The organism is Gilliamella sp. B2772 (assembly GCF_026536985.1).
GTDB lineage: Bacteria > Pseudomonadota > Gammaproteobacteria > Enterobacterales > Orbaceae > Gilliamella > Gilliamella apicola_E.
Window position 1 is genome coordinate 115,344 of the sequence record NZ_JAFNNB010000001.1, and the last position, 115,343, is coordinate 230,686.

Consider the following 115,343-nt stretch of genomic DNA (forward strand, 5'->3'; position numbering starts at 1 on the left):
TCAGGCGCTTAACCAAAAATTAGATTTGGTTAAGAGAGCAGCACAAACATTATGGGACGAGCAAGCCGGTTTTTACATCAGCGGCGAACAAAAACAAATTAGTTTCGCCACACAAATTTGGATGGTTTTAGCTGATGTAGGCGATTTAGCTCATCAACAAAAATTATTAACGCAATTAATAACTACTCCACCAGAAATCGGCATGAACACGCCTTACTTACGACATCACTACATCTTAGCCTTGTTCAAAACAGGCATGAAACAACAAGCCATTGATGAGATTAAAGCATATTGGGGAAAAATGGTCGAATTTGGGGCAGACACATTTTGGGAATTGTTTGATCCAAACGACCTTAATTATTCACCGTATGGTAGCAAAATCATCAATAGCTACTGTCATGCTTGGAGTTGCACACCGGCTTGGTTTATTCGACAAAATAAACTTTAACTAAAAATTTATAAGGAATAAAAAAATGGTCAATTCATTATTTTCTCTTTGGCGGCAACGCATAGGTTATGGGATCGCTGACTTATCTTGTAATTTAGTATGGCAATTAATCTCATTATATCTTATGTATTTTTATACGGACGTAATGGCACTACCCGCTTATTATGTTGGTCTAATGTTTTTAGTTACCCGGCTGGTTGATGGTGTTGCTGATGTCTTAATGGGCTTAGTTATCGATAATACATCCACACGTTGGGGACGTTGTCGTCCATGGCTATTAATCGGCGCAATACCGTTTGGCATATTGTGTATTTTAGTTTTCTATGTGCCTGATTTTGGAACGACAGGTAAACTAATCTATGCCTTTATCACCTATCTTTGCCTCTCTTTTATCTATACCTTGGTCAACATACCATTTAGTGCAATGTTGCCATTTTTAACTGCGGATTCATTAGAAAGAACAACCTTATCTTCAGTAAGAATTTTATTAGGTTCCTTAGGTTCAACGATTGTTGCAGTGGCAACATTACCGCTAGTTGCGACATTGGGAAATGGTGATCAAACACATGGCTTTTTATATACCGCTATTGTTTTTGGGATTATTGCGACTTTCTTTCTGATAGTCAGTTTTAAAAATGTTGAGGAAAAAATCACTATACAACAAGAGCGAATGACCTTAACTAGAGCATGGAAAGGTTTAAAAGACAACAACCCATGGAAAATCTTTGCAACTAACATCTTTCTTATGTGGGGCGCATTCTTTTTACAAACTGGCTCCTTAGTCTATTTCTTCAACTATTACGTACAAAGCGAAAACCTTACCGCAATAATTGCGGGAATATCAACTTTCGTCCCCTTAATTGGCACACTTACCGTACCATTCTTAGCCAATCAGATGAAAAAACGACATGTCTATCTATTTTCAAGCGCTATCAACTTAATTGGTATGGGAATAATGATGTTATCGGGCGTGAATCATCTTGGTCTTATCATCGGCGCGGTTATCTTATCACTCGGTGCTGGGCAACGCCTTGCTATCTATTTTTCAATGCAGGCTGACCCGGTTGATTATGGTGTATGGAAAACCGGTATTAATACTGCCGGAATTTTGACATCAATCAATGGATTCTTTGGCAAAGTGGCGATGGCTGGTGCTGGTGCTATTACCGGTTTTTTACTCTCATCTGGTGGATATGTTGCCAATGCAGTTCAAGTATCAAGTGCGCTTTTTGCAATCAAACTCTGTTACTTATATTTACCTGCCATTTTAATTATTGCCTCGATGATTTGGATAGCTAAGTTCTACAAACTTGATGACAGTTATACTTCAATTCGAGCTGAATTAGATGCCAGAAATCTTAATGATCAACAAAAAGTTTAATCAATTTACATTAAAAGGAAATTACGATGAAATTAAAAATAATAGCTGGAGTCTGCTGTTTCTATTCTATATCCGCATTAGCATCCATTGAATGGCAGACCGAACAAGGAACATTTAAACTTTATGGCGATGTCGAATTTAATATTGATGCTGCAAGCAAAAAAAAGCAGTTAACCTCACTTAGAACATCGGCAAACAAAGACTTTGATGCTAATGACACAGATCAGTGGGATATAAATGGCCGTATTTTATTCGGCTTGGATGGGAAAAGAGAATTAGCGAATCAGAACTATGCAGGATTCTCGGTGCAACCGCTTGCTGACATGGGAGGTAAAGTTAACCTAGATGATGCTAGTTTCTATTTTGGTAAAAAAGATGATTGGCGCCTACGAATTGGTCGCTATGAAGCTTACGACATGTTCCCACTTGGGCAAGATACCTTCATAGAATATTCTGGCAATACTGCCAACGATTTATATAGTGATGGTTTTGGTTACATCTATATGATGAAAGAGGGTAGAGGGCGTAGCAGTAACGGTGGTGCAATCGAATTAACCAAAGAGTTGGGTGATTTGAACTTGCAAGTTAATGCAATGGTAAAAGATGGTACCTCCTTATTTGACCATAGCCGTTATCATGGATATAAATTGCAAAAAGATAAAAACGTCGTTTACTTACGTCCCATCATATCCTACCGAAATAATGATATATCAGCAGCCCTAGCAATGGAGCGTAATGTTGTTAATAACGCTTATGGTTATCATGATATAAACGGCAAATGGCATGATCAGTCAAAACGTAATGGGTATGGCTTAACGATGAGTTGGAATAGTGCAGGTGATTTTGATAAATCATCTGAGGGATTACTGCTCAATAGCAGCATCTCCTATTTAGATGCCGAACAAGAAAAAGATTTTACCGCGGGTATCAATGGTATTTGGAAAGGTATTGGTCTTGGTTACATCTATGCTGCCAATGATATAAAAGCATTTAATACAAATTATCGAGGTGATGGTGAAATTTATGCTAAAGGCAAATATAAATTACATACTGTCAATGCCTCATACTTAATTTCAAATGTGATGGATATGGATAACTTCAATATCTATTTAGGGACTTACTTATCTAGATTAGAGCGCGATGAAAAACAAGGAGGAGGTAACGATAATCGTTATGGCGCAAGGGTCCGTTTTAAATATTTCTTTTAAATAAGACTAATTAACATTCACCCCAAGTAAAAATAATACGCACTTTACTTGGGGAATTCTAAAAAGAGTCATTTCTTAAAAAAACACAAAAAACACCAAATTATCAATAATAAAAACCGGAATCAAAATCCCGATTGACCACTTCATATAACCAAAAAAGCTAGGCATATTGATTTTATTTTGATCCGCAATGCTTTTAACCATAAAGTTAGGGGCATTACCAATATAACTTAAAGCGCCCATAAATACCGAGCCCATTGAAATAGCCAGTAAAGTGCTTTCAAATGTCGTCATTAAGCTACTAGCATTACCCGAAGCAAGATTGAAAAAGACCAGATAAGTTGGTGCATTATCTAAAAATCCGGATAGCAATCCTGATAACCAAAAATACATACTATTTATTGGTGCACCTTGGTCATTAGTCACCAATGAAATGACCGAAGCCAACGCACCATCATTACCCGCACGTAAAATCGCCAGCACAGGCACAATAGTAATAAAAATCCCAATAAATAACTTAGCAACCTCTTTTATCGGCTCCCAATTAAATTCGTTGCCTGCTCGAACTTGTTTTGGGGTAATCATTATTGAAATTATCGTAATCGCAATAAAAAGACCATCACGAACTAAATTTTGTAATGCGATTTGTGAACCTAAAATAGTAAAACTTATCGATGAATGCCACACACCAGACAAAATCACGCTAGCAATAATAGCCAATAATAATACAAGATTATTTAGACCATATAACTTAACAGGCTTAGCACTAATTGGATTGCTATTCACACCATACTGCTTAACGTAATAGTAATGATCGATAAAATAATAAATAATTAACAATAACCCTGATGTAAACACAACAGGCAACAGCATATGCTTAACTGTCCAGAAAAAATCGACACCTTTTAAAAAACCAATAAATAACGGTGGATCGCCTAAAGGCGTTAATCCACCGCCAATATTGGCAACTAAAAAGATAAAAAATATTACCGTGTGTACAGCATACTGTCGTTGACGATTAGCTCGAAGTAGTGGACGAATCATCAACATCGCAGCGCCAGTTGTTCCCATAATTGAAGCAAGCACAACGCCAATCATCAGTAAAATAACGTTGGATTTTGGTGTGCTGATTTTATCACTCTTAATCAGAATGCCACCGGAAACCGTAAACAAAGCCAAAAGTAATAATATAAAAGGAATATACTCCTGAACAATGGCGTGTACTGTTAGCTCAATTGTTGTCGTTAAACCAAATGAAACCAGCGCAAACCCCAAAAATAATAACGTCCAAACGGCAACAACTTTACCGTAGTGATAATGCCATAATCGGGCTAAAAATAGTGGACATAAAGCAATCGATAACAAAATTCCAACGAAAGGGATCACCCAAAGTAATGATAACGCCTGTCCATTAAACTCACTCGCATAGGAATCAAAAGACATAAGCACTAAACTCAAAAAAGGGAATATCAAAAACTTTTTTAGATTTTTCATTGTATTATCGGTTGGATTTAAAGTGGATGATTATAACAAATTCAAAATTAATTTTCGAATCATCCACAATCGTATAACTTAACGATTATAAAAAAAGTTGAGGAGCGGGGTTTTTGAAGCATAAAATCTCTCGCTATTTTCACAAATTTGCTCAAAAACGTTATAATAGTGATTAATTCTCTATGTTGGATCATCCATGCAATCAATCAAAAAAACAGCTTTACACCACCGCAATAAACACATTAATGGTTATCCATTTGATTTACTTATCAAAACATTGAACGAGCTATCTAATTTTGTAAAGCCTAATCAATATGGACGGTTAACGATTGATTTTGCTGATCCTACTGCGGTCAAAATGCTAAATAAAGCGCTATTATTGCACTATTATCAACTTTCGTATTGGGACATTCCTGACAACTATCTTTGTCCGCCAATTCCGGGGCGAGCAGATTATATACACTATCTTGCCGATCTGTTAGCGCAAGATAACCAAATTCCTACAGGTAAACAGGTTCGCATTTTAGATATTGGGGTTGGGGCGAATATTATTTATCCAATTATTGGTTGTGCAGAGTATGGTTGGTCATTTGTTGGTAGTGATATCAATCCAACATCAATAAAAGTTGCTTCATTGATAGCACAATCTAATGATCTATTAAAAAACACATTACAATGTCGCTTACAACCTGACAACGAAGCTATTTTTGAAAATATCATTCAACCTAAAGAATTTTACCTAGCCACCCTATGCAATCCACCTTTTCACGCCTCCGAACAAGAAGCACATGCAAGTGCTTACACTAAACTTAAAAAGTTGGGAAAAGTAAATTCAACGAAAGATAATCTCATCCTCAACTTTGGTGGACAACACGCTGAACTCTGGTGCAAAGGGGGCGAAAGTGCATTTATCACTAGAATGATAAAAGAGAGTATCAAATACCAAACGCAATGCCTGTGGTTTACCTCATTGGTATCGAAAAAAGAGACGCTAAGCAAAATAAAAAAACAACTAAAAGTGGCAACTGAATATAAAATTGTCTCTATGGCTCAAGGACAAAAAATTAGCCGTTTTGTTGCGTGGACGTTTTTTGATCAAGAAGAGCGAAAAATGATAATAAAAAAGTTGAGGAGCGGGGTTTGTGGCATTTAAATCTCTACCTAGAAATCAATAAATAAACAAAATTTAAATAAAATTAAATTTTCTCTGAATTAAAAAATATAATTTTAAAGATTTATAAAGTTGATATTTATCAATTAAACCAAAATTTAGCCAATAATTATTTGGATCTTTTTTTTGATCACATTTACAAAAGTTAACAATATAAAGTAAAAAATTTATTGCGTCATATTTTTCCAGTTACTATACTTTCGGATCAATTTAGCTGAATAGCTAAAATTTTATCAACAAACATAAAATAGTAAATAAATCAAAAATTTACTTGACAGGATGGTCGAATATGTATTACAATTTTCAACAGGCAACAGGCAACAGGCAACTTGGCCAACCTATAATTTAAATTCACCAAATTTAAACTCTCAACCTCTTTTTTTTCACTCCAGTTTATTAATCGACGAAAATTTAAGATCGCATAGTGAATCGTTGCACCGATCGTTATTTCGATCGTCATTTAGATCATTCCGATCAACTCTCAGATCTAAATTATTTTGGCAGATCTTTTTACCGCTTGGCTTTTTGTTAATACCTTTTTATTCTAGCCATGCATTAACCTCTAAAACCACGAATATGATTCATGGTAATCCACCGCATTTAACTTTCGATGGTGGCCGGACTAGTACTCTTGATCTTGATTATCTGCTCAATATTACGTTATCTAACGGAAAGCGATACACGACTACAACCAATACTTCATCATCTTCAACACCAATTGAGTTACCTGCTAAAGGTCAAAGCTTTTCTGATATAAATATGTTCATCCCAAGAGGAGAAGATTCAGTCGAATTAGACAGAATTCTACTTCCTTATTGGGATGATGATGATGGTGATGGTGATATTAATATTTCTGGTTTTTTAAGGTTATCTATCTATGATAGAATCGGTAGAACTATATCATCGCGCAATACAGTGCTAACGTCTTGTGGTGCACCTTATCGGATTGTATTAGAGGCTATAGGTGGTACATTAAGCACTCGATATGGTCTTCCAAATAGTAGTAATCTTAATTCCAATACGGTCACTTATTATGTCAAACCTGTGGGTATTGATATTTGTTTTGTCAGCCCAAGCTTATCTTATGAGGGAGAGGGTGGTGTAAAAGCAGGTCCTCCTGAAATTTTCAATCCTTCTCTTGGTTTTTTCCCTCAGTCAACTAACCCATTAGATTATGGTAAAAACTTTCCAACTACTGGAGCTAACAACATGTTCTTTGATTTGCGGATTGGTTATACTGAGGCACTATCTTGGGCTCCTGTTTCGCATGGTGGTATCACTGCTACTATGACTGATGTTACAGCTACAAGCGCACGAGTTACCTTAACTGGCCCTGTTGCAACTCAATCCCAATGGAATTCCGGCAATCCAGGTCCTATTACTAAGCCTACTTTGCCTCAGACATTCGAGTTAGTTGGTCGAGATAGTAAAGGTAAAGCTATCGTTAAATATGGTTTTACATTAAAACAATGGTTTGTCAACCGAGGTAAAAGCTATTACACCTATTCTAGCATGGAATCCTGGTGTAAAAGTATTGGTTATCGCCTTTCTAGAGTTAAAGATTTAACTAATGCAAAACGTTATGAAATTACTGGTGGTACACCTTCATCATCAGGTGATTATTATATGCGTACAATTGGTGCAGGCTTGCTTGCGGAGTGGGGTAATATAGGCAAATATGATCGAACCAACTTTGACGCCGTCCGATGGTACTGGACCAGTGATGAAAAAAGTTTGAGTCGGTTCGTCGTTTTTCCTACAGATGGTCATATACATTGGGCTGAACCCTCGTATGATAAATCGGTAGGGCTTTGCACTTATCCTTAGTGCCATTAGCGAGGTGGAAATATAAAAAGTATATTCGTTAACGAATTGAAAAATCCAATTTTGGGTGGCGATTATACTTTTTACCCAATTTTAGCTTAATGGCTAAAAGATGAAACAGAAGGCATAAAAATAAATCAAATCACTATGTTAATTGCAAATATATATTATAAATTAAATGGAGTTAAATGCCGATGTTTTGCATGTTTTTAAGGCGTTTATACAAGAGATCTCAAACGCGATAATTCCTCAATTATTCAGGCAGACTATTTTAGCTATTTTGTTGTCTGCCTCTTTTTCCAGCTATGCATTAACCAAACAAACTTCAAATATTATCCACGGTAATGCTCCATATTTAACGTTTGATGATGATTGTATTCGAACGGTTGATACAAATGATCTGAACGGTATTACTTTATCTGATGGTGTTAAATATACGCCTTCAACCAAAATCTCATCTACAGCACCCATCGTTTTGCCTGCTACAGGTTAGAGTTTTGCTGTGCCTAATGGTAAGTTCAATGAAGGTGGTTGAGAAAATATAGCCTTAAGTTGTTATGAGTTAGCTGACTCAAAGAGTCAATGTAGCCAAGCGTTAAAAAACGATTTTGTAAAGCATATCAATAATCGGCCTTTAGGCTATGATGGATTTTATTGACGAATGTGTTGTATTATAAAATCACAATTCTCATTGTTAAAATGTCTATTTGTAAGATAGAATGTTACAGTATTAATTATTTAGTAATGAAATACATTGCGCATAGGGTGGGAGATTTTTATCCTTTACTCGCAGTTTAGTAAGTAGTATTTTAATGAGAAGTTATTGTTAGTTAAGGAGCAGTAGATAAAAATAAAAATTTAAATAAAACTTAATTGATAAGGTATTTGTTATGATATGCAATTTCAAAGACCAAATCTGTTCAATTTATAATTTACACTTACTTAATTTAAGCTCAAAAAGTCTTTTTTTTAACTCTAGTTTATTAATCGTCAAAATTTTAAGATCGTTATGTAGATCATTGCAAATATCTTCCAAACGATTATATTATGCTTTCATATTATCTCGCCAAATGCTTTTGTCGTATGGCTTTTTGTTTATAACTTCGTATTCTTGTGATGCATTAACTTCTATAACATCAAATGCGATTCAAGGGAATGCGCCTTATTTAACATTTGATGAAGGGCGCACGCGAGCCATCAATACTGACGATCTGTTATGGATATCTCTTTCTAATGGGGATAAATACACACCTTCAACAAATAATTCGTCAACAACCCCAATTGAATTGCCTGTAGCAGGTCAAAGCTTTTCTGATATTGATATGTTAATGCCAAGGAATAGCTATTCAGTTGGTTTGAATACTCTTATTGCTGCGCCTTTTAATTATTGGAGCGATGATGATGGAGATGCTGATGTTTCAGTTACTGGTGACCTAAATTTGTATATTGTTGATGAAGACTATATATTCTTATCACGTGATACAGTGCCATCACTGTGTAATGGTTCTTATCGTGTTACATTAGCTAATACAAGTGGAACATTAACTACTCGTTATGGCATTCCTAATAGTAGTACTTTTAATGCTAATAGTGTTACTTATCATATTAATCCTAAAGAATTGCCAACGGTTTGTTTTGCCAAGCCAGATACAACTTACGGTAATTATAGTTATGCTGGTCCAACTACTATGTGGAAAACTGATAAGGGTTTTATTCCACAGTCTTTTATTTCGTCATCTTATAATTTAAACTTCCCCACTACAGGCGCTAACAATTTGTTTTTTGATTTAATTATTGCTGGTAATCATCAGCCATTAACTTGGGATACGGTCTCCCATGGCGGTATTACCGCTACTATGACAAATTCATCAAATACAGGGGTTCGTGTTACATTAACTGGCCCTGTTGCAACTTCATCACAATGGAGAGCTAAAAATCCTGGAAATATACCAAGCCCCTCCTTACCTCAGACTTTCGAGTTAATCGGTCGTGACAGCCAAGGTAATGAAGTTGTTAAGTATGGGTTTGAGTTAAAGCAGTGGTTCATCAACCGAGGTACTTTTGAAGACAATTATGCTAATACATTATCTTGGTGTAAACGTATCGGTTACAAAGTTCCTAAGGTTAAAGATTTAACTAATGCTTTTTGTGCTGAAAATAGTACTTTAAATAATGAATGTAGAGGTTCAGTCGGTGCAACTCCTTCTTCAATCGATAATTATTATCAGCGTATAATCGGCGCAGGATTTTTTACCGAGTGGGGATTGATGAAAAATTACTCACAAGCCAATTTTTCCTTTAAAAATTATTGGACAGTTGATACCAATCCTACATATAATCAGCCGTTTGTTGTGGGCTCGTACTACGGTAATACGCTATTCGTGGACCGATCTCGCAACTACAACGGACTTTGTGTTTCTCCTTAACTTTTATTCGATAGTTCATATTACTTGAGTAAATAAACTGGAGATAGCAATAAGTCCGTTAGATAGTTGACTTGAAGTGTTTAAAACACCGTCTTGATTAGGACTAATTTTTTTTGTTTTTATAGTAAAAAAGTTGAGGAGCGGGGTTTTTGGGCTCCTTAATTGCTTGCAATTAGAAACTTCTGTCTTACTTTCAATTAACTGAGTTTACTTTTCCGATAATTTACTATGATATTGCCGTCGATATTCAGTGGGTGTTCGTTCTGTTTTTTTTCTAAAAATTCGGCAAAAGTAGTTACTATCTTTAAAACCCGCTTCAAGCGAGATTTCTTTGACGTTTAAGTCGTAATCTTTAAGTAGTGATTTTGCGTACTCTATGCGGATATGGTTGAGATATTCATTTAAGCCAATTTTGCCTTCGTTTTTGAATAGATAGGATAAATAGTTGGGTGAGATATAAAACATTTTAGCTAGAAATTCACGGCTTATATCTTCCCGAAAATGAGTATCAATATATTGGCGTATTGCTTCGAATAAGCTGGTGGTTTTTGATGCGGTTTTTATGTCGGCATTAAGTAAATCTAGGGTGTTACTAAGCAGGCTTTGAATCAAGTAGTAGCCGGTTTGAGTTTGTGGTTGATTTTGCCAAGTCAATTCAGATAGCGCTTGAATAATAAAGGTGCCAACTCGTGGACCTCGTCTTGGTATGTTGGTTTGTGCTAGCGGAATTAATTGGTTGCCGTCCCAATAAACTATGCTGATGCCAATTTGCTGTTTACCAAATAAGATGTTTAACCAGGTGATTGGGGTTGTGCGGATAGGTTTGTTCCAACTGTTAGCGGTAATGTAGAGCAGATCATTAACTTCAAGTTGTTGTGTCATTATTTTACCATTGCTGTCAGCCCATTGCATAAGCTGTTGACCTTCTATAATCACTTCGATCCTCGGAAAATCAACTTGATAAGCATGTAGAGGTGCCGTTTGTTGGTTATTGGCAAAATAGAGGTGGTTGATTTGTTTGTTAGTGAGCTGAGTTAATGCGTTTTTTAGGTTTGTGGTCATATTGTTAGTAAACCAAGTAATGTGCAGTTGGTTTAATTATAGCTTGTAGAGTTAAAGTTGAAAAATTTATTTAATTTAATGTGTTATTAATTATTATTAAAAATGTGATCGAGATCGCATTTTGCTATTTATCGTACAAAAGTCCAGTAAATAGAAATTTTGTCTTCTAGGCTTGAGTTAAATTTTTTTTTACTATGCTACTCATCAATTAAGCATTTAATTAGGAGTGGGTATGGAATTATATTTAGATACAGCCGATGTTGCAGCGATTAAGCGTTTAGCTGCAATTTTGCCAATAAAGGGGGTTACGACTAATCCAAGTATTGTCGCTAAATCGCGTAAGCCAATTTTTGATTTGTTATCTGAATTACAAGATTTGCTGGGTTCTGATAAGTTGTTATTCGCGCAAGTGCTTTCTCATAATGCTAAAGAGATGATTAAGGAAGCTGAGCAACTTCGTAAAGTCATTCCATCGATTGTGACTAAAATCCCTGTTAATGCCGAGGGGTTGATGGCGATTAAGGAGTTGACCAAGCAGGGTATTCCAACTTTAGGTACGGCCGTTTATGGTGCGGGTCAGGGCTTTTTGGCTGCGCTTGCTGGTGCAAAATATATTGCTCCTTATGTCAACCGTATTGATGCCCAAGGTGGTAATAGTAAAGATACGGTTTATGAGCTACAAGCGCTGTTAGATTTGCATTGCCCTGAATCGATGGTGTTAGCAGCCAGTTTTAGAACGCCAAGACAAGCTTTAGATTGTATGCTTGCCGGTTGTCAGTCAATTACGTTGCCGGTGGATGTGGCGGAGCTGTTTATTTCAGATCCTGCCGTCGATGCTGCGGTGGTTAAATTCGATCAGGATTGGTGTGGGGCGTTTGGAGCCTTACGTTTTTAATACTTGCTATTGATTTAGGTTCCACCCATTTAGGGTGGTTTTTTTTCTCTTTCCCGCGATTAAAAATTCCCCTTTTTTATACCAATTATGTTGTATGATAGTGATGCGATATTAGAGGAATAGAAGAGAACACCAAATGCACGAAAAATCAAAAAAATACATTATTAATGCTTTATTGACGGTGATTAAAGTTGAAAGGCCGTCAGAGAGTTACTTTCGGTTACATTTTAGTTGTGATAAACCTTTAGCAGTTAATCCGAATTGGATTTGCCCTCATTTAAAGTTGTTATTTGCTGATCCGTTAACCGGTGAAATTGTTTTTCCGATGTTAGATGAAAATAATAAAATTTTAGTGAGTGATAAAGTTCGACAATTTGCTCGCAGTTATAGTATTCGTGCTTATGATGAGTCGTCCAATCAAATTGTGATTGATTTTGCGATTCACGACAGCGGTTTAGCGACGGTTTGGGCTCAACAGGCAAAAGTGGGCGATCAAATCGGTATAGTTGGGACAGCAGGTAAGTTAGAATTTGATAATCAATATTTGATTTTGATGGGTGATGTGTCTTCTCTGCCAACCATCTGTTATACCCTTGAACATTTACCTGCAAATCATAAAGCAGTTGCTTTTATTGAGGTTAATCATAAGAGCGATATCGTTGAACTCCCATCTGATTTAACTGTTCAATGGTTGATTAAAGATGCCAATCATCCTAATCAATTAGTTGATGCGGTGATGAGTTGGGATTTGAGTCAGCAGGATAATCTATTGTTTTGGGGCGGGTTAGAGTGTTCGCTTGCTCGGCAATTACGTCAGGCAATTAAAGATAAATATGTCGATTTGCAACCTAGTTCGGTCCACATTACTAGTTATTGGCGAGAAGGTTTTGCTGAAGGGGAGTTTAAACATCGAGATTAGCCATGAATATTCTTGCACATTTACATTTGGCAACCTTGGCGAATAGTTCGTTGATTGGTAATACAGTTGCTGATTTTGTTAAAGGTGATGCTTATCGACAATATCCTAAAGAGATTTCTGATGGGATTATGTTACATCGTAGGATTGATCGTTTGATTGATAGTTTTGCTGAAGTTAAGCAAGCTAAATTGCTTTTTCGACAATCACATCAACGTGTTGCACCGATCACTTTGGATATTATTTGGGACCATTTTTTGTCAAAATATTGGGTGGAATTTAACGCTAAGCAATCTCTTTCATCATTTAATACCTTTACTAAGCGGCAGATTCAGCCTTATATCGCAAATTACCCAGTTGATTATCAAGATTTTATGGGGGCAATGTGGCGTGGTGAATGGTTGGTAAATTATGCCTCGGTAGATTTTATTGGTAAAGTTTTAAACGGTATGGCAAAGCGTCGACCTAAGCTCTATCTATTAAGCGATACCTTTATTGATTTTGAACAAAACTATAAGCCACTAAAAACATTGTTTTTCGAGCTTTATCCTAAAATGTGTTCACTTATTAAGGTATCGAATATAGATGATTAAATGACTATCGAATCATACTTGATTTGTTCGATAGTCATTTGTGAATTTGATTTTATTGCGAAAAGGTAATCTTGCCATTATCGACTTCGATTAGATTGTTGGTATCTGGAGTTTGCGATATTGGGACTAGATTTTCAGCCGTAGCTTGTGGCGCTTGTCCACTTATGCCTCCTCTCGGTTTTGTGCGAATGATTTGGCTTTCCGGTAAAGTGGTTTGATTGGTTATATTAGCCCATAACCATTCCATGGCTTCATCACCATAATAGTCAATAGGTAATAGCGTATTGTCAAAAGGCGCTTTGCCATCAAGATAACTTGCATTTTCAACTTCAATATAACGGAGTTGTGACTCTTTTCCTTCCACTTTGCTGTTTAATGCAACATAAGGTCGAGATGTGTAGTCGATAAGTTGTTTAGGGTTATTTTTACCATGAACAATAAAGGTTTTGACTTTGTTTAAGTTACCTGTTGCTTGGACTTCTTTTAAACCTTTAATCACGCGTGGATCTTTTATTTTTTCTCTTAAACAGATGGCACCTTTAGTTCCATAATCTATTTGATGTTCAATGGTAGAACTTGAATACCATTCACGTCGAGGAGAGGTGACATCTTTATTTTCAACTAGGTCAATAGCTGTGGCATCAGGGTTGGCCCAGATTGGTAACTGGCCTCTAGATAATCCCCAAATTTCGGCAAAATTGACTTGTTTTAGTGGTTTTACTTCACCAGAATTGTAATATGGGTCTTGTTGGGTACTTGCCACTGAAAAGTCACACATGTTTTCAGTTACATCATATCGACCATAGGCGCTAATATATTTATAAGGGTAGGCAATTGACTCATTAAGATAGAAATAAGGTAATTGGATGCTCATTTCAGGCTTCCAACCATAATCATACAGCTTGTTTAATGCCTCTTTCGGCGTGCCGGTTGGTAGTAAGTTGGCTTGCTTTAATGCATCACAACGGTTTTGTGAAAAAAGATATTTAGAGGCATCGGGGACGTATTTGTCCTGTTTATTCGGTTCAATTGCCGGTATGGCACAAGGAATATAAAGTGCCCCATAGGAGCTATAATCGGGTAATGAACGAGAGCTTATGTTTTCGTTACTATTTACTAAACTTGTTTGAATTTGTGGATTAACTGCAACCACACCATTAATTCTACTTCTTAAACGTAATTCAGCTAGCTTAAGTGCCGCAGCTCCACCATCCTCAGCTCCATAGACTAATATGATGGTATTAGTATCGTTAAAGTAAAGATTATTTGGTTCTGGAAATAGTTCGTTTAATTCATACAAGGCGAAAACAATTGAATAGAAGGTATATGTTGGCCATTTTGCTTCTTGATTTTGCTTTGAATGGAGCTGTTTTACTGCATAACGGTGCGGATTATTTTTGATAAACTCTTTTTGATTTTGTATAGTTGGCTTGAAGAGTATGTTGTCCTTAGCAACTTGACCATCAACAGTAAAGCCTTGTTCGTTGGTAATATCATAAATACCAGTACCTAAACCTTTGTCGTTATAAACTACTGCGCAGTTATGTTTAAGACCCCACAATCCACGGATTTGTATATCTTTGGCGTTATATAGTCCATCAGAACCAGAAGCTGGTACGGCAACAATACAGGGTTTTTTCTTATTAAAATCGATGGGAACTTGTAATAGCAAGCCAACATTTTCATCTTTTATGGTGGCTAAAATTTCTGTGCCTGCAATTTTTCCATCAAATAAAGGCGACAATTCTTCACTTTTGAATCCAAATAGAGAGCCTTCTCCGGTTTTTGTATCAATAAATCGATTTAATTTTGCACGGCGTAATTCTTGGGTGGTTGGATTTGATGGATCGGCATAATTGACCTTTTGGATCATTTTCGATAAGGCAGTAAACCCTATTCCAGCGGTAACAAGATCATCACTATCACCATCATAGTAGTTTGAGCTATGAACAACCAACCATTGGGGTTTATGATTAATTGGATTTTGGTTTGCAGGATCACCTAATTCAGCACCGCTAGGATTTGAAAATATTGTTAAAAAGAGTAAGGTGGATAACGTGCTTGTTTTTTTTAATTTTATTGGCATTACATTCATTCCCTACATTTTGCTTAACTGCTATTACTCATTAACTACAGTTTATTATATAATTTATTATTGGGTTGGTAAATTTGGGTTACTAATAGTCCAAAATGCTGAAATAATTTTTTCTGATAATCGTCTTTTTTGCACACAGATGCCAACATCAAACGGTTCCATTAAATTGGTTGACCATTCTGTGATGCGTTCTCTTACTCTTTCAGGGCTATTTTCCATTACCACTTTAGGCAATAAAGCCACACCACATCCCAAAGCAACCATGGAGACAATGGCTTCGTGCCCAGCTACCGTTGCATAAATTTTGGGGCTGATGATTTTTTGTTGTTTAAACCATAAATCTATTCGATGTCGGCTTGGACCGTGCTCAGGCAATATGAATGGGATATTATGCCAATCTGGTGCTTTTTGATGCAATTTGTCACTGAATGAACTATTAAGTTTAGGTATGAGTAATACCATTTCAATTTCACCTAATTTAATAAATTCAACACCAGATGGTAGTTGTTTGGGTTTACCTGCAATAGCTAAATCAGCTTGATGAGATTGAATTTTTTCAACAGCATCGGCTGCATCTCCCGTAGATAGTTTAATTTCTACTAATGGGTAGTGTAGGCGAAAGCGATCAAGTATTTCAGGTAGATGGCTGTAAGCCGCTGTGACCGAGCAAAATAAGGTTAATTCACCAACTAATCGTTGATCTGCTTGGTCCAATTCTTGTTTTAATTGTTGGTGTAGATTAATGACTTGTTGGGCAAAGCGCTTTACTTTTTCACCTTCGTGAGTAATTTGAACTTGTCGGTTGTCGCGGATAAATAATCGATGACCAAATTGTTCTTCAAGGCGCTGGATCTGCCTTGAAAGGGTGGAAGGGCTTACATGCATAGCATCGGCACTTATTCCAAAATGACATGTATCACATAGATGTAAAAACAATTTTAAGTCACGAATATTCATATCTATTTAATTATTGAGAAATATTTAGCGTAGACACCGTTATAATTGATTAATTATATTATCTTCGATTTTATTTGCTCTATTATGCATAGATATTAGGCAAATAGCAAAATAACGTTCATCAATGGCAATATAGATAGAGACCTGCTAGAATACCGCATCATTTTTTTGCTTAGCTAAATTAATTAATTTTATGACAGAACAAGCTTATTTAGACGAAGTGAATGCTCGTCGTACTTTTGCCATTATCTCTCACCCCGATGCCGGTAAAACAACCATTACCGAAAAAGTTTTGCTTTTTGGACAAGCCATTCAAACTGCGGGCACAGTAAAAGGGCGTGGTGCTAATGCGCAGCACGCTAAGTCAGACTGGATGGAGATGGAAAAACAGCGTGGTATTTCAATTACGACCTCCGTTATGCAATTTCCTTATAATGACTGTTTGGTGAACTTACTTGATACCCCCGGGCATGAGGATTTTTCGGAAGACACTTATCGAACCTTAACCGCAGTTGATAGTTGTTTGATGGTGATTGATGCAGCAAAAGGTGTCGAAGACAGAACGCGTAAATTAATGGAAGTTACACGTTTACGAAACACGCCTATTTTAACTTTTATGAATAAGCTCGACCGTGATATTCGTGATCCGATGGAGTTGTTAGATGAAGTTGAAAACGAGCTTAATATTATGTGCGCCCCAATTACTTGGCCAATTGGTTGTGGTAAGTTATTTAAAGGGGTCTATCATTTAGCTAAAAATGAAACTTATCTTTATCAAACCGGTAAAGGTCATACCATTCAAGAAGTTAGAATCATTAAAGGATTAGATAATCCTGAACTTGATAGCACCATTGGTGATGATTTGGCCCAACAACTTCGCGATGAATTAGAATTAGTGCAAGGTGCATCAAATGAGTTTGATTTAGATGCATTTTTGTCTGGTGATTTAACGCCTGTGTTTTTTGGTACTGCGTTGGGTAATTTTGGTGTAGATCATATGCTTGATGGTCTAACCGCTTGGGCGCCAGCACCACAGCCTCGGCAAACAGATAAACGAGAAGTTGAAGCAAGCGAAGAAAAATTTACCGGTTTTGTATTTAAGATCCAAGCAAATATGGATCCTAAACACCGAGACCGTGTTGCATTTATGCGCATTGTTTCAGGTAAATATGAAAAAGGTATGAAGTTACGCCATGTTCGTATTGCTAAAGATGTTAATATTTCTGATGCATTAACCTTTATGGCAGGCGATCGTGATCATGTTGAGCAAGCTTATGCTGGTGATATTATTGGTTTGCATAATCACGGTACGATTCAAATTGGTGATACGTTTACCCAAGGTGAAGATCTTAAATTTACTGGTATTCCTAACTTTGCACCGGAATTATTCCGTCGAATTCGTTTAAAAGATCCACTTAAACAAAAACAATTGTTAAAAGGTTTAGTTCAGCTTTCAGAAGAAGGGGCTGTTCAAGTATTCCGACCAATTGCTAATAATGATTTAATTGTTGGGGCAGTTGGGGTGTTACAGTTTGATGTGGTGGTTGCCCGTTTGAAATCTGAATATAACGTTGAAGCAATTTATGAGCCAGTAAACGTCACCACTGCGCGTTGGGTTGAGTGTAGCGATGCTAAGAAACTTGAAGACTTTAAACGTAAATGTGAACAGAATTTGGCTTTAGATGGTGGTGATAATCTTTCTTATATTGCACCAAGTATGGTTAATCTAAATTTAACCCAAGAACGTTATCCGGATGTTGAGTTCAGAAAAACTCGCGAACATTAATATGCTATGTAATAAAAGAGACGCTGTCTCTTTTATTTACTTTCCAAACCATTCAAAGCAAATCGTTCAAATGATGACCATTGAGAAAAATAGGTTGATAGCTGGTTAATCGTGCTAAATAATTTTTTTTCTTCCCCCATAAAGCTAATAGATTGATTTAAGCTTGTGGTTTGTGATTCGTCACTTTGTGGATATTGATTGTAATTTTCTGATGTTTCATCTTCAATAATGCTGCTTTCAAGAGCGATAACAATTTTTTTATTGTTGAGCTCTCCCCAAGTTAGCCATTGAGAACTAATTGTATAAATTTGTGCTAACTTTGTGCGATAAGCCATAATAATTAATTTTGAGCTATATGGTAGTGTCTTTTCGACTATATTTTTTCCGTCTTCTATATCAAGTAACCAAAATGGCAAGACTATTTCAATTTTATCATGCCAAGTTTCGCTTAATGTTTTTATTGCATTATTCCATCTTTGCCAAATGTGGCTTTTATTTTGTGCATATTCAGCCAATAAGTATGGTTCAATATCATATTGAATTCCCGCAAGACAAGGATTGTGTATTTGGCATAACTTTTTAATGGCTTTATTGCGTTCAATGGCATTTTTTAAACCTGAATCAGTAATCATATCCGGTGCTCCTTCAACAGCAATAATGCTCATTTTCTTTTTAGCTGCGATATCAAGTAGCTGAAATAGCTTATCTTGATTTTGAATATGCCCATTTATAATATTCAATTGGAGATAAACTTGATTAATACCTTTTTGTTTTAGTTTAGTCAGAAATTGACTTGGTGAATGAATCCAATTTTCAGTATGCCAATTCCACATCGAAATATTGATATCGGATCTATATTGATTGGGCAAGGAGGTATAATTTGACTTCATCTTATCCGCATTTAATTGATTAATATTTGAATAGACATTGGCATTTTTAAGCACCGAATTAGTGTTTATGAAATCTTTTTTTTCAAGTAGCTTTAATAGTAAGGTACCACTTTTTTTGATTTCATGAGTACTTAAGTAATACCAATGTTTTAAATTGATGGAGCTAATATTTAATGCTAAATTTTCAGCAAATGTTGCAGGACTCATAAAACTTATCACAAATAATAAATAGATGATTTTAAGTTTATTTGTCAAATTTTACCCTCTCCATTTTTCCCCAAGATAAATTGCCTTTTATTAATCTAGCATAGCCTTTAAGCTTCCAATATAGGTATAACTGTCGATAACCAAAGTTATCTAGTAATGCAGTAATAAATAGTTTTAGTAGATATCTAGTTTTATCTAATCCTGATAATAACACACCATCAATCGCTATAGCAAAAGCACTTATAAGGCTATTGTATCCAAAAACAATTAAAAAATAAGATAACATTACGTTGCTATCTATCATGTCAAGAGACCAAATCAGCGGTATTAAAAAGTACCCTAGCAGTTCAGCAATTGGACCTAAAATATCGGTTAATATTGAAAAAGGTAATAGCATAAGGCTTAACTTTTTATATTTTAGTTTAAAAGTTAACGACTTAAAATTTATAAAAGTTTGTAGTGCGCCTATATGCCATCGTATACGTTGGTTTTTTAATACCTTCCATTTTTCAGGCACTTGGGTCCAACATATGGCGGTTGGTACATAATCAATTTTGTAATCAACATTAGAGTCATAAATATATTTGTGCAATTTTAGAGTGATATCATAGTCTTCGCCAACAGAACCGACACAAAAACCACCGACCTTTATTGCAAAATCTCGTCTAAATAAACCAAATGCACCTGAAATTATCGGTAAAGTATTAAAATGATTCCAAGCAATTTTTGCCAAGAGAAATACTCTCATATATTCAAGAATTTGAATTTGTACGATGAATCTTTTAGATAAGTTTATTTTAGATATTATTCCATTTCTGATAGAACAACTATTAGCAACTCGCACAGCTCCACCTACTGCAACTGTTTTTGGGTCGTCAATTAGAGGGACTACAGCTTTGTTAATGGCATCAGGTGCTAAAATTGAATCAGCATCAATAAGACAGATAATTGGGGAATTACTTAAATTAATTGCTGCATTATGCGCGTCTGCTTTGCCACCATTTTCTTTATCTATAACTCTAAGCCGGCTATCTTTTTTTGATACATAAACATCTCTTATTTTAGCATGAGAGAGTTGATTACGTTCATTTAAGTGATGCGCAATAGGTTGTAAATCAAAGTATTCTTTCACTTTTGAAAAAGTGTTGTCTGTTGAGCCATCATTTACAACTATCATTTCAACATTAGGGTAATGAGTCGCTAATGTTGATTCGATACTATCAATTATAGTTACACTTTCATTATAAGCTGGTAAAATGATTGTAATTGGATGTGAAATACCATCATTTTCGGTCTGGATCTTTCTCTCTTTGTTCGGATTTTTGAGTAACACATAAATTGTTACTAGTAGCTGCACAAAATAGATGAATATTTGCACTAATCCAATTAGCATTATCGTTATAACTAAGAATTTAACACCAAACATCATTATGTTGTTTATATAATCACTCATTGTTTTACCCACATCTCTTGCTTTAAGAATTATTTAATTTTTATCGATAAATAGTTTGCTTTTTAAATCAAAATGTTCTGTTATTAGTTTTTCAATGCTTAATGATTTCTTTATGTAACATTCTTCATTAATGAAATTAAGAAGATAACAACTGTGTATAATCCCTTGTGGTGTTGTTTGTAGTTCCAGTAAGTTTTCAAAAAAAGTTTGCATATAAGTACGCTCATCTTCTTTTGCAAGAATAAGATAGGGGGTAATGTAGTTCTTAGAAATTTTTTTTAAGATAGTAAAAAATTGGTGATTGCTAAAATCTTCACAATTGATTAGCGATTCAAGCTCTAGAAATTTATTAGAAGGTAAAAGCCTAAAAAAGCAAAATACGCCTTTTTGCGGTATCTTGTTAAATAGCGTAATCATTATCTGAATTATCGAAATACCTGAAGCGTTTTTAACTAGACTCAATGCTGCAGCAATGGCGACTTCTTGGCGAGAACTGTTACAAGCCTGAATTAACGCTTGATTCGTTTTTTCGCAAGGATAATATGCTAACATGTTAGCTGCATCAATTTTCTGTTTTATTGTGCCTTTTTTTAATAGTAACCTAAGTTTATTTTGGAATGGTTCCAGATCAAAATAAGTTAAAATATGTTTTTCGCGATGTTTCTCGAAAAAATAGGCAGCAATTATTGCTACGCAATTTAGCGATAATTTTTTTGTTATCTCTTGCTTAAAATAAGATTCATCACCAGTTTTCAATGCTTTTTTGTAAATTTTTAGCAATTGCAATTTTAATTTCTTGTGTCTTCTAAATTGAATTTCACGTTTGATGTAAATTGCAATGGTTACTATCAATACAATAAAGCTAATAAAAATGAAACAGGCATTATATAAATTTAGGTATCGAGTTAGAATGTCCATTTTATTCCACATCCTAGTGTTTTTTTAGTATATAACTTACGGCTGTGGTTGGTTTGAACTCTTTCTTCATTATTATAGTTTACAAACCCAGTTATTGAATTAGATATGTCATATGACAATCCAATAAAATGAGATTTGACTTTAATTAATGAACGATTAAATTTTATCGAACGGTCGGATGTTTCTTGACTATTTGCATATCCTGCAAATAGATGTAATTCTTCTGTAGGTGATATGGTGGTTTTAAATAAATAACCACTCATATGATGGTTGTCTTGATCAAATGTGTTGAACCATTTACCTGCTATGGATAAACGATCATTAAAGAAAAATTGTTCAATACCCGGTGAAATAGTTTTAATGTTGCCATCGTTATAGTGGTCCAACTTTGCATCGAGGGTGATATGGAATGAATTTATTTGATCATTATACGGGGAAAATAATTGATAATCCCCACCGCTTGTTATTGTATATGTTGCGTAAAATTTTTTAGATGTGGCGACAGAACCTGATAGATAACCGTACGCTTTATTGTTGAATGTATGCCAATAAGTGAGGCCTATTTTTTGGTCGTTGCTATGAAAACGGTTTGCTTGGGTAAAATGGCCGGTTAGGGTATTTTGCTGTGATAGCCGATAAGATAGTGCTAAATCCACTTCATTCCAATTCGGCAAAGATTTAGATAATCGACTATGTGTGCCAGATAGAACAATATTCCAGTAATGTGTATTTTTTTTTATGTTATCAATATTTGCCTGTAGGGACAGTAATTGTTCGTCATTAGGTGTTTGATTTAAGTACTTATCAAGTAACAATTTGGCTTTTTCGGGATGGTTAGGATCTTTTGCTAAAACAACACTAACTAAACCATATTGCGCATCTACGTAATTGGGGGCGATATCAAGTGCGGATTCAAACGATTTTTTTGCTTGTTCTAACTGAGTTAGTGCGTAATAATTGAAACCTAGTTGGACAAGAATATCGGAATTATTTGGCTGTAGTTGATTCGCTTTTATTAATTTTGATATTGCTAATTCAAAATTTTGTGTTTTTTTCGCATCAATACTTTCTTTTAATAATTGATCTGCTTTTATTGCATCATTATCTCTATTTGTGGTTGCTACTGTTTGATAACTGCAAAACAAAATACTGACAATTAAGACAAACTTATAGTACATATAATTACCTTAATCCATTAAATTATTTCTAAATATCAAAAACTAATGTGTATCTTTATGCGTCGATAAAATCGACAAATTTGGGAAAGTTTGGGACTGAGTAGCGTCTAACGTATTTTTACTAGATTAATACGATAAACGTATTGGGCCGAATTATATATGAAACAGATAATAAAATACATATAAAAATTAAGTATGTTTTTTGAAATTTGACATATGTCCTTTTATTGTTGGTTTTTAATCGTTTTATTTATTAATTCGGAATATAATGAACGCTTATTTGGAAAGAATTCTATGAATAATATGAAAACAAGAACACTATTTTTTACTGCATTAACTCTTTTTTCTTTTAACAATTCATTTGCTATTGAAAATAAGCATGATCATTCTGTTTTATTAGATAAAGTTCACCAAAGCGAACGAGATGATCGTCAATATGAAGTGATTGAACTTGATAATAAAATGCGTGTGTTATTAGTTTCCGATCCTAAGGCAACCAAATCACTCGGCTCTATCGCATTGCCTGTTGGTTCATTATATGATCCAGCCCTTCAACAAGGCTTAGCCCATTACACAGAACATATGGTGTTAATGGGTTCGAAAAAATATCCTCAACCATCAAGTTTTACAGAATTTTTGGCTCGACATGCTGGTAACTACAATGCGACAACTAGCGGTAATCGCACCGCATTTTTCTTTGAAGTTGAAAATAGTGTAATTGATAAGGCGTTAGATTATTTAGCCGATGCCATTGCTGAGCCAATTTTTGATCCTAAATTTGCTGATAAAGAACGTAATGCTGTTAATGCTGAGATGACGTTATACCGCTCTAGTGATGGTTTTCGAATTCAGCAGGTTGATGCTGAGACGATTAATCCGGATCATCCGGCATCACAATTTTCTGGTGGGAATTTAGAAACTTTACGTGATAAAGATAATAGTAAATTGCAAGATGCATTGGTTAATTTTCATGATAAATATTATTCAGCTAATATTATGGTTGGGGTTATTTATAGTAATCAACCGATCAAAAATTTAGAGGCGTTGGCTGAATCAACTTATGGTCAAATTCCTAATAAAAATATAACTGTTTCGCCAATTACTCAACAAGCTGTTACTCAGGAGTTTACTGGTAAAGAAATTACTATGATACCAGCCCAACCTAGAAAAATGTTGTCGTTAAAATTTCCGATTGAAAATGATATCGACAAATTTTCTGATAAGACCAATGAGTACCTTATTTATCTCATCAGTAATAATAGTAAAAATACTTTAGCTGATCAGCTACAAAAACAGGGATTGGTTGAAGCTATTCAAGCTACTAGTGATAGTAAATATTATGGTAATAGTGGCACATTTAATATTAATGTTATTTTAACCGATGAAGGCTTAGCTCAGAAAGATAAGGTTATTGCAGCCATTTTTAATTATTTACAATTAATTGAAAAGCAGGGTGTTTCAGACGCGTATTATGATGAGATAAAAAAAGTCTTTGCTTTGTCTTTTAAGTATAAAGATGTTAACCGTGATATGTCTTATGTAGAATGGCTATCCGATCAGATGCTTCTTTACCCGGTTAAAAATGTATTAGATTCTGATTATGTTACTGAACATTTGAATAAAGATGCTATCATCAATCGACTCAAAAGTTTTACGCCTGAAAATGTTCGAGTTTGGTTAATTGCGCCAAATCAAACTACTGACAAAACGGCTTATTTCCTTAATGCACCTTATAAAGTTGATAATATCACTGATGAATTAAAAACAAGTTGGGCTGATTTAGGTAGAGCGTTTTCGTTTAGTTTACCTGAGCTAAATCCATATATTCCTGACAATTTTAATATTGTCAGACAAAATAATGATCAGATTCAACCCGCGACATTTAGTAAACGTGGTAATCATATCCATTTTGTTAGTCGTCATTTTAGTCACGATCCTAAGGCTGTAATTGCTGTTTCTTTACGCAATAATCAGGCGTTTAAAGATGCAAAATCGTCAGTTTCTTTTGAGTTACTTGATTACATTGTAAGTCGAGATTTGACGCAATTACAATTTCAAGCAGGTAATGCTGGAATGTCACTATCAACGGGTCTTGATAATGGTTTAATGATAACCGCTAATGGTTTTAATCAACATTTACCAGATATGGTTTTAGCCATTCTTAATAGTTATCGACAAGTGACCATTGATGAGCAAAATTTACAATTAGCTAAATCATGGTATCTTCAACGACTTGATGGGGCTGACCATTTTGAAAGTGTACGTCTAGCGTCAGAGCCAGTTCTCGCTTTATCAAAAATGCCTCACTATTATGAACGAGGTGAAAGACGACAAATTACCAATAATATCACTGTAAGTGATGTTCAAGCTTATCGCGATAGTTTGATGACTCAATCAGTTCCTTATATGATTAGTTTGGGTAATATCTCAAATGAAGATTCATTAGATCTTTATCATGCCATTCAAAAGACTTTAAAGCGTGATGTTGAATTTACACCATTAGATGATATTAAAATTAATACTGCCTTTACAGCTAGAATAACCCAACAAGCAAAAAGCACAGATAATGCGTTGTTAATGACCTATTTTCCAATCAATTATGAATCCACTAAGAGTCAAATAGTTGGATATACTTTAGCTAACATTATGTATTCTTGGTTTTTTGATCAACTGCGTAGCAATGAACAATTAGGTTATCTGGTTGGTGTTTTTCCATCATACATAAGTGAATCAGTAGGACTAGGGTTTGCTGTTCAAAGTAATCAATATGATCCTGCTTATTTATTAAAACGTTACCAAGCGTTTTATCCAACAATGTTAACTAAACTAGAAGCATTATCTAATGATGATGTTGAGGAGTATAAGAGAAGTATCATCGAAGAGCAGACAATGCCACCACAATCTTTAGATGAAGAGTTTGATCGTTTGAGATCAGACTATCGCTTATCTCGTTTCCAATTCGATTCGCGTGATAAAAAAATAGAGTTACTTAAGAAACTCACTAAAGAGGATTTAATTGAATTTTATAAAAGTGCAGTTATTGAACAAAAAGGTTTGGTAATAGCATCGCAAGTATTAGGTCAACCAGAGGATGGTAAAAAACAACCTGAAGCGATTACCGATTATACTGAGTTCAAAAATGCATCATCGTTACAAGACGAATTGTTAAAATAATATTCTTAAACATAGATTCGATCTGAAATATCATTACATTAAATTGGCATTGTACTTATCATATGGTACACTGCCGAAATCCCAATAGTTTGAGTAAATTATGATTACTGGATCGACTGATTATTTTGCTATCGGACAGCGGTTACGAGCTTATCGTATCGCTGCCTCTCTTAGGGCTGAAGAGGTTGCTGAAAGTCTTAGGATCTCAAGAGCTGCGGTTTACCGTTTAGAAAAAGGCGAAATCGTTAAAATAGAAACGCTTGAACGATTAGCTTCTTTGTTAGATACGTCATTTGCTAGTTTACTTGGCATTGATACAGAATATTATTCAAGTGGTGATGGTTTTTTTGAGCGTATGCGTCAACTCGAAGAGCAGTCCACTCATATCTTTTCTCATTTCGATCCCTTTTCTTTTCTTTTAACTTCGCCTGATTATTTGTCTCATTTAGGGATGATGTTAAGAGAATCGAGTGATAATATTGAAGCTGAAAGATATGCGACTTCTTTATCTATTTTACATGATCGCAAAACTCAGTTTTATCAATCTGTCCCTAAAGTAATTAATTTAATTAGCTTACGTAATGTTGAACGGTTTTTGCATATCGGCTTAGTTGGCAATCTGACTATTTCGCCGGGTAAAAAGTCTGAAAGAATGTTGTTGGCGCGCAAGGAGGTCTATCATTTAATCGAATTAATTGAAGATCAAGCTTATGCACCAACAATTGCTATTACTGAGCAAGCTATTCCATCTATTGCTTTCCAAATATTTTATCAAAATGATAATGCGTTAGCTTTAGCTATGAGCCCGTTTAGATTAGGTGAGTTACCTAATATTACAACTGGTATCGCCTCAATAACTTCATCAGAAGATGCGATTAAGCGTTATCGTCATTTATTTGATAAATTGTGGCAAGATAGTGCCAAAGATCAGCAAGCGATAAATTTATTGAAAGCCACCTTAGATAAATTCTAAAGAATATTGAAATTATTAAAGAGAGTTACTATGTTATCTTTAACATTACAACCGATAAAAAAATTTAGTGGTACGATTAATCTACCTGGTTCTAAAAGTGTTTCAAATCGTGCCTTACTTTTGTCTGCACTTAGCAATGGTAAAACACGATTAACTAATTTACTTGATAGTGACGATGTGCGCTATATGCTTGATGCTTTAAAAGCTTTGAATATTAAATATCAATTATCAAGTGATCGAACAATTTGTGATATTGAAGGAGTAGGTGGCAAATTACACTCTACTCATCCATTAGAGCTATTTTTAGGTAATGCTGGGACCGCTATGCGTCCATTAGCCGCTGCGTTGTGTTTAGCTGATAACAATATTGTATTAACCGGCGAACCTCGTATGAAAGAGCGTCCAATTGGCCATTTGGTTGATGCTTTGCGTCAAGGTGGGGCTAAGATTGATTATCTTGAAAACGAAGGTTATCCTCCATTACATATCCATGGTGGTTTCACCGGTGGAAATATTGAGGTAAATGGTTCGGTATCAAGCCAGTTCTTAACCGCACTTTTAATGGCTGCACCGCTAGCTGCCAACGATACTGAAATTACTATTATTGGTGATCTGGTTTCTAAACCTTATATTGATATCACGATAAAAATGATGGAGATGTTTGGTGTTTCGGTTATTAATGAAAAATATCAAAAATTTATCATTAAAGCTAATCAAACTTATCAATCACCAGGCCATTATTTGGTTGAGGGTGATGCCTCTTCAGCCTCTTATTTTTTAGCTGCTGCAGCAATCAAAGGTGGCACTGTTCGCGTAACAGGTATTGGTATAAAGAGTTTACAAGGCGATACCCAGTTTGCACATGTGCTTGAAAAGATGGGCGCTAAAATCACTTGGGCTGATGATTATATTGAATGTACTCGCAATGAATTAAATGGTATTGATATGGATATGAACCATATACCTGATGCAGCAATGACCATTGCAACTACTGCGTTATTCGCTAAAGGTCCGACGACTATTCGAAATATTTACAATTGGCGTGTTAAAGAAACGGATCGCTTATCAGCAATGGCAACCGAGCTACGTAAAGTAGGTGCGACCGTTGAGGAAGGGGATGACTATATTACAATTATTCCTCCAATTAAATTAAATCATGCTGATATTAAAACTTACAATGACCATCGTATGGCAATGTGTTTTTCATTAGTTGCACTGTCTGATACTCCAGTCACAATTTTAGACCCAAAATGCACAATGAAAACCTTTCCTGATTATTTTGAACAATTTAAACGATTAAGCGAAATATAACATGACTAAAAATATTCCGGTTATTGCTGTTGATGGACCAAGTGGAGTTGGCAAGGGCACTTTGTGTCAAGCATTAGCGAATCATTTTAAGTGGCACCTTTTAGATTCTGGTGCAATTTATCGTGTGCTTGCACTTGCTGCTTTGAAACAAAATATTGCTTTAGATGATGCTAAACAATTAGCAACATTGGCTCTTAACCTGCCGCTTACGTTTGATACCAGTAGTGATGATGTGAAAGTTTTGTTAGATGATGTGGATGTTTCTCGCGAGATAAGAACAGAAGAGACTGGTGGAGCTGCTTCAAAAGTTGCGTCAATAAATGAAGTCAGAGTTGCTTTATTACAGCGACAACGTGACTTTAGACAGATGCCAGGGCTAGTTGCTGATGGTCGTGATATGGGGACAGTAGTATTTACTGATGCCCCAGTTAAACTATTTCTTGATGCTAGTGCACAATCAAGGGCAGAAAGAAGAATGAAACAGTTGCAAGATAAGCAAATTCATGCTAAATTCGCCGAAATTTTGCAGGAGATAACCGCGCGAGATGAACGAGATCGTAATCGAGTTGTTGCGCCATTAAAGCCTGCGGTTGATGCACTAATAATTGATACAACATCGCTTTCAATTCAAGATGTTTTTAATCAATCTGTTATGTATATTAAAGAAAAAATTGCGCTGTAAGTTTATATTTAAACTTTGGCGTGAACCAAGCTCCATTACAAGGATGAGTGGAGTATCGTAAACAACCCCACAAGACATGAAGTAATGTGGACGTTAAATTAAACTTAAAGTAAATAAAATATGACTGAATCTTTTGCTCAACTCTTTGAAGAGTCTTTAAATCAACTAGACACTCGTTCTGGTAATATGATCCGTGGTACTGTCGTTGCAATCGACAAAGATGTTGTTTTAGTTGATGCTGGTTTAAAATCTGAATCAGCAATTCCAGTAGAGCAGTTTAAAAATGCCCAAGGCGAATTAGAAGTTCAAGTTGGCGACGTTGTTGACGTTGTTCTTGACTCAATTGAAGATGGCTTTGGTGAAACAATTTTATCTCGTGAAAAAGCTAAACGTCATGAAGCGTGGCTAACATTAGAGAAAGCAGTTGAAGATGCTGCAACCGTTTTAGGTGTTATCAATGGTAAAGTTAAAGGTGGCTTTACGGTTGATCTTAATGGCGTTCGTGCGTTCCTACCTGGTTCGCTTGTTGATGTTCGTCCATTACGCGATACTTCTCATATTGAAAATAGAGAAATCGAATTAAAAGTTATTAAATTAGATCAAAAACGCAACAACGTAGTTGTTTCTCGTCGTGCAGTAATTGAATCTGAAAATAGCGCAGAAAGAGAACAACTTCTTGAAAATCTACAAGAAGGTTCTGAAGTTAAAGGTATCATCAAAAATCTTACTGATTACGGTGCATTCGTTGATCTTGGTGGGGTTGATGGTTTACTTCATATCACTGATATGGCTTGGAAACGTGTTAAACACCCAAGTGAAGTGGTTGAAGTTGGTCAAGAATTACTTGTTAAAGTTCTTAAATTCGATAAAGATCGTTCACGTGTTTCTCTTGGCTTAAAACAATTAGGCGAAGATCCATGGGTTTCAATCGCTAAACGTTACCCAGAAGGTACTAAAGTAACTGGTAAAGTAACTAACTTAACTGATTACGGTTGTTTCGTAGAAATCGAAACTGGCGTTGAAGGTTTAGTTCACGTTTCTGAAATGGATTGGACTAACAAAAACATTCACCCATCTAAAGTGGTTAGCTTAGGTGATGAAGTTGAAGTTGTTGTTCTTGAAATTGATGAAGAACGTCGTCGTATTTCTCTTGGTCTTAAACAATGTAAACCAAATCCATGGTTACAATTTGCTGAAGCACACAATAAAGGTGATAAAGTTAGCGGTAAGATCAAATCAATCACTGACTTTGGTATCTTCATTGGTTTAGACGGTGGTATTGATGGTTTAGTTCATCTTTCTGATATTTCTTGGAATATGCCAGGTGAAGAAGCAGTTAAAGCTTATAAGAAAGGTGATGATATTGAAGCCGTTGTTTTACAAGTTGATGCTGAGCGTGAACGTATCTCATTAGGTATCAAACAACTTGAAGACGATCCATTCAGCAGTTTTGCATCTAACTTCAAAAAAGGATCAATTGTTAAAGGTAAAGTTACCGCTGTTGATGCTAAAGGTGCAACAATCGAAATTGCTGAAGGTATCGAAGGTTACTTAAAAGCACAAGATATTGCTCGTGAACGTGTTGAAGATGCAACTACTGCATTGAACGTTGGTGATGAAGTTGAAGCGAAGATTGTAAATATCGATCGTAAAACTCGTGCAATTTCTTTATCTATCCGTGCTAAAGATGAAGCTGATGAGAAAGAAGCACTTGCTGCTGTAAATAATACTGCACCTCAAGAAGATGCGTCATTTACTAACGCAATGGCTGAAGCATTCAAAGCTGCGTCAAAAACTGAGTAAAAAATATCTATTGAAAGAGTAAAGAGGGCTTGCCCTCTTTTTCTTTTGTGGTATAAAATGAATAAATTATATACTACATAAATTAAATTAGGAGTGACCATGAACAGATCCGATTTAGCTGAAAAAATAGTCAACTGGCGGGCACACCTTCCTGTGCAACTGGTTGATGATGCTGTTAGAGATATTATTGAGCAAATCGCATTAGCGATGGAGACTAACGATCGTGTTGAAATCCGCGGTTTTGGTAGTTTCAGCTTAAATTATCGCGCTCCACGTAAAGCAAGAAACCCTAGAACAGGTGGAAATGTTGAAGTTAAACACAAATATATTCCTCATTTCAAACCAGGGAAAGAGCTACGTGAACGCGTAAATAATGCAGCTAAAGCATAATTAAATTTAGTTAATTAAAAAAGCCTTTGAGTAAAATCAAAGGCTTTTTTGTTATTGAATAAGTTATTTTCTTTAATATAAAAAGTGAAAGAGTTATCTGTAAATTGGAATAGAGATCTAATATTAATTATAAATTAACTTCAAAAAAGTCTGAGCATGTTAGATTGGCTGTTTAGTCAATATAAGAAGTAGAAGTTGATGCGGTGTTCAATAGATTTAATGGCAATAGCAATTTCATTAGGTAGCATTCCATTAATTTTTTTACCATCGTTACCCAATGATCAAGATTGGTATATTTTAGCTTTGATACTCATTATTTTAGCGGCTAAATTTCAACGTTATTTTACTTTTATCGTCATCCTTGGATTAAGCTTTCTCTGGTCGACCGCTATAGCAAAGCAATATCTCAGTTCAATTGAACCTTATATAGACCAAACATTAGCAATAACGGCAAAAGTTGAAAGTATTAATACGCAGGCTCCTGCTAAAATTCATACAATGCTTCCCCATTATGTAAAATTTTCAATTATCAATGTTTCTGATCAACCATTGTCCTCACCAATACCTATTTTTATTTATTGGGATCAATCCGAATTAATAAAAGCGGGACAAATTTGGCAATTAACCATAAAAACTAAAGTAGTTCATAGTTATTTAAATGAAGGAGGATTTGATAAACAACGATTTGCGATAGCCAATAAATCTTTATTAAAAGCCAAAATCATTAAATTAGTTTTACTCGAGGATAAATCCAATTTTCAACAAATCATCGCAGATAAATGCCTACCTTATATTAATTTATTTAGTTATCGAGATATTTTATTAGCACTTGGTTTTGGTGACCGCTCACAACTTGAAACTCATAATCGAATAACAATGATGCAAACAGGTGTGGCACACTTAATGGCTATTTCTGGAATGCATATTCTATTAGTTTTTTATATTTGCTTTGGAATAACTAAAGGATTCGTTTTTTTCTTACCACAACGTTATATCCATTTCTTCCTACCAATTATAGTAGGGTGGTTGTGCAGTATTAGTTATGCGTGGTTAACAGGCTTTAATCCACCTGCATTACGAGCAATTTTTGCTTTATCAATTTGGATATATTTACGTTATAAGAATAATCAAATAAGTGCATGGCAAAAAGTTAATCGTATTATTGCATTACTATTAATTATTGATCCGTTAATGATATTGTCCGAAAGTTTTTGGTTGTCTTGCTATGCTGTTGTTAGTTTAATTTTTTTGTTTGATTGGTTACCATTACCTAACGCGATGAAAAATAAAAAACGGTGGTATTTATTTAGATTATTACATTTACAATTTGGTTTGACACTATTACTTCTACCAATCCAATTGTATGTTTTTCATGGTATAAGCGTTGTTTCACTGGTTGCTAACTTGATTGCTATTCCTATTATCTCTCTAATCACTTTCCCTGTAATTTTACTGGGACTAGTATTTAGTTTAATCAACTGCTTTTATCTTGCTTTATGGTTCTGGTTTGTTGCCCAATATTCGCTTGAATGGTTATTTCATTGTTTAGATTATCTAAATTATATGTGGTTAACTATCTCAATGGATTTTTACTTTCTAAGCTTTATTGGTTGGTTAGCCTTTATAATAATAAGAGCAGCAGTTTGGCGAAGGTTTAGTTTTACACTTTTCATTATTTTGACGCTGGCTTTTTCTCCATTCTATAAACAACCAGATTATCTTTGGCGAATGGATATGCTAGATGTTGGGCATGGTCTTGCTATTGTAATTCACAATGGTGAATCAGCTATTTTATATGATACGGGTGCAAAATGGGAAAACAGCTCAGCAGCAGAGCAAATTATTACTCCTTTTCTGCAATGGCATAACCTCCAGCTTGAAGGAATTATTATTAGCCATAGTCATAATGATCATGTTGGAGGATTATCCTATTTACAACAACGTTATCCCAATGCCTGGCTTATGAGTTCATCTTTAAATTTACGCAATGATTATAATTGCTTAGCTAAGCATAATTTTTATTGGAAACACTTAAATCTTAAAGTGCTATGGCCGACTAAATTAGTTGATAACACGGAAAATGCTGATTCGTGTGTAATACAACTTACTGATGGTCGATTTTCAGTGCTGTTAACCGGTGATTTAGAACGAAGGCAAGAGTATGATTTAGTTATGCAACATAAGAAAAATCTATCTTCAACAGTATTACAGACTCCACATCATGGTAGTAATACTTCGTCAAGTTATCCATTTTTAAACTACGTTAACCCAGTTAATGCATTAACTTCAACCTCACGTTATAACCCTTGGCAACTCCCTTCAAATAATATCACTGCTCGTTATAAAGAGTTAAATATTAATTATTTTGTTACAGGAAGAGAGGGGCAAATAAGTCTGTTTTTTTATCCTACTTCATGGCAGCAAAAAACGTTGCGACATGACATTAATCCAAGATGGTATCATGATTGGTTTGGTAGTTTACCGTTTTATGAGTAAAATAAGGGAAGTACTTTAAATAGGGTTACTAAAGGTTTAAAAATGATTGAAAATAGCGGGCGATATGATGATTGAAAAACTATGGTATGGTAAAAATAAATCATTTTGGTTGCTACTGCCATTTTCATTATTATATGGATTTATTGCTTCCGTTCGTCGTCAACTATACAAACTTGGTGTATTAAAATCATGGCAGTCTCCTGTTCCAATTATTGTTATTGGAAATTTATCGGCGGGTGGTAATGGTAAAACGCCACTTGCCATTAGTTTAATTGAGGCGTTGAAATCTAAAGGACTAAAAGTAGGCTTAGTTTCGCGAGGTTATGGTGGAAAATCTGATCACTATCCATTAGTCTTAGATGAACATACTGGAACTGAACAAGCCGGTGACGAGCCTGTATTAATTTTTCAGCGAACCCATATACCAGTAGCAGTCGCGCCAAAACGAGTTGATGCAGTTAAAGCGTTATTAAAATCTTATCAATTGGATGTGATTTTAACCGATGATGGTCTACAGCATTATGCTTTAGCTCGTGATATTGAGATTGTTGTGGTAGATGGAAAACGCCAATTTGGTAATGGGTGGTGGATACCTGCTGGACCTATGCGAGAAAGAAGAGAAAGATTAAAATCGGTTGATTTAATTATTATCAATGGAGATAGCACAGGTGATATAGTAAATCAATTTCCAGATAAAACCTTCACCATGCAATTATTACCTGGTCATGTAGTAAATCTCTTAACTAACCAACAATGTGAATTGTCATCACTTCATCATATTTGTGCAATTGCAGGTATCAGCAACCCAAAGCGTTTTTTTGATATGCTAATTAAAATGAAAGCTGATTTAGTTCATACAGAATCTTTTGCTGATCACCAAAATTTTACGCTTCCGTTATTAGAGAAAGTAGTGGAAAATAATCAAACACTTTTAATGACTGAAAAAGATGCAGTAAAATGTCGTCAATTTGCATTACCTAACTGGTGGTATTTACCCATTGATGCAGTAATACCAAATCAAGCTATTGAAAAGATTTATTCACTGTTTGTAGAAAAAAAATCACTAAGAGAAAAAAAATGATTCTATTAAGCGCTATTGCTTGTCCTATATGCCATGGTCAATTGGAGTATGATAAGCAAAATCAACAATTAATTTGCCAAAAAGATCGGCTGGTTTACCCGATTAAAGATGGTATTCCGGTTTTATTAGCAAGCGAAGCAAAGCAATTAGTTCCATCTCATTGTGATAAAGAATAAAAAAGTTTAGAGGTAATTTTATGAGTTTTACGGTAATTATTCCTGCAAGATATGCTTCAAGTCGTTTGCCAGGAAAACCGCTTGCAGATATTCATGGCAAACCAATGATAATTCGAGTTATGGAGCAGGCTAAAAAATCGTCAGCTAATCGAGTAATCATTGCAACTGATAACCAGCAAGTATTTGATGTAGTCAAAAGCTATAATGGTGAAGTAATTCTCACTAGCGATAAGCATAATTCCGGTACAGAACGGTTAGCGGAAGTAATTGATAGTTACAAATTTGCTGATGATGAAGTTATCGTTAATGTTCAAGGTGATGAGCCTTTGATTCCCCCAGTTATTATTGATCAGGTAGCCGAAAATCTAGTGAAATTCAAAACTGGCATGGCAACGTTAGCTGTTCCTATTGATAGCGTTGAAGAGGCGTTCAATACGGGAGCAGTAAAAGTCGTGACAGATAAAGATGGTTATGCACTTTATTTTTCAAGAGCGACTATTCCTTGGGAGCGAGACCGTTTTGCTAATTTAAATGAGCAAGGTAAGGTAGATCAAATTGGCGATTTTTATTTACGTCATATAGGAATTTATGCTTATCGAGCTGGTTTTATTAGGCAGTATATAAAATGGGCACCTTCGGCATTAGAGTCAATTGAAATGTTAGAACAACTGCGTGTACTTTGGTATGGTGAAAAAATTCATGTCGCTGTAGCTAAACAACCTCCAGCAATTGGTGTCGATACTCAAGAAGATTTAGAAAAAGTAAGAACATTATTTAAGGAGTAGATGATGGCAACGTTTACAGGTTTTACCCAGGCAGGATTAAACTTTTTACAAGATGCATGGATTAATAATAGTAAGGCTTGGTTTGATGAGCACCGAGCTATTTATGATAATGATTTAGTAAAACCTTTTAGATTATTAGTTGAGCAGTTAACGCCAGCTATGCTAAAAATTGATGAGTGGTTTGAAACGCGTCCCGCTATTGGTAAAACCATATCTCGTATTCATCGTGATACTCGATTCTCAAAAGACAAATCGTTATATCGTAGCCGACTATGGTTAACTTTCAAACGCCCAAATCGTGATTGGAAAGAGGCGCCAGCCTATTTTTTTGAAATCAGTCCAGATTGTTATCGTTACGGATTAGGTTATTATTGTGCATCGAAACAGACTATGGATATATTTCGTGAAGAAATTTTAAATGATACCGAAAAATTTCTAAAAGTTATTCGATGTGTTAAAAAGCCATTTGAATTAGTTGGTGAGTCTTACAAAAGACCTTTAATCAAAGATGAAAAAATATCGACATGGTATAACCGAAAAAGTCTTGCTGTGATGGTAACCAATAATCATATTGAAGATGTATTAGATGGTAATTTAGCTGATAAACTTGCTAAAGGTTTTAAACAACTATTACCACTATATGATTATTTAATGCGGGTTGAAATGATTAAAAACATTCCAAATCTGTAAAATAGATATTAAAAAATAGCGCTTCTCAAATATTTTGAAAGCTTAAAATTAATTCTTTAACACCATTTATAATAAACTGGGCACCCACACAAACTAATAAAAAGCCCATAATTCTCGAAGTGGCTTCAATGCCACTTTTTCCCATAAACCGCATTATGCTGCCTGCGCAACGCATACAGAACCATAAAATAATACATAATAGTAATGGAATAGATGATGCATAAACTACCCAAGTTGATACGTTATACCTACCACTTTTAACTGTTGAAGACATGCTGATAATCATCGCAATGGTTCTTGGACCAGAGGTGCTTGGCATAGAAAGGGCTAAAATTGTAATATTTTTTGAAAAAGGCGTAATTTATACGCCTATATAATAATGAAATAAATAACGATTAAAATGGTATATCGTCATCGAAATCCATTGGTGGTTCAGGCATAGCTGGTTGACTTGCTGGTGCAGCTGATGAAGCACGAGGTGCTGTAGGAGTAGTTGGCGCAGAGGATGTATTATTTGCACTTTGTCCCCAACTCTTTGAACCTTCATTATAAGAGTCATTATTTGGACGGTTTCCTAAAATTTGTAATATTCCACCGATAGGGTTGATAACAACTTCCGTAGTGTAACGATCTTGACCTGATTGGTCTTGCCATTTACGAGTTTGTAGTTGTCCTTCAATATAAACTAGTGTTCCTTTTTTAATGTATTCACCAGTAATTTCAGCTAATTTACCAAATACGACAATTCGATGCCATTCTGTTTTTTCTCGATTCTCGCCAGTTTGCTTGTCTTTCCAAGTTTCTGATGTAGCAACATTAAAATTTGCGACAGTATTACCAGTTGACATGACACGTACTTCTGGATCTTGACCTAAATTACCAACTAAAATGACTTTATTAATTCCTCGGGTTGCCATTATAAACTCCTAACAATTGCATATATATAATTGCGCTATTGTAACATGAGACTGAAATAACATCACCGAATTTAATTTAAATTTGGAAGTTTGTATCCAAATTTTAAAAATTCAGAAAGATTGGCTTAGACATAGGAATTTTTGCCTATAACGAGTATAATGCCACCCATTTCATATCTTAAACATTTTTCTGCTGGAGGCCTTATGATTAATGCGTTTGGATTAAAAAACAAACAATTAGTAAAAATTAATGAAGGCGATATAAAGAATGCGACTTGGATTGACTTGATCGAGCCGGAAGAAGCTGATCGTGAATTCATCCTGACCAATTTAGGTCAAAATTTAGCAACAAGTATCGAATTAGACGATATTGAAGCATCAGCTCGTTTTTTCGAAGATAATGAAGGACTACATGTTCACTCCTTCTTTTTTTATGAAGATGCAGAAGATCGCGCCGGTAACTCTACCGTCGCTTTTACAGTGCATAATGGACGTTTATTTACACTGCGTGAACGCGATTTACCTGCATTTCGACTATACCGAATGCGTTCTCGTTATCAGGGAATGAATGATGGAAATCCGTATGAAGTTTTATTAGATTTATTTGAAGTTAAAGTTGAACAATTAGCCGATCAAATTGAAAATATCTATAGTGAGCTAGAAGAATTGAGCTTAATTATTATGGATCGTTCCGCTCAAGAGCATTATGATGAAGCGATTACGTCTTTAGCTGAGCTCGAAGATACGGCGTGGAAAGTACGCCTCTGTTTAATGGATAGTCAGCGTGCGGTTAACTATTTAGTTCGTCGTGCTAAGATGCCTGTTGAACAGTTAGAACAAGCGAGAGAAGTTATTCGAGATATTGAATCATTGGTACCCCATAATGAGTCATTATTCCAAAAGGTTAACTTTTTAATGCAAGCAGCTACTAGCTTTATAAATATTGAACAAAGCAGAATAATTAAGATTTTCTCGGTTGTTTCTGTGGTATTTTTACCGCCAACAGTAGTTGCATCAGCATATGGTATGAACTTTGAAAATATGCCTGAGTTAAAATGGGAATATGGATATCCATTATCTTTATTGTTGATGTTAATAGCAGGGGTCGCTCCTTACATTTACTTTAAACTCAAAAAATGGCTTTAGTGGTTATTTTCCTTTCAACTTTTTAAAAATTACCCGCTAACAATTTTGTTAGCGGTAATAGTAAATTCTGTTAAAGCAATCTAGTTAAATCATTATAAATAGTCCATAATATTGCCAGTTTTATTTTTAATATTTATTGAACTATTGTTCATATAGAAAGATTTTATTTTTAGAAAAAGGGAATAACATGAGTCAATATGCACTAGTTACGGACATTGGTGGAACCAACGCTCGTTTTGCACTTTATGATTTAGCAACTAATGAATTATCCGCAATAACTAAAATCCTCATTTCAAAAGATGATGTACTACTTGAATTAATTAAAAACTATTTGAAATCCCAAGCGGTAACAGTGGATATGGCTTGCATTGCCATAGCTTGCCCAATCAATGAAAGTGATTTGATTGAAATGACTAATAATAATTTGTCGTTTTCTCGTTCGGAACTTATCAAAGAACTTAAACTAACTAAGTTAGAAGTAATTAATGACTTTACTGCAGTTTCAACATCTATTCCTCAATTATCCGCGCAAGATGTGGTTAAAATTGGTGGTGAGGAGCCGAATCTTGATTATCCAATAGCAATCTATGGTGCCGGAACGGGGTTAGGGGTTTCTCATTTAGTTAAAGTTAATGGTCATTGGATTAGCCTATCAGGCGAGGGTGGTCATACAGAATTACCTATGGTTAATGAACAAGAAGATCGAATTTTAGCTCAGTTAAGAAAAAAATTTGGTCGAGTTTCTTCAGAGCGTTTTTTATCGGGTAATGGTATTGTTAATATCTATCAAGCTTTGTTACAGATCAATAATCAACCAGTTGAAGATATCACCCCAGATATTATTGTGAATAAAGCATTATCAAATAGTTGCCCAATTTGCTCAGAAACATTAACTCATTTTTGTACTTTTATGGGGCGATTTGGGGGTAATTTAGCTTTAACACTTAATACTCAAGGCGGTGTGTATATTGCTGGCGGTATTGTGCCTAGATTTATAGAATTTTTTAAATCATCACCATTTAGAGAAGCATTTGAACATAAAGGTCGTATGTCTTATTTAGTTGAAAAAATTCCTGTTTATGTGATTACTCATAAAGATCCGGGATTATTTGGTGCAGGTGTCTATTTGCAAAATAGCCTGAGATAATTGAGAAATAGGATTTTAGTTTATGATGTGGTGTTATATTTATAGAAGCACAAAAAAAGAAAATTGTTATCTTTATATGGAAAAAGAGAACGATTTCTCTCCAATTCCTGAAAAAATTATGTCAATTTTTGGCACGCCAGCTTTTGTCATGAAAGTCTTACTCGATGGTAAACGGCGTTTTGTGGTAGGAACAGCACAGGAAATTGAGGAAAAAATTAAAGCGGATGGATTTTTCTTACAAATGTTAAATGAAGACGATTTTAAAGTATGATTGAACCATTTTGGGAATATAAAACTTTAGATCAAATGAGTGATGACGAGTGGGAACAACTATGCGATGGTTGTGGCCAATGTTGCCTAAATAAATTACAGGACGAGGATACTGACGAAATACTGTATACCAATGTTGCATGTAATTTGCTTGATTCAAATACCTGCCAGTGCAGACATTACCACAACCGTTTTAAATATGAGCCTGATTGCATCAAGCTAACAAGAGAAAATTTACTGACAATTGAGTGGTTACCAGCAACTTGCGCTTATCGTTATTTTTCAGAAACAGGGCAGTTACCGCAATGGCACCCATTAATTGTTGGAAATAAAAAGTTAATGCACAAATTAAAAATATCAGTCAAAAATCGAATTGTGTATGAAAAAGATGTGATTTGTTGGGAAGATCATATTATTTAAAAAGAGAGCCTAGGCTCTCTTTTATTTTTATAGTATAAGCCATAAATTTCCAAGAAAATCGACAGCTAATAAGTTTAAAAACATTAATATAAAAACAAATATCATAAATGAAATATCAATCATACCTAATGGCGGTATAATGCGCCGAATAGGTGCAATAAGTGGTTCTGTTAATTGAGCAAGTAATTCATCAGTATAAGATTGTCCACGACTAACCCAACTTAAAATAGCTCTAAATAATAATAACCAAAAAATGAGGTGTCCAACCGCATGAGCCATTGCAGCCAAGGCGAATAATAAGTAATAAGGGCTAAACAACGGTGCGTTATATCCCTCAAAACGGAAAATAAACATAATTTTTAGTAATGCAACTACATAAAAGAGAATCCATGTCGCCGTGTCGATACGGCCAATAGATGGAATAAGTTTTCGCATTGGACCAATAATCGGTTGGGTAATACGAACAATAAATTGAGTAAAGGGATTATGAAAATTTACTCGCGCATACTGCATCCACAAACGTAGAATAAGTATGTATAAGCAAATAGTGAAAATAGCCCTTCCTAAGAAGATTAACGAAATCATTTAATACTCCTAAAATCTAAAATGATCTGCAATATATCACACATATTGCCGTGCACCAAAGATCGCACTACCAATGCGAACCATTGTACTGCCTGCGACAATAGCTGCTTTCATATCGCCTGACATGCCCATTGATAATGTATCTAAAAAAGGATAATCCGTTTTCAATGATTCTAAAAGCTGAGTCATCTGTTCAAATACCTCAAGTTGTTTAGCGTAATCATTTTCTATCTCGGGGATGGCCATAAGGCCACGTAACCTTAAATTAGGTAATGTAATTATCTGCTTAACTAAATCGGCGACTTCATCTACTGCAATTCCAGATTTACTCTCTTCATTACTAATATTTACCTGAATAAGAACATTTAGCTTATCCATATCTGTAGGTCGCTGATCATTTAAACGCTGAGCAATTTTGAAACGTTCAATGGTGTGCATCCAATCAAAATTTTCAGCAACTAGCTTAGTTTTATTTGATTGCAATGGCCCGATAAAATGCCAAGTAATCGGGGTATTAGGCATATTTTTATTAAAGTAAGCAATCTTTTCAACACCTTCTTGAACATAATTTTCACCAAAGGCTAATTGGCCTGCATCAATTGCTTGAGCGATTAATGTGACCGGCTTGGTTTTACTTACTGCAATAAGTTCAATTGTATTGGGATTTCGATCGCAATCTAAGGCAATTTTATGTATTTCATTTTTAATCTTGATTAAATTGTCATGTACTGTATTCATATTAATTCCCAATAAACTAATGGATAGTGAGTGAAAATGATAAATTCAATGTTGGCTTTTAGTGTAACGCAAAAAGCTTCAGATTTGCATCTTTCTAGTGGTGAAAAACCGTGGATTCGTATTAATGGTGAGCTAAAACCTATTGCACAAGATGAATTATCGCCACAAAAACTTGAAATTGATTTATTTGATCTATTAAATGACGATCAAAAGGGGCTATTACAACAGCATCGACAAATTGATTTTGGTTATCATCTTGAAGATATAGGCCGTTTTAGGGTAAATATTTTTTTTCAAAAACGTGGTATTTCAGCCGTATTTCGAATTATTAAGCAAAAAATACCAAGCTTAACTGATATTCAGGCACCTGATGTACTAAATGAATTAGCAAAAGCAGAATCTGGAATTATCTTAGTTACTGGCGCAACAGGTAGTGGAAAATCGACAACTTTAGCTGCATTAATTAATCATATAAATCAGACGTTAGCTAAACATATTATCACATTAGAAGACCCTATTGAGTTCATTTATCAAAGTGATAAATCACTTATCCAACAACGCGAAATTAACCATTTTGGTGATGCAATTGATAGTTTATTAAGGCAAGATCCAGATATCATTTTATTGGGTGAATTACGCAATAAACAGACCATTCAAGCTGCATTAACTATTGCTGAAACCGGTCATTTAGTTCTTGCTACATTGCACACTCGTACTGCAATACAGACAATCAACCGTATTATTGATGTCTTTGAAGAGGGGACACGTGCATTAATTCGCACTCAGCTATCAAATAGTTTAAAAGCGATAGTCTGCCAAAAATTAATACCTTATAAACAAAGTCGAAAAGCTATTTTTGAAGTTCTGATCAACACCCCAGCCGTCAGCAATTTGATCAACGAAGGTAAAACAAGGCAGATATTATCATTAATGCAAACAGGTCAACAAGTTGGTATGCAATTAATGATTGATTAAGTTAAATAGTAAAAATTTTGTCTTCTTTTTATTCGTAAATTTTATAAGTTTTATTCAAAAATTTATTTTATAATCTTTATAGTATTTCATTCATAAAGGTATAAACAAATGGAACAGCGTATAGGTCTTATCGGTATTGGTAATATGGGTAATGCTATTTTACAAGGTATTTTAGCAAGTAATATTGTCCCGGGAACGCAAATTTACGTTTATGATCCTCATCCCGAAAAGGGCCAAGCACTTAATCAAACGCATTCAATAAATAATTTAGAATCGGCAAAAGATGTTGCACGAGAATCAGATATTGTTTTCATAGCAGTTAAACCCAATGTTATTGTGGATGTATTAAATGATATTCAAAAAGAGTTAAAAAAAGATACCATTGTCATCTCGATTGCCGCCGGTGTAACGATTAAAACTATTGCGCAATGTGTAGGCTATGAACAAAAAATTGTTAGAGTTATGCCAAATACTCCAGCTTTAGTTAATGCCGCTATGTGTTCTATCACACCTAATACAGAAATTACTGATCAAGAATTAACAATTGTTGAAACTTTATTAAATTGTATTGGTGAAACAGAAGTTGTACCTGAATACTTAATTGATGCCGTAGTTGGGGCAAGTGGCTCTTCTCCTGCATTTGTATTTATGTTCATTGAAGCATTGGCTGATGGTGCAGTTAAAGGTGGTTTATCTAGAAAACAAGCTTACAAATTTGCGGCACAAACAGTGATGGGTTCAGCTAAATTATTGCTGGAGACAGGAAAACATCCAGGTGAATTAAAAGATATGGTTTGTTCACCAGCCGGTACTACAATTGAAGGCGTGCAAGTACTTGAGGAAAAAGGCTTTCGAGCAGCTATCATTGACGCAGTAGAGGCTTCAATTCAAAAATCCAAAGATTTGTCAAAAAATTAAAGATTGTTAACATGAACAATAACAAATAGTTATTGTTCATTTCATTTTTAATTGTAAATAATAGCAAATCATTGCTTGTATTAGTCATCTATTTATGAGTTAATAGTCCTCAGCATATTACATGCAGATATATTTTGTAACATTTAGATTTATGCAGTTTGTAGTTTACTTTAATCACATTTGTATTAGTTCTCTTCAGTCTTCTCTTCTGTTTGTTAATAAGTAGTCTAGGTTTTATGTTCTAATGTTTCGCCTTTGATGGCTGTAATTAATTTATTTATAGGAAGATTTTTATGTCTAAAAAAACTGGTCAAGTTAAATGGTTCAATGAAAGTAAAGGTTTTGGTTTTATTTCACCTGCTGATGGAAGTAAAGATGTGTTTGTTCATTTTTCTGCAATCTCTGGCGATGGATTTAAAACTTTAGGCGAAGGTCAACAAGTTGAGTTCTCTATCCAGGATAGTCCTCGTGGCCCTGCTGCTGCTGATGTTACAATTATCTAATTGTATTCTCATATAACCTTATCAGTATTCAAATACTGATAAGAGTTTTTACATTTAAATTATAGACTTTCCTTAGCAATTCTTATATTATCCCTCCGAAGTAATTCAATAACATATTTTATGTTCTAAATATTTATAATTTTAAGGAAAAGAAACAATGAAAAAATTAGTATTATCTGTTGCATTATTAGGTTTATCTTCTGTTGCTATGGCTGAGTTATCAGAATCTTGCAAAACTTACTTTGAAAAAGTTGATAGCTTTGTTAAATCAATCCCTGATGATGCTGCGACTAAACAACAAACAGACATGATCAAACAAAACTTAGAAACAGCTAAACAACAAATTTCTGCAATGCCTACAGCTAACCAAGAAGAAGGCTGTAAACAAGCAACTGAAGTATTAAAACAACTAGAAGCTTCAATCCCAGCAAAAAAATAAAGTCATTGTTTAGACACTATTATTTCTTACGATAGCGAAAATCCCAAGGGGCTATTGGATGTTTATCTTTCCATAGTCCTTTTTTGTTTTGTTTAGCTTTTAATTCGAGCTTTACCATATTCTTATTACTAGCAACGCCTTTGAAGCGGTAAGCCCACGCAAAGCCATTTTCCACCATCTTAGCATTAATGTTGACTTGTTTTAGATAGATGACGCCTAAGGTCCGTTGATAAATATCCTTTTTATTTTCTTTAACATAAACAGTTTTACCCGCAATCAACGATGCTAAGTATTTTCTTGATGCATTACCATATGCTTGGTGTCTTTCTGGAGCATCAATATCGAGTAACCGGACGCGAATTTTTTTATTTGTTAATATATCAACGGTATCACCATCAATTACTTTTACAACTTTACCATTAAAGTCTGCTTGTGCTTGACCGATTACAACAAATAAGAGGATTAGGAGAGATTTTCTTAAAAAATACATTACGGATTGTTTCTTAAAATAGTAGCGTAAAAAAAGCTACTCCTTGCTAATTATCAGTAATTAATAATAGTGAGCAAGGAGTGTAAGATTATATTGAATTAAAATTCAGACGTGTCTTTAAATAAACCAACTTTAAGATCAGTTGCTTCATAAATTAATTTACCATCAACGTAAACTTCACCATCGCCGATTCCCATGATTAATTTACGATTAATAACACGTTTAAAATTAATTTTATAAGTCACTTTTTTGTTATTAGGTAATATTTGACCTTTTAATTTTAATTCACCAACACCAAGCGCTCGGCCTTTACCTTTACCACCAATCCAGCCTAAATAAAAACCGACTAATTGCCATAAAGCATCAAGACCAAGACAACCAGGCATTACCGGATCGTTTTTGAAATGACATTTAAAAAACCATAAATCAGGATTAATATCAAACTCAGCTTCAACATAACCTTTACCGAAACTACCACCGTCTTCATTCATTTCAATAACGCGATCCATCATTAGCATCAAATCAGACGGTAATGGCGGTCCATCATGACCAAATAATTCACTATTACCTGATTTAATTAGATCTGCTTTATCATACGAAGATTTACGTTCAAATGTCATAAAAAAACCTTTTATTTTGTTGTCATTACATAATTGCTTATAGAATCATTATTGATTAAAAAACTAATAATTAACCTAAGCTGTAAAGTTTTACATGATTATTTCATTAATCGCATCAATGAAATTTTGGTCTCAAGTTTATTGTGTATTGTTACTTTTTGCAATTTTTTTCCAGCGACTAAGCCAACCATCACGTCTTCTATCTTGAATTAGCATTGATTGCATACGAGCATGAATCAACTTATAAAGACTAATATTATTCTCATCTTTGTAAGGAATACCAGTTAACAAATAGAGCGCATCGGCGACATGTTCGACAGTCCAAATAGAGAATTTGTCATTATTAATTGCCTCAATAATGTCATCGCTTAAGCTTAAATGGCGCTGATTACTAGCAGGAATAATAACACCTTGTTGGCCTGTCAAACCTTGGTGCTGACAAACAGCAAAAAATCCTTCTATTTTCTCATTAACGCCACCAATAGATTGAACATGGCCAAATTGGTCAACAGATCCTGTCACAGCTAATTGCTGATCGATAGGTTGATTAGATAGTGCACTAATTAGCGCGCAAAGCCCCGCTAGTGAAGCGCTATCGCCATCAATCTCATTATAGGATTGTTCAAATACTAATGATGTAGAAAACGGAAGTTGATGATTGATTGCAAACTCCGACATAATAAACGCTTGCATAATCATCATCCCTTTAGAATGAATATTGCCAGCAAGATCGGTTTTACGTTCAATATCAATTAATTCACCGTCACCAAAATGGACAAGACAGCTTAACCGTGTTGGCTCACCAATCGCTTTTGGATAACCGGGGTATTCAATAACTGACAACCCATTAATCTGCCCAACCACTTGTGACTGAGTATCAATCAAAATTTGATTGGTAAAAATCTCATCATGGAACCGCTCAGCTAAATAATTTTCTCGCCATGCTTTTTGTTCTAAAGCCTTTGTGACGGCTGAAGCATCAATATTCTCATTTTCTATAAAATAAGATGAATTTAGCAGAATCGATTGCACCCATTCAACGCTAAGTGGTAAATAATATTGATCACCCGTATATCTTGTTGCGTGTTTATAAATTTTAGCAAAAGCAGATTGCTCAATTTTGGGTAGCGCTAAGTGGTGGCTTATAAATTGTAAATAATTCATCCAATCATTAATTCGCTGAGGTTCAGTTATATGCATTTCACTTTCAAATTCAGCGTAAATAGATGATGAATAAAATTCTGGTTCAAATTCCTGCAATTCAGCTAGAGAGAGCCTATCTCCGACTAAAATAATGCGTAAATCCAAAGGCATGGCAGGAATAGATAATGGTAATGGATGAGAATCATCAGCTGAAAACCATTCAAAAGTTTGTGACAGAACCATCTGTTTTAACTTAGCCCAAACTACTGGTTGCGCAAGCAGTGAACGCAATCCTAAAATTAAAACACCACCATTAGCATCATGAACTAAACCAGCTTGTAATTTGATTGGACTATTTTCAGGTTGCCTAACACAACCAAATAGTTTCTCCATATCAACGATTGTTGCTGATAGACAATTATCTTGGGATGCAAAATTATCTTGCTTACTTTTCGCTTCAGTTAAGGTAATTTTATTATCACTAAAGTAATAGCTATAACCTAAATGGGTCGTTGTGAGATTACGCTTTACCGACTGCTTTAATAAATCAAAAAAAAGCTCGCTTTCAGATGCTTTTAAAAGCACAAAGCGAGAACGATACTGCGTATTATGATTTTTGCACAATAAGGATACAGCAGCAGCAACGCGAGGTTGCCACGATAACAAATTGGTTAATCCATCACTGCATAAATTTGTTTTAATATCGCTATTATTTACAATGTCATTTACGTTAGGTTGGACTTCTTGAGAGTTGAGTTGTTTGATTGCCAAAGTTAGTATCTTTTTAATTAGCTATATTATTAAAGCAAATTATAACAAGTATCGATAGCAACGCCAACAAATAACCAAAGGCTTTATACTAAAAAAATTACGGAAAGATTTTAAAAAATCAGTTAAACTGTGACGTAAATTTCAATTAAGTTTTTCTTGGTAATTACTACAATTAAATATGCTCAAACTCAAAAACAATCATATCAAAGACGATAAAACCTCGCAGATAGTTAGTTGGGGGCATTGGTTTACGCTATTTAATATTCTGGTAGTCATTTTACTTGGTAGCCAATATTTGCTCATTGCTGATTGGCCCCGAACATTCATGGGGCGTTTTTATGCAATTATTAGTGCGATTGGGCATTTTAGTTTTCTTACTTTCATTGTTTATTTGATATTGCTTTTTCCGTTAAGTTTTCTTATTCACTCTTCACGATGGCAAAGGATTATTGCAACTATGGTTGCAACGATAGGAATTAGTTTACTGCTTATTGATGTTGAAGTTTTCTCGCATTTTAGAATGCATCTAAATTTATCTATCTGGCAACTATTTACCTCGGATAAAGCATCTTTTCTCAATAGTGCATTTATATTAATACCCTTTATTCTTTTGGTTGAAATATTATTCTCGATTTGGAGTTGGAAAAAGCAACGCAGTTTAAGTAAACGCAAACGTTTTGCCAGACCTGTAGTAATAGGTTTTATTCTATGCTTTGTCTCATCACATTTGATTCATATTTGGGCCGATGCTAACTTCTATCGTCCAATTACGATGCAACGATCAAGCTTACCGCTATCGTATCCGTTAACGGCGCGTCATTTTCTTGAGCGTTATGGATTTATTGAAGAGAATGGTTATCGTAATCGAGCAATTCAAGAAGGTAACCCATTTGCGATCGCTATTGAATATCCACTTGATAAAATTTCATTTAATGAAAATCAAGATAAACCGAATATCTTGATTATTGATATTAATGGTTGGAATGATCGACTATTAGCCAATAATATGCCTTGGCTGAAAGAATTTGCTAGCCAAAATATACAATTTACTAATCATTATGGCGCAAGTAGCCAAGCCTACTTAAATAACTTCTCATTATTCTATGGCCTTGACCCGAATTATTATAATAGTATCTTGGCCGGGCATAAGCCATCGGTATTATTCGAAACTGTAACTAAACAACATTATAACGTTGGTCTATTCTCTGCTGATGGTTTTTCTGAACCACTTTATCGTTATGCATTATTGTCTAATTTCACCACCCCAGATGGTAAAAAGCAGTCTAACAAGCAAACCACTGATAATTGGATGGCATGGCACGATGAACAAAATCAACTCGAAAACCACGCTCCTCTATTTTCTGTCATCCAATATTCACTGGGTGCCAAAAATAAAAAAATGCCAATAACCGAATTAGAGACAGATGCAAAAAAACTCGACCAATATTTAGAATCTTTAATTGCATATTTAACATTATCTAATGCATACGAAAACACCATAATTATTATTACCGGTTCTAATGACATAAAAATAGATGATGCTAAAAAATCTGCTTTACGTAATGATGAAATTAGCTTTAATCGAAATGCCTTAAAAGTACCATTAATTATTTCATGGCCAGGTAAAGAGGCAAAAGAAGTTAATAATATAACTTCTGAAACGGATATATTAAGAACATTAATGCAAGATGCTCTCAACGTCACCACACCTGCAAAACAGTATAGCCAAGGTCAAAATCTATTTAACCAACAAGAGCGTGAATGGATTCTAGCTGGAAGTGAAAATCAGGTTGCAGCGCTTTATGGTAATAAAACTGTGGTAATTGATGCGTATGGACGATCTAAAATCTATGATCTAAACGGTAACCAATTGAAAGATGAAAAGATAAACTTACCTACCTTCTTACAAATTGTCACCGAAAATCGTCATTTTATTGTGGTAGATAATTAAACAATGTTTTCCAAAGAGGTGAATATTACTTCACCTCTTTTCCCATTGCTTGTAGATCAGCATGATAAGATGAACGCACAAATGGCCCGCAAGCTGCATGGGTAAATCCCATAGCCAGCGCCATCTGTTTTAATTCATCAAATTCCTCAGGTGAAACATAGCGCTCCACTGGCAAATGATACTTACTTGGTTGGAGATACTGACCTAAAGTTAGCATGGTAACACCATGGCTACGCAAATCTTTTAAAACCTGAATAAGTTCTTCATTGGTTTCGCCTAAACCAACCATCAATCCTGATTTTGTGGGAATTTCGGGGTGTTTTTGTTTAAACGTTTCAAGTAATTGTAACGATCCCTCATAACTTGCTCCTGGACGTATTTTTTTATACAAACGAGGAATATTTTCCAAATTATGATTAAACACATCCGGAGGGTTTTCACTTAAAACCGCAACGGCTTCATCAACACAACCACGAAAATCAGGAGTTAAAGTTTCAATTTTTATATTCGGGCTTAATGAACGAATCTCTTGAGTACATGAAGCAAAGTGACTTGCTCCGCCATCTTTCAAGTCATCACGATCAACAGAGGTGATCACAACATAACGCAATTTCATCTCTTGAATTGTTTGCGCAAGCTTATTCGGTTCCTCACGGTCTGGTGGCAAAGGGCGACCATGAGCAACATCACAGAAAGGACAACGACGAGTACAAATATCCCCTAAAATCATAAAAGTCGCGGTCCCATGATTAAAGCACTCCGCCAAGTTAGGGCATGAAGCCTCTTCACAAACCGAATGTAATCCATGTTTACGCATCGTATTTTTAATATGCGTAATATTTTCTGTATTTGCCGACAACTTAATTCTCATCCAATCAGGTTTTTTTAAAGGAGCTGTATCCTCTATAGTGATTGAGGGAATTAGACGCGTTTTTTCGGCATCACGATATTTTGAACTGCGGATTTCAGTATTTTGCATAATTCACATCTTAATAGTTTGGTAGCTGATTAATAAAATAATCAGTCAATAAATGGTTAATCTCTTGGCGATCAATTTTTGAAACATATTGTTTCAACTGCGTCATTTCTAATCCAGCATAACCACATGGATTAATATAATTAAAAGGAGTGAGATCCATATCGATATTAAGGGCTAATCCATGTAAGGTACAGCCACGCTTAATATGTAATCCAAGAGAACAGATCTTCTGTTGATTGACATAAACGCCCGGAGCGTCTTGTTTTGAATAGGCGACTATCTCATAGTGTTTTAATGTTTGAATAACACTATTTTCTAAATAATTGACGACATCACGAATACCTATTTTACGCCTTTTTAAATCCAATAAGATATACATAATTTGTTGTCCAGGCGCATGGTATGTAATTTGACCACCACGATCAGTTTGCACAACAGGAATATCCGTTTTAGTAAGCAGGTGCTCAGGTTTTCCAACCTTACCTTGAGTAAAAACCGGAGGATGTTCAACTAGCCAAATCTCGTCTTGAGTTTGCTTATCACGCTGCTGAGTAAAATCATGCATAGCTTGATAAGTATGCCAATAAGGCATAGTGTTTAACTCTTTAATAATGACGTTTTTACTTGGCATATTATCTGTCAATTCAGTCTTAATTTAACAATAAATTAACAACTATATAGCAGATTTTACTATAACTTGACAACCGCTAACTATTCAAGGTATAACTCAAAACGCAGTATTCTTTCCAATCTCATGAGTTAAATTTGACTTATATCAAATAATTATCTTTTTATTTATATTAATAATTGAAATAGTTGATTAATTTAATAGGAATTAACATTCTTTTCAGAGCGGTGGTTTGCTTTACTTTTTAATGGAAACTGGCAGACTGATATCAATTAAGCATCCGTAATGCAAAGTTGAAGCTTATAATTTTAGTTATGGCGTCTGTTATAGCTAAGGATAGCAAAAACTGCATTTTTTAAACAAAAAAGAGGTTTTATATGTCGGACATGCAAATGAATGATATCGATCCAGTCGAAACAAAGGATTGGCTGGAAAGTTTAGATTCTATTATTCGAGAAGAAGGCGTCGAACGTGCTCAATATATTATTGAACAGATTGTCAATAAAGCTAGAGATGGTGGTGTACCTTTACTATTTGGTTCTTCAACCAGTAACTATATAAACACAATCCCTGTCGAAGAACAACCAGCATATCCAGGTGATTGGGAAATTGAAAGACGAATCCGTTCAATTGTTCGTTGGAATGCAATTATGATGGTCTTACGGGCTTCTAAAAAAGATTTAGAGCTTGGTGGTCATATGGCATCATTCCAATCTGCTGCTACATTTTATGAAGTATGTTTTAACCATTTCTTCCGTGCTCGCAATGAAAAAGATGGTGGGGATTTAATCTATTTCCAAGGTCATATCTCACCTGGTATCTACTCACGCGCTTTTATTGAAGGTCGTTTAACTGAAGAACAGCTTGATAACTTTAGACAAGAAGTTCACGGTAAAGGTTTATCATCTTATCCTCATCCCAAATTAATGCCGGAATTCTGGCAATTCCCAACCGTATCAATGGGGTTAGGACCAATTAGTGCAATCTTCCAAGCTCGCTTTTTAAAATACTTAAACCATCGTGGTTTAAAAGATACCACTGAACAAACGGTTTACGCGTTCTTAGGTGATGGTGAAATGGATGAGCCAGAAGCAAAAGGTGCAATCACAGTTGCAACACGTGAAAAGCTTGATAATTTAGTCTTTGTTATCAATTGTAACTTGCAACGTCTTGATGGTCCGGTAACCGGTAATGGCAAAATAGTGAACGAACTAGAAGGTGTGTTTGCTGGCGCTGGTTGGAATGTAATTAAAGTACTTTGGGGCGATCGTTGGGATAAATTATTGCAAAAAGATAAATCAGGGAAATTAATTCGTTTAATGAATGAAACTCTTGATGGCGATTATCAAACCTTCAAATCAAAAGACGGCGCTTATGTACGTGAACACTTCTTTGGAAAATATCCTGAAACGGCTGAATTAGTCAAAGATATGTCTGATGAAGAGATCTTCAGACTAAACCGAGGTGGTCAAGACCCCGAAAAAATGTTTGCTGCATTTGCAAGAGCAAAAGAGACAAAAGATCGCCCAACAGTTATTTTAGCCCACACCATTAAAGGTTATGGAATGGGTGAAGCCGCAGAAGCGAAAAACATTGCACACCAAGTCAAAAAAATGAATATGGATGGCGTTCGCCATGTTCGTGACTTCTTCAACATTCCGGTTACTGATGAAGCACTCGAAAAATTACCTTATATCAAATTCGAAGAACATAGCCCGGAATACAAATATATTCATGAACGACGTCAAGCATTACATGGTTATGTGCCTTCACGGCTAACTAAATTCTCAGGAACGGTTTCTATCCCTCCTTTAAGCGAATTTGCGCCGTTACTTGAAGCACAATCTAAAGAAATCTCAACCACTATCGCTTTTGTGCGTGCACTTAACATCATGCTAAAAGATAAAGACTTAGCACCGCGACTAGTACCAATTCTCGCTGACGAAGCGCGTACGTTTGGTATGGAAGGTCTCTTCCGTCAAATTGGTATATATAACCCACATGGTCAACAATATACCCCACAAGATAAAGAGCAAGTTGCTTACTATCGTGAAGATGAAAAAGGTCAAATTCTCCAAGAAGGTATTAACGAATGTGGCGCGACTGCATCATGGTTAGCGGCTGCTACTTCTTATAGTAATAACGATTTACCGATGATTCCTTTCTACATCTATTACTCAATGTTTGGCTTCCAACGCATTGGTGATTTAATGTGGGCGGCGGGTGACCAACAAGCTCGAGGCTTCATGATTGGAGGAACCTCTGGTCGCACAACATTAAACGGTGAAGGCTTACAACACCAAGATGGTCACAGCCATATTCAAGCATTAACCATCCCTAACTGCTTATCATACGATCCAGCCTACGCTTATGAGGTCGCGGTTATTATGCAAGATGGCTTACGTCGTATGTATGGTGAACAAGAAAATGTTTACTACTACATCACCACACTAAATGAAAACTATGCCCAACCTGCAATGCCTGAAGGTGCAGAAGAGGGGATTCGTCGTGGTATTTATAAGTTAGATACCGTTGAAGGCCAACAAGGCAAACCAACAGTTCAATTATTAGGTTCTGGATCAATGCTACGTCATGTTCGTGAAGCGGCTGATATCCTTGCTAAAAACTATGGCGTCAGTTCTGACATTTACAGTGTAACGTCATTCACCTTACTTGCTCGAGATGGTCAAGATTGCGAACGTTACAACATGTTACATCCGAGCGAAGAAGCAAAAGTGCCATATGTTGCTCAAATAATGAATAACAATCCTGCCGTTGTTTCCACTGATTACATGAAACTTTATGCAGAACAAATTCGAGGATTTGTACCAGCAGAAAGCTACCGAGTACTCGGAACAGATGGATTCGGTCGTAGTGATAGCCGAGAAAATTTACGTCATCATTTTGAAGTCGATGCATCTTATGTTGTGATTGCAGCACTAGGAGAACTAGCTAAACGTGGTGATATTCAGCCAAGTATTGTTGAAGACGCGATTAAAAAGTTCGAAATCAATGCTGACAAACTTAATCCACGTATTGCATAAGAGGTAAAAATAATGAGTATTGAAATAAAATTACCTGATATCGGAAGCGATGAAGTTGAAGTAACAGAAATCCTAGTTAAAGTCGGCGACAAAGTTGATGTAGATCAATCACTATTGACTGTTGAAGGCGATAAAGCATCGATGGAAATACCAGCACCACAGGCTGGTATTGTGAAGTCAATCATTGTCAAAGTTGGCGATAAAGTGACGACAGGTGTTAGTATTATGGAATTTGACGAAGAGGGCGCAAGCGCGTCAAAAACGCCTGCTCCAGAAGTTTCAGCTCCAGCTCCAGCTTCTGCGCCAGCACAAAATAGTAGCCAAGTAGTTGATGTTAATGTTCCAGACATTGGTGGCGATGAAGTAGAAGTGACTGAAATACTAGTTAAAGTTGGTGACTCAGTTTCAGTTGATGATTCACTTATCACCGTTGAAGGTGACAAAGCCTCGATGGAAGTACCCGCAACTATAGCTGGTACAGTAAAAAGCATCACTGTTAAAATTGGCGATAAAGTCAAAACTGGCTCCAAAATAATGGAGTTTGAAACGAATAGTGCACCCGTTAAAGCTGAACCTGCGCCAGCTCCAGCTCCTGCACCTGCACCTGCACCAGTTGCTGAGACAGCTAAACCTGCACCAACTGCAAATGAATTTGTAGAAAACGATGCTTACGCACATGCCACACCATCAGTTCGACGATTAGCAAGAGAATTTGGTATCAATCTTGCAAAAATCCAACCTACAGGCCCTAAACATCGTGTACTTCGTGAAGATATCCAAAACTATGTCAAAAATGCCGTAAAACAAGTTGAAAACGGTGGATCATCTGGTGCATTCCCTGGATTATTACCATGGCCAAAAGTCGATTTCAGTAAATTTGGTGAAATTGAATCTTTACCATTAACCAAAATTCAAAAAGTTTCTGGTGCAAATTTACATCGAAACTGGGTGATGATTCCTCATGTTACTGAATTTGATGAAACAGATATCACTGAACTAGAGGCATTTCGTAAGCAACAAAATGCTGAAGCAGAAAAGAAAAAACTCGACCTCAAAATTACTCCGCTTGTGTTTATCATGAAAGCCGTAGCGAGTGCTTTAACTGCTTATCCGCGTTTTAATAGTTCATTGTCAGAAGATGCACAAACCCTTATCATTAAAAAATACATCAACATCGGTGTGGCAGTTGACACGCCAAATGGTTTAGTTGTTCCTGTATTTAAAGATGTAAATAAAAAAGGCATTATTGAACTTTCACGTGAACTTGCTGAAATCTCCAAAAAAGCGCGAGACGGTAAACTGACAGGTAGTGATATGCAAGGTGGTTGTTTCACTATTTCCAGTCTTGGTGGCATCGGAACGACATCATTTACCCCAATTGTAAATGCGCCAGAAGTGGGCATACTTGGTGTATCTCGCTCAAGTATGAAACCAGTATGGAATGGTAAAGAATTTACACCACGCTTAATGTTACCTTTATCATTATCCTTCGATCACCGAGTGATTGATGGCGCAGATGGTGCACGCTTCTTAAGCCATATTGTTAATGTTTTATCCGACTTACGTCGACTAGTGATGTAAGGGGGGAAATCAGTTATGAGTCAAGATATCAAAACACAAGTTGTTGTATTAGGTGCTGGGCCAGCGGGTTATTCCGCTGCTTTCCGTGCCGCCGATCTTGGATTAGATGTGACATTAGTCGAACGCTACTCAACCTTGGGTGGTGTTTGCCTTAATGTTGGCTGTATTCCTTCTAAAGCATTATTGCATGTTGCAAAAGTGATGGATGAAGCAAAATCCCTCACCGAACATGGCATCCATTTTGGAACGCCAAAGTTAGAGCTCGACAAAGTTCGTGCTTGGAAAGAAAAGGTAATCAATCAGCTTACTAACGGGCTGGCAGGCATGGCCAAAATGCGTAAAGTTAATGTGATTCAAGGTGAAGCGCAATTCACCGGTAGTCACACAATGGATGTCACCTCTGCCAAAGGGATAACTAAAATTGCCTTTGATAATGCTATTATTGCAGCAGGATCTCGTCCAATAACCTTACCATTCATTCCTCATGACGATCCTCGTATATGGGACTCAACTGATGCGTTAGCATTAACCACTATTCCTAAAAAACTACTGTTAATGGGTGGTGGTATTATTGGTCTGGAAATGGGTACCGTATATCACGCATTGGGTTCAGAAGTGGATGTGGTTGAAATGCTAGATCAGGTGATCCCAGCTGCGGATAAAGATGTGATAAAAGTCTTTACCAAACAAATTCAAAAGAAATTTACCTTACGCTTAGAAACTAAAGTAAATACGGTCGAAGCCAAACATGATGCAATCTATGTCACCATGGAAAAGAAAGATGGAACCATCGAAACGCACACTTACGACGCAGTACTAGTGGCGATAGGTCGAGCGCCAAATGGTAAGCTTATCAACGCTGAAAAAGCTGGAGTAAATGTGACCGATCGTGGTTTTATTGAAGTCGATAAACAGATGAGAACTAACGTTCCACATATCTATGCGATCGGTGATATTGTGGGTCAACCAATGTTGGCTCATAAAGGCGTTCATGAAGGTCATGTTGCAGCTGAAGTGATAGCTGGTAAAAAACATTATTTCGATCCGAAAACCATACCATCCATTGCCTACACCGAGCCAGAAGTTGCCTGGGTAGGATTAACTGAAAAAGAAGCGAAAGCAAAAGGTATCGATTATGAGGTCGCCATATTCCCATGGGCAGCATCAGGGCGAGCAATTGCGTCTGATTGTTCAGAAGGGATGACTAAACTAATCTTTAACAAAGCCGATAATCGCCTTCTTGGTGGTGCGGTAGTTGGAGCAAATGGTGGTGAACTTCTTGGAGAGATCACTCTTGCTGTAGAGATGGGCTGTGATGCAGAAGATATTGCACTAACCATCCACGCTCACCCAACCTTACATGAATCAATTGGACTCGCGTCCGAAGTGTATGAAGGTACGGTTACCGATCTACCTAATCCAAAGGCCGTTAAAAAATAAGTAAAATCTATTCTTATCATTAAAATAATGCCGTTAGCTTACTAACGGCATTTTATTTTTCTTGCTTGAGAATATTAACTTCCCAAACTTCCCGATTAAATGAGTAAAAGAGGGGGAGATAACTATCTAATTCATCAGAATAATCTAACCTACTTTTATTATCCTGCGATTTTCAATCGCTAAATCTTTTCACATTATCGGAAAGTACGAATAAAAAATTACAATTTCAACAATCCTATTTATTAAAAATGATCTAATTATTCGCAAAATGATAAATTACGATATCAAAAAAAGTTGAGGAGCGGGGTTTTTGAAGGTTTTTTTTGCAAAATTATGGAAAATAAAAATGTGGCTAAAATTCTTTTTTATAATGAGAGTCTTCTAATTGATAGGGAAGATTTGATTTTAATATCATTAATAATTATTAATTGGTTGATCATTTAACTAACTAGCCAAAAGCAATAAAAAAGCCAGTTTTAAAAATAAGCATTAAACTGGCTTAATCGAGAATTTACTTCAACTAATTAAAAGAAGTATTTAAATCTTACACGAGCACCATAACGATCATCGGTGTTATCGCCATGAGATTTACTTCTATCAAGTAATGACCAATAAGCACCTAAATAGATATTAAAATTATCCATATCTAACACATCATCAATTAGATATGAGGCATTAACAGTATGAATTTTATATTTACCTTTGCTATTTATATGGCCATCTTTAACACGATTATATGGATTAAATTTTTTGATATCATTGTTCGCAAATAAGTAACCTAAGCCGATTTTTTCCCAAACAATATTTGTGCCAATGGTCATATCTTTTTCATCTTTAGCATTCATATAAGCAAAGCTGGCATTAAATCTTAATCCAGCTGCATCCCAATCGCCTTGATTGTTCCATGAAAAAGTCGCGCCATAACCTGTTCTTTGTGATTGATCGCGGAATTTACCGTTATCATCATGATAACCGTAAGCATTTTTTACCACATTTGTTTCGGCAGCAATTGCGGTTGAAATGCTTTCATTTTTCCAAGATAAAACTGGACGTAAATAGACCACATTTTTCTTCTTATCGATTTCATAACCATGATAAGCCGATTTATTAAACATTTTCTCGCCATTATTGACCAATGCATTTAACTCAAAATTGACATTATCAAATAGCGGTGTATTTAATTGAATACCGCCACCATTATTACTACGTCCACGACCCTCTTTCAACATATAGATATAGCCAAAGCCGTCTTCATATAAATCATTGGCAGTATTACCTGAATATTCAATAAAGGTATCTTGTCCAAGCGGGAACATATCATAAGCTTCATAACGACCAATTTTAATATTCCACTCGTTTTTCTGACCAAAATAAAATGCCGCATCATCCAGATTCACATCACCACCTAAATCTGCTAAGGGTTGCACCACGAATCCAGCAAAGTTTTTGTTGTTAATTTCACGATAGCCATCTAAACCAATCAATATACGACCATTGATATCCCAACGATCTTTGTCAGAAGGTTTATTTTTTTTATCAGCAGTCTCCCTCAAAGAACTAAGTTGCTGTTTGCTACTAGCGGCATCCACATTAAATTCGACGTCTCCATATAACTTTAACTGTCCTTGCGGAGTATCCCATTGAATAGCCGCATTTGCCATTGAACTTAACCCAATCAGACTACATATAAACATCTTCTTCATAAAATTAACTCCTTGAATAGTTATAATATTTAACAACAGTTTTATGTATGCGATAACAAAATTTAAAGCAAAATGGTGGTTCAATCTTAATAAAAGCGTTATTGATTCGTGATGACATCGTTTACAAATGATGTTATATGGAGTTAAGTAAATTTAAAATGACCAAAATTGAAATCTGTGACACGTGTAACATTTTTTATTCAATCTAATAATCATATCCTCACCAATACAGTACGATTAACAATATTGTTTAGCTTAGCCATAAGTAAGTAGAAACTGTATTTTAAAGGCAATTAAGTATATAATGCCGGGCAAATTCAATTAATCATTATCAAATATATAGAGTTATGAAACCTTCAATTATCAGTAAATTGGAAACGCTACAAGAGCGTTATGAAGAGGTTCAAGCATTACTATCTGATGCAACGGTTATTGCCGATCAAAACCGATTTCGAACCCTTTCAAAAGAATATGCACAATTAACCGATGTGGTTAAGTGCTTTGCTAATTGGCAGCAAACTCAAGAAGATATCGAAACTGCCAAGATGATGCTATCTGATCCTGAAATGAGTGAAATGGCTCAAGAAGAGTTAAATGAAGCCATGGCTCAAGTTGAACAGCAAGAAAAACAATTACAAGTACTCCTGTTACCGAAAGATCCGAATGATGACTACAACTGTTTTGTTGAAGTTCGAGCGGGCACAGGTGGTGATGAAGCTGCAATCTTTGCTGGTGATTTAGCCAGAATGTACACAAGATACGCCGAATCTCGCAACTGGCGTGTTGAAATCATGAGTGCAAATGATGGTGAATATGGCGGTTATAAAGAAGTGATCATGTTAGTCAGTGGTGATGGTGTTTATGGCCACTTAAAATTTGAATCAGGTGGACATCGTGTTCAACGCGTACCTGAAACTGAGTCACAAGGGCGTATTCACACATCTGCTTGTACTGTTGCTGTTTTACCTGAGATTCCTGAAGCAGAAATGCCAGAAATCAATCCAGCGGATTTAAAAATTGACACCTACCGTTCATCCGGTGCAGGTGGTCAGCATGTTAATACCACTGATTCAGCAATCCGTATTACCCATATTCCAACTGGGATTGTGGTTGAATGTCAGGATGAACGTTCACAACATAAAAACAAAGCGAAAGCGATGTCTGTATTAGTTGCACGTATACAAGATGCCGAAGCGCGCAAACGTCAACAAGAAGAAGCGTCAACCAGACGTAACTTATTAGGCTCGGGTGATCGTTCAGACCGTATCCGAACATATAACTATCCTCAAGGACGGGTTACTGACCACCGTATAAATCTTACCATTTATCGCTTAGATGAAGTGATGGAAGGTAAATTAGATATGCTAATTGAACCAATAGTACAAGAGTACCAAGCAGATCAGCTTGCAGCGTTATCGGAACAGGATGAATGACCTATTTAGAATGGCTTAAATTTGCGTCGCAAACCTTAACTGAAAGCGAAAGCCCAAAACGTGATGCAGAAATTTTATTGAGTTTTGTAACTCATAGAACACGCACCTTTTTAATGGCTTTTAGTGAAACATCATTAACTGACGATGAAGTCATTGCGTTAGATGCTTATTTAAAAAGACGTCAAGAAGGTGAGCCAATTGCCTACATAACAGGTGAAAAAGAATTTTGGTCATTAAAATTTAATGTCTCTAACTCGACATTAATCCCACGCCCCGATACTGAAAAGCTTGTTGAACTTGGTTTAGAATATTTGCCAAAGGCACCTTGTGAAGTTTTGGATTTAGGGACTGGAACCGGAGCGATAGCAATCGCCATGGCAACTGAACGTCCTGATTGCTTATTTACCGCAATCGAAAAAAACAAAGATGCGTTAATATTAGCTCAAAAAAATGCCAAGCAAATCGATGTTAATAATGTTTACTTTTTACTGGGTGATTGGTATAAACCAATAAAAAATCGTAAATTTTCTATGATTACCAGTAATCCCCCTTATATTGACCCGACCGATGTTCATCTATCGCAAGGCGACGTTCGTTATGAGCCTCGTAGCGCATTGGTTTCTGAAGATGATGGACTTGCCGATATTAAAGTCATAGTACAAGGCGCTACTAAACATTTAAATCAATATGGTTGGCTGCTAATCGAGCATGGTTGGAAACAGGGCTTAGCGGTGCAAACTATTTTTAAACAACACGGATTTCAATTAGTCGAAACCTTCACCGATTACAGTGGCAATGACAGAGTCACACTTGGTCGTTGGTTTAAACCTTAACTAGGAATGAGTTTATGATTAAACAAAAAAAAGTAAAAGTAGGTAATATCACGGTAGCTAATGATTTACCGTTTGTATTATTTGGTGGTATGAATGTGCTTGAATCACGTGATTTAGCCATGAAAATTTGTGAACATTATGTCACAGTAACCGATAAACTGAATATTCCTTATATTTTCAAAGCCTCTTTTGACAAAGCTAATCGCTCATCAGTTCACTCTTATCGAGGACCTGGGTTAGAAGAGGGGATGAAAATCTTTCAAGAATTAAAACAGCAATTTGGTATAAAAATTATCACTGACGTTCATACCGAAGAGCAGTGCCAACCCGTTGCCGATGTCGTTGACGTTATTCAATTACCTGCTTTTTTGGCAAGACAAACAGACCTAGTTGTTGCAATGGCGAAAACTGGTGCGGTAATCAATGTCAAAAAACCACAATTTGTTAGCCCAGGACAAATGGGCAATATTGTCGAAAAATTTGAAGAAGCGGGTAATGACCAAGTTATCCTTTGTGATCGTGGTAGCTGCTTTGGTTATGACAACCTTGTTGTTGATATGCTTGGCTTTAACGTAATGAAAAAAGTTAGCAAAGGTTCGCCAGTGATTTTTGATGTAACTCATGCGCTACAATGTCGTGATCCAATGGGGGCTGCGTCAGGTGGTCGTCGTGGTCAAGTTACTGAATTAGCTCGTTCAGGGATGGCGGTAGGTATTGCTGGATTATTCTTAGAATCACATCCTGATCCAAGTCATGCAAAATGTGATGGTCCATCAGCATTACCGTTAGCAAAACTTGAACCATTCTTAAAACAGATGAAAGCCATTGATGAATTAGTAAAAAGTTTTGAAGAGCTAGATACTGAAAACTAATTGCGCTATCAATTCCTAAGAGAAATGTTATACATTTCTCTTTTTTTACCTATTACTCACCCCATTAAACTTATTCATTTCATGACTAATTCTGCCCATAATTTCATGACTTAAAAACCATCAAAAAAATAGAGCTTGATTAATTTATCACGTAAAAAAAGAGCCAAAAATCCCACAAAAATAAGCCGAATTCTCATCATTTTGGTGATTTAGATCACGAATTTAGATTAATTAATTTGCGAACTAAAATATGTTTATGCATTATAAAAATGCATATTTGTCCAATCTCCACCTAAATATGTTTCGTAGTTTAGAAAGCAATTCAAAGTAATAACGAATTTAGTTTGGCTTATAGCATCCGATTAAAGCAATTTAGCGGTCAGTTATATAAATATGGGAATGAAATTATGAGTCTGGATAATGCACTTGGTTTACCCTATCGTTTTAATCATTTTACTAAACTTTTTTTATCGATAACCATTTTAACCAGTATATGCCCCGCACAAGCTCAGTATGCTAGTGAATTTATTGATGATGCATCATTAACCGGTAACGTATTTTTTTGGAATCGTGATCGAGAAAGAAAAAATATTGAAGAACATAAATATGAAAAAAACCTCAGGCACTCATCATTCAACACAAATTTAGATTTTAGATCAGGCTATATTGCTGATCACCTTGGTATTGAACTGGGCGGATATGGTGCATGGGAAGTCAGTAACGGTGGCAATGGTCATCCTAATGAAATTGGTTTTAGTGGCGCACGCACCCGCTGGGGTGAGGATTGGAAAAAAGATGTCAGTGGTGTGAGCTTTTATAAAGCACAGGTCAATTTTAAGCAAGATGAATTATTTTGGCTAAAAGCCGGTTTTATTCAGCCATCTGGTCAAACACTATTAGCCCCTCACTGGAGTTTATTACCGGGTACTTATCGAGGTTTTGAATTAGGCACAACGCTCGATTTTGATCAAGCTGGTGCCTTATCGATGTCTTATATGTGGACAGATAAATATAAAGCCCCATGGTACAAACGCCTTTATGAATTTAAACAATGGGGAAAAGGGAAGAAGATTGATTATCTACACTCAGCCGGTTTGAAATATGACTTTAAAAATGATTTAGTGTTAGAAACCGCCTTTGGTCAAGCCAAAAATTACATGAATCAATATTTTGGTAAAGCATCTTATAAAACAGACATGCTTGATAATCCGTTAACCATGAGTTATCAATTTTATGGCGCCAAAGACCAGTCTCATAAAGGGGATAAGGTCTATGACGGCTTAGCATGGTTACAAGCAGCAACATTAGCTTACCAAGTTGGACCAGTTGGTTTACGCCTTGAAGGGGTAGCAATTAAGGCTGAAGGTAAACAAGGCTTCTTTTTACAACGTATGACGCCAGATTATGCTTCATCTAATGGACGACTAGATGTTTGGTGGAACTCACGATCGGACTTTAATGCTAATGGTGAAAAAGCCCTATTTGCTGAAGTGACTTATGACTTAGGGAATCTATCAACGTATCTAACCGGCTGGAGAACGGGGGCATCTTATGCTTTTGGTTGGGATGCAAAACCAAATTCAATAGCAAAAAATCAAAAGAATCGCTTAGTTGAATCAGCTTACAATTTTGATTTAGGCTACACTATTCAAGACACTTGGGCTAAGGACACCTCTTTCCAATTACATTACACCAAATATAATAACCATGAAAATCATATCAACAGTTGGGGTGGTGGATATGGCAACATTTTCCAAGATGAACGAGATATCAAGTTTATTGTCACAATACCTTTCACTGTGTTTCAAGCAAAGCAAAAATAGGGAAATATTATGAAAAAATCTAAAATATTGTTTACTTCAATCGTTTCTCTGCTAAGTTTTGGAGTAGCTTCTTCGGCTTACGCTTCTCAGAAAATTGTTGATGAAATAAGTTCAAAGCTTAGTGTCAAATATACTATTGTTGATAATCAAGCTGGTGAACATGGTGTTGATTGTGCAATTTTAGGTGCTGATTGGGCATCTTGTTTCAAAGCCACAATCTCGTTAAACAATGATGGCGAAGCTATCAACGACAAAGATTGGGCAATCTATTTTAGTAGTATCAGAATGATATTGGCGGTTGACAATGATCAATTCAAAATCACTCATCTTACCGGTGATCTTCATAAAATAGAGCCAACTGAAAAATTTACCGGATTTCCGGCTAAAGCCAGCATAGATATACCTATTATTGGTGAGTATTGGCAGTTAAGCGAATCGGATGTTATCCCTCGTTGGTATGTAACATCCACCGACGCCACACCAAAAGTGATCAGTAATACTGAATTGGATGATTTTGTTTCCCTAACCGGTGAACAGTGGAAGCGCACGCCCGATGATCATAATATTTTAATGACGACGGTTAATCGATTTGAACGTAATGCCGATATTAAGCCACTTGATAAAAAGGTCATGCGCGGGCAAATTATTCCAACGCCGGTGAAACTTACCCTTGCTGAAAAAGATATACAGCTTGGTAAAAATGGCATTCATCTTCAATTAAAAGGACTTAATGACGCCAGCTTAGCCGTACTCAATCAACAATTTAACAATTTAAATATCCCATTAACAGATAAAGGTTATAAGATTCTAGCAAATGTTGATGCGACCAAATTTAAAAATGGCGTATCAGGTGCTTATCAACTGAATATTGGCGATAAGCAAGCGACTATAACTGCCTTTGATGAACGGGGAATTTTTTATGGTGTAGAATCGATCTTATCGTTGATTCCTGTTAACGAAAACCCAACCATTGCTATGCTAAAAGTCGAAGATTACCCACGCTTTGACTATCGTGGCATTATGTTAGACACCGGACGTAACTTTAAAACAAAGCAAGCGATGTTAAGATTACTCGATCAAATGGCGAGTTATAAATTAAACAAATTCCATTTTCACCTTAGTGATGATGAAGGATGGCGAATTGAGATCCCAGGTCTTCCGGAATTGACCGAGGTCGGTAGCAAGCGTTGTCATGATCTGAGCGAAAACAAATGCCTATTACCGCAATTAGGATCAGGACCTGATAGTGATAATTTAGGTAGTGGCTACTTTAGTCGTGATGATTACATTGAAATTGTCAAATATGCTAAAGATCGCTTTATTGAGGTGATCCCTGAAATTGATATGCCAGCACATGCCAGAGCGGCAATTGTGTCTATGGAAGCACGTTATCAACGCCTAATGCAAGAAGGTAAACAAGCAGAAGCTAATGAGTTTCGTTTAGTTGATCCAAGTGATGATTCAAATACCACAACGGTACAATTTTACGATCGAAAAAGTTACCTAAATCCTTGCTTAGATTCATCTAAACGCTTTGTCGATAAAGTGATCACTGAAATTGCCAAAATGCATAACCAAGCAGGACAACCACTGACTGTTTGGCACTTTGGCGGTGATGAAGCCAAAAATATTCGACTTGGTCCGGGATATCAAGATATCCACGCAAAAGAAACGGGTAAAGGCTTAATCGATCAAAGCATTGAAGATCTACCGTGGGCAAAATCCCAAGCCTGCCAAACATTGGTTAAACAAGGCACCATCAAAGATATAAAACATCTACCGAGTTATTTTGCTATTGAAGCCAGTAAAATAGTTAAAAATCATGGCATCAATCACATGCAAGCATGGCAAGACGGCGTAAAATATGCCGAAAGTGCCAAAGACTTCGCTGTCGATAAAGTCACTGTTAACTTTTGGGACACACTTTACTGGGGTGGTTTTGACTCAGCGAGTGAATGGACCAACAAAGGTTATCAAATAGTGATATCGAATCCTGATTATGTTTATCTTGATTTTCCTTACGAAGTTAATACGTTAGAACCCGGTTATTATTGGGCTACTCGTTTTAATGATGAACGTAAAATATTTAGCTTCGCGCCGAATAACTTACCCCAAAATGCTGAAACATCCGTTGATCGTGATGGAAACCCATTCAATGCTAAAGGCACGTTAGATTGGTCTGGCAGTTACGGCTTATCAGCACAACTATGGAGCGAAATTGTTCGTACTGATAATCAGATGGAATATATGATATATCCAAGGTTAATAGCGGTCGCGGAACGAGCATGGCATCAAGCTGATTGGGAAATTGCTTACCAAAAAGATCGTGAATTTTCGAAAGGAACGACGCATTATGTCGATCAAAACCAATTACTTAAAGATTGGACATTATTTGCTAATTTAGTGGGACAACGCGAATTATCCAAATTTGATTTAGCCAAAATTGCTTATCGCTTACCGACACCGGGGGCGAAAATTGAAAATGGTAAACTCATTGCTAATATCGTCTATCCGGGATTAGCCATTGAATATTCAACTAATCAAGGCGAAAGTTGGCAGCGTTATAAAGGACCCGTTGCCATTAACAATGTTGAACATGTATTGGTTCGTAGTGTCTCTCCAAATCAGAAAAGAACCAGTAGGGCTGTAGGCTTAAAAATGTAAAATATAATTCTTATCCGCTATTTTAGCGGATAAGAATAAATCCCAAAAAGTTGAAGGGTGATTAAGAAGGGGGATTAATTAGTGCAAAGTTTCCACATCTTCAGCATCATCATCACTGCCATCCTCGAAGTAGGTTCCCCAACCGTCATAATTAACCCCGAATTGGTTTGCCAATGTAATCACCTGAGCAATTTGATTATTGATTGACTCAGCATTTAACGGACTTTCAGCGATAATATCAAAACCAATAACAACATTGCCTTCATCATCAACATCCTCATCAGGATCGGTTGCTTCATAGCCTAATTTATAAGCTTCTACTGCCACTTTTTCGAGCTGATCGAAGTTTTGTGATGAAATATGGTGCTCAATAATATACATAGCATGTGGATCACTACCGTCTTCTAAAAGTTCCTGAATAATAGCAAGAGTGTCTTGCTGAGCAAGCTGAATTTGATCTTTCATAATATACCTTTTAGTGGTCGTGCAAATTGTGTGGTATATTACACGTTTAAAAATAATTTTCGAGAAAAAAGTGATTGTCGACTTACATTCGCACACAACTGCATCAGATGGCATCTTAACGCCAACTGAACTGGTTAAAAGAGCTGCAGATAATCAAATCAACATGCTAGCTATCACCGATCACGATACGATCAAAGGTTTGCCTGAAGCAAAAGAGGCTATCGTGCGTGAAAACTTACCAGTAAAATTGATTCATGGTGTAGAGATATCGACGATATGGAAAAATAGCGAAATTCATATTGTTGGATTGAATGTCGATATTGAAAATTCGCAGTTGCTTGAATTGTTATTAGTCCAAGAAAAAGGCCGAATTGATAGAGCAATAAGCATTAGTGAAAAATTGGCTAAAGTCAATATTCACGACGCTTATCAACAAGCCCAACAATATTCGAAAGGCGATATCGTTTCTCGAGCCCATTTTGCTCGCTTTTTAGTGGCTAATGGTTATGTCAAAGATATGAAACGAGCATTTAAAAAATACCTAGGCAAAGGTGGTTATGCTTATGTTCCGGCCAATTGTTGCGGTATTGCTGATGCGATTAATGCCATTCATTCTGCTGGTGGACAAGCTGTATTAGCACACCCATCTCGTTATGATTTGACCCTAACTAAATTAAAATTATTAATTAGTGAATTTAAAACATTCGGCGGTGATGCGATTGAAGTTTCACAAAGCCGACAAACACAAGATGATTTACAAAAACTAGCCAAACTGGCTAATGAATTTGAGTTATTGGCTTCGCAAGGCTCTGATTTTCATGATTTGGTTAATTATCTTGATTTAGGTAAAACAACACCATTGCCGGGTAGCGTAACACCTATATGGCATGATTGGGTATAAATTAAACCGTGATGAAAAACCCCGTTCCTCACATTTTTTAACCAGCAATCAACAAAGAAGAATATTATGAGCCAAACATTTTATGTTCACCCAGATAATCCACAAACAAGATTATTAGATCAAGTTGTCAAAATATTAAATGACGGCGGTGTGATAGCATTTCCGACTGATTCCGGTTATTCGCTAGGTTGTTTGCTTGATAACAAGTATGGTGTAGATCGCATTTGCCAAATTCGCAACCTTGATAAACACCATAACTTCACCTTAATGTGTCGTGATCTATCCGAACTCTCATCATATGCGTTCGTTGATAACACCACTTTTCGGTTGCTAAAAAACAATACACCAGGAAAATACGTCTTCATCTTACCTGCAAGTAAAGAAGTGCCACGACGCTTAATGAACGAAAAACGCAAAACCATAGGACTTCGCATTCCCGATAATAAAATAGATTTAGCGCTTCTAGAATTACTTGGACAACCTTTAATGACCACCACGCTAATTTTACCTAACGAAAATGAAGCCCAGTCTGATCCTGAAGAGATAGAAGATAAAATCGGTCATCAACTTGATGCCATCGTTCATGGTGGCTATATCAGCGAACAACCAACCACAGTTATTGATCTAACTCACGATTATCCTGATATTATTCGGGAAGGAAGTGGTGATACTTCACCTTTTAAATAAAAAAAATTAAACATTATATAGGGAAAGAAATGAAGAAAATAATGGCACTTATTTTAATTATAAGTATTGGATTAATGTCATTGGTACTCTATCTATCGATAAAACAGATCAATTTTATCAACTCTTCACTAAGTACTACCGGCACCGTTATTGACTTTGAAGAGTCGTATTCAAAAGATTCTAATGGCAATCGATCCGTATCTTATTATCCTATCTTTCAATTTGTTGATACTCAGGAACAAGTCAGAAAGGTTAAATCAAATGTTGGTAGTAATCCTTCAGCTTATCAGAAAGGTGATGTGGTTGATATTATCTATGATCCGCAAAACGCTGATCATGCTAAAATTAACGATACTTTCTCAATGTGGCTTGGAGAAATAATTTTAGGCATACTCGCAAGCCTACTATTTTTAACAAGTGGTGGTTATTTTTATTTTAAATCCAAAAAAAATAAACTAAAACGAGCATTGTTAGCAAGTGGCCGACAAATTGAAGCCAAGATAAATTCGATTGAAAAAAATACTGCATTAACTGTCCGAGGTCGCTCTCCTTACATCATTTATAGTCAGTGGCAAGACAGAACAGCACCCGATGAGATTCATCTTTTTAAAAGTGAAAACATTTGGTTTGATCCAAAACCTTTCATTAATCAAGAGACAATAACCGTCTATATTGATGAAGCAAACCCAAAACGTTATTATGTCGATATACGTTTTTTACCCAAGGTAAAATAAACCAACTTTAGATAAAGATACCTGTGAAGGTAGCGAGGCAAAATGAAAAAATTGAATTCTGAAAAATTACAAAAAGTATTAGCCAATTTAGGCAATGGTTCTCGCCGTGAGATTGAAGCCATGATCGTAGCTGGCAAAATTAGCGTTGACGGTAAAATAGCAACGCTAGGTGATCGCGTTGACGTCAATGCCAACCCTAAAATTCGCATCAACGGCCACTTAGTCCAGTTAAGAAGCAAAGAAAAAGAAGTCTGTCGTGTACTAGCTTACTATAAACCAGAAGGGGAGATCTGCTCTCGCCATGATCCGCAAGGTCGTGCAAACGTATTTGAACGATTACCACGAATAAAAAACGCACGCTGGATCAATATTGGTCGGCTTGATATTAATACCTCTGGATTATTACTCTTCACAACCGATGGCGAACTAGCCAACCGCCTTATGCACCCAAGGCATGAAATCGAACGGGAATATGCGGTACGAGTATTCGGCAATATTACCGACCAACAACTGAATCAACTTCGCAAAGGTGTACAGCTTGAAGATGGTCCAGCCGCATTTAACTCTATCAAACCACAAGGTGGGGATGGCTTAAATCAGTGGTTCAATGTGGTTATTACTGAAGGTCGCAACCGAGAAGTCCGTCGCATGTGGGAAGCCGTAGGTGTTCAAGTTAGCCGATTACTCCGAATTCGCTATGGTAATATCACCTTACCGAAAGGCTTATCTAGGGGTACATGGATGGAACTAGGCATAGACTCGGTTAATTACTTACGACAATTAGTAGGCTTACCAGAGGAAGTAAAAAGCTTTACCAGCAAATCAACCTCAGAAAAACGCATTCCAAAACGGGTAAAACTCAATCCAAGAACGAATAAACGCGTAAGCAAAACTCGCATTTAAAGTGCGATTAACCCTTAAATAAAATATTATTTAAGGGTTAAAAATCAATCCGCCAACCAATCTTAACTTCTTTCATCAAGATGATCCCTTTTTATCAATAGACCCATGAATTAAAACAATTATACGCATAATCTATCTTCAAATTTCTACAACTTTAATCAAAGCAGATTAAATAGTGAAAAGACGATACGCAAGTAAGCTAAAAATAAAAAAATAAAGAGAAATGAAAACTATCGTCTATAAACAAAAAAATCCCACAAAAAGTGAGATTTTATAAAAATTTAAAATCAGATTTCTAGGCAATTATTCAAGCCCTAAAACCATTCGCCCATTTTTGGTTGCAACATTCACCACATTATCTAAATCAGTATAACGACAACCCGTCACGAGTAATTTAAGCTCTTCCCACATATTACCGGTTGAAAAAGGTAACATATAATCACTCACATTATCCGTACCGATCGCAACAGGAATACCCGCAGCAGCCAGTTCATCCACAGGCGTTAAAGAATTGCGAGTAGGGCCATGTTCTTCACGACGAGGACTATCAATCCAAGCAAATGGACAAGCAATCACCATCATCTTTGCCTCTTTCATTTTTTGATAAAGTTTCTGGCGATATTCCAAACTATGCGCAGTAATCGAAATACTATGAATGGCGACCACCTTACCATGCATACCATGCTCAATAGTTTTGTCGGTAAGTTGCTCAGTCTCGATCTCATCTGATGAATTAAATTGATCAACATGCACATGTACCATTTTGCCTAATGATTTACCTGTTTGCATCAACACATCTAAATGGAGAAGCCCCATACCTTCACCATGATCACGCTCATCACGACGAGGCAAGCCACCGATAATATCGACTAAATCAGCCCCTTTATCAAACCAATAACGCGCCTCTTTATCAATAACGCCCTTAAGCGTTTGGTTCACTAATTTAATGGTAATATCTTTTTTATACGTCTCACGCGCCCGCAGAGCACCTCGAATCGCCCGTTCCTCAGCAATCGGATCAATATCAACAAACGACCCCATTGCTGACACACCTTGCTCAATCATCCGCTCAACAGCCATGCTAAAATGGCGATAATAATCATCTTCGCTCATAGCGGCTTTTACTTTATCAAGCGTATCCCATTTCTCAATCAACGTCTGTTTTTGATAGACATCAAAACTATCAACCGTAATGGTAAAAGCACGGTCTGCGTGCATATGTGAATTAACCCAACCACCATTTTGCTTAATTTTATTCATCAAATATGCTTTTAAACTTTGATCTCGACTCGTTGATAACAGGGTTTTACTATCGGTCATAATGGGCCTCTACAATTGAGTTACTTTTAAAATTAATTGGACAAAAAAAATCCCCCAAAAAGGAGGATCAAACTACTTTACATTCATTATTGTTTAGGACTGCAAAATTACAATTTGTCATAAATAGTTAACTTTAATCTTGAATAAATTGCAGAGAATTCTAATCATTTGAATGATAAGATCAAGCACTTTAAATTAAAAAATATTTAAACAAATGAAATGGTTAAAGTATTATTTTTGAGATTTTAACCCAACCAAACCACCATAAAATAGTCTATAGTTTCTAAACAAATAACCCAAACTTAGCTAACTGATTATTTAATAATAATTAACGAGAGTCGAAAAAATGAGATTAACATCATCAATGTAAAAATAATTGAGGAGTCTATACCGTCACAATATTGTATTGACTGCAAATTTAATAATTTATCAGCACAAAACAATAAAAGGGTTAATTCCAAACTCAACACAGCGCGACCAAATTTAACGCCAATGTTTACTAATCAAGGTGATATTCAGAAAAATTAGTAAAATCTTTAGAAAATGCCAAGTCATAACAATAATAGACAATCATTAAACCCAGTGAACGCCTTCTACACAATATTCTTAATCCCAATAAATAATATCTAAAGACAGCTTAAAAGCGTTGAAAACGGATAATCTTTTTAATAAAAAAGTTGAGGAGTGGGGTTTTTGATCTTCTAAATTCCATTTCAAAATTATTTAATGATCAACGTCATTGATTTTAAACTCAAAGATAAAATTTTCAGGATCAATAATCACATTTTTAAAGATTTGTAATTGCAACATCTTCAATTAAAACAGCAATTAACCAAATATCATTTTGATCCTATTTAGATCTTATTTACTAAAGTTAACGCAAATGAGCGAAAAAAGTGTTGCAACGTGTTTTTCCAATCACTATACTTTTTACGCGGTTTAGTTACGAGGCTAAAACGTAGCTTAGAAGTGTAAAATTTCAAATAAATCAAAAAACTACTTGACAGGATTGTCGTACATGTTCTATAATTTTCAACAGGCAACAGGCAACAGGCAACTTGGCCAACCTATAATTTAAATTCGTCTAAGTTCAGCTCCCATCTTAAATTTTCCACTGACGTTTATTTTTCTACTGAATCAAGTGAAATTCAGCGAATTTTCGCGCGATCCTTTTTTCGATCCTTTTCTCAATTATCCCGGCAGATTGTTTTTTTTGTGGCTCTTTTTATTCCTTTTTCGGGGCACGCATTAACTTCACAGACAACTAGGAATGCGATACAGGGTAGTGCGCCGTATTTGACTTTCGACGGTGGTCGTACTCGTATTGTTAATACTAACGATCTGCTTGGTATTACACTATCTGATGGTAAACATTATACGCCTTCTACCAATTCTTCATCTATAACCCCAATCGTCTTACCGGTTGCAGGTCAGAGTTTTGCTGATATTCGTATGTTGGTCCCTACTAATACTAATTCAGTCGCTTTAAGTTCTCTTATCGGTCCGCCTTATAACTATTGGGGGGATGAAGATGGTGATTCTGGCATTACTGCTACAGGTTCTTTAAGTTTATCTATCGTCGATAAATATGGTCAATCTGTATCACGTAGTACAGTGCCAACAATTTGTAAGGCACCTTATAAGTTTACCTTATCAAGTACTAACGGCACATTATCTACACGTTATGGCGTTCCCAATCGTAGTGATTTCAGTGCAAGTAGTGTAACTTATTACATCAACCCTAACGTTACACCGATGGTTTGTTTTGCCAGACCTAATTCAGGTGGTTATGCTGGCCCAGCTTTGATATGGGACCCTACTAAGGGTTTTCTCACTCAGTCAAATGAGCCATCCTCTTACGGTCAAAACTTTCCTACTACTGGTGCTAATGGATTGTATTTTGATTTACTTATTAGTGGCAGTAGTCAGGCGTTGTCTTGGCCTCCAATATCTCAGGGTGGTATCACAGTTAAAATGACTAATTCTACAGCTACAAGCGTTCGTGTTACTTTAACTGGTCCTTCCGCTACTAGATTCCAGATTAATTCAGACAATCCTAGTCGTATTTCCAAACCTTCTTTGCCTCAGACCTTCGAGTTGGTCGGTCGTGATGGTCAAGGTAATCCAGTTGTTAAATATGGTTTTACTTTGAAGCAGTGGTTCGTCCACCGTGTTTCTTGGAATGGCAATTATTCTCCTGCCTTATCTTGGTGTAATGGTATCGGTTATCGAATGCCTCGCGTAAAGGATTTAACCAATGCAGTTCGTAAAGATTTAGTTGTACCTAGTGCCACTCCTTCCTCATTTGGTAATAGTTTTATGCGTCATATAGGTTCGGGTTTTTTCACTGAGTGGGGTTATAATACCGTTGGCACCGCCTTCGAACTTTTTTTCTGGACTAGTGACTCCATTGGTCGTGACCAGGTTATCGTGGGTACGCAGCGTGGTAATGTGGTGAGGCAGAGCCTCTTAGGCAGCGACGGACTTTGTGCCTATCCTTAGTTTTTATTTCTTCGTCCTTAATCCTTAGGGCGGGGGGCATAAAAAATAGTGTTGAGTCATTAAAAGTAAGCTAAGAGTCAACGTCGTTTAGCCATAAAAAGCGAGTTTGTGGCTTAGCGACGTTTGAATTACCCGCCTCGGCGGGTTTATTTTTGCATTTTTTTATCTCAAAAAAAGTTGAGGAGCGGGGTTTTGGGGGGGCTAAATCCTACTTTTTAATGTTGTTTTATATGAATAATCCAGCTTTAAGCTGTGGTGTTTAGTTGTGTTTTTATATCAAAAAGTTGAGGATTTTTTTTGGGGGATAAATTTCGTTTTATAAAACTCCCCTCAATTTTAAACGCTGAAATTTTTAAGATGTTTTTAAGTGTCGATATACCACCGATATTGAACAATATCGGTGGCTGGTTTTGTTACATTTTTTCAACCGTTTTAATACCAAGCATATCTAAACCGGTTTTAAGGGTTTTTGCTGTTAAAGATGCCAGTTTTAGACGGCTATGTTTCAAGTCTTCATTTTCGGCTGCCAAAATTGGGCAGTGCTCATAGAAGCTAGAGAATAGGGTGGCGATATCATACAAATAGGCGCACAGCACATGCGGTGTGCCTTCTGCAGCAACGGTTGAAACGGTTTCATCAAATTGAATTAATCGAATTGCTAATGTTCGCTCTTTGTCCGTGCCTAAATTGATATTACCAGTTAAGCTATCTTCGTTGATATTTGATTTTCTAAACACCGACAGTACGCGTGTATAGGCATATTGTAGATATGGTGCAGTATTGCCTTCAAATGACAACATGTTATCCCAATCAAAAACATAATCGGTGGTACGATTTTTGGATAGGTCGGCATATTTCACTGCGCCAATCGCCACAGCATCAATCACTTTGGCAAGTTCTGTTGGTGAAAGATCGGGATTTTTACTTTTAATTAGTGCTTCTGCACGCTCTGTTGCTTCGTCAAGCAGGTCGTTTAATTTTACGGTATCACCTGAGCGAGTCTTAAACGGCTTGCCGTCTTTACCTAACATCATACCAAACATGTGGTGTTCAAGTTTTAAGGATTCTGGTACATATTTCGCTTTATGCACGATATCCCAAACTTGTTCTAGATGTTGGTGTTGACGTGAATCGGTATAATATAAAATACGTTCAGCATGGAGTGTTTCGTAACGATATTTTACACAGGCAATGTCGGTTGTTGCATAAAGATAGCCACCATCACGTTTTTGGATAATAACGCCCATTGGTTCGCCTTCTTTATTTTTGTATTCATCTAAAAAGACGACGATGGCACCGTCACTTTCAACCGCTAATTTTTTCTGTTTTAGATCGGCAACAATGCCTGGTAGCATACTGTTATAGATGCTTTCGCCCATTGTATCTTCAACCGATAAGGTGACATTAAGGCGTTTATATGTGGCAATGTTTTGTGTCATGGTGATATCCACCAATTTTCGCCACATTTCACGGCAATATTGATCACCACCTTGAAGTTTTACGACATAATTACGGGCTTTTTCGGCAAAGGCTTCGTCTTCGTCGTAATGTTTTTTAGCTGCGCGATAGAACGATTCTAAATCTGAAAGTTCCATATCGTTGGCATGTTCGTTTTCCATTTTTTCAAGGTAGGCGATTAACATCCCAAATTGGGTTCCCCAATCACCAACATGGTTGGCACGGATAACATTATGACCAAGAAAGCTTAATACTCGGACACTAGCATCACCAATAATAGTTGAGCGTAAATGGCCGACGTGCATCTCTTTTGCTACGTTTGGTGCAGAGTAATCAACCACAATAGTTTGTGGTTTGGCTGGTAAAGTAATATTCAGTTTATCACTATTTAGCGCGACTTCGTTTTGTTCAGCAATCCAACTATCTTTTAAAAAGATATTAATAAAACCAGGACCGGCGATCTCGATTTTATCGGCAATATCATCAATATCAAGATGTTGTAAAACTTTTTCAGCTAATGCTCGTGGTGGCATTCCCAATTTTTTAGCGGTAGACATGATACCATTTGCTTGGTAGTCACCAAATTGGGCTTTAGCTGATTGCTTGATTAAAGCGTCGCAGTTTTTATCAGCACCCGCCATAATCATTGCTTGAGAAACACGTTGTGTTAATAGTTGTTGAATATTCACACTGAACCTAATCGATTAAAATAAAATGCCCAATATAATACTGATAAATTGATAAATTGTCACTGTGGGATTAGTTAAGGACAAGTAAATAGCTGATTCTTTTATAAACGAAAATTTTTTTATTTAGATGTAATTTATTAACTTAATTATAAAATAGATAAAAAAATAAAGAGAAAACAGGTGCCGAAATTTGTTTAACTGCCTGATTATCAATATCCTTTTGCTCTTTTCAACTTCGGTGTTTGCTCAAGACCATCTGCAAGAACTCAGATTCACAATTGACAAAATAGTATGATAATTATGGTGAAAATATCCTTTTGAATGAATATGCAAAACTCACTCCCCCCTTAAATAAGCAAGAAATCGATTTTCCGATTACAAATGGGGCTAAGCGGAAATTTTATAAAGCTATCAGTTTGATCAAGTGCAGTTACTCTCTTCCAAAATCATAGATAAGTTTGCAGGCAACCGTTGAAGGTAACTATTTACAATTATACCTTCACCCTCTAAACTAATGTCGTTCTCAACGGGGTGCCCTAGTGGGCTGAGAGTGTCAGATTGACTGACATAACTCGTCGAACCTGAACTGGATAATGCCAGCGGAGGGATTTGAGTTATTATATCTGCTCAAACCTTTTGTCTTTTACCTATTTCTTTGGAGGCAAAATGTTTTGTAAAAACTTTTTACTACCTGTTATTTTTCTATTTTCACTTTTTAGCCCATTAGCCAATGCAGAACTGCCTACTTTGACGGTTTATAGCTATAATTCATTTATGTCACAATGGGGACCCGGTGAGGCAATCAAAAAAGGGTTTGAAGCTCAGTGCAATTGCCAACTTGAGGTTGTGACATTAGGTGATGGTGTGTCGGTTTTAAATCGTATTCGCCTTGAAGGCGATAAAACGAATGCGGATGTTATTTTAGGGTTAGATAACAACCTATTAGAGCAAGCCAAACAAGCGAATATTCTTATTCCTCATCAAATCGCTAAACCCGACAATCTCAACACCAATTGGTGGGATGATAGTTTTATGCCTTATGATTTTGGTTATTTTGCTTTTATCTACAATAATAACAAAGTCAAAAATCCACCTCATTCTTTACATGAACTGGTTGAAAATAAAGCAGGTTGGAAAATCATCTACCAAGATCCAAGAACCAGTACACCAGGACTTGGTTTACTATTTTGGGTAAAAAAAGTTTATGGTGATAAAGCAGCAGAAGCGTGGCAACAAATCGCTAAAAACACGGTGACGGTCACCAAAGGTTGGAGCGAAGCTTATGGTATGTTTTTAAAAGGCGAAGCGGATTTTGTACTTAGTTACAGTACATCGCCAGTGGCACATATCATTAATGAAAACGAGCATCACTACGAAGCAGCTATTTTTGATGAAGGGCACTATCGTCAAGTTGAAGTAGCCGGAATTATTAAATACAGTCAAGAAATTGACCTAGCGCGCCAATTTTTACGTTATTTGCTGACACCTGAAGTCCAACACCAATTTGCTGAGAAAAATGTGATGTATCCGATTATCAAAACGGATCTACCTAATGCCTTTGCGCAAATTAATTCGGTCAATAAATCGTTAGAATTTGAGCCAGCAGAGATTGAAAAACATCAAAAAGCTTGGATTCGAGAATGGCAATCGGCAATTAGTAAATAGATCCGTATCGCCAATGTTGAAATTTAAATCGTTATTACCCGGAATGAGTGCAGCGAGCTTAATACTCATTATCTTAAGCTCGGCGCTTATTGCTATTTGGCGATTTGCCTTAGAGTCAGGAAATTTGACGATTTATCTTGATAGTTATGTGCTTCATATTGTTTGGATCACTTTTTATCAAGCTTTGTTATCGACAATACTTTCGCTGGCATCAGCAATATTAATGGCCAAGGCGCTCTCCTTTATTGATTTTAAAGGTAAAAAGTTACTGATAAAAATAATGCCAATTACCTTTATTTTACCCGCTTTGGTGGTTGTGACAGGGTTGTTGTCGGTATATGGGCAACAAGGTTTACTGGCTTACATTTGCCAAGTACTGCATATCCCATTTTCATTTCCTATTTATGGCTTGCAAGGTATTTTGTTGGCTCATGTTTTTTTGAATTTTCCTTATGCTTGTGTGCTCTTTTACAAAACATTAAACAGTGTTGCTATAGAACAAAGACAGTTAGCGGCACAACTTAATTTTTCAACACTTACCTATTTTAAATTACTTGAATGGCCGTTACTGCGTAGACAAATATTGCCTATGGCAGCACTTATTTTTATGCTCTGTTTTTCGAGTTTTGCCATTGTGCTTGCATTGGGTGGTGGTCCCAAATATACCACGCTGGAAGTGGCTATTTATCAAGCAGTGCGAGACTTTGATCTATTACAAGCCGCATTACTATCTTGCGTGCAGTTGGTTTGCTGTATTGTTTTTATCAGCTTGATGCAGAAAATAAATAGAAATGATAGAAAGCTGAGTGTTAAATTTAGTCACTCCAACTATCAATTACCGATAACCAATTGGTTAAAAATGATTAGTATGATAATTATCGTAATAGGGGGATTATTTATATTGTCCCCGATGATTACTATACTTTTTCAAGGTTTCTATTTTTTCCAAATATCATTACTCACATCGATATTGCAACAAGCTTTACTCTATTCAATCCTTATTGCTATAGGTTCGGCTATGATAGCGATGTTACTTGGGTTACTTTTGCTATGGACCAATTGCCGACTATTGATTAACCAACAACGTCAATTAAGTAATCGGCTTATGATGGTTGCCTCCTTGATATTAGCTATACCAAACATGGTATTAGCATCGGGATTGTTTTTATTGTTATTCGGTTTTAGTCATAACACTGTTTTTATCTGCTTATTAATTATGGTTTGTAATGGGTTAATGGCGTTACCTTTCATCCTTAAAAATTTAGCTACGCCGATGTATGATATTACTGCACGCTATTGGCAATTAACTCAAACCCTTAATATCAATGGATTAATGCATTTTTATTTGGTCGATTTTAAGGGGTTAAAAAGCCTTATGTTGATGAGTTTTGCCCTTGCTGCCATATTGTCATTGGGCGATTTTGGGGTAATAGCTCTGTTTGGCGGGCAGTCGGTGACCACGTTACCTTATTATTTATATCAACAGATATCGCATTATCATTATCAAGAAAGTATCGTGACAGCCGCGATATTATTACTTTTATCTTTTAGTTTATTGGTTGTGATGGATTATGATCGAACTTCAAAAAATTGAATATCAATATGACAACTTCAACATGCACTTTACGCTAAATATTGCGGCTAAAGAGCGGGTTGTTATTGTCGGACCAAGTGGCGCGGGCAAAAGTACATTACTTAGCTTGATTGCGGGGTTCATCTTTCCTAAATCAGGACAAATCATTTTAAATAACCAAAATGTCACAACAACGTTACCCGGTAAACGCCCTGTCTCGATGCTATTTCAACAAAATAACTTATTTAGCCATCTAACGGTTGAACAAAATATTGCTTTAGGCATCAAGCCGACATTAAAACTGAGTCGAGCTGAACAAACGACTATTAATGATATTCTGGTTCGTGTCGGGCTGGAAGGCTTTAACCATCGCTATCCCGAACAGCTATCGGGTGGTCAACGGCAACGCGTGGCTTTGGCTCGCTGTCTTATACAACATCGTCCTATACTATTATTAGATGAGCCATTTTCTGCTCTTGACCAAGCTCTTCGCTTTGAAATGTTGGCATTGGTGAATCAGGTTTGTAGTGAATTTAATCTGACCTTAATGATGGTATCGCATTATTTGGATGAGTCACTTAGCCATTTTTCCCGCTGTGTGGTTATTGAAAATGGAAACGTCATTTTTAATGCAGAACCAAAAAAGCTAGCTGAAAATCAAGAGATAGCTAAATTGTTAGGGATAAGTTATTATTCATAATTAGTGTCCTCAGTAAAAAAAGTTGAGGAACGGGGTTTTTGGGGTTCTAAATTCTGCTTTGCAATGTTGTCTCAAATAAGTAATTCCGCTTTAAACTGTGGCGCTTTTTAGTAGCTGTGTTTTTCTATCAAAAAAAGTTGAGGAGCGGGGGTTTTGAGGTTTTAGATTTCACTTAAAACTTTTAAATGATCATAACCACTATTTTAAATACTAAAATAATTTTTTCAGGATCAATAACCGTGATTCTAAAGATTTGTAATGATAGTCTTTAATTAAAACAGTGCTTAATCAATTATAATTTAGATCCTTTTTAGATCATCTTTACAAAAGTTAACGCAAATGAGCGAAAAAAAGTGTTGCATCGTGTTTTTCCAATCACTATACTTTTTACACGGTTTTAGCTACAAGGCTAAAATTTGATATAAAAGTATAAAATTGTAAATAAATCAAAAAATTACTTGACAAGGTAGTCTAAAATGCATTATAATTTTCAACAGGCAACAGGCAACAGGCAACCTGGCCAACCTATCTTTTAAATTCGTCTAAGTCTAGCGCCCAGTTTAATTTTTTCACTGAAACTTATTTTTCCACGCAATCAAGTGAAATTCTGCGAATTTTCGCGCAATCGCTTCCGCGATCCTTTTCTCGATCGTTTAGCGGATCCTCTTTTCGCACCTTCGATTTTTCTAAATTATCCCGGCAGATTGTTTTTTTCGTGGCGTTTTTCCTTCCTTTTTCGGGCCACGCATTAACTTCACAGACAACTAAGAATGCGATACAGGGTAGTGCACCGTATTTGACTTTCGATGGTGGTCGTACTCGTGTTGTTAATACAAACGGTCTGCTTAGGATTACGTTGTCTGACGGAACTAAGTACACGCCTTCAACCAATACTTCATCTTCTTCAAGACCTATCGTCTTGCCGGTTGCAGGTCAGAGTTTTGCTGATATCCGTATGTTGGTTCCTACTGATACTAATTCAGTCACTTTGAGTTCTCTTATCGGTCCGCCTTATAATTATTGGGGGGATGATGATGGTGATGCTAACGTTACAGCTACAGGTTCTTTAAGTTTATCTATCGTTGATAAATACAATCAAGCAGTATCACGTAGTACCGTTCCAACAATTTGTAAGGCACCTTATAAGGTTACGTTATCCAGTACTAACGGTACATTATCCTCTCGTTACGGTTTTCCTAATCGTAGTGATTTTAGTGAAAGTAATGTGACTTATTACGTCAATCCTAAGGCTGAGCCGGTGGTTTGTTTTGCAAGACCGAATATGTACTATGGTAGGGGTCATGAAGCTGGTCCTTCTTGGATGTGGGACCCTGCTAATGGTTTTCTCACTCAAAAAACAGACCCATCACTTTACGGTCAAAACTTTCCTACAACTGGCGCTAACAAACTGTACTTTGATTTACTTATTAGTGGTGTTAGTCAGCCATTGTCTTGGTCTCGAGTTTCTCGGGGTGGTATCACAGTCACAATGTCTAATCCTACTGCTACAAGCGTACGCGTTACTTTAACTGGTCCTTATGCTGGTCGTATTTCTACTCCATCTTTGCCTCAGACATTCGAGTTGGTCGGTCGTGATAATAATCGTACTCCTGTTGTTAAATATGGTTTTACTTTGAAGCGGTGGTTCGTCAACCGTCTTAATGTGTCTAGTACCACTTATCCTCGTACTTTATCTTGGTGTAATAGTATTGGTTATCGAGTACCTCGCGTAAAGGATTTAACCAATGCATCTTGTCCGCCAGGCTCCTATAACGATTTATCCTGTAGGGGTTCAGTCGGCGCCGCCCCTTCCTCACCTGATAATCATTACCAACGTAGAATTGATTCAGGCTTTTTCACTGAGTGGGGTTCTATGGGAGGATACTCTGGCACTGACTTCGACAGCCAAATGTACTGGACTAGTGATCTGGCTAGTGCCCCGGCTGGTAGCGCCCAGTTTGTCGTGCACTCATCCGAAGGTGAAGTGTCTTGGATTTACCCCAACACCAACCACATCTACATGCTTTGTGCCTATCCTTAGTTCTTATTTCTTCGTTCTTAATCCTTAGTCCGGGGGTGGGGGTGATAAAGAAATAGTGTGAAGTCATTAAAAGTAAGCTGACTCAACGAGTCAACGTCGTTTAGCCATAAAAAAAGCGATTTTGTGGCTAAGCGACAAAAATGCTGGGCACCGAGGTGGTGGTTAAAAATATTGATATTAAAGGAGTAATATAAAATGAATATTGAAGATAAAATAGCGTTAAGTAAAAGTCCGGTTCAGTTTATTGCCGAAGGTAATTTTTTAAAGCTTTATAATCAATCATTATATGTGGTTCAGCAATTATTGGGTTTTAACTTAAAGGTAACTTATCGAAAAAAAGTTGAGGAGTGGGGTTTTTAACCTTATTTTTTATTAAAAATCAAAAATTAACCTTTATTCATTGCTTCTTAAGGTTTTGTTAATCTGTTTTTGTTAGTTTAGTGACACTTCTATTTGTGATTAATGAGGCAAAAGTTGGATAGGAATTTTAGTTGGCGTTCGTTGGTTTATGCGATTTTGTATTTCTGTTACTTTTCTTGTGCTTTGCAACTTTATATTGCGCTGTCAGGTCATGCTAATTTTATTGGGCTTCGTGACTCGATAATTTATAGTATGATTTGGCTGGTGCCTACTCTCTTTTTTCCTAATATTACCAAAAAATTTGCTACCATTTATGGCATTATCGTCGGTGGGTTGTCACTAATTTCGATTGGTTATTTTACGATATATCGACAGGAGTTTTCGCAGAGTGTTTTTTTTGTGATGGCAGAGTCGAATTATAATGAGTCACATGAATTTATTTCCCAGTACCTTAGTATTAAACTCGTCGCCGTGCTGTTGATTTATATTTTGGTTGGGGTGTTTTTGTGGTTTAAGGTTAAACCGGTTTATGTAAAAAATATGACTAAATGGGTAGTGTCGATAATCATTGTGGTTTATGCGTTGATGCCATTGTTTATTAGTGTGGCGATTAAGAAGACCTCGTTTGAGCGCGCTACCCAGCATCTGTTAAGTCGGATGGAAACGACGGTTCCATGGCAATTGCTCAGTAGTTATATTGCTTATCGTTCTCAGCTTTCTAATATGGAAAAAATCTTAAATCATCTCGAAACCTTGCCTAAATTCGAAAATTTAACCGATGCCAATGGAAATACTCCAAGAACGTTAGTGCTGGTGATTGGTGAGTCAACGACTCGTAGCCGTATGGGGATTTATGGTTATGAGCGTGATACGACGCCGTTAATCGAGCAATTTAAAAAAGATAACCCTGATTTTCTTGCTTTTAATGATGTTGTTTCATCAAGACCTTATACGATCGAGATTTTACAACAAGCACTAACTTTGGCCGATGAGCAACATCCTGATTTATATCTTTCTAAGCCATCTTTAATTCATTTGATGAAGCAGGCCGGCTATAAGACTTTTTGGATTACCAATCAACAAACGATGACCAAGCGCAATACGATGTTGACGATGTTCTCTAAGCAAGCTGATGAGCAGTTTTATATGAATAATGATCGTAATCAGAGTTCCAGACAATATGATTCGTCGGTTTTTGAGCCGTTTAAGAATGTGCTAAATGATCCTGCTGAAAAGAAATTTATTGTTATTCATCTGCTCGGTACGCATATGAAATATGAGCTGCGCTATCCCGAGGGTGAGGAGTATCAGCGTTTTAAAGATAAGACTGGCGTAAATTTTGATTTGGATGATGATAAGTTAAAAGTTTATAACAGTTATGATAATGCGGTCGCGTTTAATGATTTTGTTACCACTGAGCTGTTTAAGCTATTTAAGAATAGTGATCCAAATGGTTTTATTTTGTATTTTTCCGATCATGGTGAGGAAGTTTATCAAACGGCTCCGCATGATGTTTTAGGGCGTAATGAGAAGGCGCCAACTCGGGCTATGTATACGGTTCCTTTTATGCTTTGGCAATCGCCTAAGTGGCTTATGAGTCATCCTAATCATTTTGAGTCTTATGTGAATCGAAAATTTAGTACTCAGGATTTGATTCATACTTGGTCTGATTTGGCTGGGTTAAGCTTCGATGATTATCAACCCGAAAAAAGTATTGTGAATGAAAAATTTGCACAGCCAACTCGATGGATTGGTGATCCTCATGGTAAGGAGGGGTTAACCGATTTCGATCAGCTCGCTAAATAGTGATTTACAGATAAAGTAAAGGTATGGTATTGTATATTTATACAGTTATTTTCTATATACTAATACCTTCATTATGCGAAAAATTATTCATGTCGATATGGATTGTTTTTATGCAGCTGTCGAAATGCGAGATAATCCACGTTATCGCAATGTGCCGATCGCCGTAGGAGGCGATCCACGTAAGCGTGGTGTGGTGGCAACTGCGAATTATATTGCTCGTCAATATGGTGTGCATAGTGCGATGTCAATGGCACAGGCAATTAAGCTGTGCCCTAATATTAAGGTCATTCCAGGTCGTCATGCCGTTTATAGAGAGGTTTCCAATCAAATCCATCAAATATTTAAGCGTTATACTCAAGCCATTGAGACGCTTTCGCTTGATGAGGCTTATTTGGATGTGACGGATTGTAAGCTTTGTCATGGTTCTGCTACGTTAATCGCCCAAGATATTCGACAAGCAATCTATAAGGAGCTTGAGTTAACCGCGTCAGCAGGTGTGGCTCCACTTAAGTTTTTAGCTAAAATCGCATCTGATATGAATAAGCCAAATGGGCAATATGTGATTACACCCGATCAGGTTGAAGGATTTATTGAGCAACTTCCACTGAAGAAGATCCCCGGTGTGGGTAAAGTGACCGAGAAGAAGTTAGCAGAGTTGGGGCTTTATACCTGTAAAGATGTAGTTAATTATGATTTGACTAAGTTACTTAATCAGTTTGGTAAGTTTGGACGTATTTTATATGAACGTTGCCAAGGGATTGATGAACGCGAAGTCTGTAATGATAGGCAACGCAAGTCAGTTGGGGTAGAGCGCACGTTGGTTGATGATATTCACAGTTGGGATGAGTGTTTAGCGCAATTTGATCCGCTATTTGAGGAGTTGGAGAAGCGTTTAAGCAAAGTTCGCTCGGATCTCTCTATTGCTCGCCAAGGTGTGAAATTTAAGTTTGATGATTTTCAGCTTACGACTCAAGAGCATGTTTGGTCTAAGTTGGATAAAGCTGATTTGATTGAACAAGCTCATAAAGTTTGGCTAGAAAGGCGCAATGATCGGGGTGTTAGGTTAATTGGTTTTCATGTGACGTTGATTGATCCACAAGTTGAAAAGCAACTTATTTTTAAGTTTTGATTGATGATGTGTTGATTAGATGAGATGGGTTAAAGGATCTGATTTTAATTCGCAAATCAGATCCTTTATATTATTAAGTGATTATTTTAAGCTTTGACCATTGGTCTTAATCACATTTTTATACCATTCGAATGACTCTTTTTTATAGCGTTTCATGCTGCCGTTACCTTCGTTGTCACGATCAACATAAATTACGCCATAACGTTTTTTCATTTCGCCAGTGGTGAATGAAACGACGTCGATAATTCCCCAAGCGGTATAACCAATCACATCAACACCGTCGTAATCCATCGCTTTTTGCATCGCTTTAATATGCGCGCCGAGGTATTCGATTCGTGGTTTATCATGAATTTGGTTGTCGTGCTCAAGTTCATCAATCGCGCCAAAACCATTTTCAACAATAAATAGTGGTAGTTGATAACGATCGTATAAGCGATTAAGTGTGTAACGTAATCCTTCTGGGTCGATCGGCCAACCCCAGTCACTGCTTTTAATGTATGGATTTTCAACTGCATTTGGTAATGCACCATTGACGATGTTGTCACGGTTGTCGTTTTTAACATCCGCTTTTACGACAGTTGACATGTAGTAACTAAAGCCGATGTAATCAACCGTACCTTGTTTTAAACAAGCTAAGTCTTCTTCTGTAATATCAAGTTTGTAGCCTTCGCGTTCAAACTCTTTTAATGCGTATGATGGATAATATCCACGAACATGTACATCAGGGAAGAAGAAGCGTTGATGCATAGCAATTTCTGATGCCATCATGTCTTCAGGGTTACATGAGTATGGGTAAATTGGCACGTGAGAAATCATACAACCAATTTCAAAGTTAGGGTTGATTTTTTTACCAGCAATAACCGCTTTAGCACTGGCTAATAATTCGTAATGCGCAACTTGGTAAAGCACTTCTTGTGGATTTTCACCTGGTTTAACTTGTACACCTGAGTTGGTCCAGAAGAAGATTGGGTTACTGGTGTCCATTTGGTTGTTGATTTCGTTAAAAGTCATCCAATATTTAACTTTGTTTTTATAACGTTCAAAACAACTTATAGCAAAACGTTCAAAAAACTCTACAGTTTTACGATTGCGAAAACCACCATATTGGCGAGCAATGTGTAATGGAATTTCAAAATGTGAAAGGGTAATAACCGGTTCAATTCCATTTGCAATGAGTTCATCAAATACGTCATCGTAAAATTGTAGGCCTGCTTCATTTGGCTCTAGCTCATCGCCTTTAGGGAAAATTCGAGTCCAAGCAATTGAAGTACGAAGGCATTTTAGTCCAAGTTCAGCAAATAATTTGATGTCTTCTTTATAATGATGATAGAAATCAATTGCTGTATGATTTGGGTAAAATTTGCCTGCTTCGATATCTTGAGTGATTTGTCTTGCAACACCATGTGCGCCAGCGGTCATGACATCAACCACACTTGGTCCTTTGCCCCCTTCATTCCAGCCGCCTTCGAATTGGTGAGCGGCTAATGCACCGCCCCATAAAAATGGTTTTTTAGTCATTTTTGATTCCTTGTTATTGCTTAATTTCGAATATGATATCGTCAAGATTTACGTCTTTATTTTCAGTTAATGTGATCAATTGGTACTGATCTGTATTAACAATAATAATTGGTGTAATTAATGGATAACCCGCTTGTTTGACCGCTTGTGGATCAAAGCTGATTAGCAAATCACCTTTTTTAACTTGTTGACCCATACTGATGTGATAACTAAATTCGTTATTAGTTAAATTAACAGTATCTATTCCAACATGAATTAATAATTCTACGCCATTATCTAGGACTAAGCCGATAGCATGTTTTGAACTTTCAAATACCGCACTAACTACGCCATCAAATGGTGCGTAAACATGATTATCTGTTGGTTCGATAGCAATACCTTCACCCATTAATTTTTGTGCAAAAGCGGGATCTGGCACTTCGCTTAGTGGTAATGCTTTACCGATCATTGGGCTAGTGATGTTAACTTTATCAAGAACGACTTTTGGGGTGTTGTTTTCAATTTTTTCTTCACTTTGTGCTTTTTCATTAGTACCAAAAATTTGCATCAAAATAACTGGCCCAAATAGTGCTATTGCTGAACCAAGGGCTACGCCGATGATTGAACCATAATGTTCTGGATTAATTGCATTAACAATAGTTAGTGGTCCAGGTAATGCTGCATAGGTGTAGTAGTAAGGCGTAAAGATACCAGCGACCATCCCACCAATTGCAGCACATATACAGCCATAAATAAATGGTGTTTTAAAGCGTAAGTTAACCCCATAAATAGCCGGTTCTGTGATACCAAATAGACCCGTGATAAATGCTGAGATTGATACACCTTTCATCTCTTTTGAGCGAGTTTTGAGGTAGAATCCTAAGGCTGCACCGACTTGTCCAATTACCGCGATAGTTTGGTAGGCTTGGAAAGAGTCCTTACCATATTGGTTAATGTTTTCGATAATAACTGGTGTAATACCCCAATGCACACCAAATATAACCAGAACTTGCCAAAATGCCCCGATAATTGCACCCGCGACCCAAGGCGCAAGGTTTACAATCCAGTTGTATCCGCTTGCAAGGTAGTGCGCTGCACCCGCTGTAATTGGTCCAATTACTAGTAAGGTTAATGGAACCATAATGACCAAGCAGATTAAAGGCATAACGAGTGGCTTAATAATGCTGTGTAAGCGAGGTTCTAAGAAACGTTCTAGATAAGAGAGTAACCAGACTAAAAATAGTGGTGGTAATACTGTTGACATATAGGTGGTTTCCGATAGCGGTAAACCAAATAGATCAAAAGTTCCCCCATTTTTTATTGATGCTGCAATTTCTGCCCATGTTGGTGATAGTAGCGCTGCACAACATGCAACTGCAATATAGATGTTGCAACGGAAATGTTGCGATGCAGTAATGGCAATAAAGATAGGTAAAAAGGTAAATGGCGCCCATGAGATAAAGCTAAATACTTGGCAAGTGCCAGTTTGTTCAAATTCTGGATAGGCAAGCTTAATTAAAATTAAGATCCCTTGTAATATCCCCGCACTAGCTAAAACATAAACGAATGGGGCAAAAACAGCTGACATTGTTGCGATAATACGATTTAACATACTACTTTTGCTATTTACATCAATTTTATTGTTTCCACTCATCAATTGAGTAAATGCATTATAGACTTTGTCAACATTGGTGCCGATAACAACTTGAATTTGTCCACCTTTTTCAACCACGGTGATAACACCAGGTAAACTGGCGATTTTCTCTTTCGCTTCTGCTGGGGTGGTTTGAGTAACGACACGCAAACGAGTTGCACAACGCGCGACAGAAACAATATTATTTTCGCCGCCTAACTCATTTAATATATCAACTGCTAATTTATTATAATCTCTAATTTTAGATGACATCAATTAAGCTCCTTTTAACAGGTAAGAGAGCATATATTATCCTTAAATTGAAAATTGTTAATGACCAATTTTATTGTTTGTGATCTAGATCGCGTTTTCAAGCAATTTTGATTTATTTAATTAACGATAAGTATAGAATGTCAGTCATTTATACCAATATCAAAGAACGACTAATGTTAAAATACCAAGATGTGGCAAAGAAAATTCAACAGTCGATTTATCAACAAAATCTGCCTAAAGATACACAATTGCCTAATATCGAAGGGTTAATTCAACAATATCAAGTTAGTCGTACCACCATTATCAAAGCACTTAATCGCCTTGAAAGGCACGGTGTGATCTATCAAATTCAAGGCAGTGGAATTTTTGTTAGGCAACCCAAAAAACGGGGTTATCTGAATTTTTTAGAGAGTCATGGTTTTAGTGTTGACCTAAATGATTTACCAGGCGCTTCACAAGTATTTAATGTTGACGTTATTCAGCCTAATGCCAAAGTAAAAGAGAACTTACAGTGTGAAGATGGTGAAGAAGTCTATTATATAAAACGATTACGTTTGGTTGAAGGCAAGGTTTATGGTTTTGAGCAATCTTATTATCGTAAAAAGATCATCTCTTACCTTAATCGGGAAATTGCCGGAAACTCAATTTTTAGTTACGTTAAAGAGATTTGTAAAATCAATATTGGTTTTTCTGATAAATATTTCAAAGCGATAAAATTAGATGAGGAGATCGCCCCTTATTTAGGATTAAAACCTGGCGATCCCGCTTTATGTGTTGAAGAGATTTTTTATACTACAGCAGGCGAACCTTTCGATTTTTCAAGAATTATTTATCATTACGACAATGCAAAATTCTATGTACAAAGTCATTCAAAATAGTCGAAGGTATTTCATTTAGTTAATAAAATAAATTACTAACTAAATGAAATTTTATCAATTTAACAGCTACTACTTTTGTTCAACTTTTTTAAGTGTTTCGAATGTACCTGATAAAGTTAATGTGACTTCATATTCTGGTGGAGTATTGATATCTACATCCATAGCATCATCAACACTTCTATCCATACCTAGATAACGTTTTTGACTTTTGGCGTTGTTAAATGATGAATATGATGTATCAAAATCTCTTGAGTCAAGTGAAAGTGTAATTGGTGCGCCTAGTACATACTGTTTATCCAGTAATCGTTCAACTTTAGCGCTCAATTTGTTTAGTAAAAGGGTTTCATGCTCGTTTAGCGCAGCTTGAATTGCTTCAGGTGAAACACTATAAGAGATGTTATTGTTGACTTGCATCTTTAATTCTTGCGCTTTAGCAATAATTTTACCAATAAGATCTAATTTATTTATTTTTATTTTTAGTGTGTTATTGACGAAATAGTGTTTTTCTTCAATTTCTTTAGCCTCCATTTCGCGTACCATATATTTTTTAATTGATACGTTCGTTAAGCCTATCTTTTTTAATTCGTTAGCGATATTGTTAAAGTCTTTGTACAGATCATCCTTTGCTCTACTTTCTCTATTACTGGTTGTAGCAATGGAGAATTCATAGTAGTTAGTCAAATTTTTATCGTCAATCTGATAAATGTTGTTTATACCATATTTATCAAGTATTTTATTAAGATTGATGAAGCTATCATTATTATCAATCGTTAATACAACATTAAGAATAGCTGCATAAGTGGTATTGTTTTTACTATCTGGTTTCGTCACAGTTCTAACACTGTTTTTGTAGTCGGTGGTAACTAAATTATCGTCGGTAATATTAAGTGTATTTAAATAAGTTTTTAACTTCTTCATTGTTTCGACATTAAGATTAGAAGCTTCCGTTGATGTCTCACCCTCTGTTTCTAAAGTTACATAAAATTCAACTGTATCGGGTTTTAATATAATGTTATCAGTAATTTTGGAGGTGATTTCTCCAACAGGGATAAGGTTCTTTCCATATTTTAATTGCTGTAGTTCTAAATAATTATTGCTAACGTTTAACGCATTATTTTGGGCGTGAGATGGAAAGATGGTACTCATATTCATTAATAGGATTAATAATAAGGTTTTTTTCATTTTATTTCCTTTATTCAGTCTAGTGAAATGGGCTAGTAAAGTAGGTTCAATGTAGAAAGATAAGATGATTATAATTAATCTAATTGGAAAGTTGTAAAAAAATTGTAAAACTTTATGAATATAAAAAAGCGTCTTACGACGCTTTATTATTTTATTCCATATTCAGCACGATAGGCTTCGACTTGGGTGACTTGGTCTTTTCGTGATGGATCTTGGTAGAGGTATTGGATCAAATCATCTAAAGTAATAATTGAAATTACATCACAATGATAAGTCTGTTTGATTTCTTGAATAGCAGATAAATCACCTCGGCCTTTTTCTTGACGATCTAAGCAAATCAATACGCCAGCAAGTTTAGATTGATTGTCTTCCAAAATTCGCATTGATTCACGAATTGCTGTACCAGCGGTAATTACATCATCAACTAACATAACGCGTTGTTGATATATTGAACTACCTACTAGATTACCACCTTCACCATGGTCTTTCGCTTCCTTTCGGTTAAAGCAGTAAGGAACATCAACATTGTGGTGTTCAGATAGGGCAACCACTGTTGATGAAACGATTGGAATGCCTTTGTAGGCTGGACCAAAGATAACATCATATTGTAAATCTGCATCGATTAATGCAGCGGCATAAAAACGACCTAATAACGCTAAATCTTTACCGGTATTAAATAGTCCTGCATTAAAAAAGTAAGGGCTTTTTCGACCTGATTTTAAAGTAAACTCGCCAAATTTTAATGCTTGCCTATCTAAAGCAAATTCTATAAATTCACTTTTATATGATTTCATCGATCCTCTCCAATTAATCTTTTAAAGCTTGTTTTTGTGCTTCTGTAATAGTTTTTATGCCATTTTTTGCTAGTTCTAATAGGGTTAATAATTCTTCATGACTAAATGGTTCACCCTCGGCAGTGCCTTGAACTTCTATGATACGACCATCATCTGTCATAACGACATTCATATCGGTTTCAGCATTAGAATCTTCAATGTATTCTAAGTCGCATAAGGCTTCACCGTTTACAATGCCTACCGATACGGCAGCCACTAAAGATTTAATTGGATTTTCTTTGATTTTGCCATTAGAAATTAATGTGTTTATTGCATCAACGAGTGCAACACAAGCTCCGGTAATCGATGCAGTTCTTGTGCCACCATCGGCTTGAATAACGTCACAATCTAAGGTAATGGTGTACTCACCTAATAATTCAAGGTCAACCATCGCACGCAGTGAACGGGCAATTAGGCGTTGGATTTCCATTGTTCGGCCAGTTTGTTTGCCTTTTGCAGCTTCTCGTTGTGTTCTTGAATTTGTTGCGCGAGGTAACATGCCATATTCAGCAGTGATCCAACCTTGATTTTGACCTTTTAAAAAGCGGGGTACAGATTCATCAATTGTTGCATTACAAAGTACTTTGGTTTCACCAAATTCGACTAATACAGAACCTTCTGCATGCTTAGTGTAATGACGGGTTATTTTGATTGGGCGGACTTGTTCCGCGGATCGACCAGACGGGCGCATGCAATTCTCCAGCAGTTTATTTTATCTTCGAATTAATTTTTTAGGGGGACATCAACAAGAAAGCGTCGATGTTTAGCCTAAGCTAAGGGCACATTATACAGAATTTGTGATACAATGCACACTAAGTTTTTATAAATTTAGGAACCTATTATGATTTCTAGTATGACCGCGTATGCGAGAAAAGAGTTGAACCAATCATGGGGTAATGCGTCTTGGGAGTTGCGTTCGGTCAATCAACGCTACTTAGAAACCTATATTCGTTTACCAGAACAATTCCGCTCACTTGAGCCGATCGTTCGTGAGCGTCTTCGTGCTCGATTAACTCGCGGAAAGATTGAATGTAACTTACGCTTCGAACTTGATCCCGCTGCTCAGAACCAAGAGTTATCATTAAATATTGAGCTGGCTAAACAGATATTAAATGCAGGTGATTGGATTAAACGTGAATACCAAACCGGTCCAATCAATCCACTTGATGTGTTACGTTGGCCGGGAGTGATGTCGAGTAAAGAACAAAATTTAGATGCAATTTCGCAAGAAATTTTAGCTTTACTTGAAAAGACAATCGATGAATTTATCACTGTTCGTGAACGTGAAGGTAAAGCCCTAAGCGAATTAATTACTCAACGCTTAGACGCTATAACTATCGAAGTTAATAAAATTCGAGATTGGATGCCACAAATCTTAGATTGGCAGAAAGAGCGTTTAAAAAGTAAACTAGAAGAAGCCAATATTGAACTTGATAGCTCACGTCTTGAACAAGAAATTGTGATGGTTGCACAAAAAATTGATGTGGCTGAAGAGTTAGATCGATTAATGACTCATGTTAAAGAAACTTATGCAATCTTAAAGAAAAACGAAGCAGTAGGGCGCCGACTTGATTTTATGATGCAAGAATTTAATCGTGAATCAAATACCATCGCTTCAAAATCAATTAATGCGGATGTAACTGCAAGTGCGATTGAACTTAAAGTATTGATTGAGCAGATTCGAGAGCAAGTACAAAATATCGAGTAATTTAATGAGCAAGTATTATGGCATATTAGCTATTATCTCCGTTTCTTTATTATGGGGAACAACGGGCACAGCAGCAACGTTTTCTCCATCTTTATCTCCTTTATTTATTGGCGCTTTATTAGGAATCATTGGTATGATTATGTTGTATTTTTCTGATAATGAGACATTTAAAAATAGTAATGTTAGTTAAGGAGTTTTATTAGGATTAGTTGCTGGCTTTACTTATGCGCTTTATTCATGGTTAGCTAGGCAATTAATGTTAAAAGAAATTAGTAACTCCTTCAAGCTTGAATAAAAAATTATCTAAATTAGGTGCATTAATCATGCATTAATTTTATTAGACTAAGTTCGAGCTTTTTAGTTTAATTTTATATAAATCGATTATTTTTGGTAATTAAGGAAAAAGGTATAAAAATGGATTTTCAACGTGACCAATATAAACTATCTAAAAAATTCAGCTTTACTTTAACAATTTTATATACTTTTATAGGAATTATTTTTGCTGTCATGATTGGCATTGTTTTTTCTGTAATTATATATTACTTACGTCTTAGAATAATTGAGTTGTGTCTATTTATTGCAGCAGCAGGCATTCTTCATATTATTTCTAAAAAGCTGGCTAGATTAGCCAAAGTGAGAAATAATATTATCAATTTTTTGATGTGTTTTACTATGTGTTTCTTTACCTTTTATACCATTATATGTGGTTTTGAATATGGCTTATTAAGCTTTGAGTTCGAATCGTTTTGGAGGCTTTTAGTCTCTCCTAAAATGGTAATTGAAATTATGCTTGATTTCATCCTACCATATTTTTATATAATAATATTTGATCCTATATTGATTCCATCTATAGTATCTTTTTATATCGCCTGTATCATTTTAGCTTTGGATGTAATCATCATCTTTTTGCCTGCTTTCTTTGCTTTTAAAATTAATGATTATTATTGTGAAGATTGCCAAAAATGGTATAAAAAATATCAATTTTTGTCTCCTTCCACAGATAAATTACAATTTGAACTCACAAAAAGTTATACAGTAAGTTATGCTAATGCATTAGCTAATTTACCTTTTTATACTCCTTTTCTTTTATTTGGATTATCAGAGCGAGCCAATGTGATTATGAATAATCCAAATATATTAATATATGATTATTGCCAATGCCTAAGTTGTAAGCGAAATAGTATTTTAAGCATTAAAAAGGCTATATTGAAAAGGGGAAAGAAGTATTTTTTCGCAGACAAAGTTCCTAATCCAATATTGGTTAAAAATGTTTATATCGATGAACAAACCGATTTATTTTTTACGATTAAAAAACAAGCTTTGTATTAATAAAGTAAATATTAAATACTAGGGGGCGTATTGCCCCTTTTTTATTTCAAAATATGCAATGATGATTGCTTTATCAAGTATTAACAATTTTTGTTACTAAATGAAGAAAAATAATAATCTTTACTTTTATCTAGTTTGATTAACTTTACTTTTGTAAGGGCAGGTTTGAAATGAATTGGTAAAATTAATAATCCGATGCTAAATATTGGAAAAGATAATAAAAATTGATAATTATCATCTTAACATAGCTATAAATTAATCTTTTATTTATATTATATTTTTTTAGAATTAATAAGGAATAAAACAATGAGCTCTACAGTTAGTCATTATCAGTTGTCACAAAAATTTAATCCGCTTTTAACCATTGTCTTTACCATAATAGGTATTCTTGCCGCAATTGTTTTGGGTATTATCTATTATTCAATTATCTCTTTTTATTCTCCGTTTGTCATAATTGATATTGGTTTAGTTGTTGTAATGGGATTGACGCTAGCCTATCTTGCTTAATTTCTTGCAAAAGCAGCAAAAGTAAGAAATACCAAGGTTAATTTTTTTATGGCATTCTTTATCTGTTTATTTGCCTATTACTCAAGTGTATGCGGATTCGAAGTAGGTATTTTCTCAGGTGATTTAACTGATTATGTTGAGCTGTTTTTTTCACCATTTACTGTCGTTGACAAAATGTTTAATGAAATTCTTCCAAACCATGAAATAACCATTACTAAAAAATCGAGTACCACCCACATTTCTGGTTTAATGTTGGGTGTTGTTTATGTAATTGAATTACTTGTTTTCTTCTATCCATTAATCGTTTCATTTCATATAGATGATTATTATTGTGAAGATTGCCAAGCATGGTACAAAAAATATCAATTCTTTTCATCAAGTAATGAAAGTCTAGAAACTAAACTTACTGCCAATTTAACTGGTAGTTATGCTGATGTATTATCGCAAACAATTTTTTATACTGATACAAAAGGAATACTTAGCCAAGTTGATCAATTAGCAGGAAATATAGATGTATTAGAATATCAATATTGCCAATGCCCAAAATGTCATCAGAAAAGCATTATTACCATAGAGAAAAATTGTTGAAAAAAGACAAAAAAGAGTATGAATTAAAAGGTGTTAGTGATGGATTTATAGTCCAAGATGCCTATATCGATAACAAAACCGATGCATTATTTGAAAAAGAAATATAAATTGGTAAAAAAGATAAATGAATAAGAAAGATAAAAGGGACTGATGTCCCTTTTTTAATGGTGATTTTTAGGATAGTGTCGATTTTTAATTGATTTAAAGTACCAATATAACGCAGCATAAGCGATCCCCGTCGATAACAAATCAGCAGTTGGTGATGCTGCCCATACACCATCTAAATCAAAGAATAATGGAAGAATATAAAGTGTTGGTAACAAGATTAAAATTTGTCTTGAAAGGCTTAACAAAATAGAAACTTTTGCCATACCAATACATTGGAAGAAACTGGTAGTTACCATTTGGAACCCAACAAACGCAAAAGAAAATGTAGTATAACGTAGTGCAATTGCAGATATTGCTACTAAATCAACATCAGAACTAAATGCTCTAACCAGCACATCAGGAATAAAACAACCTAGTACAAAACCAACGCTAGTAATGACGGTGGCAATTTTAACCGCATAAATAAACGTTTCCTTAACCCGAGCATAATTTTTGGAACCGTAGTTATAACCAATAATCGGTTGCATACCTTGGTTTACGCCAATAACAATCATAATAATCAGGGTAATTAATCGGTTAGCGTTAGAATAGCCGGCAATTGCATCATCACTTGAAACATGTGATATTGGTGCATAATGGGTTAACTGCCAGTTGATAAATACCACAACAACCGACGCCGCCACCTGCATGGCAAACGGTGACATACCAATCGATAAAATAGATTTAACATAAGTAAAATCGAGCTTAAAGTTGCGACGATATAATTTAATATTACTGTTTTTGCTGATAAAGTGTTGCATTACAAACAAAAAGCTAATAAACATCGATAGCGTAGTTGCAAACGCTGCGCCACGCATTCCCCAACCTAAAGCAATAATGAAAATTGGTGCGAGAATAATATTAGCAATCACACTGATAAACATCGTTACCATGGCTTTGAAAGGATAACCACTGGCGCGCATCATGTTGTTGTAATTAAATGTTAGTGTGATAAAAATACTACCCGGTAAAAATACCTCTAAAAATTCCCGTGCATAAATATGATTAGTGGGGCTTGAACCGATAAAGTGTAAAACCGGATCAATAAAATAAAGTAATAATGCTAAAGTAATACCGCTAAGCACGGCAGTTAACATAAACGATGTGCCTGCTACTCTTTCGGCTTTATCAATCTCGCCTCGACCCAAAAATATCGAAATACGGCTTGCCGAACCAATACCGACCAACATACCAATGCCGGCAGCAAGATTCATCACAGGCAAAATAATACCAGCGCCACTTAACGCTTCGCGACCGATCCAATGACCAATAAAAATTCCATCAATAATATTGTAAAGCGTATTTACTGTTGTCCCAATAATTGATGGTAGCGCATATTGCCAAAATATTAGGCTAATTTTTTTATGTTTAAAATCATCATAAATATCGCGTGAGTTTGTCATTTTTATTCACATTGAAAAAAAGTTAAAGTTGCTAAGAATTTTAGAATATACGTAAAAGTATAAAATTGACTTGAATAATCATAACTAGTTTAACAGAGATAAAAATTGATGATAGCACTTTTTTAGTGCTTTGATAAAATAGTCGATTATCAAATCGTCTAGCGTAATAGGAATTTTCATGAGTGTACAAATAGAAAACGTTGTTTTACATAAATTAATAAGAAAAAGCGATACGGAAATCGAATTACAACTTCGTGACTCACTACTGAACAATGAACAAGCGGTAAGCAACTTGATTGAAGATATAAACCGCGTTTATAACAACAAAAGTAAAGCTTATGGACTATTTAATAGTGAAAGCCTTTTTGAACAGTCGCTTAAAGAATTACGTTTAGGTAATCAAGACTTCCTTAATTTTAGTCAAGAATCTACCAAACAATTACGTAATGAACTGGCCAAATATCCATTTGCTGAAGGTGGCACCGTTATTTTTTGTCATTATCGATATCTAGCTGTTGAGTACCTTATTATTGCTGTATTAAATAGCTGTTTAAGTATGTTAGTCAACGAACAACTCAATATATCAGAAACCCAGTATTTAGATATTGACCATGCCGACATCATTGCTCGTATAGATATAACCGAATGGGAAACGGCTCCTGACTCAAAACGTTACCTAACTTTCCTAAAAGGACGAGTAGGGCGTAAGGTTTCTGACTTCTTTATGGATTATTTAGGTGCGAGTGAAGGATTAGATGCTAAAGCGCAAAATAAAACACTTGTTAAAGCGGTTGATGACTATTGCCAAGAAATGCAATTTGACAACAAGAATAATGCCCGTGAAAATGTTTATAATTATTGCCAAGCGCAATTACAAGCAGGTGAAGAGATTGAACTGAAAAATCTTGCTAACGAGTTGCCAACGACTGACGAGAATAATTTTATGGAATTTGTCAAAAATAATGAATATGATCTAGAGGACACTTTCCCCGTTGATCGTAGTGCACTACGCCAACTTAAAAAATTCTCTGGTAGCGGTGGTGGATTAACCTTAAGCTTTGATTCTGATCTATTAGGTGAACGAATCAAATGGGACCCGCAAACAGACTCACTTGTGATTAAAGGTGTTCCACCTAATTTACGTGACCAACTTCAACGAAACAGTGGCTCAAACTAGGAAAAAATTATGAAATATATTGGTGCTCATGTGAGTGCTTCTGGTGGTGTCGATAATGCTCCAATTAATGCTTATCAAATTGGTGCAACGGCTTTTGCTTTATTTACTAAAAATCAACGCCAGTGGCATGCAAAACCGCTTGAATCAGCAGTGATTGATAGTTTCAAAAAACGCTGTGAACGATATGGATTTACTAGTAAACAAATCCTACCGCATGATAGTTACCTTATCAATTTAGGTAGCCCTGATAGTGAGCAACTCGATAAATCCCGAACAGCTTTTTTAGACGAAATGCAACGCTGTGAACAGCTAGGGTTAACTTTACTCAACTTTCATCCTGGTAGTCACCTACAAAAAATTTCGGTGGATGAGTGTTTGGCGCGTATTTCCGAATCGATAAATATCACTTTAGATAAAACTAAAAATGTTGTCGCAGTGATAGAAAACACCGCAGGGCAAGGGTCTAATCTCGGTTATAAATTTGAACATCTTGCACAAATCATCGATAAAATAGAAGATAAAAGTCGTGTTGGTGTCTGTATTGATACCTGTCATGCCTTTGCTGCCGGTTATGACTTACGCACTGAAAAAGCCTGCAAAGAGACCTTTGACGAATTTGAAAAAATTGTCGGCTTTAAATACTTACGAGGTATGCACTTAAACGATGCTAAAAGTGAGTTGGCAAGCCATGTTGATCGTCATGATAGCTTAGGCAAAGGAACCATCGGCGAAACGGCATTTAAATTTATTATGCAAGACTCGCGAATCGATGAAATTCCTCTCATCCTCGAAACTGTCGATCCGGATCTTTGGAAACAAGAAATAGCGTGGTTAAAAGAGCAGGAAAAATGAAAATAATGAAAATAATAAAAATAAAGTTATTAATATTATTATTACTGAGTTGTTTTGTAAATGCTAACGAGGAAATACAAAATCATTCAGATAACACTATAAAAGACTTAGATATTTTTATTGTTGAGAAAAAAGATAACCCCATTTTTTATTTTACTTCAGTATCAGAAAAAATTAATTTTAACTCATATGATGAAAATGGAAATGCTCGAATCGTTCCACACTTAATTCCAGATGAAATAGGTAATTATAAGAAAGATAGCTATAAATTAACAAAAATCTATCGACAACGTTTTTTGAAAGAAGCTGGAATATCTGAAGACGATAATTTCTATCTTTATGATTACGAACATAATCGACTAATTACTTACCCTATTCGAAAATTAGAAGCTTTTGCAATCATAAATATTTATAGTATCGGTAAAACACCACATCATGATGAGAAGAGTTATCAATTTGGTTTTAAACTGAACCTTAAGCAATTACCCAACTTAAACCCTAAAAATACATTTGTTTATATCGGTAAGGAAAGTCCGTTTGCTATGCAACAACTAACGCGAATAGACTGGCAAAAAATTGACAATCAAGATTTTCCAAACGTCTCGAATAATAACGATACTTCTGTTCAAAATAGCATTACTCAAAGCTATTTAGCTCAATTAAATGAATTAAATTACTATCTTCAAGATGAAATAATTAAGCATGACAACTTTACTGGGACCTATCATAGGAAATTGGTTATAGCTGATAATGAAAAAAACATTTTTACTTATTTTGAATATTCCCATACTGAAAGTTCAAGGATTGGAAGTCTAACTGACAAAGATTTTAATGAAATGAATAAAGACAAATGGACTGGCAAATTGTTTAAAAATCAACCTTTAGTGGCATTTGGATTTGAATCAATGATATTTCCGTATTCATATATTTATTATATTGATCCATTATATACATTTAAACGTTTAGATATAAAATCTGATTATCGACAGGAAGATCATAGATCAAGATAAAATTCAGATTAATTTTGTGGATATGTACTTAAGGAGTAGGTAAACAATGAAAAAAATACTAATTGTATCTATTATTTCTTTATTAAGCTTTGGTGCTTATTCTCAAACATCAGTGCATCCAAAAACAGTGAATCATTCACCATCAACTGAAAAAGTAAATCTTCATCAACTAACGTTTATTGATTATATAAAAGATAAAAAGCGATTTGCATTTGTTTCTGTGACAGATGATTTACTTGCTCATGGCGATAAATCAATTGAGGCTTTCTTTTTGATACCAGATGAAGAACGAACTCACTCAGATCCTGTCAATGCACAATATTCAAAACCCTATTATTCAATTGACGGCAGATACCACGACATTTTTCTTGGCAAAATAGGTTTACCAAATTCGTCAATATTTATTTATGACAAAGCCACTAAGCAATCAGTATCATTTGATATTAAAGATCTCAAAATATCAGCAGTGATTAAACCGAATCAAAACCAAGGTCCATATTTCGAATCAGATTATTTATATGGTTTTGAAATTGATGCAGATAAAGTTAACAACTTCGAACAACCCTTAGTCTACATTGGTGAACAAAACCCATTTATTCAATAACGAAGTTAAATTAATAAGCATGGTGATCAATTAGTTTTTTCTTCAATTGAGGTAATTAAATCGATGATTTCCGGAAGAATATCCAAAATCAAAGCTAACTGTTGCATGACCAGCAAATCATTATCTTTATCATCATCGGACACAATCTCAAGATGATCATCCACCATTTTCTTTAAAGGAAGATATTCAGAGTCGATCTTCTTATTGCTCAAAATGGTAATAATATAAAGCGAAACATCATCAAATAGTTCAAGCGTGTGGGGCGAGATGTTTTTATCACGATGCGCCCCTAAGGTTGATAAGTAACTGATAAATGTATGATTAAGTGTTAATAATCGGAAACCTTGCTCAATCAGATCGGGTTTTACATGAGGCTCTTTGGTCATTAAGCTGATAAGTGAAGATAAATCGGCGTTACTATCATGTGCAGCTCGCCGTGCAACACGGTATTTAGGATCATTGGTTTTACCTGATACGTATTGACTACCAATTAGCGCCAAATAGTGACTATCATCATGGCAGACTCGATCAAGTAATTTAGGTAAGTTTCTAAACTTCCAATCAGGCCAGATAAAACTGACCGCAAACCATGCAATAAAGCATCCAATTAACGTTGCTATAATACGTGATATTGCCACCGAAATACTACTTTCACCGATCAAGCTAAAACTAAAAAATACTAATAAAGTAATGAAAGCAGTCGCATAGGCATATTGCGAATTCTTAAATAGAAAAAACAACCAGCCGGTCAAAATAATCAACACTAATTGTGCTTCAATACTTGGAAATAAATAGGTTAACGGAATCCCGATGATGATCCCTAAAATTGTCCCGATTACTCGCAATTTTAAGCGGTATTTAGTGGTGGAATAGTTAGGTTGGCAAACAAATAAACTGGTTAAAATAATCCAATAGCCATGTGAAAGATGAGAGAAGAAAATCACCATATAACCCACAAAAAGCACTAGACTCATACGAATAGCATGGCGAAATAATGATGATTTCAAAGTTAAATTTTGCTTAATTCGTGAAAATATATCATGAAAGCGAGTTAGTTCCTCATCAATCAACTGATTATCTTCTTGTATTTTAGATAAGTGTTGCTCGGTATCAGTATTGGCCAATAATAAATCGATGGCTTGCAAATTTTGATAGAGATTTTGCAACGATTTAATAAATAACATATTGGCATTAGGATGCTGTTGATATTGGACGATGGCCTCTTCTAAATAAGCAAAATAACGAGCAAACAGCGGATCATGGTGATAAGTTTGATTTAATTTAATGGATACTGCTAATTTGGCACAAGCTTTAGCTTGTAAATTCAAAATTCTTGCAAAACGAAATAACAGATCGCTATGCTTAAAGTGTTCACTGAGTGCTTGATAATCACCATGAGAGGAGCTTGCTCGTTCGTGAATATCTTGGGCAACAAAATAATAACTAAGCATCTTTCTAATATAAGATTGTCCACGAAAGCCTTTTAAACGATTAAATAGCGAACGCTTGGTATCATTAAACGCATTAATCACTTGAGTGTTGCATTCTGTTAATTCAAGCGTTTGTCGTCTAAAGCCATCAGTTTCATCAGGATCAAACATCGCTGCTTTGGCATCAAGATAAAGTGATAATTTCAAGAAGCAATTTGCTAATGTCTGCTGAGTTGTACGAATCGGTTGTACTATAGATTCAATCAATGAAACAATGTTATACCAAAGTGCACCCAATAGTAGAAAGCAAGGCAGAGTATAGTTATCATCAAACAGATTGTGGCCCAGCATGGTATACGCAGCAATCAATAACGAACCAAAAGCAATCACGCCATATCGTTGTCCAAGCGTACCAAGCATAATAAACATAAATGTCGAGCTAACTAATCCAACAATAAATAACAAAGGAAAAGTAAACAACAACTCGACCGAAAACGTTGCAATCGCAAAACAAACTAACGTAAGTAAAATATTAATACAGCGACTGAGCAACCGGGTATCAATCTCTGTCAGACCTGCGGCAACCACGCCTAAAGTGAGTGGAATCACCAACGAAACTGAACCAAAATACCAAGGCACGAGCGTAGAGCCAGTCAAACTAACCAGCATACGAATACTAAATAGCAAATTACTGCTATAAAAAACTTTACGCAAAGATAAGATAAAAGAATGCACGTTATTTAGTGTTTGAAATGAGTTAACATCATAATGCAAAGCATACTATATAATTAGCGAAAGTAAATTTATTAATATCAAATCAGACTTAAAAGTATTGAATGGTATACTTTTTAAGCCAAAAAAAGTTGAGGAACGGGGTTTTTGAGGCCTAAAAATTCGCCTTTTAACAATGTTAATTATAACTTTTACTCAATTTTCCCCCGCATGTTGATAATTTTTTTTTATTATTAATTCATTTAATAACACGCTATATTATGCGTTCAAAAATTTTATAGGATTAAATCATGAAGCGTTTATTTAAAATTGCATCGATAGCGATGTTGTTAAGTTGTGCTTGGACAATTCAAGCCAAAGTGCCTGAATCGATTAAAATTGGGTCGGATACATCCTACGCGCCGTTTGATTTTATTGATAAAAATGGTGAAATCAGTGGCTTTAATATCGAAATCACCAAAGCACTTTGTGAAAAAGCCAAGATCAAGTGTGAGTTTCAGACTACTGATTTTGATGCGTTAATTCCCTCTTTATTGTCACGCAAAATCGACATGATATCCTCTTCATTGATGATGACGGAAAAACGTAAAAAACAGATAGCTTTTTCCGACGAAATTTTTATTACTAATTCTCGCTTAATCGCAAAAAAAGGCTCTGATTTGTTACCAACCATTGAGTCATTAAAAGGTAAGCGGGTTGGCGTTGAGCAGGGGACTTCTCAAGAGCATTTTGCTAATGATAAGTGGCGCCCAAATGGTGTAGTGATTGTGCCATATCAAAATCAGTTACAAGTGTTTTCGGATTTAGCAGCGGGGCGTTTAGATGCGGCATTGCAAGATGAGGTTACTGGTAGCTACGCCTTTTTAAAACAGCCTCAAGGTAAAGACTTTGCGTTCGCTGGTGATGTACTTAGTGATAAAGGCTATTTTGATGTTGGTGTTGGGCTAGGATTCCGTAAAAAGGATGATGAGCTTCGTGAAGCGTTTAATCAGGCACTTGTTGAAATTTTAAATGATGGCACCTATAAGAAAATCAATGATAAGTATTTTGATTTTAGCGTTTATGGCAATAAAAAATAAATTATATGCAAGGCTATAGTTCATTAATATTACAAGGTGCACTAGTTACAATTGAATTAGCGATTTGTTCTCTAATTCTTGCCATAATAATGGGGGTAGTTTGTGCTCTTGGCAAATTATCTCAAAAGCCTATTTTGCAACTACTTTGTCAGGCTTATACCTCATTAATTCGCGGTGTGCCTGATTTAGTGTTGATGATGCTGATCTTTTTCGGTTTGCAATTTTTGTTAAACAGCATTACTGATTTTTTTGAAGCTGATATGATCGAAATCAATCCTTTTGTGGCAGGTATTATAACCTTGGGATTTATCTACGGTGCTTATTTTACTGAAACCTTCCGCGGTGCTTTTCAATCGGTTCCCAAAACATTAATTGATGCTGCTACTGCATTAGGCTTAAACAAGCGTCAAGTTTTTATCTATGTGCGATTCCCATTGATGATGCGTTATGCTCTTCCCGGGGTTGCTAATAATTGGTTAGTCATTTTAAAAGCCACGGCACTTGTATCATTATTAGGATTGTTCGATCTAGTAAAAGCAACCAAAACCGCTGGCGAGGCAACCTATCAACCGCTATTTTTTGCCTTACTAGCCGGAGCGTTTTATCTATTTTTTACTTCTATATCTAATGTTGTTTTATGGTGGCTTGAGAAACATTATTCCGCCGGTGTCACTAAAGCAAAATTATAATCGAGCCATATTATGTTAGAAATCATTCAAGATTACTGGAAAGCTCTATTATGGTCGGATGGCTACCATATTACAGGTCTGGCAATGACGCTTTGGATCTTGATTTTGTCTGTGTCATTGGGTGGGATTTTAGCATTAGTGTTAGCGGTGGGGCGAAATGCTAACCATGTCTTCATTAAATGGCCGATTTGTTTGTTTACTTATGTTTTTCGTGGGACGCCACTTTATGTACAGTTATTGATTATCTATACTGGTATATATACATTGAGTTTTGTTAGCGAACATCAATATTTAAGTGACTTTTTCCAAAGTGGATTAAATTGTACTATTTTAGCTTTTACACTCAATACTTGCGCATACACTACTGAGGTTTTTGCTGGTGCGATTCGTAATGTACCAAGTGGTGAAATTCAGGCCGCTACCGCACTTGGTTTTAATCGCTGGCAATTGTATCGCTATATTATTTTACCAAGAGCTTTTCGAATTGCATTGCCTGCTTATAGCAATGAAGTGATTTTAATGTTGCACTCAACCGCATTAGCTTTTACTGTGACGGTTCAAGATGTGATGAAGATTGCCCGTGATATTTATGCTGAAACCTATCAACCATTTCATGCCTTTGGGATTGCAGCGGTGATCTATTTGTGTGTGAGTTTTGTTCTGATTTTTGGCTTTAAACAACTTGAAAAACATTGCTTAGCTTACATGCGGGTTAATGAAAAAGTGACATAAATAAAGTCAATCAAATAGAATTTTACCAAATAAAAAAACAGGCAACGTTTTGCATTGCCTGTTTTTAGAATCAACCAATTTAATTGATGATTAAATCATCAGCAGGCACTCCGTCACCATGACTATCACCACCATCTTTGGCACCAGGCAGTGCTCGGGTGCGGTCAATTGGTAAAAAGTTACCGTTTGAAGTTTCGATCTGGCACTCACTCCAAAAAATAGAATATTTGGTGTTAGCGTGCATACTTTCACCACGGAAATAACATTTTGCAGCGCTGTATAAATCATTTCGACAAATGAGTGCTATTAGTAACCAAACACAAGCAACGGCAATCGAAACCCATTTTAAATTGTGCCACAAAAAAGACCAAAAACCTTGTTTACGAATACGACAGTAAGCGAAGACTAATAATATAACGCCAACAAATCCTAAAAATTCATATACCCAAAATAACCACATATTGTTATCTCCTAAGCAACAATTATTGGATATTTTATACTAACTTTAAGATTACATCCATGAACCATTACGAATAATACCAACCGCGATACCTTCAATGGCAAAATTTTGTTGCTCTAAATCAACATCGATTGGCGCAAATTCAGGATTTTCCGCAAGAAGTTTTACATGCCTTCCTTTTTGCGATAATCGTTTTACGGTGACTTCGTCATCAATGCGCGCAACAACCACTTGGCCGTTTTTTACATCTTGAGTTTTGTGAACGGCAAGTAAATCACCATCTAAAATACCAATATCCTTCATTGACATGCCTTGTACTCTTAATAAAAAGTCAGCTTGTGGTTTGAATAATGCTGGTGACATTTGATAATGGCTTTCGATATGTTCTTGTGCCAAAATTGGTGAGCCAGCGGCTACTTTACCAATTAAAGGGATGCCTTCAAAGTCGGATGCGTCATCAGGTTGTTCAAGTAATAAACGAATTCCGCGAGATGATCCTGCAATCATCTCAATTGCCCCTTTTTTAGCCAATGCTTTTAAATGTTCTTCAGCTGCATTGGCGGATCGAAATCCTAATTTTTGGGCAATTTCAGCTCGAGTCGGTGGCATACCGGTTGTTTGGATGTTTTCTTTAATTAAATCATAAATTTGTTGTTGGCGTTCGGTTAATGGTCTCATGGTTTATTCCTGTTTTTATATACAGATACATGTGATTATATACAGCTATACGAACAAAACAACTGTTTTATCTAATTTTTTTGATATTGGACATTAAAAAATCCACAAAAAGTATTATTTTTGATCTAAATCACAAAATATGGAGGCATTTTTTCATCAAAATGCGTTATTGATGATATTCTGACAGAGATTATTTAAATGTTTTATGTGGGACCTTTTGCGGGCAATTATTAAAATTATTTTAGGTATAGATGCTATATATTCTGTTGCCCAGTTGTATGATATAATCCCTTAATATAGTCATTTTAGTTGGAATTTGATTTATGTCTTATATTGTTGCCCTTAGTGGAGGCATTGCAAGTGGTAAAAGTACCATAGCCCATCTATTTGCTCAATTAGGTGTTCCAATTATTGATGCTGACATTATTGCTCGCCAAGTGGTTGAAGTAGGTACGCCTGCTTTGGAGCAAATTACTAAACATTTTAGCCAAGAAATCTTGTTAGAAAATGGTGAATTAGACCGTAGCCAATTAAGAGAGATCATTTTTAACAATGATCATGAACGGTTATGGTTAAATAATTTATTGCACCCGATTATTGCACAAGAGACGCAAAAACAGTTTGCTCAGCAAACCAAACCTTATGTGATATGGGTGGTGCCTTTATTAATTGAGAACAATTTACACCAGTTGGCTGATCGCGTTTTGATGATTGATATTCCAGAAGCGTTACAATTAGAACGCCTGATTAATCGAGATAGAATTAGTGAGTCATTGGCAAAAAAAATGATTGCAACACAGGTTTGTTTGACCGATCGTTTAGCCTTTGCCGATGATATTATTGTGAATGATGGTGATTTAGAGTCACTGAAAATTCAAGTAGATAACTTGCATAAGCAATATCTACATAACTTAAAAGTTAAGAATAGCTATGAATAACATAATTTTCGAACATCCATTAAATGAAAGAATGCGTACTTGGTTACGGATCGAGTTTTTACTTAAACAATTACATTTACATCGCCATTTCACACAAAATAATGCATTATTGTTTTTTCATGCATTATCAGAATTATTAGAAATCGTTGAGCGTAATGATGTTAAAGGCGATTTAATTAAAGAGATCGAAGCTCAAAAACAGAAAATACTATCTTGGATTGAACTTGATGGTGTAGATAAAGAGTTACTTGGCGATATGCTTAAAAAATATGATCTTTTTTTAACAAAGTTTAATTCGAGTTTACGCTTAGGACAAGCTTTGAAAGATGACCGTTTTATTACGGCAATTCGTCAGCGTTTGATGATCCCAGGTGGATGTTGTAGTTTTGATTTACCATCATTTCATTTATGGTTAAATCAAACACAAGAAAAACGCAATTCACAAGTTGATGAGTGGTTAAAACATATTGCGGTACTTGATGAGCCTTTGAAAGCTTGTTTACAATTTATTCGACAATTAGGCGAATTTAGTCTTTTCACTTGTACTAACAATTTCTTCCAAGAAACCAATGGTGATGTGAGTTTGATTCGAATTCGTGTTGCTTTGGATAAAAATGTTTATCCTCAAGTATCCGGTCACATGTCTCGTTATAGTATTCGTTTTTTACCCCTTTATGCTGGCGATAATAACAATATTGATGCAATCGAATTTGAACTTGCATGTTGTTAGTCAAATAGAATTTAAGAGCGTTTAAATGAATAAAAATACCATTGTAAAATGTCCTACCTGCCAAAAAGATGTTGAATGGTCTGAAAAAAGTCCATATCGTCCGTTTTGTAGTAAACGTTGCCAATTGATTGATTTAGGTGATTGGGCCACAGAAGAACATCGCATCGCTGATAAAGAACTTTCTGAACAAGATCTTTGGAGTGAAGACGAAATTTCTGATCTGATGAGTAAACATTAATGAAGATTTTAGGCATTGAAACCTCGTGCGATGAGACGGGGATTGCTATTTATGATGACAAACAAGGTCTTATCGCCAATCAACTCTATTCACAAATCAAATTACATGCTGATTACGGTGGTGTTGTACCTGAGCTCGCTTCGCGCGATCATATTCGTAAGACGGTACCGCTCATTCAAGCAGCATTGAAAGAAGCAAATTTAAAACCCAATGATATTGACGGCGTGGCTTATACCGCTGGGCCTGGATTAATTGGTGCATTAATGGTTGGTGCTTCTATCGGTCGCTCGCTTGCTTATGCTTGGAATGTGCCTGCGGTTGCGGTGCACCATATGGAAGGCCATTTACTCGCGCCGATGTTAGAAGATAATCCGCCTGAGTTTCCTTTTGTTGCTTTGCTCGTATCCGGTGGTCATACTCAATTAATTAAAGTCACTGGTGTTGGCGAATATGAGTTACTTGGCGAATCGATTGATGATGCCGCAGGTGAAGCGTTCGACAAAACAGCAAAATTATTAGGTTTGGATTATCCTGGTGGCGCTAAATTATCTAAACTTGCTGAGCAAGGCGATGCGTCACGTTTTCATTTTCCAAGACCGATGACAGATAGACCGGGTTTAGATTTTAGTTTTTCCGGTCTAAAAACGGCTGCAGCAAATACTATTCATCAACAAGGGCAAGACCTTGACGAGCAAAGCAAAGCTGATATTGCTAGAGCATTTGAAGATGCATTAGTTGATACGTTGTTGATTAAATCACGTCGAGCTTTAGATCTCACTGGTTTTAATCGTTTAGTTATCGCTGGTGGTGTTAGCGCCAATAAAACGTTACGCCGTAAATTAGCTCAACTAATGTCTGAGCGAAAAGGGCAGGTATATTATCCGAGATTAGAATTTTGTACAGATAATGGTGCGATGATTGCTTATGCAGGTATGATCCATCTTAAATCCTCACAATTTGCTGATCTGGCAATAGAAGTTAAACCAAGATGGCCATTAAGTGAACTTAATGACAAATAAATTGTTCAAGCTATATTAAAAAGGTTTTTTAATGAAAACATTTATCCCCGGTAAAGATGCAGCACTTGAAGATTCGATTAACTATTTTCAACAACAATTGGAAAAATTTGACTTAGTTGTTAAAGAAGCCTCTTGGCTTAATCCTGTACCTAACGTATGGTCGGTACATATTCAAAATACTAAATGTCCACTCTGTTTTGCCAACGGTAAAGGCGCCAGCAAAAAAGCGGCATTAGCTTCTGCACTTGGTGAGTATTTTGAAAGGCTTTCAACCAATTACTTTTTTTCTGATTTTTATTTAGGTGAAAAAGCTGCCAATAGTGAATTTGTTCATTATCCAACTGAAAAATGGTTTACGATACCGAAAGATAATAGCTTACCTAAAGGATTATTATCGCCAAAATTACTCAAGTTTTATGATCCGGATCATGAATTAACTGCTACTGATTTAATTGATTTACAGTCAAGTAATGGTGAACGTGGGATTTGTGCTTTACCGTTTGTACAACAATCCGATGGTCAAACCATCTATGTACCGGTTAACTTAATAGCTAATTTATATGCTTCTAATGGAATGTCAGCAGGCAACACTCCAAACGAAGCACGAGTACAAGGTCTGTCAGAAATATTCGAACGTTACACTAAAAATAGAATTATTACTGAGGCAATCAGTCTGCCGATCATACCTGTCGAAGTACTCAATCGTTATCCAGCAGTATTAGCTGCAATCGACGCTCTAGAAAACGAAGGCTTCCCGATTTACTGCTTTGATGGCTCATTAGGTGGCGAATTCCCTGTTATTTGTGTTGTTTTATTTAATCCTCAAAATGGTACTTGTTATGCCTCTTTCGGTGCACACCCTAATTTTGGTGTGGCTCTTGAGCGAACCGTTACTGAACTCTTACAAGGCCGAAGCCTTAAAGATTTGGATGTGTTTTCACCACCAAGTTTTGATAATGATGATGTTGCCGATTTAAGCAACTTAGAAACGCATTTTATCGATTCAAGTGGTTTAATCTCGTGGGATCTGTTTAATGAAAAATCGGATTATGAATTTGTAGATTGGGATTTTTCAGGATCGACAGAGCAAGAATTTGCTAATTTAATGGCAATTTTTAATCGTCATCAAATCGAAGTCCTGATCATGGATTACCAACATCTTGGGGTTTATGCTTGCCGTATTTTAGCTGTCGGCATGTCAGAAATCTATCCACCTGAAGATCTATTGATCGCAAACAATAATATGGCGATCCATTTACGCGAATTGATCTTATCGCTTCCTCATCAAAAGCGAACAGCAAAAGAGTTGCTGGTAATTATTCAACAGTTCGATGATGAAGGTTTAGATGATTTTGCTCGTGTTCGTGAACTGCTTGGCATTGCAACAGGTAAAGATAATGCATGGCTGACTTTACGAATTGGTGAATTAAAAGCTATGCTGGCATTAGCCGCTGGTGATTTACCGCAAGCAAAATTGTGGATCGATTGGACGGTTGAAATGAACGAATCCATCTTTACGCCTGAACGTAACCATGCTTATCGTTGTTTGCAAACATTAGTGAATTTTATTATTGAACGAGGTGAAAACCAATTTAGTGATTACCAAAATGCATTCAATAAAATGTATGGAAAAACTTGCGTTGACGAAATGTGGCAATATGCAACAGGCAAAAAACAGTTTTTTGGTCTCGCTGATTTGATTAGCAATGAGCATAATCATCCAATGGATCAATTTGTGATGCATCAAAAACTTTTAGAGGTCTACAACAAATTAAAGCAGACCATGTAAAATTGCTGTTTTTTAAGATAAATCATTATTTAAAGAGAAAGTATTCATCATCAGTGATAAACCTAAACCGTCTTTGCTGATGATTTTATGTACATTTGAATTTGATATTTAGTGATAAAAGGACTATATTTGAGACCTATGTCACAAAATTCAAGTTTTATGCTTACTAAACTTAAAAAATTCACTTAGCATAAAATGAATCCTTAAACGGGTTGTTCTATAATAATATATTATAGTTTTATATGATAAAGCCTTTTTGAGGCATCGTTTTTCTAAAAGCAATAAGTAGATTCCCTTATTGCTTTTCATTTTCTCTCTAGCAGTTTGAACGCTGGCATAATTATTTAAATCAAGTCGAACAAAGTTAAGTCAAAAATTTTCAATTTTTAGTTTTTTTAAATTAATCCATTTATTGAGGCTAAATGATGACAATTCTTACCGTAGGTTTTGCTTGTTTAGATCTAGTTTGTTTTACTTCACCTAATTTAGAAAAAAACGGTGTTATCCCGCCAGATAATATAGTCCGTTGTGGAGGTGGTTCTTGTGCTAATACGGCTTATTTGCTCGCACTTTGGGGCGAAGCTATTTATCACATTAGTCATTTAAATAATGATTCCTATGGTAATCAGATTGTTTCTGAACTTACCGATGCAGGCGTGAATACTGAGCAATTTATTTTTTCAGAAAAAATGATCACCCCATTAGAAGCAATCACTATTGATGAACAAACCGGAACGCAAACCGTTATATCGCACCGATTAACCACGCCACCAAAATTAACTGATGATGAAAAAAATAAACTCAATCACTTTATGCAAACCATTCGTGGCTACAGTATTGTTATTTTAGTCGATGGATATGAAGCCGAATTAAGTGAATATATCATCAAGAATTTACCTAAAACGAAAGTTATTATGAGTATAGATAGTCTGTCTGATTCAAGTCTGTACCTAGCTCAACATGCAGATTATGTCATTGTAACTGAACAATTTGCTTGTGCATTTTTAAAAATAAAATCCTTTAGTGATAAGAAAACAATTAAAGACGCATTTAAAAAATTGCGTAGTTTAAGTAGCGGTAAAGTCATCATCCGCATGGGTGAAAAGGGGAGTGCATATCTTGCTCGTCAAGACGTCATCATTATTCCCGGTTTTAAAAATCAATCGATTGATAAGATGACCGAAAGTGATATTTTTCAGGGCGCTTTTGCTTACGGCATTAGTTATGATTGGCCATTAGAAAAGACCCTATTATTTGCAAATCTATCAGTTGCTGCTGTTAACCAGCAAAAAAGAGGGCGAAGCGCTATGCCAAACTTGGTTGATATCAATCGAGTAGGTAAAACGTTTAGTAAGCATTTTACTTCCTATTTTTAATTAATGATATTTTATAGAAGGTTTGCAAACATCAAAAACCCCGCTCCTCAACTTTTTTAGAGTAAAAAGGGGCTTCGAGTTTTTCAATTAAACAGATTTTAGGTAAGTTTGGACGTTTTAACCTGTATTTCATTAAGGAATAAACGTCCGAACCAAGAGATTTTTTAGAGTGTGCTTTACAAATTATGTTATCAATGAGATTAACCTTGTCTGGCAAACTCAGCAGCTTGATTGATGAGTTCATCGCTAGGCGTAACACCGGTGTACAAAATAAATTGTTCAACGGCTTGTAACACAACAACATCTGCACCGGTAATGACAGTTTTATTTAATTTTTTTGCATAATTAATTAGTGGTGTTTCTATTGGTAGGGCGACCACATCAAATACAATATCGGCATGATTAATCAGGACTTCACTGAATGCTAGTTGATCTGCTTCAACGCCACCTTGCATACCAATAGGGGTCACATTAATAATTAATTTTGCTTGTTCTGGCGTAATGGTTGACTCATCCTTAACCCATTTATAATTGTAACGCTCAGCTAAAGCTTCGCCTTTAATCTGATTTCGGGCACATACAATCCCATGTTTAAAACCAGCATCATAAAAAGCGCCAATTACCGCATTAGCCATGCCTCCACTGCCTTTTAGAACAAATGGTGTGTTGTTGTTAATATGATTTGCCTTAATTAGTTTTTCTACAGCAATATAGTCGGTGTTATACGCTTTTAAATAGTGGTCGGTATTAACGATCGTATTCACTGCTTGAATGGATTGTACTGATACATCTAATTCATCAATAAATTCTATACAAGCTTGCTTATAAGGCATCGAAATTGCACAACCACGAATAGATAATGCTTTAATGCCATAAATTGCATCTTTCAAATTATTGGTGGTGAAGGCTTTATAGATATAATTTAGATCCAATTTTTCATATAAATAATTATGAAAGCGAGTACCAAAATTACTTGGTCTAGCTGAAAGTGACATACAAACAGTAGTATCTTTGTTGATAATTCTTGCCATTAACCAAAATCCTTGTGATCATACTAATTAATTTAGTATTCTAGCATCTTTTTGACCGATATATATTTAATTATGGTTGCAAACAACACTGGCCCAAAAATAAATCAGGAAAAAAACACAGTAAAAGTGATGATATATCTTTATTGTCACCAAAAACACCATACTTCAAAAAACCAGTTATGCGATGAGTGTAATGATTTATTACAGTACGCTATGCAACGATTGACTATGTGCCGATTTGGCGAGTCTAAAACTACCTGCGAACTCTGTTTAAAACATTGTTACCGTAAAGACTACAAACAGCTAATAAAAGAAGTCATGCGTTATTCTGGTCCAAGAATGATGATTTATCACCCTATAATGGCTATCAAGCATCTTAATAAAAACTTAAAAACGATTTTGAAGAGATTTGTAGAAAAGCGCTTTTCTAATGCAAAAAAAAGTTGAGGAGCGGGGTTTTTGAGCCTTGAATTATCAACTTTTGTCAGGGTTATCTTCTAATTTGCCTATAAATTCAATTGTTTTCACTTATTTTAGATGTTCTTTGCGATTTGTTCGCAGTTAAACACTAAAAATGCGAATGATTATCTTTTAAAATGTCGCCATTTATTGAAATACAACCGTATTTGATAGGAAGTATGATGTCTGTATTTACGCTTGAACACCTTTCAATAGGGCATGAGGCTGTTGTTAAACGTCTGTTACCTGACTCTTTACCTTTTCGTCGCAAACTTTTAGCTATGGGGATGACGCCTGGATGTAAATTGAAGGTATTGCGAATTGCACCACTAGGCGATCCGATTGAAATAAGTCTTCGCGGTTTTTTGCTCTGTTTGCGTCGACGTGAAGCAGCAGCCATCGAAGTTGAGGTAGTTGCATGAAAATTGCGTTAATTGGTAATCCCAATTGTGGTAAAACCACTTTATTTAATTTGTTAACTGGCTCAAAGCAGCGTGTTGGTAATTGGCCTGGTGTAACGGTTGAGCATAAGTCAGGCTCATTTGATTATCAAAATACACAGTATGATGTTGTTGATTTGCCTGGAACTTATTCCATTGAGTCAGATTCAACCGCTCAAGATGAATTTATTACACGTCAGTTTTTGTTAACAGACAAAGACAGTTTGATTGTTAATGTTATTGATGCAACCAATTTGCAACGTAGCTTGTATTTAACTTTTCAGCTAATTGATATGCAAGTGCCGATGATAATTGTGCTTAATATGGTTGATGCTCTCACAGTGATGGGGGAAAAGTTAAATATCGCTAAACTCTCGAAACTATTAGGTTGCCCAGTTGTGGCTATCTCATCTACGCAGAAAATGGGATTAACACAGTTTTACCAGCAGATACAAATTAGCACTCTAGATCTG

General features: G+C 35.8%; 103 protein-coding genes, 1 pseudogene and 1 riboswitch (2 of these 105 cut by a window edge). Of the genes and pseudogenes, 73 read left to right on the plus strand and 31 right to left on the minus strand.

Translation table 11 applies throughout. From position 1 onward, the window contains the following. The 3 genes in view from J3T98_RS00535 to J3T98_RS00545 are tightly spaced (at most 26 nt apart) and all read left to right on the plus strand, a layout consistent with a single transcriptional unit that may run on beyond the window. A protein-coding gene (locus J3T98_RS00535) for a hypothetical protein (RefSeq protein WP_267361865.1) crosses the window boundary here: on the plus strand, positions 1-448 show its end. 1,121 nt of this gene lie to the left of the window's left edge; the window shows 448 of its 1,569 coding nt (coding positions 1,122-1,569); its start codon lies off the left edge, out of view; it ends in the stop codon at positions 446-448. A gap of 25 nt (positions 449-473) precedes the next feature. Further along, complete coding sequence (locus J3T98_RS00540; RefSeq protein WP_267361866.1) at positions 474-1,829, plus strand: MFS transporter; 1,356 nt, start codon at positions 474-476, stop codon at positions 1,827-1,829. Positions 1,830-1,855: 26 nt separating this feature from the next. Continuing rightward, positions 1,856-3,037 (plus strand): carbohydrate porin, encoded by a 1,182-nt coding sequence (locus J3T98_RS00545; protein WP_267361867.1) that lies wholly within the window; start codon positions 1,856-1,858, stop codon positions 3,035-3,037. 75 nt (positions 3,038-3,112) lie between these two features. Here J3T98_RS00545 and J3T98_RS00550 read toward each other — a convergent pair whose 3' ends face one another. Beyond that, positions 3,113-4,531, minus strand: a complete 1,419-nt coding sequence (locus J3T98_RS00550; RefSeq protein ID WP_267361868.1) for a sodium:proton antiporter — start codon at positions 4,529-4,531, stop codon at positions 3,113-3,115. 196 nt (positions 4,532-4,727) lie between these two features. On the opposite strand from J3T98_RS00550, the gene rlmF reads away from it, so the two are divergent. The 4 genes from rlmF to J3T98_RS00570 all read left to right on the plus strand — a co-directional run bounded on the left by rlmF (position 4,728) and on the right by J3T98_RS00570 (position 9,952). Then, positions 4,728-5,684 carry a 23S rRNA (adenine(1618)-N(6))-methyltransferase RlmF gene (gene rlmF / locus J3T98_RS00555; protein WP_267361869.1) on the plus strand — a complete coding sequence of 319 codons (957 nt, stop codon included), beginning with the start codon at positions 4,728-4,730 and terminating at the stop codon, positions 5,682-5,684. Positions 5,685-6,227: 543 nt separating this feature from the next. After that, complete coding sequence (locus J3T98_RS00560; RefSeq protein WP_267361870.1) at positions 6,228-7,529, plus strand: hypothetical protein; 1,302 nt, start codon at positions 6,228-6,230, stop codon at positions 7,527-7,529. A 175-nt stretch (positions 7,530-7,704) separates the two neighbouring features. Beyond that, positions 7,705-8,019, plus strand: coding sequence for a hypothetical protein (locus tag J3T98_RS00565; RefSeq protein WP_267361871.1), 315 nt, complete (start codon positions 7,705-7,707; stop codon positions 8,017-8,019). Between the two features lie 598 nt (positions 8,020-8,617). Next, the gene (locus J3T98_RS00570) at positions 8,618-9,952 is read left to right on the plus strand and encodes a hypothetical protein (protein ID WP_267361872.1); all 1,335 of its coding nucleotides are present in this window, start codon (positions 8,618-8,620) and stop codon (positions 9,950-9,952) included. A gap of 207 nt (positions 9,953-10,159) precedes the next feature. Here J3T98_RS00570 and J3T98_RS00575 read toward each other — a convergent pair whose 3' ends face one another. Beyond that, entirely contained in the window at positions 10,160-11,014 is an 855-nt protein-coding gene (locus J3T98_RS00575; RefSeq protein WP_267361873.1) for a helix-turn-helix domain-containing protein, read from the minus strand. Between the two features lie 232 nt (positions 11,015-11,246). Between J3T98_RS00575 and fsa the strand changes: the two genes are divergently transcribed. The 3 genes from fsa (at position 11,247) to J3T98_RS00590 (ending at position 13,418) form a co-directional block, all read left to right on the plus strand. Beyond that, positions 11,247-11,909, plus strand: a complete 663-nt coding sequence (gene fsa, locus J3T98_RS00580; RefSeq protein ID WP_220224919.1) for a fructose-6-phosphate aldolase — start codon at positions 11,247-11,249, stop codon at positions 11,907-11,909. Positions 11,910-12,045: 136 nt separating this feature from the next. Further along, positions 12,046-12,828, plus strand: a complete 783-nt coding sequence (locus J3T98_RS00585; RefSeq protein WP_267356988.1) for a siderophore-interacting protein — start codon at positions 12,046-12,048, stop codon at positions 12,826-12,828. Positions 12,829-12,830: 2 nt separating this feature from the next. After that, complete coding sequence (locus J3T98_RS00590) at positions 12,831-13,418, plus strand: ACP phosphodiesterase (protein ID WP_267361874.1); 588 nt, start codon at positions 12,831-12,833, stop codon at positions 13,416-13,418. 52 nt (positions 13,419-13,470) lie between these two features. On the opposite strand, the gene J3T98_RS00595 is transcribed toward J3T98_RS00590, so the two are convergent. Continuing rightward, a complete protein-coding gene (locus J3T98_RS00595; protein ID WP_267361875.1) occupies positions 13,471-15,504 on the minus strand; it encodes a 3-hydroxybutyrate oligomer hydrolase family protein in 2,034 nt (677 codons plus the stop codon). A gap of 66 nt (positions 15,505-15,570) precedes the next feature. After that, positions 15,571-16,470, minus strand: a complete 900-nt coding sequence (gene ilvY / locus J3T98_RS00600) for an HTH-type transcriptional activator IlvY (protein WP_267361876.1) — start codon at positions 16,468-16,470, stop codon at positions 15,571-15,573. Positions 16,471-16,663: 193 nt separating this feature from the next. Here ilvY and prfC point away from each other — a divergent pair, with 193 nt between their 5' ends. Further along, the gene (gene prfC, locus J3T98_RS00605) at positions 16,664-18,256 is read left to right on the plus strand and encodes a peptide chain release factor 3 (RefSeq protein WP_065561949.1); all 1,593 of its coding nucleotides are present in this window, start codon (positions 16,664-16,666) and stop codon (positions 18,254-18,256) included. Between the two features lie 32 nt (positions 18,257-18,288). Here the strand turns inward: prfC and J3T98_RS00610 are convergent, their stop codons facing one another. From J3T98_RS00610 to J3T98_RS00625, 4 genes are read right to left on the minus strand one after another with little or no spacing between them, the layout of a single operon-like run. Beyond that, the gene (locus J3T98_RS00610; protein ID WP_267361877.1) at positions 18,289-19,353 is read right to left on the minus strand and encodes a hypothetical protein; all 1,065 of its coding nucleotides are present in this window, start codon (positions 19,351-19,353) and stop codon (positions 18,289-18,291) included. Positions 19,354-19,390: 37 nt separating this feature from the next. Continuing rightward, positions 19,391-20,806, minus strand: a complete 1,416-nt coding sequence (locus J3T98_RS00615; RefSeq protein WP_220224913.1) for a glycosyltransferase family 2 protein — start codon at positions 20,804-20,806, stop codon at positions 19,391-19,393. Between the two features lie 33 nt (positions 20,807-20,839). Beyond that, on the minus strand, positions 20,840-21,724 hold the full coding sequence (locus tag J3T98_RS00620; RefSeq protein WP_267361878.1) for a hypothetical protein: 885 nt from the start codon (positions 21,722-21,724) through the stop codon (positions 20,840-20,842). Continuing rightward, positions 21,712-22,902: a YaiO family outer membrane beta-barrel protein gene (locus J3T98_RS00625; protein WP_267361879.1), complete on the minus strand. Its 1,191-nt coding sequence runs from the start codon at positions 22,900-22,902 to the stop codon at positions 21,712-21,714. The genes J3T98_RS00620 and J3T98_RS00625 overlap by 13 nt, the downstream gene beginning before the upstream one ends. A gap of 294 nt (positions 22,903-23,196) precedes the next feature. On the opposite strand from J3T98_RS00625, the gene ptrA reads away from it, so the two are divergent. From ptrA to J3T98_RS00680, 11 genes are all read left to right on the plus strand, one after another. Further along, complete coding sequence (gene ptrA / locus J3T98_RS00630; protein WP_267361880.1) at positions 23,197-26,076, plus strand: pitrilysin; 2,880 nt, start codon at positions 23,197-23,199, stop codon at positions 26,074-26,076. Positions 26,077-26,176: 100 nt separating this feature from the next. Then, entirely contained in the window at positions 26,177-27,049 is an 873-nt protein-coding gene (locus J3T98_RS00635) for a helix-turn-helix domain-containing protein (RefSeq protein ID WP_065734569.1), read from the plus strand. Positions 27,050-27,079: 30 nt separating this feature from the next. Then, positions 27,080-28,360, plus strand: coding sequence for a 3-phosphoshikimate 1-carboxyvinyltransferase (gene aroA / locus J3T98_RS00640; RefSeq protein WP_267361881.1), 1,281 nt, complete (start codon positions 27,080-27,082; stop codon positions 28,358-28,360). A gap of 1 nt (position 28,361) precedes the next feature. Continuing rightward, on the plus strand, positions 28,362-29,042 hold the full coding sequence (cmk, locus tag J3T98_RS00645; RefSeq protein ID WP_267361882.1) for a (d)CMP kinase: 681 nt from the start codon (positions 28,362-28,364) through the stop codon (positions 29,040-29,042). Positions 29,043-29,162: 120 nt separating this feature from the next. After that, complete coding sequence (gene rpsA / locus J3T98_RS00650) at positions 29,163-30,845, plus strand: 30S ribosomal protein S1 (protein WP_065561941.1); 1,683 nt, start codon at positions 29,163-29,165, stop codon at positions 30,843-30,845. Between the two features lie 99 nt (positions 30,846-30,944). Further along, a complete protein-coding gene (ihfB, locus tag J3T98_RS00655) occupies positions 30,945-31,235 on the plus strand; it encodes an integration host factor subunit beta (protein ID WP_065561940.1) in 291 nt (96 codons plus the stop codon). Between the two features lie 198 nt (positions 31,236-31,433). Beyond that, on the plus strand, positions 31,434-33,731 hold the full coding sequence (locus tag J3T98_RS00660; protein WP_267361883.1) for a DNA internalization-related competence protein ComEC/Rec2: 2,298 nt from the start codon (positions 31,434-31,436) through the stop codon (positions 33,729-33,731). A gap of 67 nt (positions 33,732-33,798) precedes the next feature. Then, positions 33,799-34,812 (plus strand): tetraacyldisaccharide 4'-kinase, encoded by a 1,014-nt coding sequence (gene lpxK, locus J3T98_RS00665; protein WP_416380609.1) that lies wholly within the window; start codon positions 33,799-33,801, stop codon positions 34,810-34,812. After that, positions 34,809-34,988: a Trm112 family protein gene (locus tag J3T98_RS00670; RefSeq protein WP_220224904.1), complete on the plus strand. Its 180-nt coding sequence runs from the start codon at positions 34,809-34,811 to the stop codon at positions 34,986-34,988. Before lpxK ends, J3T98_RS00670 begins: the two co-directional genes overlap by 4 nt. Before the next feature lie 20 nt (positions 34,989-35,008). Next, positions 35,009-35,773 (plus strand): 3-deoxy-manno-octulosonate cytidylyltransferase, encoded by a 765-nt coding sequence (gene kdsB, locus J3T98_RS00675; protein ID WP_065734564.1) that lies wholly within the window; start codon positions 35,009-35,011, stop codon positions 35,771-35,773. Continuing rightward, on the plus strand, positions 35,774-36,463 hold the full coding sequence (locus tag J3T98_RS00680; RefSeq protein ID WP_416380502.1) for a DUF2461 domain-containing protein: 690 nt from the start codon (positions 35,774-35,776) through the stop codon (positions 36,461-36,463). 25 nt (positions 36,464-36,488) lie between these two features. Here the strand turns inward: J3T98_RS00680 and J3T98_RS00685 are convergent. Together J3T98_RS00685 and ssb are read right to left on the minus strand one after the other, a co-directional pair. Further along, positions 36,489-36,806 (minus strand): annotated as a pseudogene (locus J3T98_RS00685) (MarC family protein); the annotation flags it as partial. A gap of 52 nt (positions 36,807-36,858) precedes the next feature. Continuing rightward, the gene (gene ssb, locus J3T98_RS00690; RefSeq protein WP_065561934.1) at positions 36,859-37,380 is read right to left on the minus strand and encodes a single-stranded DNA-binding protein; all 522 of its coding nucleotides are present in this window, start codon (positions 37,378-37,380) and stop codon (positions 36,859-36,861) included. Between the two features lie 204 nt (positions 37,381-37,584). Here ssb and corA point away from each other — a divergent pair, with 204 nt between their 5' ends. The 4 genes from corA (at position 37,585) to J3T98_RS00710 (ending at position 40,363) form a co-directional block, all read left to right on the plus strand. Beyond that, on the plus strand, positions 37,585-38,526 hold the full coding sequence (corA, locus tag J3T98_RS00695) for a magnesium/cobalt transporter CorA (protein WP_065734620.1): 942 nt from the start codon (positions 37,585-37,587) through the stop codon (positions 38,524-38,526). A gap of 187 nt (positions 38,527-38,713) precedes the next feature. Beyond that, a complete protein-coding gene (locus J3T98_RS00700) occupies positions 38,714-39,673 on the plus strand; it encodes a glucokinase (RefSeq protein ID WP_267361885.1) in 960 nt (319 codons plus the stop codon). A gap of 25 nt (positions 39,674-39,698) precedes the next feature. Continuing rightward, positions 39,699-39,944, plus strand: coding sequence for a YcgL domain-containing protein (locus J3T98_RS00705; protein WP_065561964.1), 246 nt, complete (start codon positions 39,699-39,701; stop codon positions 39,942-39,944). Beyond that, complete coding sequence (locus J3T98_RS00710; RefSeq protein ID WP_065561932.1) at positions 39,941-40,363, plus strand: YcgN family cysteine cluster protein; 423 nt, start codon at positions 39,941-39,943, stop codon at positions 40,361-40,363. The genes J3T98_RS00705 and J3T98_RS00710 overlap by 4 nt, the downstream gene beginning before the upstream one ends. 27 nt (positions 40,364-40,390) lie before the next feature. Here J3T98_RS00710 and J3T98_RS00715 read toward each other — a convergent pair whose 3' ends face one another. Then, on the minus strand, positions 40,391-40,948 hold the full coding sequence (locus J3T98_RS00715; RefSeq protein WP_267361886.1) for a YggT family protein: 558 nt from the start codon (positions 40,946-40,948) through the stop codon (positions 40,391-40,393). A 36-nt stretch (positions 40,949-40,984) separates the two neighbouring features. After that, on the minus strand, positions 40,985-41,686 hold the full coding sequence (locus J3T98_RS00720) for a YggS family pyridoxal phosphate-dependent enzyme (protein WP_065734557.1): 702 nt from the start codon (positions 41,684-41,686) through the stop codon (positions 40,985-40,987). Between the two features lie 36 nt (positions 41,687-41,722). On the opposite strand from J3T98_RS00720, the gene J3T98_RS00725 reads away from it, so the two are divergent. The 4 genes from J3T98_RS00725 to J3T98_RS00740 all read left to right on the plus strand — a co-directional run bounded on the left by J3T98_RS00725 (position 41,723) and on the right by J3T98_RS00740 (position 44,521). Continuing rightward, on the plus strand, positions 41,723-42,661 hold the full coding sequence (locus J3T98_RS00725) for a type IV pilus twitching motility protein PilT (RefSeq protein WP_267362307.1): 939 nt from the start codon (positions 41,723-41,725) through the stop codon (positions 42,659-42,661). Between the two features lie 108 nt (positions 42,662-42,769). Further along, positions 42,770-43,579: a pyrroline-5-carboxylate reductase gene (gene proC / locus J3T98_RS00730; protein WP_267361887.1), complete on the plus strand. Its 810-nt coding sequence runs from the start codon at positions 42,770-42,772 to the stop codon at positions 43,577-43,579. Positions 43,580-43,872: 293 nt separating this feature from the next. After that, complete coding sequence (locus tag J3T98_RS00735; protein ID WP_034909833.1) at positions 43,873-44,082, plus strand: cold shock domain-containing protein; 210 nt, start codon at positions 43,873-43,875, stop codon at positions 44,080-44,082. A gap of 157 nt (positions 44,083-44,239) precedes the next feature. Next, on the plus strand, positions 44,240-44,521 hold the full coding sequence (locus tag J3T98_RS00740; RefSeq protein ID WP_065561927.1) for a DUF5339 domain-containing protein: 282 nt from the start codon (positions 44,240-44,242) through the stop codon (positions 44,519-44,521). A 19-nt stretch (positions 44,522-44,540) separates the two neighbouring features. Here J3T98_RS00740 and J3T98_RS00745 read toward each other — a convergent pair whose 3' ends face one another. The 3 genes from J3T98_RS00745 to J3T98_RS00755 all read right to left on the minus strand — a co-directional run bounded on the left by J3T98_RS00745 (position 44,541) and on the right by J3T98_RS00755 (position 47,545). Further along, entirely contained in the window at positions 44,541-45,011 is a 471-nt protein-coding gene (locus tag J3T98_RS00745) for a thermonuclease family protein (RefSeq protein WP_065561926.1), read from the minus strand. 98 nt (positions 45,012-45,109) lie between these two features. Beyond that, the gene (fabA, locus tag J3T98_RS00750; RefSeq protein WP_065561925.1) at positions 45,110-45,631 is read right to left on the minus strand and encodes a bifunctional 3-hydroxydecanoyl-ACP dehydratase/trans-2-decenoyl-ACP isomerase; all 522 of its coding nucleotides are present in this window, start codon (positions 45,629-45,631) and stop codon (positions 45,110-45,112) included. 138 nt (positions 45,632-45,769) lie between these two features. After that, positions 45,770-47,545, minus strand: coding sequence for an AAA family ATPase (locus tag J3T98_RS00755; RefSeq protein WP_141673897.1), 1,776 nt, complete (start codon positions 47,543-47,545; stop codon positions 45,770-45,772). Between the two features lie 178 nt (positions 47,546-47,723). Here J3T98_RS00755 and J3T98_RS00760 point away from each other — a divergent pair, with 178 nt between their 5' ends. Further along, complete coding sequence (locus J3T98_RS00760) at positions 47,724-49,496, plus strand: DUF3413 domain-containing protein (RefSeq protein WP_267361888.1); 1,773 nt, start codon at positions 47,724-47,726, stop codon at positions 49,494-49,496. A gap of 25 nt (positions 49,497-49,521) precedes the next feature. Here the strand turns inward: J3T98_RS00760 and lipA are convergent, their stop codons facing one another. Together lipA and lipB are read right to left on the minus strand one after the other, a co-directional pair. Further along, on the minus strand, positions 49,522-50,475 hold the full coding sequence (gene lipA / locus J3T98_RS00765; RefSeq protein WP_065734553.1) for a lipoyl synthase: 954 nt from the start codon (positions 50,473-50,475) through the stop codon (positions 49,522-49,524). A gap of 10 nt (positions 50,476-50,485) precedes the next feature. Beyond that, positions 50,486-51,106 carry a lipoyl(octanoyl) transferase LipB gene (gene lipB / locus J3T98_RS00770; RefSeq protein WP_267330897.1) on the minus strand — a complete coding sequence of 207 codons (621 nt, stop codon included), beginning with the start codon at positions 51,104-51,106 and terminating at the stop codon, positions 50,486-50,488. A gap of 374 nt (positions 51,107-51,480) precedes the next feature. Between lipB and aceE the strand changes: the two genes are divergently transcribed. From aceE to lpdA, 3 genes are read left to right on the plus strand one after another with little or no spacing between them, the layout of a single operon-like run. After that, positions 51,481-54,147: a pyruvate dehydrogenase (acetyl-transferring), homodimeric type gene (gene aceE, locus J3T98_RS00775; RefSeq protein WP_220224888.1), complete on the plus strand. Its 2,667-nt coding sequence runs from the start codon at positions 51,481-51,483 to the stop codon at positions 54,145-54,147. Between the two features lie 12 nt (positions 54,148-54,159). After that, on the plus strand, positions 54,160-55,728 hold the full coding sequence (aceF, locus tag J3T98_RS00780; RefSeq protein ID WP_416380599.1) for a pyruvate dehydrogenase complex dihydrolipoyllysine-residue acetyltransferase: 1,569 nt from the start codon (positions 54,160-54,162) through the stop codon (positions 55,726-55,728). Positions 55,729-55,743: 15 nt separating this feature from the next. Next, positions 55,744-57,168: a dihydrolipoyl dehydrogenase gene (lpdA, locus tag J3T98_RS00785; RefSeq protein WP_267361889.1), complete on the plus strand. Its 1,425-nt coding sequence runs from the start codon at positions 55,744-55,746 to the stop codon at positions 57,166-57,168. 524 nt (positions 57,169-57,692) lie between these two features. Here lpdA and J3T98_RS00790 read toward each other — a convergent pair. Next, on the minus strand, positions 57,693-58,871 hold the full coding sequence (locus tag J3T98_RS00790) for a carbohydrate porin (RefSeq protein WP_267352659.1): 1,179 nt from the start codon (positions 58,869-58,871) through the stop codon (positions 57,693-57,695). A gap of 347 nt (positions 58,872-59,218) precedes the next feature. Between J3T98_RS00790 and prfA the strand changes: the two genes are divergently transcribed. The 5 genes from prfA (at position 59,219) to J3T98_RS00815 (ending at position 66,496) form a co-directional block, all read left to right on the plus strand. Continuing rightward, positions 59,219-60,304, plus strand: coding sequence for a peptide chain release factor 1 (prfA, locus tag J3T98_RS00795; RefSeq protein WP_065561918.1), 1,086 nt, complete (start codon positions 59,219-59,221; stop codon positions 60,302-60,304). Continuing rightward, positions 60,301-61,137: a peptide chain release factor N(5)-glutamine methyltransferase gene (gene prmC, locus J3T98_RS00800; protein ID WP_267337542.1), complete on the plus strand. Its 837-nt coding sequence runs from the start codon at positions 60,301-60,303 to the stop codon at positions 61,135-61,137. The genes prfA and prmC overlap by 4 nt, the downstream gene beginning before the upstream one ends. A 17-nt stretch (positions 61,138-61,154) precedes the next feature. Further along, positions 61,155-62,009, plus strand: coding sequence for a 3-deoxy-8-phosphooctulonate synthase (kdsA, locus tag J3T98_RS00805; RefSeq protein WP_065561962.1), 855 nt, complete (start codon positions 61,155-61,157; stop codon positions 62,007-62,009). A gap of 407 nt (positions 62,010-62,416) precedes the next feature. Beyond that, entirely contained in the window at positions 62,417-63,832 is a 1,416-nt protein-coding gene (locus tag J3T98_RS00810) for an OprD family outer membrane porin (protein WP_267361890.1), read from the plus strand. A 9-nt stretch (positions 63,833-63,841) separates the two neighbouring features. Further along, complete coding sequence (locus J3T98_RS00815) at positions 63,842-66,496, plus strand: beta-N-acetylhexosaminidase (protein WP_267361891.1); 2,655 nt, start codon at positions 63,842-63,844, stop codon at positions 66,494-66,496. A 78-nt stretch (positions 66,497-66,574) separates the two neighbouring features. On the opposite strand, the gene rraB is transcribed toward J3T98_RS00815, so the two are convergent. Beyond that, positions 66,575-66,961, minus strand: coding sequence for a ribonuclease E inhibitor RraB (gene rraB / locus J3T98_RS00820; protein WP_065561915.1), 387 nt, complete (start codon positions 66,959-66,961; stop codon positions 66,575-66,577). A 70-nt stretch (positions 66,962-67,031) separates the two neighbouring features. Here rraB and rnm point away from each other — a divergent pair, with 70 nt between their 5' ends. From rnm to rluB, 4 genes are all read left to right on the plus strand, one after another. Then, positions 67,032-67,862 carry an RNase RNM gene (gene rnm / locus J3T98_RS00825; protein WP_267361892.1) on the plus strand — a complete coding sequence of 277 codons (831 nt, stop codon included), beginning with the start codon at positions 67,032-67,034 and terminating at the stop codon, positions 67,860-67,862. A gap of 66 nt (positions 67,863-67,928) precedes the next feature. Then, positions 67,929-68,549 (plus strand): L-threonylcarbamoyladenylate synthase, encoded by a 621-nt coding sequence (locus J3T98_RS00830; RefSeq protein WP_267361893.1) that lies wholly within the window; start codon positions 67,929-67,931, stop codon positions 68,547-68,549. 29 nt (positions 68,550-68,578) lie between these two features. Then, positions 68,579-69,283, plus strand: a complete 705-nt coding sequence (locus J3T98_RS00835; RefSeq protein WP_081299434.1) for a DUF3592 domain-containing protein — start codon at positions 68,579-68,581, stop codon at positions 69,281-69,283. Positions 69,284-69,325: 42 nt separating this feature from the next. Beyond that, on the plus strand, positions 69,326-70,186 hold the full coding sequence (gene rluB / locus J3T98_RS00840; protein ID WP_267330904.1) for a 23S rRNA pseudouridine(2605) synthase RluB: 861 nt from the start codon (positions 69,326-69,328) through the stop codon (positions 70,184-70,186). Between the two features lie 303 nt (positions 70,187-70,489). Here rluB and J3T98_RS00845 read toward each other — a convergent pair whose 3' ends face one another. Continuing rightward, positions 70,490-71,506, minus strand: a complete 1,017-nt coding sequence (locus tag J3T98_RS00845) for an amidohydrolase family protein (RefSeq protein WP_267356954.1) — start codon at positions 71,504-71,506, stop codon at positions 70,490-70,492. 1,215 nt (positions 71,507-72,721) lie between these two features. On the opposite strand from J3T98_RS00845, the gene J3T98_RS00850 reads away from it, so the two are divergent. Next, positions 72,722-74,008, plus strand: a complete 1,287-nt coding sequence (locus tag J3T98_RS00850) for a hypothetical protein (RefSeq protein WP_141673939.1) — start codon at positions 72,722-72,724, stop codon at positions 74,006-74,008. Positions 74,009-74,421: 413 nt separating this feature from the next. Here J3T98_RS00850 and argS read toward each other — a convergent pair whose 3' ends face one another. Then, complete coding sequence (argS, locus tag J3T98_RS00855) at positions 74,422-76,155, minus strand: arginine--tRNA ligase (RefSeq protein ID WP_065562857.1); 1,734 nt, start codon at positions 76,153-76,155, stop codon at positions 74,422-74,424. 517 nt (positions 76,156-76,672) lie between these two features. Next, positions 76,673-76,781: riboswitch (TPP riboswitch) on the plus strand. Positions 76,782-76,821: 40 nt separating this feature from the next. Here argS and thiB point away from each other — a divergent pair. The 7 genes from thiB to dinB all read left to right on the plus strand — a co-directional run bounded on the left by thiB (position 76,822) and on the right by dinB (position 85,429). After that, the gene (gene thiB, locus J3T98_RS00860; RefSeq protein WP_065734540.1) at positions 76,822-77,820 is read left to right on the plus strand and encodes a thiamine ABC transporter substrate binding subunit; all 999 of its coding nucleotides are present in this window, start codon (positions 76,822-76,824) and stop codon (positions 77,818-77,820) included. 13 nt (positions 77,821-77,833) lie between these two features. Beyond that, positions 77,834-79,414 (plus strand): thiamine/thiamine pyrophosphate ABC transporter permease, encoded by a 1,581-nt coding sequence (gene thiP / locus J3T98_RS00865; RefSeq protein WP_267361894.1) that lies wholly within the window; start codon positions 77,834-77,836, stop codon positions 79,412-79,414. Beyond that, on the plus strand, positions 79,392-80,093 hold the full coding sequence (thiQ, locus tag J3T98_RS00870) for a thiamine ABC transporter ATP-binding protein ThiQ (protein ID WP_267361895.1): 702 nt from the start codon (positions 79,392-79,394) through the stop codon (positions 80,091-80,093). The genes thiP and thiQ overlap by 23 nt, the downstream gene beginning before the upstream one ends. Before the next feature lie 715 nt (positions 80,094-80,808). After that, positions 80,809-82,134, plus strand: coding sequence for a hypothetical protein (locus J3T98_RS00875; RefSeq protein WP_141673887.1), 1,326 nt, complete (start codon positions 80,809-80,811; stop codon positions 82,132-82,134). 195 nt (positions 82,135-82,329) lie between these two features. Then, positions 82,330-82,494: a hypothetical protein gene (locus J3T98_RS00880; protein ID WP_176701498.1), complete on the plus strand. Its 165-nt coding sequence runs from the start codon at positions 82,330-82,332 to the stop codon at positions 82,492-82,494. A 114-nt stretch (positions 82,495-82,608) separates the two neighbouring features. Next, positions 82,609-84,300 (plus strand): phosphoethanolamine transferase CptA, encoded by a 1,692-nt coding sequence (gene cptA / locus J3T98_RS00885; RefSeq protein ID WP_267361896.1) that lies wholly within the window; start codon positions 82,609-82,611, stop codon positions 84,298-84,300. 73 nt (positions 84,301-84,373) lie between these two features. Continuing rightward, positions 84,374-85,429 (plus strand): DNA polymerase IV, encoded by a 1,056-nt coding sequence (gene dinB, locus J3T98_RS00890; RefSeq protein WP_267361897.1) that lies wholly within the window; start codon positions 84,374-84,376, stop codon positions 85,427-85,429. Between the two features lie 81 nt (positions 85,430-85,510). On the opposite strand, the gene J3T98_RS00895 is transcribed toward dinB, so the two are convergent. After that, positions 85,511-86,947, minus strand: coding sequence for a 6-phospho-beta-glucosidase (locus tag J3T98_RS00895; protein ID WP_220224873.1), 1,437 nt, complete (start codon positions 86,945-86,947; stop codon positions 85,511-85,513). Between the two features lie 13 nt (positions 86,948-86,960). Continuing rightward, complete coding sequence (locus J3T98_RS00900; RefSeq protein ID WP_267361898.1) at positions 86,961-88,832, minus strand: beta-glucoside-specific PTS transporter subunit IIABC; 1,872 nt, start codon at positions 88,830-88,832, stop codon at positions 86,961-86,963. A 137-nt stretch (positions 88,833-88,969) separates the two neighbouring features. Between J3T98_RS00900 and J3T98_RS00905 the strand changes: the two genes are divergently transcribed. Beyond that, on the plus strand, positions 88,970-89,710 hold the full coding sequence (locus J3T98_RS00905; protein ID WP_267361899.1) for a GntR family transcriptional regulator: 741 nt from the start codon (positions 88,970-88,972) through the stop codon (positions 89,708-89,710). Positions 89,711-89,779: 69 nt separating this feature from the next. Here the strand turns inward: J3T98_RS00905 and J3T98_RS00910 are convergent, their stop codons facing one another. The 3 genes from J3T98_RS00910 to rph all read right to left on the minus strand — a co-directional run bounded on the left by J3T98_RS00910 (position 89,780) and on the right by rph (position 92,416). Next, positions 89,780-90,892, minus strand: coding sequence for an SIMPL domain-containing protein (locus J3T98_RS00910; RefSeq protein WP_065561746.1), 1,113 nt, complete (start codon positions 90,890-90,892; stop codon positions 89,780-89,782). Positions 90,893-91,038: 146 nt separating this feature from the next. Further along, positions 91,039-91,686, minus strand: a complete 648-nt coding sequence (gene pyrE, locus J3T98_RS00915) for an orotate phosphoribosyltransferase (protein WP_065561745.1) — start codon at positions 91,684-91,686, stop codon at positions 91,039-91,041. A 13-nt stretch (positions 91,687-91,699) separates the two neighbouring features. Next, positions 91,700-92,416, minus strand: a complete 717-nt coding sequence (rph, locus tag J3T98_RS00920) for a ribonuclease PH (RefSeq protein ID WP_065561744.1) — start codon at positions 92,414-92,416, stop codon at positions 91,700-91,702. Between the two features lie 150 nt (positions 92,417-92,566). On the opposite strand from rph, the gene J3T98_RS00925 reads away from it, so the two are divergent. The 5 genes from J3T98_RS00925 (at position 92,567) to J3T98_RS00945 (ending at position 95,857) form a co-directional block, all read left to right on the plus strand. Next, positions 92,567-93,433 carry a YicC/YloC family endoribonuclease gene (locus J3T98_RS00925; protein ID WP_267361900.1) on the plus strand — a complete coding sequence of 289 codons (867 nt, stop codon included), beginning with the start codon at positions 92,567-92,569 and terminating at the stop codon, positions 93,431-93,433. A gap of 4 nt (positions 93,434-93,437) precedes the next feature. Next, a complete protein-coding gene (locus tag J3T98_RS00930) occupies positions 93,438-93,623 on the plus strand; it encodes a hypothetical protein (protein WP_267361901.1) in 186 nt (61 codons plus the stop codon). A gap of 224 nt (positions 93,624-93,847) precedes the next feature. Further along, entirely contained in the window at positions 93,848-94,762 is a 915-nt protein-coding gene (locus tag J3T98_RS00935; protein ID WP_267361902.1) for a hypothetical protein, read from the plus strand. A 306-nt stretch (positions 94,763-95,068) separates the two neighbouring features. After that, positions 95,069-95,269, plus strand: a complete 201-nt coding sequence (locus J3T98_RS00940) for a hypothetical protein (RefSeq protein ID WP_267361903.1) — start codon at positions 95,069-95,071, stop codon at positions 95,267-95,269. Positions 95,270-95,317: 48 nt separating this feature from the next. After that, complete coding sequence (locus tag J3T98_RS00945) at positions 95,318-95,857, plus strand: hypothetical protein (RefSeq protein ID WP_267361904.1); 540 nt, start codon at positions 95,318-95,320, stop codon at positions 95,855-95,857. A gap of 161 nt (positions 95,858-96,018) precedes the next feature. Here J3T98_RS00945 and J3T98_RS00950 read toward each other — a convergent pair whose 3' ends face one another. Then, complete coding sequence (locus J3T98_RS00950; protein ID WP_267361905.1) at positions 96,019-97,407, minus strand: MATE family efflux transporter; 1,389 nt, start codon at positions 97,405-97,407, stop codon at positions 96,019-96,021. A 178-nt stretch (positions 97,408-97,585) separates the two neighbouring features. On the opposite strand from J3T98_RS00950, the gene yejK reads away from it, so the two are divergent. The 4 genes from yejK to J3T98_RS00970 are packed head-to-tail and all read left to right on the plus strand — an operon-like array spanning position 97,586 to position 101,050. Beyond that, positions 97,586-98,584 carry a nucleoid-associated protein YejK gene (yejK, locus tag J3T98_RS00955; RefSeq protein ID WP_267361906.1) on the plus strand — a complete coding sequence of 333 codons (999 nt, stop codon included), beginning with the start codon at positions 97,586-97,588 and terminating at the stop codon, positions 98,582-98,584. Positions 98,585-98,593: 9 nt separating this feature from the next. Beyond that, positions 98,594-99,436: a deoxyribonuclease IV gene (nfo, locus tag J3T98_RS00960; protein WP_065561737.1), complete on the plus strand. Its 843-nt coding sequence runs from the start codon at positions 98,594-98,596 to the stop codon at positions 99,434-99,436. After that, positions 99,433-100,446 carry a hypothetical protein gene (locus J3T98_RS00965; protein ID WP_267361907.1) on the plus strand — a complete coding sequence of 338 codons (1,014 nt, stop codon included), beginning with the start codon at positions 99,433-99,435 and terminating at the stop codon, positions 100,444-100,446. The genes nfo and J3T98_RS00965 overlap by 4 nt, the downstream gene beginning before the upstream one ends. A gap of 46 nt (positions 100,447-100,492) precedes the next feature. Then, positions 100,493-101,050 (plus strand): hypothetical protein, encoded by a 558-nt coding sequence (locus J3T98_RS00970; RefSeq protein ID WP_267338400.1) that lies wholly within the window; start codon positions 100,493-100,495, stop codon positions 101,048-101,050. A 26-nt stretch (positions 101,051-101,076) separates the two neighbouring features. On the opposite strand, the gene yccS is transcribed toward J3T98_RS00970, so the two are convergent. Next, complete coding sequence (yccS, locus tag J3T98_RS00975) at positions 101,077-103,215, minus strand: YccS family putative transporter (RefSeq protein WP_267361908.1); 2,139 nt, start codon at positions 103,213-103,215, stop codon at positions 101,077-101,079. A 287-nt stretch (positions 103,216-103,502) separates the two neighbouring features. Here yccS and J3T98_RS00980 point away from each other — a divergent pair, with 287 nt between their 5' ends. Genes J3T98_RS00980 through hisM form a run of 3 tightly spaced genes read left to right on the plus strand, consistent with a single transcriptional unit; the run spans position 103,503 to position 105,712 of the window. Then, positions 103,503-104,291: a lysine/arginine/ornithine ABC transporter substrate-binding protein gene (locus J3T98_RS00980; protein WP_267361909.1), complete on the plus strand. Its 789-nt coding sequence runs from the start codon at positions 103,503-103,505 to the stop codon at positions 104,289-104,291. A gap of 5 nt (positions 104,292-104,296) precedes the next feature. Then, complete coding sequence (locus tag J3T98_RS00985) at positions 104,297-104,980, plus strand: ABC transporter permease (protein ID WP_267361910.1); 684 nt, start codon at positions 104,297-104,299, stop codon at positions 104,978-104,980. A gap of 12 nt (positions 104,981-104,992) precedes the next feature. Further along, on the plus strand, positions 104,993-105,712 hold the full coding sequence (gene hisM / locus J3T98_RS00990) for a histidine ABC transporter permease HisM (RefSeq protein WP_267361911.1): 720 nt from the start codon (positions 104,993-104,995) through the stop codon (positions 105,710-105,712). Between the two features lie 79 nt (positions 105,713-105,791). On the opposite strand, the gene J3T98_RS00995 is transcribed toward hisM, so the two are convergent. Both J3T98_RS00995 and lexA read right to left on the minus strand, forming a co-directional pair. Continuing rightward, on the minus strand, positions 105,792-106,172 hold the full coding sequence (locus J3T98_RS00995) for a hypothetical protein (protein ID WP_267361912.1): 381 nt from the start codon (positions 106,170-106,172) through the stop codon (positions 105,792-105,794). Between the two features lie 51 nt (positions 106,173-106,223). Continuing rightward, on the minus strand, positions 106,224-106,850 hold the full coding sequence (gene lexA / locus J3T98_RS01000; RefSeq protein WP_065734520.1) for a transcriptional repressor LexA: 627 nt from the start codon (positions 106,848-106,850) through the stop codon (positions 106,224-106,226). A 323-nt stretch (positions 106,851-107,173) separates the two neighbouring features. On the opposite strand from lexA, the gene coaE reads away from it, so the two are divergent. The 6 genes from coaE (at position 107,174) to J3T98_RS01030 (ending at position 112,940) form a co-directional block, all read left to right on the plus strand. Next, positions 107,174-107,788 carry a dephospho-CoA kinase gene (gene coaE / locus J3T98_RS01005; RefSeq protein ID WP_065734519.1) on the plus strand — a complete coding sequence of 205 codons (615 nt, stop codon included), beginning with the start codon at positions 107,174-107,176 and terminating at the stop codon, positions 107,786-107,788. Next, positions 107,781-108,518, plus strand: a complete 738-nt coding sequence (zapD, locus tag J3T98_RS01010; RefSeq protein WP_267331387.1) for a cell division protein ZapD — start codon at positions 107,781-107,783, stop codon at positions 108,516-108,518. The genes coaE and zapD overlap by 8 nt, the downstream gene beginning before the upstream one ends. Positions 108,519-108,543: 25 nt before the next feature. Next, a complete protein-coding gene (yacG, locus tag J3T98_RS01015) occupies positions 108,544-108,756 on the plus strand; it encodes a DNA gyrase inhibitor YacG (RefSeq protein WP_065734517.1) in 213 nt (70 codons plus the stop codon). Beyond that, positions 108,756-109,775: a tRNA (adenosine(37)-N6)-threonylcarbamoyltransferase complex transferase subunit TsaD gene (tsaD, locus tag J3T98_RS01020; protein WP_267361913.1), complete on the plus strand. Its 1,020-nt coding sequence runs from the start codon at positions 108,756-108,758 to the stop codon at positions 109,773-109,775. The genes yacG and tsaD overlap by 1 nt, the downstream gene beginning before the upstream one ends. A gap of 31 nt (positions 109,776-109,806) precedes the next feature. Next, entirely contained in the window at positions 109,807-111,564 is a 1,758-nt protein-coding gene (gene ycaO, locus J3T98_RS01025; protein WP_267361914.1) for a 30S ribosomal protein S12 methylthiotransferase accessory factor YcaO, read from the plus strand. 425 nt (positions 111,565-111,989) lie between these two features. Continuing rightward, a complete protein-coding gene (locus tag J3T98_RS01030; protein ID WP_267361915.1) occupies positions 111,990-112,940 on the plus strand; it encodes a carbohydrate kinase family protein in 951 nt (316 codons plus the stop codon). A 200-nt stretch (positions 112,941-113,140) separates the two neighbouring features. Here J3T98_RS01030 and J3T98_RS01035 read toward each other — a convergent pair whose 3' ends face one another. Beyond that, on the minus strand, positions 113,141-113,971 hold the full coding sequence (locus J3T98_RS01035; RefSeq protein ID WP_220224855.1) for a shikimate 5-dehydrogenase: 831 nt from the start codon (positions 113,969-113,971) through the stop codon (positions 113,141-113,143). 72 nt (positions 113,972-114,043) lie between these two features. Between J3T98_RS01035 and J3T98_RS01040 the strand changes: the two genes are divergently transcribed. From J3T98_RS01040 to feoB, 3 genes are all read left to right on the plus strand, one after another. Beyond that, positions 114,044-114,418, plus strand: coding sequence for a nitrous oxide-stimulated promoter family protein (locus J3T98_RS01040; RefSeq protein WP_267361916.1), 375 nt, complete (start codon positions 114,044-114,046; stop codon positions 114,416-114,418). Positions 114,419-114,567: 149 nt separating this feature from the next. Next, positions 114,568-114,852: a FeoA family protein gene (locus tag J3T98_RS01045; protein ID WP_267361917.1), complete on the plus strand. Its 285-nt coding sequence runs from the start codon at positions 114,568-114,570 to the stop codon at positions 114,850-114,852. After that, positions 114,849-115,343 carry the 5' end (the start) of a Fe(2+) transporter permease subunit FeoB gene (gene feoB / locus J3T98_RS01050; RefSeq protein WP_267361918.1) on the plus strand. Its footprint extends 1,809 nt past the window's final position, so the window shows 495 of its 2,304 coding nt (coding positions 1-495); its start codon is at positions 114,849-114,851; the stop codon falls past the right edge of the window. Before J3T98_RS01045 ends, feoB begins: the two co-directional genes overlap by 4 nt.

Excerpts from the sequence above, each read along its gene's own strand:
- J3T98_RS00740 (WP_065561927.1), top strand. The coding sequence starts at position 44,240 with ATGAAAAAATTAGTATTATCTGTTGCATTATTAGGTTTATCTTCTGTT.
- J3T98_RS00835 (WP_081299434.1), top strand. The coding sequence starts at position 68,579 with ATGAAGAAAATAATGGCACTTATTTTAATTATAAGTATTGGATTAATG.
- ycaO (WP_267361914.1), top strand. The coding sequence starts at position 109,807 with ATGAAAACATTTATCCCCGGTAAAGATGCAGCACTTGAAGATTCGATT.
- J3T98_RS01030 (WP_267361915.1), top strand. The coding sequence starts at position 111,990 with ATGACAATTCTTACCGTAGGTTTTGCTTGTTTAGATCTAGTTTGTTTT.
- J3T98_RS00905 (WP_267361899.1), top strand. The coding sequence starts at position 88,970 with ATGTCAGTCATTTATACCAATATCAAAGAACGACTAATGTTAAAATAC.
- J3T98_RS00585 (WP_267356988.1), top strand. The coding sequence starts at position 12,046 with ATGCACGAAAAATCAAAAAAATACATTATTAATGCTTTATTGACGGTG.
- J3T98_RS00545 (WP_267361867.1), top strand. The coding sequence starts at position 1,856 with ATGAAATTAAAAATAATAGCTGGAGTCTGCTGTTTCTATTCTATATCC.
- corA (WP_065734620.1), top strand. The coding sequence starts at position 37,585 with ATGATTAATGCGTTTGGATTAAAAAACAAACAATTAGTAAAAATTAAT.
- J3T98_RS00895 (WP_220224873.1), bottom strand. The coding sequence starts at position 86,947 with ATGACTAAAAAACCATTTTTATGGGGCGGTGCATTAGCCGCTCACCAA.
- J3T98_RS01045 (WP_267361917.1), top strand. The coding sequence starts at position 114,568 with ATGTCGCCATTTATTGAAATACAACCGTATTTGATAGGAAGTATGATG.
- J3T98_RS00980 (WP_267361909.1), top strand. The coding sequence starts at position 103,503 with ATGAAGCGTTTATTTAAAATTGCATCGATAGCGATGTTGTTAAGTTGT.
- lpdA (WP_267361889.1), top strand. The coding sequence starts at position 55,744 with ATGAGTCAAGATATCAAAACACAAGTTGTTGTATTAGGTGCTGGGCCA.
- thiQ (WP_267361895.1), top strand. The coding sequence starts at position 79,392 with ATGATCGAACTTCAAAAAATTGAATATCAATATGACAACTTCAACATG.
- J3T98_RS00995 (WP_267361912.1), bottom strand. The coding sequence starts at position 106,172 with ATGTGGTTATTTTGGGTATATGAATTTTTAGGATTTGTTGGCGTTATA.
- J3T98_RS00935 (WP_267361902.1), top strand. The coding sequence starts at position 93,848 with ATGGATTTTCAACGTGACCAATATAAACTATCTAAAAAATTCAGCTTT.
- aroA (WP_267361881.1), top strand. The coding sequence starts at position 27,080 with ATGTTATCTTTAACATTACAACCGATAAAAAAATTTAGTGGTACGATT.
- cmk (WP_267361882.1), top strand. The coding sequence starts at position 28,362 with ATGACTAAAAATATTCCGGTTATTGCTGTTGATGGACCAAGTGGAGTT.
- J3T98_RS00550 (WP_267361868.1), bottom strand. The coding sequence starts at position 4,531 with ATGAAAAATCTAAAAAAGTTTTTGATATTCCCTTTTTTGAGTTTAGTG.
- J3T98_RS00900 (WP_267361898.1), bottom strand. The coding sequence starts at position 88,832 with ATGTCATCTAAAATTAGAGATTATAATAAATTAGCAGTTGATATATTA.
- J3T98_RS00670 (WP_220224904.1), top strand. The coding sequence starts at position 34,809 with ATGATTCTATTAAGCGCTATTGCTTGTCCTATATGCCATGGTCAATTG.
- dinB (WP_267361897.1), top strand. The coding sequence starts at position 84,374 with ATGCGAAAAATTATTCATGTCGATATGGATTGTTTTTATGCAGCTGTC.
- prmC (WP_267337542.1), top strand. The coding sequence starts at position 60,301 with ATGACCTATTTAGAATGGCTTAAATTTGCGTCGCAAACCTTAACTGAA.
- J3T98_RS00985 (WP_267361910.1), top strand. The coding sequence starts at position 104,297 with ATGCAAGGCTATAGTTCATTAATATTACAAGGTGCACTAGTTACAATT.
- J3T98_RS01035 (WP_220224855.1), bottom strand. The coding sequence starts at position 113,971 with ATGGCAAGAATTATCAACAAAGATACTACTGTTTGTATGTCACTTTCA.
- J3T98_RS00910 (WP_065561746.1), bottom strand. The coding sequence starts at position 90,892 with ATGAAAAAAACCTTATTATTAATCCTATTAATGAATATGAGTACCATC.
- J3T98_RS00590 (WP_267361874.1), top strand. The coding sequence starts at position 12,831 with ATGAATATTCTTGCACATTTACATTTGGCAACCTTGGCGAATAGTTCG.
- J3T98_RS00565 (WP_267361871.1), top strand. The coding sequence starts at position 7,705 with ATGGAGTTAAATGCCGATGTTTTGCATGTTTTTAAGGCGTTTATACAA.
- J3T98_RS00845 (WP_267356954.1), bottom strand. The coding sequence starts at position 71,506 with ATGACCGATAGTAAAACCCTGTTATCAACGAGTCGAGATCAAAGTTTA.
- ssb (WP_065561934.1), bottom strand. The coding sequence starts at position 37,380 with ATGGCAACCCGAGGAATTAATAAAGTCATTTTAGTTGGTAATTTAGGT.
- J3T98_RS00700 (WP_267361885.1), top strand. The coding sequence starts at position 38,714 with ATGAGTCAATATGCACTAGTTACGGACATTGGTGGAACCAACGCTCGT.
- yacG (WP_065734517.1), top strand. The coding sequence starts at position 108,544 with ATGAATAAAAATACCATTGTAAAATGTCCTACCTGCCAAAAAGATGTT.
- yejK (WP_267361906.1), top strand. The coding sequence starts at position 97,586 with ATGAGTGTACAAATAGAAAACGTTGTTTTACATAAATTAATAAGAAAA.
- pyrE (WP_065561745.1), bottom strand. The coding sequence starts at position 91,686 with ATGAAATCATATAAAAGTGAATTTATAGAATTTGCTTTAGATAGGCAA.
- prfC (WP_065561949.1), top strand. The coding sequence starts at position 16,664 with ATGACAGAACAAGCTTATTTAGACGAAGTGAATGCTCGTCGTACTTTT.
- J3T98_RS00735 (WP_034909833.1), top strand. The coding sequence starts at position 43,873 with ATGTCTAAAAAAACTGGTCAAGTTAAATGGTTCAATGAAAGTAAAGGT.
- zapD (WP_267331387.1), top strand. The coding sequence starts at position 107,781 with ATGAATAACATAATTTTCGAACATCCATTAAATGAAAGAATGCGTACT.
- hisM (WP_267361911.1), top strand. The coding sequence starts at position 104,993 with ATGTTAGAAATCATTCAAGATTACTGGAAAGCTCTATTATGGTCGGAT.
- coaE (WP_065734519.1), top strand. The coding sequence starts at position 107,174 with ATGTCTTATATTGTTGCCCTTAGTGGAGGCATTGCAAGTGGTAAAAGT.
- J3T98_RS00925 (WP_267361900.1), top strand. The coding sequence starts at position 92,567 with ATGATTTCTAGTATGACCGCGTATGCGAGAAAAGAGTTGAACCAATCA.
- aceF (WP_416380599.1), top strand. The coding sequence starts at position 54,160 with ATGAGTATTGAAATAAAATTACCTGATATCGGAAGCGATGAAGTTGAA.
- ihfB (WP_065561940.1), top strand. The coding sequence starts at position 30,945 with ATGAACAGATCCGATTTAGCTGAAAAAATAGTCAACTGGCGGGCACAC.
- J3T98_RS00815 (WP_267361891.1), top strand. The coding sequence starts at position 63,842 with ATGAAAAAATCTAAAATATTGTTTACTTCAATCGTTTCTCTGCTAAGT.
- lpxK (WP_416380609.1), top strand. The coding sequence starts at position 33,799 with ATGATTGAAAAACTATGGTATGGTAAAAATAAATCATTTTGGTTGCTA.
- lipA (WP_065734553.1), bottom strand. The coding sequence starts at position 50,475 with ATGCAAAATACTGAAATCCGCAGTTCAAAATATCGTGATGCCGAAAAA.
- J3T98_RS00970 (WP_267338400.1), top strand. The coding sequence starts at position 100,493 with ATGAAAAAAATACTAATTGTATCTATTATTTCTTTATTAAGCTTTGGT.
- rph (WP_065561744.1), bottom strand. The coding sequence starts at position 92,416 with ATGCGCCCGTCTGGTCGATCCGCGGAACAAGTCCGCCCAATCAAAATA.
- J3T98_RS00625 (WP_267361879.1), bottom strand. The coding sequence starts at position 22,902 with ATGTACTATAAGTTTGTCTTAATTGTCAGTATTTTGTTTTGCAGTTAT.
- J3T98_RS00725 (WP_267362307.1), top strand. The coding sequence starts at position 41,723 with ATGATAAATTCAATGTTGGCTTTTAGTGTAACGCAAAAAGCTTCAGAT.
- J3T98_RS00575 (WP_267361873.1), bottom strand. The coding sequence starts at position 11,014 with ATGACCACAAACCTAAAAAACGCATTAACTCAGCTCACTAACAAACAA.
- J3T98_RS00610 (WP_267361877.1), bottom strand. The coding sequence starts at position 19,353 with ATGAGTCCTGCAACATTTGCTGAAAATTTAGCATTAAATATTAGCTCC.
- J3T98_RS00745 (WP_065561926.1), bottom strand. The coding sequence starts at position 45,011 with ATGTATTTTTTAAGAAAATCTCTCCTAATCCTCTTATTTGTTGTAATC.
- ilvY (WP_267361876.1), bottom strand. The coding sequence starts at position 16,470 with ATGAATATTCGTGACTTAAAATTGTTTTTACATCTATGTGATACATGT.
- lipB (WP_267330897.1), bottom strand. The coding sequence starts at position 51,106 with ATGCCAAGTAAAAACGTCATTATTAAAGAGTTAAACACTATGCCTTAT.
- J3T98_RS00965 (WP_267361907.1), top strand. The coding sequence starts at position 99,433 with ATGAAAATAATGAAAATAATAAAAATAAAGTTATTAATATTATTATTA.
- J3T98_RS00710 (WP_065561932.1), top strand. The coding sequence starts at position 39,941 with ATGATTGAACCATTTTGGGAATATAAAACTTTAGATCAAATGAGTGAT.
- thiP (WP_267361894.1), top strand. The coding sequence starts at position 77,834 with ATGTTGAAATTTAAATCGTTATTACCCGGAATGAGTGCAGCGAGCTTA.
- J3T98_RS00950 (WP_267361905.1), bottom strand. The coding sequence starts at position 97,407 with ATGACAAACTCACGCGATATTTATGATGATTTTAAACATAAAAAAATT.
- J3T98_RS00830 (WP_267361893.1), top strand. The coding sequence starts at position 67,929 with ATGAGCCAAACATTTTATGTTCACCCAGATAATCCACAAACAAGATTA.
- J3T98_RS00810 (WP_267361890.1), top strand. The coding sequence starts at position 62,417 with ATGAGTCTGGATAATGCACTTGGTTTACCCTATCGTTTTAATCATTTT.
- rlmF (WP_267361869.1), top strand. The coding sequence starts at position 4,728 with ATGCAATCAATCAAAAAAACAGCTTTACACCACCGCAATAAACACATT.
- lexA (WP_065734520.1), bottom strand. The coding sequence starts at position 106,850 with ATGAGACCATTAACCGAACGCCAACAACAAATTTATGATTTAATTAAA.
- ptrA (WP_267361880.1), top strand. The coding sequence starts at position 23,197 with ATGAATAATATGAAAACAAGAACACTATTTTTTACTGCATTAACTCTT.
- J3T98_RS00880 (WP_176701498.1), top strand. The coding sequence starts at position 82,330 with ATGAATATTGAAGATAAAATAGCGTTAAGTAAAAGTCCGGTTCAGTTT.
- thiB (WP_065734540.1), top strand. The coding sequence starts at position 76,822 with ATGTTTTGTAAAAACTTTTTACTACCTGTTATTTTTCTATTTTCACTT.
- J3T98_RS00620 (WP_267361878.1), bottom strand. The coding sequence starts at position 21,724 with ATGGACATTCTAACTCGATACCTAAATTTATATAATGCCTGTTTCATT.
- J3T98_RS01040 (WP_267361916.1), top strand. The coding sequence starts at position 114,044 with ATGGTTGCAAACAACACTGGCCCAAAAATAAATCAGGAAAAAAACACA.
- J3T98_RS00595 (WP_267361875.1), bottom strand. The coding sequence starts at position 15,504 with ATGCCAATAAAATTAAAAAAAACAAGCACGTTATCCACCTTACTCTTT.
- J3T98_RS00680 (WP_416380502.1), top strand. The coding sequence starts at position 35,774 with ATGATGGCAACGTTTACAGGTTTTACCCAGGCAGGATTAAACTTTTTA.
- J3T98_RS00930 (WP_267361901.1), top strand. The coding sequence starts at position 93,438 with ATGAGCAAGTATTATGGCATATTAGCTATTATCTCCGTTTCTTTATTA.
- aceE (WP_220224888.1), top strand. The coding sequence starts at position 51,481 with ATGTCGGACATGCAAATGAATGATATCGATCCAGTCGAAACAAAGGAT.
- J3T98_RS00790 (WP_267352659.1), bottom strand. The coding sequence starts at position 58,871 with ATGAAGAAGATGTTTATATGTAGTCTGATTGGGTTAAGTTCAATGGCA.
- rluB (WP_267330904.1), top strand. The coding sequence starts at position 69,326 with ATGAAAAAATTGAATTCTGAAAAATTACAAAAAGTATTAGCCAATTTA.
- J3T98_RS00760 (WP_267361888.1), top strand. The coding sequence starts at position 47,724 with ATGCTCAAACTCAAAAACAATCATATCAAAGACGATAAAACCTCGCAG.
- kdsB (WP_065734564.1), top strand. The coding sequence starts at position 35,009 with ATGAGTTTTACGGTAATTATTCCTGCAAGATATGCTTCAAGTCGTTTG.
- prfA (WP_065561918.1), top strand. The coding sequence starts at position 59,219 with ATGAAACCTTCAATTATCAGTAAATTGGAAACGCTACAAGAGCGTTAT.
- J3T98_RS00705 (WP_065561964.1), top strand. The coding sequence starts at position 39,699 with ATGTGGTGTTATATTTATAGAAGCACAAAAAAAGAAAATTGTTATCTT.
- fabA (WP_065561925.1), bottom strand. The coding sequence starts at position 45,631 with ATGACATTTGAACGTAAATCTTCGTATGATAAAGCAGATCTAATTAAA.
- rpsA (WP_065561941.1), top strand. The coding sequence starts at position 29,163 with ATGACTGAATCTTTTGCTCAACTCTTTGAAGAGTCTTTAAATCAACTA.
- J3T98_RS00945 (WP_267361904.1), top strand. The coding sequence starts at position 95,318 with ATGGCATTCTTTATCTGTTTATTTGCCTATTACTCAAGTGTATGCGGA.
- J3T98_RS00715 (WP_267361886.1), bottom strand. The coding sequence starts at position 40,948 with ATGATTTCGTTAATCTTCTTAGGAAGGGCTATTTTCACTATTTGCTTA.
- proC (WP_267361887.1), top strand. The coding sequence starts at position 42,770 with ATGGAACAGCGTATAGGTCTTATCGGTATTGGTAATATGGGTAATGCT.
- J3T98_RS00615 (WP_220224913.1), bottom strand. The coding sequence starts at position 20,806 with ATGAGTGATTATATAAACAACATAATGATGTTTGGTGTTAAATTCTTA.
- nfo (WP_065561737.1), top strand. The coding sequence starts at position 98,594 with ATGAAATATATTGGTGCTCATGTGAGTGCTTCTGGTGGTGTCGATAAT.
- rraB (WP_065561915.1), bottom strand. The coding sequence starts at position 66,961 with ATGAAAGATCAAATTCAGCTTGCTCAGCAAGACACTCTTGCTATTATT.
- tsaD (WP_267361913.1), top strand. The coding sequence starts at position 108,756 with ATGAAGATTTTAGGCATTGAAACCTCGTGCGATGAGACGGGGATTGCT.
- J3T98_RS00540 (WP_267361866.1), top strand. The coding sequence starts at position 474 with ATGGTCAATTCATTATTTTCTCTTTGGCGGCAACGCATAGGTTATGGG.
- J3T98_RS00720 (WP_065734557.1), bottom strand. The coding sequence starts at position 41,686 with ATGAATACAGTACATGACAATTTAATCAAGATTAAAAATGAAATACAT.
- J3T98_RS00660 (WP_267361883.1), top strand. The coding sequence starts at position 31,434 with ATGCGGTGTTCAATAGATTTAATGGCAATAGCAATTTCATTAGGTAGC.
- J3T98_RS00635 (WP_065734569.1), top strand. The coding sequence starts at position 26,177 with ATGATTACTGGATCGACTGATTATTTTGCTATCGGACAGCGGTTACGA.
- fsa (WP_220224919.1), top strand. The coding sequence starts at position 11,247 with ATGGAATTATATTTAGATACAGCCGATGTTGCAGCGATTAAGCGTTTA.
- J3T98_RS00940 (WP_267361903.1), top strand. The coding sequence starts at position 95,069 with ATGAGCTCTACAGTTAGTCATTATCAGTTGTCACAAAAATTTAATCCG.